76 protein-coding genes and 1 pseudogene (1 of these 77 running past the window's edge) are annotated in these 89,672 nt (G+C 68.5%); 31 read left to right on the top strand and 46 right to left on the bottom strand.

The window, feature by feature from the left end; all coding sequences use genetic code 11:
* The 3 genes and pseudogenes from C1925_RS21265 to C1925_RS00925 all read right to left on the bottom strand — a co-directional run.
* Window positions 1–131 (bottom strand): annotated as a pseudogene (locus C1925_RS21265) (IS110 family transposase); the annotation flags it as partial.
* A gap of 345 nt (window positions 132–476) precedes the next feature.
* Window positions 477–3,470 carry a TonB-dependent receptor gene (locus C1925_RS00930; protein ID WP_108767298.1) on the bottom strand — a complete coding sequence of 998 codons (2,994 nt, stop codon included), beginning with the start codon at window positions 3,468–3,470 and terminating at the stop codon, window positions 477–479.
* A 180-nt stretch (window positions 3,471–3,650) separates the two neighbouring features.
* Window positions 3,651–6,302, bottom strand: a complete 2,652-nt coding sequence (locus tag C1925_RS00925) for an excinuclease ABC subunit UvrA (RefSeq protein WP_108767297.1) — start codon at window positions 6,300–6,302, stop codon at window positions 3,651–3,653.
* Between the two features lie 124 nt (window positions 6,303–6,426).
* On the opposite strand from C1925_RS00925, the gene C1925_RS00920 reads away from it, so the two are divergent.
* Window positions 6,427–6,669, top strand: coding sequence for a hypothetical protein (locus tag C1925_RS00920; protein WP_108767296.1), 243 nt, complete (start codon window positions 6,427–6,429; stop codon window positions 6,667–6,669).
* Window positions 6,670–6,699: 30 nt separating this feature from the next.
* Here the strand turns inward: C1925_RS00920 and C1925_RS00915 are convergent, their stop codons facing one another.
* The gene (locus C1925_RS00915; protein WP_108767295.1) at window positions 6,700–7,137 is read right to left on the bottom strand and encodes a hypothetical protein; all 438 of its coding nucleotides are present in this window, start codon (window positions 7,135–7,137) and stop codon (window positions 6,700–6,702) included.
* Window positions 7,138–7,657: 520 nt separating this feature from the next.
* Here C1925_RS00915 and C1925_RS00910 point away from each other — a divergent pair.
* Window positions 7,658–8,017 (top strand): hypothetical protein, encoded by a 360-nt coding sequence (locus C1925_RS00910; protein WP_108767294.1) that lies wholly within the window; start codon window positions 7,658–7,660, stop codon window positions 8,015–8,017.
* A 54-nt stretch (window positions 8,018–8,071) separates the two neighbouring features.
* Here C1925_RS00910 and C1925_RS00905 read toward each other — a convergent pair whose 3' ends face one another.
* Together C1925_RS00905 and C1925_RS00900 are read right to left on the bottom strand one after the other, a co-directional pair.
* Entirely contained in the window at window positions 8,072–9,349 is a 1,278-nt protein-coding gene (locus tag C1925_RS00905; protein WP_108767293.1) for a retropepsin-like aspartic protease, read from the bottom strand.
* Between the two features lie 71 nt (window positions 9,350–9,420).
* Entirely contained in the window at window positions 9,421–10,092 is a 672-nt protein-coding gene (locus C1925_RS00900; RefSeq protein WP_108767292.1) for an Ivy family c-type lysozyme inhibitor, read from the bottom strand.
* A gap of 122 nt (window positions 10,093–10,214) precedes the next feature.
* Between C1925_RS00900 and C1925_RS00895 the strand changes: the two genes are divergently transcribed.
* A complete protein-coding gene (locus C1925_RS00895; RefSeq protein ID WP_174213474.1) occupies window positions 10,215–10,676 on the top strand; it encodes a nuclear transport factor 2 family protein in 462 nt (153 codons plus the stop codon).
* A 52-nt stretch (window positions 10,677–10,728) separates the two neighbouring features.
* Here the strand turns inward: C1925_RS00895 and C1925_RS00890 are convergent, their stop codons facing one another.
* From C1925_RS00890 to C1925_RS00870, 5 genes are all read right to left on the bottom strand, one after another.
* Window positions 10,729–11,754 carry an NAD(P)H-dependent glycerol-3-phosphate dehydrogenase gene (locus C1925_RS00890; protein WP_079224703.1) on the bottom strand — a complete coding sequence of 342 codons (1,026 nt, stop codon included), beginning with the start codon at window positions 11,752–11,754 and terminating at the stop codon, window positions 10,729–10,731.
* A 20-nt stretch (window positions 11,755–11,774) separates the two neighbouring features.
* Window positions 11,775–12,293: a protein-export chaperone SecB gene (secB, locus tag C1925_RS00885; RefSeq protein ID WP_108767291.1), complete on the bottom strand. Its 519-nt coding sequence runs from the start codon at window positions 12,291–12,293 to the stop codon at window positions 11,775–11,777.
* A gap of 99 nt (window positions 12,294–12,392) precedes the next feature.
* Window positions 12,393–12,830: a rhodanese-like domain-containing protein gene (locus C1925_RS00880; RefSeq protein WP_108767290.1), complete on the bottom strand. Its 438-nt coding sequence runs from the start codon at window positions 12,828–12,830 to the stop codon at window positions 12,393–12,395.
* Between the two features lie 57 nt (window positions 12,831–12,887).
* Entirely contained in the window at window positions 12,888–13,319 is a 432-nt protein-coding gene (locus C1925_RS00875; protein ID WP_108767289.1) for a hypothetical protein, read from the bottom strand.
* 32 nt (window positions 13,320–13,351) lie between these two features.
* On the bottom strand, window positions 13,352–13,819 hold the full coding sequence (locus C1925_RS00870; RefSeq protein ID WP_108767288.1) for a YiiD C-terminal domain-containing protein: 468 nt from the start codon (window positions 13,817–13,819) through the stop codon (window positions 13,352–13,354).
* A 34-nt stretch (window positions 13,820–13,853) separates the two neighbouring features.
* Between C1925_RS00870 and C1925_RS00865 the strand changes: the two genes are divergently transcribed.
* The 3 genes from C1925_RS00865 to C1925_RS00855 all read left to right on the top strand — a co-directional run bounded on the left by C1925_RS00865 (window position 13,854) and on the right by C1925_RS00855 (window position 17,026).
* A complete protein-coding gene (locus C1925_RS00865) occupies window positions 13,854–14,642 on the top strand; it encodes a uroporphyrinogen-III synthase (RefSeq protein WP_108767287.1) in 789 nt (262 codons plus the stop codon).
* Between the two features lie 104 nt (window positions 14,643–14,746).
* Window positions 14,747–15,724, top strand: a complete 978-nt coding sequence (locus C1925_RS00860) for a uroporphyrinogen-III C-methyltransferase (RefSeq protein WP_108767286.1) — start codon at window positions 14,747–14,749, stop codon at window positions 15,722–15,724.
* A 6-nt stretch (window positions 15,725–15,730) separates the two neighbouring features.
* Window positions 15,731–17,026, top strand: coding sequence for a heme biosynthesis HemY N-terminal domain-containing protein (locus C1925_RS00855; RefSeq protein WP_108767285.1), 1,296 nt, complete (start codon window positions 15,731–15,733; stop codon window positions 17,024–17,026).
* Between the two features lie 90 nt (window positions 17,027–17,116).
* Here C1925_RS00855 and C1925_RS00850 read toward each other — a convergent pair whose 3' ends face one another.
* Window positions 17,117–18,412 (bottom strand): acetyl-CoA C-acetyltransferase, encoded by a 1,296-nt coding sequence (locus C1925_RS00850; protein WP_108767284.1) that lies wholly within the window; start codon window positions 18,410–18,412, stop codon window positions 17,117–17,119.
* 93 nt (window positions 18,413–18,505) lie between these two features.
* Between C1925_RS00850 and C1925_RS00845 the strand changes: the two genes are divergently transcribed.
* Window positions 18,506–19,393: a hypothetical protein gene (locus C1925_RS00845; protein ID WP_108767283.1), complete on the top strand. Its 888-nt coding sequence runs from the start codon at window positions 18,506–18,508 to the stop codon at window positions 19,391–19,393.
* Between the two features lie 76 nt (window positions 19,394–19,469).
* Here C1925_RS00845 and C1925_RS00840 read toward each other — a convergent pair whose 3' ends face one another.
* The 4 genes from C1925_RS00840 to C1925_RS00825 all read right to left on the bottom strand — a co-directional run bounded on the left by C1925_RS00840 (window position 19,470) and on the right by C1925_RS00825 (window position 23,300).
* Window positions 19,470–20,102, bottom strand: a complete 633-nt coding sequence (locus C1925_RS00840) for a superoxide dismutase family protein (protein ID WP_108767282.1) — start codon at window positions 20,100–20,102, stop codon at window positions 19,470–19,472.
* Window positions 20,103–20,133: 31 nt separating this feature from the next.
* Window positions 20,134–20,703, bottom strand: a complete 570-nt coding sequence (locus C1925_RS00835) for a superoxide dismutase family protein (RefSeq protein WP_108767281.1) — start codon at window positions 20,701–20,703, stop codon at window positions 20,134–20,136.
* Between the two features lie 94 nt (window positions 20,704–20,797).
* A complete protein-coding gene (gene ntrC, locus C1925_RS00830; RefSeq protein ID WP_108767280.1) occupies window positions 20,798–22,246 on the bottom strand; it encodes a nitrogen regulation protein NR(I) in 1,449 nt (482 codons plus the stop codon).
* Entirely contained in the window at window positions 22,239–23,300 is a 1,062-nt protein-coding gene (locus tag C1925_RS00825) for an ATP-binding protein (RefSeq protein WP_108767279.1), read from the bottom strand. Before C1925_RS00825 ends, ntrC begins: the two co-directional genes overlap by 8 nt.
* A gap of 139 nt (window positions 23,301–23,439) precedes the next feature.
* Here C1925_RS00825 and C1925_RS00820 point away from each other — a divergent pair, with 139 nt between their 5' ends.
* Together C1925_RS00820 and C1925_RS00815 are read left to right on the top strand one after the other, a co-directional pair.
* Entirely contained in the window at window positions 23,440–23,721 is a 282-nt protein-coding gene (locus C1925_RS00820) for a type II toxin-antitoxin system RelE/ParE family toxin (protein WP_108767278.1), read from the top strand.
* Between the two features lie 13 nt (window positions 23,722–23,734).
* Window positions 23,735–24,031: a HigA family addiction module antitoxin gene (locus tag C1925_RS00815; protein ID WP_108767277.1), complete on the top strand. Its 297-nt coding sequence runs from the start codon at window positions 23,735–23,737 to the stop codon at window positions 24,029–24,031.
* A gap of 55 nt (window positions 24,032–24,086) precedes the next feature.
* Here C1925_RS00815 and C1925_RS00810 read toward each other — a convergent pair whose 3' ends face one another.
* The 7 genes from C1925_RS00810 to glnA form a co-directional block, all read right to left on the bottom strand.
* Window positions 24,087–26,132, bottom strand: a complete 2,046-nt coding sequence (locus tag C1925_RS00810; RefSeq protein ID WP_108767276.1) for a TonB-dependent receptor — start codon at window positions 26,130–26,132, stop codon at window positions 24,087–24,089.
* A 209-nt stretch (window positions 26,133–26,341) separates the two neighbouring features.
* Window positions 26,342–26,635, bottom strand: a complete 294-nt coding sequence (locus tag C1925_RS00805; protein ID WP_108767275.1) for a hypothetical protein — start codon at window positions 26,633–26,635, stop codon at window positions 26,342–26,344.
* A 109-nt stretch (window positions 26,636–26,744) separates the two neighbouring features.
* Window positions 26,745–27,896: an MltA domain-containing protein gene (locus C1925_RS00800; RefSeq protein ID WP_108767274.1), complete on the bottom strand. Its 1,152-nt coding sequence runs from the start codon at window positions 27,894–27,896 to the stop codon at window positions 26,745–26,747.
* Window positions 27,897–27,965: 69 nt separating this feature from the next.
* Entirely contained in the window at window positions 27,966–28,712 is a 747-nt protein-coding gene (locus C1925_RS00795) for an N-acetylmuramoyl-L-alanine amidase (RefSeq protein WP_108767273.1), read from the bottom strand.
* 310 nt (window positions 28,713–29,022) lie between these two features.
* Complete coding sequence (gene amt / locus C1925_RS00790) at window positions 29,023–30,450, bottom strand: ammonium transporter (RefSeq protein WP_108767272.1); 1,428 nt, start codon at window positions 30,448–30,450, stop codon at window positions 29,023–29,025.
* Window positions 30,451–30,472: 22 nt separating this feature from the next.
* Window positions 30,473–30,811 (bottom strand): P-II family nitrogen regulator, encoded by a 339-nt coding sequence (locus C1925_RS00785; RefSeq protein ID WP_004134334.1) that lies wholly within the window; start codon window positions 30,809–30,811, stop codon window positions 30,473–30,475.
* Between the two features lie 348 nt (window positions 30,812–31,159).
* Window positions 31,160–32,569: a type I glutamate--ammonia ligase gene (glnA, locus tag C1925_RS00780; protein WP_108767271.1), complete on the bottom strand. Its 1,410-nt coding sequence runs from the start codon at window positions 32,567–32,569 to the stop codon at window positions 31,160–31,162.
* Between the two features lie 224 nt (window positions 32,570–32,793).
* Between glnA and C1925_RS00775 the strand changes: the two genes are divergently transcribed.
* Window positions 32,794–33,588 carry an undecaprenyl-diphosphate phosphatase gene (locus C1925_RS00775; protein WP_108767270.1) on the top strand — a complete coding sequence of 265 codons (795 nt, stop codon included), beginning with the start codon at window positions 32,794–32,796 and terminating at the stop codon, window positions 33,586–33,588.
* A 74-nt stretch (window positions 33,589–33,662) separates the two neighbouring features.
* Complete coding sequence (locus C1925_RS00770) at window positions 33,663–34,487, top strand: META and DUF4377 domain-containing protein (RefSeq protein WP_108767269.1); 825 nt, start codon at window positions 33,663–33,665, stop codon at window positions 34,485–34,487.
* Between the two features lie 305 nt (window positions 34,488–34,792).
* On the opposite strand, the gene C1925_RS00765 is transcribed toward C1925_RS00770, so the two are convergent.
* From C1925_RS00765 to C1925_RS00710, 12 genes are all read right to left on the bottom strand, one after another.
* A complete protein-coding gene (locus tag C1925_RS00765; protein ID WP_108767268.1) occupies window positions 34,793–35,401 on the bottom strand; it encodes a YbhB/YbcL family Raf kinase inhibitor-like protein in 609 nt (202 codons plus the stop codon).
* Window positions 35,402–35,411: 10 nt separating this feature from the next.
* Entirely contained in the window at window positions 35,412–37,484 is a 2,073-nt protein-coding gene (locus C1925_RS00760) for a tetratricopeptide repeat protein (RefSeq protein ID WP_108767267.1), read from the bottom strand.
* A 56-nt stretch (window positions 37,485–37,540) separates the two neighbouring features.
* A complete protein-coding gene (locus tag C1925_RS00755; RefSeq protein ID WP_174213528.1) occupies window positions 37,541–38,530 on the bottom strand; it encodes an alpha/beta fold hydrolase in 990 nt (329 codons plus the stop codon).
* Between the two features lie 52 nt (window positions 38,531–38,582).
* Complete coding sequence (locus C1925_RS00750; protein ID WP_108767265.1) at window positions 38,583–39,374, bottom strand: lysophospholipid acyltransferase family protein; 792 nt, start codon at window positions 39,372–39,374, stop codon at window positions 38,583–38,585.
* A gap of 169 nt (window positions 39,375–39,543) precedes the next feature.
* Entirely contained in the window at window positions 39,544–40,377 is an 834-nt protein-coding gene (locus C1925_RS00745; protein WP_108767264.1) for an MBL fold metallo-hydrolase, read from the bottom strand.
* Window positions 40,364–41,386 (bottom strand): NAD(P)-dependent oxidoreductase, encoded by a 1,023-nt coding sequence (locus C1925_RS00740; protein WP_108767263.1) that lies wholly within the window; start codon window positions 41,384–41,386, stop codon window positions 40,364–40,366. The genes C1925_RS00745 and C1925_RS00740 overlap by 14 nt, the downstream gene beginning before the upstream one ends.
* Entirely contained in the window at window positions 41,386–42,405 is a 1,020-nt protein-coding gene (locus C1925_RS00735; RefSeq protein WP_108767262.1) for a 3-oxoacyl-[acyl-carrier-protein] synthase III C-terminal domain-containing protein, read from the bottom strand. Before C1925_RS00735 ends, C1925_RS00740 begins: the two co-directional genes overlap by 1 nt.
* Before the next feature lie 5 nt (window positions 42,406–42,410).
* Complete coding sequence (locus C1925_RS00730) at window positions 42,411–42,845, bottom strand: hotdog fold thioesterase (RefSeq protein WP_108767261.1); 435 nt, start codon at window positions 42,843–42,845, stop codon at window positions 42,411–42,413.
* Window positions 42,846–42,855: 10 nt separating this feature from the next.
* The gene (locus C1925_RS00725; protein WP_108767260.1) at window positions 42,856–44,937 is read right to left on the bottom strand and encodes a phospholipase D family protein; all 2,082 of its coding nucleotides are present in this window, start codon (window positions 44,935–44,937) and stop codon (window positions 42,856–42,858) included.
* Window positions 44,934–45,563, bottom strand: coding sequence for a YceI family protein (locus C1925_RS00720; RefSeq protein ID WP_108767259.1), 630 nt, complete (start codon window positions 45,561–45,563; stop codon window positions 44,934–44,936). The genes C1925_RS00725 and C1925_RS00720 overlap by 4 nt, the downstream gene beginning before the upstream one ends.
* A 4-nt stretch (window positions 45,564–45,567) precedes the next feature.
* Window positions 45,568–46,044: a histidine phosphatase family protein gene (locus C1925_RS00715; RefSeq protein ID WP_108767258.1), complete on the bottom strand. Its 477-nt coding sequence runs from the start codon at window positions 46,042–46,044 to the stop codon at window positions 45,568–45,570.
* Between the two features lie 49 nt (window positions 46,045–46,093).
* On the bottom strand, window positions 46,094–46,723 hold the full coding sequence (locus tag C1925_RS00710; protein WP_108767257.1) for a ParA family protein: 630 nt from the start codon (window positions 46,721–46,723) through the stop codon (window positions 46,094–46,096).
* 123 nt (window positions 46,724–46,846) lie between these two features.
* On the opposite strand from C1925_RS00710, the gene C1925_RS00705 reads away from it, so the two are divergent.
* Window positions 46,847–48,331, top strand: coding sequence for an AAA family ATPase (locus C1925_RS00705; protein ID WP_108767256.1), 1,485 nt, complete (start codon window positions 46,847–46,849; stop codon window positions 48,329–48,331).
* A 668-nt stretch (window positions 48,332–48,999) separates the two neighbouring features.
* Here the strand turns inward: C1925_RS00705 and C1925_RS00700 are convergent.
* Complete coding sequence (locus tag C1925_RS00700) at window positions 49,000–49,905, bottom strand: AEC family transporter (protein WP_108767255.1); 906 nt, start codon at window positions 49,903–49,905, stop codon at window positions 49,000–49,002.
* Window positions 49,906–49,990: 85 nt separating this feature from the next.
* Complete coding sequence (locus C1925_RS00695) at window positions 49,991–50,626, bottom strand: hypothetical protein (RefSeq protein WP_108767254.1); 636 nt, start codon at window positions 50,624–50,626, stop codon at window positions 49,991–49,993.
* Window positions 50,627–50,794: 168 nt separating this feature from the next.
* Between C1925_RS00695 and C1925_RS00690 the strand changes: the two genes are divergently transcribed.
* On the top strand, window positions 50,795–54,481 hold the full coding sequence (locus C1925_RS00690; protein ID WP_108767253.1) for an indolepyruvate ferredoxin oxidoreductase family protein: 3,687 nt from the start codon (window positions 50,795–50,797) through the stop codon (window positions 54,479–54,481).
* A gap of 72 nt (window positions 54,482–54,553) precedes the next feature.
* Here C1925_RS00690 and C1925_RS00685 read toward each other — a convergent pair whose 3' ends face one another.
* The gene (locus C1925_RS00685) at window positions 54,554–55,168 is read right to left on the bottom strand and encodes a DUF938 domain-containing protein (protein WP_108767252.1); all 615 of its coding nucleotides are present in this window, start codon (window positions 55,166–55,168) and stop codon (window positions 54,554–54,556) included.
* A 1,025-nt stretch (window positions 55,169–56,193) separates the two neighbouring features.
* Between C1925_RS00685 and C1925_RS00680 the strand changes: the two genes are divergently transcribed.
* Genes C1925_RS00680 through C1925_RS00640 form a run of 9 tightly spaced genes read left to right on the top strand, consistent with a single transcriptional unit; the run spans window position 56,194 to window position 68,537 of the window.
* Window positions 56,194–57,825 (top strand): TldD/PmbA family protein, encoded by a 1,632-nt coding sequence (locus tag C1925_RS00680; protein ID WP_174213473.1) that lies wholly within the window; start codon window positions 56,194–56,196, stop codon window positions 57,823–57,825.
* A gap of 31 nt (window positions 57,826–57,856) precedes the next feature.
* Window positions 57,857–59,491: a TldD/PmbA family protein gene (locus tag C1925_RS00675; RefSeq protein WP_108767251.1), complete on the top strand. Its 1,635-nt coding sequence runs from the start codon at window positions 57,857–57,859 to the stop codon at window positions 59,489–59,491.
* A gap of 21 nt (window positions 59,492–59,512) precedes the next feature.
* Window positions 59,513–60,847, top strand: coding sequence for a TldD/PmbA family protein (locus C1925_RS00670; RefSeq protein ID WP_108767250.1), 1,335 nt, complete (start codon window positions 59,513–59,515; stop codon window positions 60,845–60,847).
* Window positions 60,847–61,554, top strand: coding sequence for a DUF4159 domain-containing protein (locus C1925_RS00665; RefSeq protein ID WP_108767249.1), 708 nt, complete (start codon window positions 60,847–60,849; stop codon window positions 61,552–61,554). The genes C1925_RS00670 and C1925_RS00665 overlap by 1 nt, the downstream gene beginning before the upstream one ends.
* 13 nt (window positions 61,555–61,567) lie before the next feature.
* A complete protein-coding gene (locus C1925_RS00660; RefSeq protein ID WP_108767248.1) occupies window positions 61,568–62,551 on the top strand; it encodes a MoxR family ATPase in 984 nt (327 codons plus the stop codon).
* A gap of 7 nt (window positions 62,552–62,558) precedes the next feature.
* Entirely contained in the window at window positions 62,559–63,455 is an 897-nt protein-coding gene (locus C1925_RS00655) for a DUF58 domain-containing protein (protein WP_108767247.1), read from the top strand.
* A complete protein-coding gene (locus C1925_RS00650; RefSeq protein ID WP_108767246.1) occupies window positions 63,452–64,570 on the top strand; it encodes a BatA domain-containing protein in 1,119 nt (372 codons plus the stop codon). Before C1925_RS00655 ends, C1925_RS00650 begins: the two co-directional genes overlap by 4 nt.
* On the top strand, window positions 64,567–66,732 hold the full coding sequence (locus C1925_RS00645) for a hypothetical protein (protein ID WP_108767245.1): 2,166 nt from the start codon (window positions 64,567–64,569) through the stop codon (window positions 66,730–66,732). Before C1925_RS00650 ends, C1925_RS00645 begins: the two co-directional genes overlap by 4 nt.
* Window positions 66,729–68,537 (top strand): hypothetical protein, encoded by a 1,809-nt coding sequence (locus tag C1925_RS00640; RefSeq protein ID WP_108767244.1) that lies wholly within the window; start codon window positions 66,729–66,731, stop codon window positions 68,535–68,537. Before C1925_RS00645 ends, C1925_RS00640 begins: the two co-directional genes overlap by 4 nt.
* A gap of 184 nt (window positions 68,538–68,721) precedes the next feature.
* Here C1925_RS00640 and C1925_RS00635 read toward each other — a convergent pair whose 3' ends face one another.
* Window positions 68,722–69,390: a hypothetical protein gene (locus tag C1925_RS00635; RefSeq protein ID WP_108770570.1), complete on the bottom strand. Its 669-nt coding sequence runs from the start codon at window positions 69,388–69,390 to the stop codon at window positions 68,722–68,724.
* A gap of 148 nt (window positions 69,391–69,538) precedes the next feature.
* On the opposite strand from C1925_RS00635, the gene C1925_RS00630 reads away from it, so the two are divergent.
* The gene (locus C1925_RS00630) at window positions 69,539–71,443 is read left to right on the top strand and encodes a hypothetical protein (RefSeq protein WP_159097449.1); all 1,905 of its coding nucleotides are present in this window, start codon (window positions 69,539–69,541) and stop codon (window positions 71,441–71,443) included.
* A gap of 15 nt (window positions 71,444–71,458) precedes the next feature.
* Here C1925_RS00630 and C1925_RS00625 read toward each other — a convergent pair whose 3' ends face one another.
* On the bottom strand, window positions 71,459–71,971 hold the full coding sequence (locus C1925_RS00625; RefSeq protein WP_108767242.1) for a hypothetical protein: 513 nt from the start codon (window positions 71,969–71,971) through the stop codon (window positions 71,459–71,461).
* Between the two features lie 198 nt (window positions 71,972–72,169).
* Here C1925_RS00625 and C1925_RS00620 point away from each other — a divergent pair, with 198 nt between their 5' ends.
* From C1925_RS00620 to C1925_RS00610, 3 genes are all read left to right on the top strand, one after another.
* Window positions 72,170–74,659: a DEAD/DEAH box helicase gene (locus C1925_RS00620; protein ID WP_108767241.1), complete on the top strand. Its 2,490-nt coding sequence runs from the start codon at window positions 72,170–72,172 to the stop codon at window positions 74,657–74,659.
* A complete protein-coding gene (locus tag C1925_RS00615) occupies window positions 74,656–75,678 on the top strand; it encodes a ribonuclease H-like domain-containing protein (protein WP_108767240.1) in 1,023 nt (340 codons plus the stop codon). The genes C1925_RS00620 and C1925_RS00615 overlap by 4 nt, the downstream gene beginning before the upstream one ends.
* A gap of 84 nt (window positions 75,679–75,762) precedes the next feature.
* Window positions 75,763–76,086 (top strand): I78 family peptidase inhibitor, encoded by a 324-nt coding sequence (locus tag C1925_RS00610; RefSeq protein ID WP_108767239.1) that lies wholly within the window; start codon window positions 75,763–75,765, stop codon window positions 76,084–76,086.
* A 67-nt stretch (window positions 76,087–76,153) separates the two neighbouring features.
* Here C1925_RS00610 and C1925_RS00605 read toward each other — a convergent pair whose 3' ends face one another.
* Together C1925_RS00605 and C1925_RS00600 are read right to left on the bottom strand one after the other, a co-directional pair.
* Window positions 76,154–78,079 carry a M56 family metallopeptidase gene (locus tag C1925_RS00605; RefSeq protein WP_108767238.1) on the bottom strand — a complete coding sequence of 642 codons (1,926 nt, stop codon included), beginning with the start codon at window positions 78,077–78,079 and terminating at the stop codon, window positions 76,154–76,156.
* Between the two features lie 3 nt (window positions 78,080–78,082).
* The gene (locus tag C1925_RS00600) at window positions 78,083–78,469 is read right to left on the bottom strand and encodes a BlaI/MecI/CopY family transcriptional regulator (protein WP_108767237.1); all 387 of its coding nucleotides are present in this window, start codon (window positions 78,467–78,469) and stop codon (window positions 78,083–78,085) included.
* A gap of 163 nt (window positions 78,470–78,632) precedes the next feature.
* Between C1925_RS00600 and C1925_RS00595 the strand changes: the two genes are divergently transcribed.
* Complete coding sequence (locus C1925_RS00595; RefSeq protein ID WP_108767236.1) at window positions 78,633–79,730, top strand: serine hydrolase domain-containing protein; 1,098 nt, start codon at window positions 78,633–78,635, stop codon at window positions 79,728–79,730.
* Here the strand turns inward: C1925_RS00595 and C1925_RS00590 are convergent.
* Window positions 79,703–80,116 carry a hypothetical protein gene (locus tag C1925_RS00590; protein WP_108767235.1) on the bottom strand — a complete coding sequence of 138 codons (414 nt, stop codon included), beginning with the start codon at window positions 80,114–80,116 and terminating at the stop codon, window positions 79,703–79,705. The two genes, C1925_RS00595 and C1925_RS00590, sit on opposite strands and share 28 nt — an antisense overlap.
* Window positions 80,117–80,184: 68 nt before the next feature.
* Window positions 80,185–81,291, bottom strand: a complete 1,107-nt coding sequence (locus C1925_RS00585) for an SDR family oxidoreductase (protein WP_108767234.1) — start codon at window positions 81,289–81,291, stop codon at window positions 80,185–80,187.
* A gap of 197 nt (window positions 81,292–81,488) precedes the next feature.
* Here C1925_RS00585 and C1925_RS00580 point away from each other — a divergent pair, with 197 nt between their 5' ends.
* A complete protein-coding gene (locus C1925_RS00580; protein ID WP_108767233.1) occupies window positions 81,489–81,833 on the top strand; it encodes a hypothetical protein in 345 nt (114 codons plus the stop codon).
* A gap of 22 nt (window positions 81,834–81,855) precedes the next feature.
* On the opposite strand, the gene C1925_RS00575 is transcribed toward C1925_RS00580, so the two are convergent.
* Window positions 81,856–82,920: a DNA topoisomerase IB gene (locus C1925_RS00575; protein ID WP_108767232.1), complete on the bottom strand. Its 1,065-nt coding sequence runs from the start codon at window positions 82,918–82,920 to the stop codon at window positions 81,856–81,858.
* 117 nt (window positions 82,921–83,037) lie between these two features.
* Here C1925_RS00575 and C1925_RS00570 point away from each other — a divergent pair, with 117 nt between their 5' ends.
* The 3 genes from C1925_RS00570 to C1925_RS00560 all read left to right on the top strand — a co-directional run bounded on the left by C1925_RS00570 (window position 83,038) and on the right by C1925_RS00560 (window position 89,585).
* Window positions 83,038–83,427 (top strand): I78 family peptidase inhibitor, encoded by a 390-nt coding sequence (locus C1925_RS00570; RefSeq protein ID WP_108767231.1) that lies wholly within the window; start codon window positions 83,038–83,040, stop codon window positions 83,425–83,427.
* A gap of 173 nt (window positions 83,428–83,600) precedes the next feature.
* Window positions 83,601–88,055, top strand: a complete 4,455-nt coding sequence (gene gltB, locus C1925_RS00565) for a glutamate synthase large subunit (RefSeq protein ID WP_108767230.1) — start codon at window positions 83,601–83,603, stop codon at window positions 88,053–88,055.
* Between the two features lie 84 nt (window positions 88,056–88,139).
* A complete protein-coding gene (locus C1925_RS00560) occupies window positions 88,140–89,585 on the top strand; it encodes an FAD-dependent oxidoreductase (protein WP_108767229.1) in 1,446 nt (481 codons plus the stop codon).
* Here C1925_RS00560 and C1925_RS00555 read toward each other — a convergent pair.
* Window positions 89,571–89,672: the final stretch of an ATP-binding protein gene (locus C1925_RS00555; RefSeq protein ID WP_343125659.1), read on the bottom strand. The gene runs 1,923 nt beyond the window's last position; the window shows 102 of its 2,025 coding nt (coding positions 1,924–2,025); its start codon lies beyond the right edge, outside the window; it ends in the stop codon at window positions 89,571–89,573. The two genes, C1925_RS00560 and C1925_RS00555, sit on opposite strands and share 15 nt — an antisense overlap.

The raw sequence follows: 89,672 nt of genomic DNA, 5'->3' as shown, positions 1-89,672 counted from the left end.
CGCCACGCCAGAAATTCCGTACAACCCTTGGTCGTATTGGGAAATTTGGCTTTGGTGCGGTACTTGCCGTCGGACAGTGGCAGGGCAACATCAAAGGTCGCCTTGGCCATGTCATTGCCGATTACTTGCATGATCTTGCTCCAGCTTGAACTTACGATCGTGATCGGAAGCCGCCAGACTTGCCCTTGTGAGTGCAGGCTCTCACCCGAAGGTGGGCCTAAGATACCGTTCAAGTTCCAAGGCGGTGTCAGGCCGCCGACGCGCTGAATCTACTTTGCAAGCTCGAAGGCTTAAGAGCCGAGGCAGCGTCATCGGAGCCTCCCGGGGTCACCGGGGGAATTGTGCCTGATCAGGGCGCCATTCCAAGACACAAGAGCCGAGCCCATGCTCGGCTGCTTTGCATCCGGCTGATCGCAGCCGAGCATGGGCTCGGCTCTACACGGGGTTTCCGACCCCGGTAGCGCCGAGCCCCTCCCTCAGTAGTCGTAACTCACGCTCACCCGCAGCGAGCGCGGTGCCTGGCGCACGGTCGCTGCGCCGTACAACGGGTCAGGCTGGCCCGGGTCCAGCTCGGAGTACGGCGACTTCCACAGCGCGACCTGGCTGTTGAACACATTGAAGACATCCAGGTTGAAGCCCAGTCGACCCTCGGCCGCGGCCGGGCGGTAGGACACGCCCAGGTCCAGCTGCTTCAGCCACGGCAGGCGCCCCTGGCTGCCCGGAGGCGCCGGCTGGCCGTTGTAGAAGTGGTAGGCGATGCCATAGCCGGAAGGATCTTCGAAGTTCGGGCCATACGAACCCAGTGCGCTGAAGGGCGTGCCCGAGATCACCCGCACGTTGGCCGAGACCAGCCATTCCGGCGTCAGCTGGTAGTAGCCGTGCAGCTTGAACTGGTGGGTGTGGTCGTTGCTCTGCGGCCCGTTGGTGTGCTCCATCAGCTGGGCGTAATCCCAGGCCTGCGTGGTCGACACCGCGGTCTGGCCGATGCCCGACAGCAGCTGGCCTTCGGTGGTGCCGTAGCTGCGCGACCACGTGTAGTCCGCGCGGCCGTACCAGCGCCCGTCGAACGGATGTTCCAGCGACAGGTTCACCGCGTAGTAGTTGCGCTTGAACTTCGGGAAGCCCATCTCGGCATTGGTCAGCGGCACGCTCACGTAGTTGCCGCCGGTGTCGACCAGATTGAAGGTGTTCGCACGGCCCGGGTTGATCAGCCAGCAGCTGACCGGATTGCTGTCCTTGGTCACGTTGTAGCCGAGGCTGCTGGCCTTTCCGAGTACTGCATCGATATCGCAGTAGTCGTCCACGCCGCTGCGCAGCACGCGGTACGTCGCCTTCGCGCCGTACACCCAGTCCTGGCCCAGTGCCTTGGTGAAGCCGAGGATGAATTCATCCTGGAACGACGGCTTGATGCCGGAGGTGGCCACCGTCTTCGCGTCCGGCAGCAGACCATAGTTGTTGTTGGACGAAACCGCATCGGAGAACTGGGTGAGGTCGGTCGGGTAGCCGTTGCTGTCGATGCCGCCGTACGTGTAGTACGTCGAGGTTGCCAGCGTTGCACCGGCCGCATTGAACGCCGGGTTCAGCGGCAGCGCCAGGTAGTAGCGGCCCACGTTGCCGAACACCTTGAAGCGGCCGTCGCCGCCGACATCCCAGCTGAAGCCCAAGCGCGGCGCCCACTGCCCGCTGGTCTGCTTGATGTAGGCATCGCCATCACGGTTGTAGTTGGTGAACTGGTCCAGGCGCAGGCCCAGGTTCAGCAGCAGGCGGTCGGTCACCTGCCAGTTGTCCTCGATGTACTGCGCCCGCTGCGATGCGCGCACCGACGCCAGTGCACTGTAGATGTACTGGCGCACGTAGTAGCCGTCCTGGCCATTGCGGATGCCGCCGGTGGCCGGCACGCCCAGGCCGGTATTGATCGGCACGTTCGGGTTCGACTGGCCGTAGATCCAGTAGTAGCCATCGGCCGATGCCACCGAGCCACGGTTGAGCGCGCGGGCGTTCTGGTTGTCGATGCCCACGGTGATGCTGTGGTCTCCCAGCACATAGTTCGCATCCAGGCGCAGGTTGTTGCTGCGGTTGCCGCGCGCGGGGTCGACCAGCAGCGAGGTGGTCTGCGCATTGGTGATCGGCGTGCCACCGTTGAGCGCCGGGTTCTGCAGGTTGGCGCTGTTGATGTAGGTCAGGCTGCCGTCATAGGCGGGATTGCCGATGTAATCATCGGTCTTCATCTCGCCGTACTGCGCGCTCACGGTGAGGCGGTCGGTCAGGTAGCCGGTGTACTTGGCCGTCCACAGGTCGCCGCCGGTCTTGGTGGTGTCTTCCTTGCCGCGCTGCGCGCCACGGGTCAGCGTGTCGTAGTCGTAGGCGAAGATGTCGCCGCGGAACACGTTGCGGCTGGAGGCGCCGGTCAGCTCCAGCAGGTGGTTGTCGGTGATGTTCCAGTCCAGCTTGGCGTACCAGCGCGGACGGTTGTACTCATACTTCGAGTAGGAGTTGGTCGCCTCGACGTTCTTGACGTCGGTGCCTTCGCGGCGCTCCAGTTCGTAGGAGCCGAAGAAGAACAGCTTGTCTTCGATCAGCGGGCCGCCGGCGTAGATGCTCTGTGTGGTCACCCACTCGCGGTCCTTGCTCTCCGGTGAGTACAGCGCGCCGTCGCCCGGGTAGCGCACGTCGTCCTTGTCCGAGCGCGTGGAGGCCGGCTCCCAGGTGAACTGCCCACCGAAGTGCCAGTCATTCGTGCCGCGCTTGCCGACGGCGTTGATGACGCCGCCATCGGAACGGCCGTACTTGGCGCTGTAGCCGCCGGTGTAGATTTCCTGCTGGTCGATGCTGCCATAGGGCAGCGTCAGGCCGCCCAGGCCACGCAGCGGATCGGTGCTGTTGAAGCCGTTGATGTAGTACGCGTTCTCGGCCGCCGACGAACCGCCGAAGCTGACCAGCTGCGCGCCGGTCGGGCCGGCATAGCTGCCGTTGCCACCGTTGCCGACCACGCCCGGTGCAAGCTGGGCGATGGCCTCGGCCGAGCGGCCCAGCGGCAGGCGCTGCAGCTGCTCGGCGGTGATCACCGTGCGCGAATCCACGCTGCTGACGTCGATCGCAGCCGCCGCGCGATCAGCGCTGACCTGCACGCCATCCAGGCGCGTGACCTCACCGAACGAGACCTCGGTGCTGGTGCCCACGGTCAGCGCAACGCCCTCACGGGTCTGCAGCACCTTGCCGTCGGCATCGCGTGCTTCCACGGAATAGCGGCCCAGCGGCAGCTGGCCGATGGTGTAGCGGCCACGCGCGTCCACCGTCACCTCACGGGTGAGGCCGGTGTCGCTGCGGACGAAGATGCGCTGCGCCGAAGGAGGCGCGAGGCCGGCGATGGCGCCGGTGGTGGACTGGGCATGCAGTGCGGGGGACGCGGTGGCAAGCAACACCGCCAACGCCAGCAATCGCGGGCGCAGTGAGGAACGAGCAGTCGTCATCGTGGGGCGTACGGGTAGTGGGGGAAGCGCTGCCTGCGCGCCGCGAGGGGCGCGCCAGACATTGCACATTCATTAACCCCGCTCGCGCCCCAATGCAGAAATGCCGAGTGGTTATGTGCTGCTGGCCGATGACCATACCCGGTTGCCCAGCTGGCCATGCTCGGTCATGCAGAACTCAACTCAAGCGCTCCTCGACAACTCCTGCGCCAGGAACGGCGCCGTCCTGCTGCCTTTCGCACGCGCGACCTGATGCGGTGTTCCCTTTGCCACGATGGTGCCGCCCGCTCCACCTGCGCCCGGCCCGACGTCGATCACCCAGTCGGCCTGCGCGACCGCACGCATGTCGTGCTCGATCATCACCACCGTGTTTCCCGCCGCCACCAGGCGCTGCAGCTGCACCATCAGCCGGTCCGCATCGGATGCGTGCAGGCCCGTGGTGGGCTCATCCAGCACGTACAGGCTGCGCCCACGCTGGCTGCGCTGCAGCTCGGTGGCGAGCTTGATGCGTTGCGCCTCACCGCCTGAAAGCTCGGTGGCCGGCTGGCCCAGCCGCAGATAGCCCAGACCGATTTCCTTCAACAAGTGCAGCGGCCGCGCGATGGCATCTTCCTCGCTGAAGAACGCATGCGCTTCGTCCACCGTCATCTGCAGCACCTCTGCGATGGTGCGCTCGTTCCACAGCACCTTCAGCGTGGCCTCGTTGTAGCGCGCGCCGTGGCAAGTGGGGCACGGCGCATAGACGCTGGGCATGAACAGAAGCTCGACGCTGACGAAGCCTTCGCCTTCACAGGTTTCGCAGCGGCCCTTGGCCACATTGAACGAGAAGCGGCCTGCGTCGAACTTTCGACGGCGCGCTGCAGGCGTCGCGGCAAACAGCTTGCGCACGTGGTCGAACAGCCCGGTGTAGGTGGCCAGGTTGGAACGCGGCGTGCGGCCGATCGGCTTCTGGTCCACCTGCACGACCCGCTGGATGGCATCGACATCGCCCGCCAGCCGGCCGCGCGTTGCTTCAATCACCGTAGGGCCATCGGTCGGTGTGCTTTCAGCGGTGTCCTCCACCGGCTCATGGCCCAGGTGCAGCAGCATCAGCTCCGGCAAGGCCTGCGCCATCAGGCTGGATTTGCCGGAGCCGGAAATGCCGGTCACCGCGGTCAGCAGGCCCAGCGGTACCTGCGCGTCCACACCCTTCAGGTTGTGCCGGTGGATGTCCTGCAGCTCCAGCCAGCTGAGCGCGCTGCGCTGCCGGCTGGCGGGTGCGGGTACCTGGTCGAACAGATAGCGGGCCGTGCGCGAGTCCGCGATCTGGCGCAGGCCTTCAGGCTCGCCACTGTAGAGGACGCGTCCACCGTGCTCGCCCGCCTCGGGGCCAACATCCACCAGCCACTGCGCGCGGCGCATCAGTTCCAGATCGTGTTCGACCACGAACACCGAGTTGCCGCCGTCGCGCAGCCGGTCCAGTGCGTCGTACAGCGCCTTGCTGTCGGCAGGATGCAGGCCCGCCGAGGGCTCATCGAGCACATACAGCACGCCGAACAGCAGCGAGCTCAACTGCGTGGCCAATCGCAGGCGCTGCAGTTCGCCGGCAGACAGCGTCGGTGTTGCGCGATCCAGAGACAGATAGCCCAGGCCCAGGCTACGCAGCTGGTGCACGCGTGCCATGACTCCTGCAGCCAGTCGCTGTGCCGCAAGCTGCTTTTCTTCGGACATTGCCGACGTACGCCGCACATCCGGTGCTGCCGCGTGGCTTGCACGGCCAGCGGCAGCCCGTTGGCGGCGATCGCGGCCCGTAGCGGTGCGGCTGGTGCCTGTGCCCGGGTTGTGCGCGCTGAGATCCCCCGCCGCAATCGGATCCAGCAGCTCTGCCAGCTGATCCAGCGGCAACCGCATGAACTCGCCGATATCCACGCCCGCGAAGGTGACCGAGAGGGCTTCGGGCTTGAGCCGCTTGCCTTCGCAGGCCGGGCACAGCCTGCCTTCCATGTAGCGGGACACACGCTTGCGCATCAGCGCACTCTGCGTGTTGGCAAACGTGTGCAGCACGTAGCGGCGCGCGCCGGTATAGGTGCCCATGTAGCTGGGCTCCAGCTTGCGCTTGAGCGCGGCACGGGTTTCGGCGGGGGTGAAGCCGGCATAGACCGGTACGCTCGGCGCTTCCTCGGTGAACAGGATCCAGTCCCGGTCCTTCTTCGGCAGTTTCTTCCACGGCACATCGATGTCGTAGCCCAGCGTGACCAAGATGTCGCGCAGATTCTGGCCGTGCCAGGCCGGTGGCCAGGAAACGATGGCGCGCTCACGGATGCTGAGGGAAGGATCGGGCACCATCAGCGCCTCGGTCACCTCGTACACGTGGCCAAGGCCGTGGCAGGTGGTGCAGGCGCCCTGCGGCGTGTTGGGCGAGAAGTCCTCGGCGTACAGCATGGGCTGTTTGGCTGGATAGGTACCGGCCCGCGAATACATCATGCGCACCAGGCTGGACAGCGTGGTGACACTACCCACCGATGACCGCGCGTTGCTGGCACCACGTTGCTGCTGCAGCGCCACCGCTGGCGGCAGCCCGTCGATCGCATCCACATCGGGCACGCCGGCCTGGTCGATCAGCCGCCGCGCGTAGGGTGCGACGGACTCGAAGTAGCGTCGCTGCGCTTCGGCGTAAACGGTGCCGAAGGCCAGCGATGACTTGCCCGAACCCGAGACGCCAGAGAACACCACCAGTGCATTGCGCGGAATGGAGACGTCGACATTCTTCAGGTTGTGCTCGCGCGCACCGCGGACCTCGACGCAACCGCTGGCAGCGGCAGCGCATGACGATTCGCCAAAAGGAGTGTTGGACATCTTCGCGATCCTGCAGGCAGTGAGTGGCACGCATCAGCGCGTGCCCGGCGCCCTATTCTCGCTGCTGCCGGGGTGAACGGGGGTGACGGTTGGAGCGGTACCCACAAGGTGGTACAACACACGCATGGACGACAGGAAATACTGGTTCACACGGAAGCGATACGGCTGGGGCTGGGGCTTGCCCTGCGCCTGGCAGGGCTGGGTGGTTTATGCCGTGGCACTCGTGCTGCTGCCGGCGGGCCCGTTCCTGTTCTCCCCGATCCAACGGCCCGTGGCGTTCCAGCTGTACACGTGGGCGGTGATTCTGGTGCTTGTGCTGGTCTGCTGGCTGAAAGGCGCGCCGCCGGGGTGGCGCTGGGGGAAGTAGTGGGCGGCAGACGCGCATCGCCAACATGAATCAGCTCGCCAGATCGGCAACCGCAAATCCAAATGCCACGACACCCGCACCCAAGGGAAGATAGGTCACCCACACAGGGCTGCCCTGGCCCAGCGCGAACGCAACGAATCCCTCTTTCAGCCTGCGACCAGAGAGAAGCGAAACAACGGCAATCGCAAGCAGGGGAAGCACGGATGCCAGGCCGAAGCCCCAGAGCAACGGCCGCCAGTCCGTATTCGCGAAACCACCCAGCGGGTAGAGCGCCACGCCAGAAAAGAGGCCGACAAAGAACAGTGCATTCGCCGTCCAGATGGACACACGATGCTCACGGGCGAGGCGCTGGCGGGATTCACCTCTGTAGCCGCCAGGCAGATCGCGCGACCAGCGCGCGACCAGCGCCGTCGCGAGCATTCCGCCCATCACCCCGCTGATGGCAGGGCTGATCGAATCAAACTCCATTGCCGATCCACTCCTTGGTCGCACGGACCATTGGGCCCAAGCGTATCAGCTGCCAGCGCGTACCCCGCGCGACCGCCAGACATGTCGCCATCGACCGGCAGCGGCGCCCGTGGCCTGCGCGGCAACCTCGACGCATGTCGCATATTCCCCGCATCCTGGCGGGCCTTGCGGCGCCTGCCTCTTGCGCGACTTAACAGCATGCAAAAATGCCGAAAGCGTCTCGCATCGAACGGGTTTGCAACTTGTCTGATGGGCGCAGCGCAAGCAAGCGAGTACAGATGACGTGCCACCGACAACGGGTGGCCGGGCCTCGAAAACCCGGAGCTTTTGACAGTGAAGTGTTTGCGCTTGCCAGCCGGCGTCACCCCGTGTGGCGCCGGTTGGCAATCCGTCTGCCGGCTATGGCGGGCGGAGCGTGGAGGCCTTGTGCCTGCCGGTTCACTGTCACCGGTTTTCGAGCCACGTCTCCGCCCGCCACCTTTGTGTGGCGGCTACCGACTGTCTGCACGGAGCTCTCGCCATGACCACACCGAAGTTTCCCGCTCACACGCCTGCCAACAGCGAGGACGACGACGCCCCGTCGACCCGCCCGGGCAGCGCCTTCATCAACGCCCTGAAGGACATCGGCTGCGGCGCCGCCGCCGATGGCCAGCCCTGGCCCGAACCGGAGCTGCGCATCGGCCGCCGCATCGCCTTGGCCGATGTAGATTGCGCACGCGCCGGCCTGACCATCGCCCTGGAAATGCTGCTGGCGGGCGAACGCATCCGCCAGAACGGCCCGGATGAGGATTACCCCGGCGACCGGGTGATGGAGGGTCTGATCATGGCCTGCCTGGCCATCAATGGGCAGGCCACCGCGCGCATGCGTCCGGAGGAATGACGCGCGGTGCGGACAATGCGCCGGGCATGGCCCGGCGCTATCTGTGCGGTTGCATCACCCGCAATAGGTGGCGTTGTCCTTGGGTGGTCCCTCATCCTTGGGCTGTTTCCCGCACACAAGCCGCTGCTGCTCTGCGGTTGGTGGCCAGAAGTACAGGTTTCCGTTGTCGAAATCGATCTGGGCGTTGAAGGCCTTCTGGATCTGCCCCCCCAACATCACTTCGAAGGGCAGAGTGCGAGGCGACTTCCACAGCAGGACGGTGGGCGCGTCGATCAGATTGATACCGTTGAAGGAAGCGCTCTGCCTGGAGAACTTGTAAGGGATGCCCCTTCTTCCGCCAACATCAGGTGGGTCTTCAGACGTGACTTCGCCCGCGGTGCGCACTGCCAGCTCGCTTGTATAAGCCATCAATGCCGTCAGGCCGGTATCAAACATCGCCTTACGAACAGCACCCTGCGTATCTACATTGAAGATCACGAGACTTGCGCCCAGACCCATGTCGTGCGCGAACTTGAAGGGTGCCGACTTGCTCCCGATAGGCCTGGGCTGATCGAATGCAATCTCGCCTTCCGTGAAGCTGACGTTGCTGAACTTCGCGAGCAGGCCCATGCCGATAATTGCGCCATCTTCCTGATCGCGTGGATTGACCTGGACCAGGACATTACGGAGTTCCATGGGTCCAATGCGAACATGTTCGGCAAAACGTAGTTCTTCCTGGTGCACCGGGATGTCGGCGTCCAACAGCATTGCCGTACCCTTGATGGTTGCAACGACGCGTTTGATGCCAAGCGCGTCTGCAGTACGGCCTGACATGCTCAATGCGGCGGGGGCACCGGTATCCACCATCGCGACCGAGTGGCCCGCGTCGGTTTCGATCCTGACGAGATAGCTCTTGCCGACGCTGTCAGACCAGCGGGTTCCCGCCGCAGCGTCGGCACCCAGCGTAGGGATTACCAGGCTGCCGTCCGGCCGGGTCATTGTGTAACGGGGCAGCGCTGCAATGGCCTGGAAGTCGACGCCGGCGAAGCTTCTGGAAAGCTCAGCAGCGTCCGTGCCCGTGGCCAAGTGCGCGGTGCCGCGAAGGAACATCATGCTTCGGGCCCACTCGCGTCCATTGCCCTGATTTTTCAGGATTGCCGCATGCATGTGGGCACATATCAGAGCGTGACCTTGCTCGCGTTCCTCCCGGCATTTTTCCAAAGAAGGCAAGGCACGATCAAACCGGGCCTTTACGAGCGCTGCACTCACGGCATCCGTGTGAGGCGATGCGCTCGCCGCACGCGCACAGGAAAAGAGGGACAGCATCATCAGGGCAACTACCAGCTTCTGCATGCTTTCTCCTTGGCATCGGCAGGACCATCCATCAGTTGCCCTGCAATCGGGCGTTGATTCCAGTCCCGCTCTCACTCGCAGAGCGCGCTGTCTTCCGTCAACGCGGCATCATCCAGCGGGCGCAGCTGCGCGATCTGCTCGCGTTGTTCGGCGCTGGGTTCGCCCAGCCACCACACCCGGCAGCGCGCGGTCAGGCGGCCGACCATCTTCGACTGCTCGGGCGAGTACAGCATCGCCAGCGCGGTGCCCGGGCAATCGTGGGCCTGGCAGGCGGTATAGAACCACCACGGCTCACCCTGCAGCACCACCAGCTCGCCCGGTCCACTGGGCCCGCTCAGCAGGCGCTTGCGCAGCGAAGGAATGTCCTTGTCGCTGACTTCGGCCGCTGCGGTGTTCTGCATCAGGGCATTGAACGCGGCCAGCACCTTCGGGTCCTCGCGGCCGCAGTCGTCCACGGTGTTGCCGCCCACCAGGGTGAAGAAATGGGTGGCCAGCGGATTGTCCTTGCAAGTGAGCTCCGCGCCGGGGGTTTGTTCTTCCGGCTCGCCTTCGTTGTCCCACACCGAAGGGTCCACGTCGTCTTCGATAGTCGGTTCTGGTTCGACCACGGTGGCGGCGGCGGGCGCGTCGGTCGGCGTTGCAGCAGCCGGCGCGGAATCGGTGCCCGCCTGCGGTACCGGGGCCTGCGAACACGCGGCCAGCAACGCGATCATCCATGAGAAGCCGATATGGCGAGGCGTCATTCCCTGTCCTTGGGTGTGTGGTGTGCGACGGAGGGATTCTACGTGGTGCGGGCATTCCATCGGGCATGGGCCGGCGTTAGGCTTGCACTGGCCGCTTCCCTGACTGCCAAGGACCCAGACGCATGCGCGGTTCAAGGTTTGCCGTGATCTTATTCTGTGTAGCTTTGCTGGCTGGGCCTGCCGCTGCACAGCAGCCGGCCACGCAACTTCCCGACGATGCCCTGCCCCCGGCCCTGGACCGGGTGCTGCGCGATTACGAACAGGCCTGGCGCTCCGGCGATGCGAAGGCACTGGCGGCATTGTTCACCGAAGATGGATTCGTGCTGCAGAGCGAGCATGCTCCGGTGCGCGGGCGCGCGGCCATTGAGACAGCCTATGCCGGCCAAGGCAGCAGCCCGTTGCGGTTGCGCGCCTTGGCGCATGCCACAGAGGGCAGCACCGGCTACATCATCGGCGCGTACACCTACGGCAGCAATGTGGGCGATACCGGGAAGTTCACGCTCACGTTGCAGCGCGTCGGCGATGGCCCGTGGATGATCTTTTCGGACATGGACAACACCAGCGCGCCGCCACGGGCGAAGTGAGGCGGACGTCGCGCGCAAAAAAAACCCCGGCGCGTGGCCGGGGCTTTTCGGTTCACTTGAACAGCGTGTCCGGGTATTCCGGTTTCTGTTCCCGCGCCAGCAGGGCGCGCAGGCCTTCTGCAGGCGTCTGCTCGCCGTGCAGCACGGCACGAACGCGATCAGAGATCGGCAGGTCGATGCCATGGCGGCGTGCCTGTCGCATCACTTCGTCGGCGGTCTGCACCGATTCCACCACCTGGCCGATTTCGCGCACGGCATCCTGCAGCGTCTGCCCGCGGCCCAGGGCCAGGCCCAGGCGGCGGTTGCGCGACAGGTCGCCGGTGCAGGTCAGCACCAGGTCGCCCAGGCCAGCCAGACCCATCAGGGTTTCCGGCTTGGCACCGATGGCGGCGGCAAGCCGCAGCATCTCGTTCAGGCCACGCGTGATCAGGCCGGCACGGGCGTTCAGGCCCAGCTGCATGCCATCAGCCACGCCGGTGGCCACGGCCAGCACGTTCTTCATCGCGCCGCCCAGCTCGGCACCCACCATGTCATCGCCCGTATAGGCGCGGAACGCCGGGCCATGCATGGCTTCGGCCACGGTCTGCGCGAACTCCGGCACGTCACCGTGCACGGTGATGGCGGTGGGCAGGCCCAAGGTCACTTCCTTGGCGAACGACGGCCCGGTGACCACGGCCAGCGGCACGTCGTCACCCAGGATCTCGCGCGCCACTTCATGCAGGAAGCGGCCCGAACCGGGTTCGAAACCCTTGGTGGCCCACGCCACGCCGGCACCAGCCGGACGCAGCGGTGCCAGCGCACGCACGGTTTCGTTGAACGCGTGCGACGGGGTCACCACCAGCACCCAGGCGGCATCCTGCAGTGCGGCCGCCATGTCGGTGGTCGCACGCAGGCTGTCCGGCAGGGGGATGCCCGGCAGGTAACGCGGGTTCTCGTGGCGCTGGTCGATGGCTTCGACCACGGCGGCATCGCGCCCCCACAGCACGGTCGGGTGACCGTGCCGGGCAAGCAGGGTGGCCAGCGCGGTTCCCCAGGAACCCGCGCCCAGCACGGCGATCTTGTCAGCGGTAGTGCTCATCCGTGACGTCGCAGCGGGGATCAGGCGTTGCCGGCCGGCTCGGAGTCAGCCAGCGACGGTGCGTCGCCCTGCTCCTGGCGCTGGCGCAGGGTTTCTGCGTACAGGCCTTCGAAGTTGATCGGCTGCAGGAAGAACGGCGGGAAGCCGCCGGCCTGGATCAGGTCGCTGACCAGCTGGCGCACGTACGGGAACAGGATGTTCGGGCACTGGGTGCCGAGCAGCACGTCGATGGACTGCGGGTCCAGGCCGACCAGGCCGAACACGCCGGCCTGCTTCACTTCGGCCACGTAGGCGGTGCGCTCACCGGCCTGGCAGGTCAGGGTGACGGCCAGCACGACTTCGAAGGCGTTCTCGCCCAGGCGCTGCACCTGCTGGTTCAGGTTGAGCTGCAGTTCCGGCTGCACCTGGTCATTGAAGATGGTCGGGGCATTCGGCGATTCGAAGGAAACGTCCTTGACGTAGATCTTCTCGACGGTGAATGCGGGGCCGTTGGCGGCATCGACCGGCGCAGCGGCGCCGTTGGTGATCTCTTCGGACATTTCCAGTAACTCCAATGAATGCAATGAAAACGAGTGTCGAACTACAGGGTTGGGGGCGGCGGCAGGCCCATACAAGGCCAGTTCCGCCATCCCCTGCAATCAGTTGCGGCCCTTGACCAGCGGCAACTCGGCCTGCTGCCAGGCGGGAATGCCGCCTTCCAGCACGAAGACCTTCTCGAAACCGGCCTTCTTCAGCGCCTTGGCGGCGGTTTCCGAGGCGTTGCCGCTGCGGCACACCAGCACCACCGGGCTCTGCTTGGCGTTGGCCACCAGCTTGTGCTCGGCGTTGAAGGCGCTCGCCTGGGCACTGCGGCTGCCGGCAATGTGACCCTTTTCAAAGTCAGCGCTGGGCGACAGATCGACCACGACCGCGCCACCGGCATTCATCAGGTGGGTCAGCTCGGCCGGCTTGATGCCCTTGTAGCCCCGGAACAGGCGGCGGGTTTCGGTGACGATGAGGGCCACGGTCAGGCCGACCAGGGCAGCGGACAGCATCGGGTTTCGGCCTGCAAAGGCCAGCAACTCTTCGTAATTCACTCAGGTCACGGGTCGATTAAGCGGGCGCCGATTGTCGCACAAGCCGCAGGGGGCCCGTCACTGCCCCTTCCACAGGTCCGGCAGGCCGGCCGCCTGCCACCAGCGCTTGGCTTCCGGGTCCCAGCGCCAGCGCTCGACCACCACCACGGTGCGCTCGGCCTGGGTGTTCTGGTTGATCACCCCGATTTCCACCCGGCGCTCGACCTGGCCACCGTCCAGCGAGGCGCTGCTGCGCTCGCGGTAGGAGGACACGCGCAGCTGCGCGTAACGGTTGAGCTCGAACTCGGTGGGCGGCTTTTCCTTGCGCAGCTCCGGGTCCAGGTAGGCAATGGCATCGTCCATGCTGCCCCAGCGGATGGTCGCGCCGTAGGCGATCTGGGTCTCTTCCAGCAGCTTGCGCTGCTTGCGGGTGAGGTCGTCGGCAGCGGCACCGGCCACGGCACTGACCAGCAGCAGGGAGCACATCAGGAACTGGATCAGGCGGCGCATTGGTGGTTTCCCCAGGACGTCAGCCTGCCATCCTACCCTTTGGCGAAGGCAACGAAGCGACCGCTCAGCTCGGCGGCCGAACGGCCATCGGCCCCCGGCTGGCGGGCGACAATGCTGATGCGGGCCTTGCCGCGCTGGCGGAAGGTGGCCAGGAAGGTATCCCAGCTGCTGGCTTCGGCGGTTTCGGCGTGGGCGTGCAGGTCTTCGTAGACCGGGGCCAGGTAGCGCAGGTTGCTGTCGGCCACGTAGACCTCGGCATCGTGCCCGGCCAGGCGCAGGCGCAGGCTGACCAGCGCCCAGCCCGACAGGGTCAGCACCGAGGCCAGGCTGCCACCGAAGGCGTTGCCCTTGTCGTTGACGTTGGCGGCCAGCGGCGCGGTGATGCGCAGCACGCCATCGGCGTAGCCATCCAGGCGGATCTGCATCGCACGGACCGCCGGCATGCAGTCAAGCACGTCCTGCAGGGAGGCCAGCGAGGAGGTCAGGGCATCAGCGGACATCGAGCAGCAACCACGACAACGAAGGGCCCGCATAATGACGTCAATGGCCAACCATACGATACCCACTGGCTGGACCCTGATCTCGCTGCGGCCGCAGGGACAGCATGCCGGGCTGAGGCTGGCTGCGGCCAGGCTGGGCGGGGCCACCGTGGCGTTGTCGCCGTGGCGGCTGCAGCGGCTGCAGGGCGCGGCGGTCGAACAGTGGCTGAACCGGGCGCTGTCCTGCGCGCGCGTGGTGTTCACCAGCCCGGCGGCGGTCGCGGCCGCTGCGGCACTGCAGCACCTGCCGGCGGCCCAGCGTGGCCCGTGGCTGACCGTGGGCGAAGGCACCGCGCGCGCCCTGCACGCGCACGGCATCACCGACGTGCACGCACCGCAGCGGATGGACAGCGAAGGCCTGCTGCGCCTGCCGGTGCTGGCCGACGTGCGCGGCACGGATGTCGGCCTGGTGACCGCGCCCGGCGGCCGTGGCCTGATCGCCGCACAGCTTGAGGCGGCGGGCGCGCGGATCATTCGTGCCGACATCTACCAGCGGGTGCCGCTGGTGATACCGCGGCGAAAACTGGCGCGATTGGCCCACTCGGGGACGCCGTGGTTGCTGGCCGTCAGCAGCGGCGAGGCCCTGCAGCGCTTCTGGCAGCAGCTGTCCCCCGGTTGGCAGCAGCGCCTGTGTGAACAGGCCATCGTGCTGGCCGCCAGCGAACGCCTGGCCGAGCAGGCGCGGGCGCTGGGGTTTGCCAGCGTAGTCCGCAGCGAAGGGCCCACCGTCACCCAGGTGACGGCGGCCGCACACGCCGCGCTCACTGCCCCGGCAGCGACCTGAACAGGCACCCGGCACACGCTTGCCGGGTTCAGCGCCAACGGTAATGCTGTGTCCAACGCTGCCTGCTGGCTCCCCGCCGGCGAGGCCGCCGACAAGGAAGCCCGATGAACGACACCCCGCCACCTGCCCCCTCCCGCCGTCCTGCACGCTGGCTGCTGCCGCTTGCGGTGGTGGTAGTGCTGGGCGCCGCGGGCTACGCCGGCTGGCATTACTGGCAGCAACAGCAGCGCGACCGGGCGGCACAGGCACAGAGCACGGACGTGCAGCTGAAGGGGCTGGAGGCCACCGTCGAGGCCCTGCGCCGCGACCAGCGCGCGACCAGCCAGCGCCTGCAGGATGCTGCCGCCACCAACCGCGTGCTGCGCGATGAAATGCTGGGCCTGTCCCAGCGCAGCGCGCTGCTGGAGGAGAACCTGACCCGGCTGACTGAAAGTGCCAACCAGGGCCGCCAGGCCGTGCAGCGCGACGAGGCCGAGCTGCTGCTGACCCAGGCCGCGCAACGGCTGGCCTTTGCCGACGATGTGGAAGGCGCGCGCCGCCTGTATGCGCAGGCCGCCACCGCATTGGCCGACCTGCCGGACAACGAAGGCCTGAACCTGCGCCAGGCGCTGGTGCAGGAACGCGACGCGCTGGATGCACTGGGCACGGGCCCGCGCGTGCAGGCGCTGCACCGACTGAATGCCGTTGCCCAGGCGCTGCAGGGACTGCCCTCCGAGCTGCCGCCCTCGCCGGCCGAAGCGGCTGCCAAGCCGTGGTGGCAATCGGCGCTGGCGCCCTTCGTGGATATCACCCCGACCCGCTTGAACGGCCCGCTGACCCAGGCCGAGCGCGCCGCCGCCGATGACGCGCTGCAGCTGGAACTGACCCTGGCCCGCGCGGCCATCGAGCGTGGCGACCGCAGCGGCCGTGATGCCGCGCTGAACCGCGTGGCCCACTGGGCGCAGCGGCGCTGGCCGGATTCACCGGGCCTGCGCGCGCAACATGCTGAACTTCAGGCCTTGCGCAAGGCCCCCCTGCAGGCCGAGAGCAGCGTGCTTGGCAGCACCCTGCAACAACTGCGCTCCCAGACCGACCGGAGGTAACGCCCGATGAAACCCCTGCAATCCCTGGTCGTACTGCTGCTGGCCGTGGCCATCGGCGTGGTGGCTGCGCAATGGCTCGGCACCGATGATCTGAACCGTTACGGCGAAGTGACCCTGCGCTACGGCGGCTACGACTACCACAGCAACCTGCCCAAGGTGGCCCTGCTGTCGGTGATCGGCGTGCTGGTGCTGTGGCTGCTGTGGAGCCTGGTGGCGGCGCCGTTCCGCGCTTGGGGCCGGTACCGCCGCAAGCAGGGCCGCGTGCGCCTGATCGATGGCCTGCAGGCCTACGAACACGGCCACTGGCAGCGCGCGGAGAAGCTGCTGGATGGCGCCGCAGCCGACCCGGAAGTGAGCGCGGTGGCGCTGGCCAATGCGGTGCGCAGCGCGCAGTCGCGTGCCGATGCCGCGTCGGGCGAGGCACTGCTGCAGCGCCTGGGTGAAAGTGATGCCACGCTGCATGCGCTGCTGCGCGCCGAACAGCTGCTGGCACGCGACCTGCCGGTGGATGCGATCAATGCGCTGGACGTGGCGGCGATCCAGCCGCTGCCGCCGCGTGGCCTGTGGCTGCGTACCGAAGCGCTGGCGCAGGCCGGGCGCGCGCACGAGGCGTACGGCCAGCTGGGTGCGCTGCGGCAGAGCAAGGTGCTTCCGACCGATGCCAGCAGCGAACTGGAAGCCCGCCTCGCTGCGCAGGCCCTGCTGGAAGCAGGCGATGTGAACGCGCTGGCCGCGCAGTGGGAAGCCACGCCGAAGGCGCTGCGACCGACCCCGGACGTGGTGGCCGCCTACGCCACCCGTGCGGTGGCCCTGGACTGGGACGAGCCGGCGCTGCTGGCCCTGGAGCAGGCGCTGGACCATCGCTGGGACGATGAGCTGGTGGCGCTGTATGGCCGCCTGCCTGCCGAACGCCTGGCCACCCGCCAGGCCAACCTGGCGCGCTGGCGCAACGTGCATGAGGATTCGGCTGCGCTGCGCCTGGCGCAGGGCCGCATCGCCCTCGCCCAGCAGCAGTGGGATGCCGCCGATGCGTTCCTGCACGAGGCCATCGCGGCCGGTGCCGGTGCGCCGGCATGGGAGGCGCTGGGTGAAGCGTTTGCCCAGCGTGGCGAACACGCACTGGCCGCACAGTGCCTGGCCAATGCGCTGCGCCTGCAGCGTGGCGAGGACAGCGTGGCGCTGGTGCATGCGGCCGATGTGGCGCCGCGCAGCACGGTGGAAGAGCTGCCTGCTGCCGCGCAGCCGCCGGTGTATGACGCCAATGAGGTGCGCGACGAGTTCGGCAACCCGCGGGTGCCGTGAGCATGGCTGAGGTGTGCCGACCAACGGTCGGCACCCACCAAAAGAAACGCCGCCCGATGGGCGGCGTTTTTTGTTGTTCGATGGATGCAATCAGCGTTCGACGATCGCCACCACGCCCATGCCACCGGCGGTGCAGATCGACACCAGCGCGCGGCCGCCGCCGCGTTCGGCCAGCTGCTTGGCCGCCGTCGCGATCACGCGGGCACCGGTGGCGGCAAACGGGTGGCCGGTGGCCAGCGACGAACCCAGCAGGTTGATCTTGTCCGGGTCGATGCGGCCCATCGGTGCATCCAGGCCCAGGCGGTTGCGGCAGTAATCCTCGCTCTCCCACGCACGCAGGGTGCACAGCACCTGCGCGGCGAAGGCTTCGTGGATCTCATAGATGTCGAAATCCTGCAGGGTCAGGCCGTTGCGCTTGAGCATCTCCGGCACGGCCACGGTCGGGGCCATCAGCAGGCCTTCGCCGTGCACGAAATCCACCGCGGACACGTGGGCATCGCGCAGGTAGGCCTGCGGCTCGTGGCCGTGCGCGCGGGCCCATTCCTCGCTGGCCAGCAGCACCGCGGCGGCACCATCGGTGAGCGGGGTGGAATTGGCGGCGGTCAGCGTGCCGCGACCCGACACCTTGTCGAAGGCCGGCTTCAGCGTGGCCAGCTTTTCCAGCGAGGTATCCGCGCGCAGGATGTTGTCCCGCTCGACGCCACGGAACGGGGCGATCAGGTCGTTGAAGAAGCCGCTCTCGTAGGCAGCGGCCAGCTTCTTGTGCGAGGACACCGCCCATTCGTCCTGCGAATCACGCGAGATGTTCCATTCCTTGGCCATGTCCTCGCAGTGGTCGCCCATGCTCTTGCCGGTACGCGGCTCGGCCACGCCAGGGAACTCGGGCTTGAGTTCGGAGAGCTTGAAGCCGGCGGTCAGCGCGCGGATCTTGTCGCCGGTGCTCTTGGCCCGGTTGGCGGCCAGCAGGCGTGCACGCAGCTTCTTGCCGTACACGATCGGCACGTCGGAGGTGGTGTCCGAGCCGCCGCCGATGCCCGATTCGATCTGCCCCAGGGCGATCTTGTTGGCCACGGTGATGATGCTGTCCAGCGAGGTGCCACAGGCGCGCTGCAGGGTGATGCCCGGGGTCAACGGCGACAGGCCCGAGGACAGCGTGGCTTCACGGCCCAGGTTCCAGTCGCTGGAATGCTTGATGACCGCGCCCATCGCCACTTCGCCGAGCTGCTGGCCGTGCAGGCCGAAGCGTTCGACCAGCGCACCCAGTGTCCGCACCGACATGCCGAGGTTGCCGACATCCGAATACGCGGTGTTCTGGCGGCAGAACGGAATGCGGACGCCACCGAGGATGGCGACGGGACGAGCGTTGGGCATGGAGATACCTGGCATGGATGAGGGTGTCTGCAACATGGCCTGCACGACGGAGCAGGCATAATGGAGCCAAGTGTAGCTGCCGCCCTGTGATGGGCCAACCGTGGAACCATGAGCAAACCCGACCCCGCGATGAATGCCCTTGGCGTGCTGGCCCTGGAACTGGCCAACGGCGAAATCCCCCGCCAGGCGGTGCTCAGCGCCGACCAGGCCGGTGAACTGGCCGACCGTATCGGCCGTGACCTGGCCAAGCTGGTGCCGCAGGTGGCCGAGCTGGACCTGGTGTTCGCCGCCGCCCATTTCGACCCCGCTGAAATCCTGCGCCCGGGCTGGCCGATCCACCGCCGCCTGGAAGAACTGCAGATGCGTGCCCCCGGCCGCAGCCAGGGCCCGCGCCTGCTGGCCTTCGGTGCCGGCGCCGATGGTGAAGTGCCGCTGCCGTTCCAGGCCGATGCGACGCTGGTGGGCGGTGGCCTGCGCGTGGTGCCCTTCCTGCTGACCGGCAGCGACGTGGCCACCACTACGGCCGTGGCCGATGCGCTGGAAGAGGTGCTGCTGGCCAATGGCATGGCCCATGCCGATACGGCGCTGATGGCGCAGAACAGCTTCGGTGCCCGCATCGAGCACGCGCGCTACTTCACCGTGAACGACCTGGCCGCGATGATGTCGATGCAGTACGACAACCAGGGCCTGGCCGCGCTGTGGCCGCTGATCGAGACCGCGATCATGGCCCCGGGCCAGGACGAGTGGCTGGAAAACGCGCCCGAGCCGCTGCTGCGCTATACGCAGGGCGAGGCACGCATGGCGCTGTTCGATCCGGCCGGCTGGTGCGCGTACTACAACCACAGCAAGGGCGACTGCGACCGCCTGCAGGGCATCTACGAGCAGTTCCTGATGCGCCAGCGGCAGATGGCCGCAGTGCTGGAAGCGCACGGCGTGCCGGTGCTGTTCGTGCATTGCGAGGCCGGGCAGGACGCGCGCGAGCTGCTGGCGCGCTGATCTGCGATTGCCGGCCAGCGGCCGGCACTACCGCTGAAAAAAAACGCCGGCGTTCGCCGGCGTTCTTCGTTGTGCCTTACGGGGCCTTCTGGATGACCGCGCAGGCCAAGCGCGCGCCGGCGTTGCCGGTCGGCTGGGTCTTGTAGTCGTCCGCATCGGCGTGGACGATCAGGCCGCGGCCGATGATGTCGAAGTCATCACCCTTGCCGATGTTGACGTTGCTCGAGACCGGGCCGTCGATGGTGGCCACGCCCTTGTCGTCGGCCTTGATGTTGGGCATGTCGCCGCCGTGGTGCGGATCGGCCGAGACGTTGCCGTGGTCCTGCTTGCCCGGGTTGAAGTGGCCGCCGGCGCTCATGCCGTCCGGCGCGCTGCAGTCGCCCTTCTCGTGGATGTGGAAGCCGTGCTCGCTGCCCGGCTTCAGGCCGGTGATCTGGCCGGTCACGTGCACCTTGCCGTCGACGACCTTGAAGGTGACGCTGCCCTTGGTCTCGTTGCCCTGGGTCGGTGCCAGTTCGGCGCTGGCCGTGGCATCGGTGGCCGGAGCGGCTTCGGTGGCCGGTGCAGCGGCCGGATCAGCCGGTGCTGCCGAACCTTCGGCCGGGGTGGTCGCCGGGGCTTCGGCTTCCGGGGCTGCCGGCTGCTGGTTGCAGGCCGCCAGGCCCAGGGCGGCGATGGCCGCGAACAGCGAGGTATGGATCAGACGCATGGAACTCTCCTTGGAATGAAGCCCGTGGCGATCAGCGGGTAACCCGGATCACACCGCAGGCGATGCGGACGCCGGCATTGCCGGCGGGCTGGCTGCGATAGTCATCGGCGTTGGCATGCACGACCAGTGCACGTCCGGCAATATCGGTGGCGGCGCCTCCCCCAAGGGTAACGCCCTTCAGGTGCACATCGACATTCGCGCGGCCCTGGGCATCAGCCTGCAGGTTGTCGATGTCACCCAGATGATGCTTGCCGCTGCCCGCACGACCGTGCGCGCTGGCGGCGGGGTTGAAGTGGTTGCCGGCACTGCTGGCATCCACCGCGCTGCAGTCACCGCGTTCGTGGATATGGAAACCCGCCTGCTGCATCGGCTGCAGGCCACCGACCAGGCCGGTCAGGTGCACGCCACCGCTTTCGGTCTTCAGCACCAGGCGGCCACTGACGATGCTGGCCGAGGCCGGCGCCAGGTTGGCTTCGGCCAGCTGGGCCACGGGCGTAGTGACCACCGGCGGCGGCGTGGGCTGCGGCTTCTGCGGCGCGCTGCCACAGGCAGACAGCAGCACGGCGGCAGACAGCGGCAGGATGGCAAATGACAGGCGCATCAGGAAACTCCTTGCAGGGAACACTACGGACGGCATCGTCCATGGCGGATCAACAGTTCGGCAAGCGGGCGCGAGGACCGCGTGCAGGGGGCGTTCAATGGCCCCCGCGGCGGCGGCCGGCGCCCAGTTTGCGGGTCAGCGTGTTACGGCCCAGGCCGAGCCGTGCGGCGGCTTCGGCGCGTCGGCCATGGGTGATCTGCAGCGCGGCTTCCAGCAGGGCGTGGTCCACGCGCTCGCGCACCTGTGCATGCAGGCCTTCGGTACCTTCGGCCAGCTGCCGCCGCGCCCATTCGGACAGCAGCGTTTCCCACTGGCCCGGATCGGCACCCGCGCTGCTGCCACGACGGCTGCGGCTGCGGTTCAACGCGGTATCGACGTCGGCCACGCCGATGGTGTCGGCGGCGGCGAGTGCAGCCATGCGCCAGCAGACGTTTTCCAGTTCACGCACGTTGCCCGGCCAGTCGTGCTCGCGCAGCGCCTGCAGGGCCGCGGCGGTGAGCCGCTTCGGCGGCGTGTCCAGCTTGTGCGCGGCGGCGGCCAGGAAGGTGGTGGCCAGCTGCGCGATGTCCTCGCGGCGGTCGCGCAGCGGCGGCAGCTGCAGGCGCACCACATCGAGGCGATGCAGCAGGTCGGCACGGAATTTCCCCTGCGCGACCAGCCCTTCCAGGTCCTGGTGGGTGGCAGCGACCACGCGCACATCCACATGGATCAGCTCGCGGCCACCGACGCGGAAGAATTCGCCCTGGGCCAGCACGCGCAGCAGGCGCGTCTGCAGCGGCAGCGGCATGTCGCCGATTTCATCGAGGAACAACGTGCCGCCGTTGGCCTGCTCGAAGCGGCCGATGTGGCGGCGCTGCGCACCGGTGAACGCGCCGGCCTCGTGGCCGAACAGTTCGCTTTCCAGCAGTTCGGCGGGGATGGCGGCGGTATTGAGCGCAACGAACGGGCCCTGCGCACGCGGTGATTCGCGGTGCAGGGCGTTGGCCACCAGTTCCTTGCCGGTGCCGGTTTCGCCGGTGATGAGCACCGCCAGCGGTGCCTGCGCCAGCCGGCCGATGGCGCGGAACAGCGCGCGCATCGGTGGCGTGTCGCCCACCAGCTGTGGCGGCTGGTCGCTGGGCGTTTCGGCCACCGGGGCGGGCGCGGCCAGTGCTGGTGCCACGGCGGGCAGCACGCGCTGGGCCAGCGCGACTGCATCGTCGAGGTCAAAGGGCTTGGACAGGAACTCGTGTGCGCCACCGCGGAACGCGCCCGCCGTGCTGGCCACATCGGTGTAGGCCGACATCACCACCACCGGCAGCTGCGGCAGCGCAGCCTTCAGCTTGTCCAGCAGCACCAGGCCATCGTCGCCGGGCATGCGCACATCGGTGAACAGCAGTGCCGGTGCAGGCCCTTCGTTCAAGGCCTGCAGGGCGGGGGCGGCGCTGTCGAAATCGACGACCTGGTAGCCGGCCTCGCGCAGCGCGGTGCACAGCACGAAGCGCACGGCGCGGTCATCGTCGACCACCCAGATGCGCTGCGCGGAGATAGGGGAATCAGACATCGCGCGGGGCCTCCTCGGCCGGGGCGGCGCCGTTGCCGATCGGCAGCAGCAGGGTGAACACGGTATGTCCCGGCCGCGAGCGGTAGGTGAGCGTGCCGCGGTGTTCGCGCGCCACCTGCTGGGCCAGCGCCAGACCCAGACCGGTGCCTTCGGCGCGGCCACTGACCAGCGGCAGGAACAGGTGCTCGGCCAGTTCCTCGGGTACGCCACGGCCGTCGTCGGCGATTTCCAGGCGCAGGGCCAGGGTGTGCAGCTGTTCGGCGATGCGCACGCCATGCTCCACGCGCGTGCGCAGGGTGATGACCCCGGCGCCGGCCTGGATGGCGTTGCGCACCAGGTTCCACACCGCCTGGGTGAGGCGGTCGGCATCGCCATCGAGTTCGGGAATGCTGGGGTCGTAGTCGCGCTGCAGACGCACGGCCCAGCCGGCCTCGCTCTCGGCCAGGCGCAGCACGCGTTCCAGCGAGGCATGGATGTTCAGCGGCGCATGCGGTGCGGCCGGGGCCGGCGACAGCAGCTGGTCGAGCAGGCCGTTGAGGCGTTCGATCTCCGAACCGATCAGCTCGATCAGCTCGCGCTCGCTGGCATCGCGCTGGGCGGCACGGCGGGCCAGCAGCTGCGCCGCGCCCTTCAGGCCGGCCAGCGGATTGCGCAGCTCGTGGGCCAGGCCCTTCAGCGCGGCACTGAGCGCGCTGGGCAGGGCCTGGGTCGGGTCCAGGCCCGGGAATTCGTCGACCGGATGCGCTTCCAGCAGCCAGCCACCATCGTCGCGGCGGCTCATCCAGCCCTCGGCGAAGCGCGCGCCCTCACCCGGCAGGGCCAGCGCCAGGCGGTTAAGGCGCAGACTGTCGCGCTCGTCGCGGGCAAGGAAATGGGCCAGCGCCTCGCCCTGCACTTCCAGCGCGGCCAGCGGCTGGCCGATCAGGCGGCGGACGCTGACGCCCAGCCAGCGGGCGAAGGCGGGATTGCAGCCGATGATGCGGCCATCGGCCCCGGCCCAGGCCAGCGGCGTGCCGAGGGCATCGAGGGACGGCGGGGGTGCGGGGTCGGACATTGCACCAATGTAGTGCAAAACGGGGGGCGGGCATCAGATCACTTCGTATGCGTCACCGGACGTCGTGCCTGGGAATTACATGCCAGGCTTGCTGATCGAATACTAACGCCTTACGATACTATCGACAATCGTTACTACCATGCCTATCCAGTCGTTCGGCTGCAAACGCACGCAGGCGCTGTTCGATGGCCAACGCGTGCCGAGGTGGCGCCACATCGAAGCCGCTGCCCTGCGCAAGCTGGCGATGCTCAACGTTGCGGCCGATCTGCGGGATCTGCGCATACCTCCGGCCAATCGCTTGGAGCCGTTGCACGGAAACCGGTGCGGCCAGTACAGCATCCGCATCAATGATCAGTTCCGATTGTGCTTCGTCTGGACCCGAGAAGGCCCCGCCGAAGTCGAAATTGTCGATTACCACTGAAGGAGCCGCGCGCATGCGAACCGTCCCCTACCCCGCTCCCGGCGAGATCCTGCTGCATGAGTTTCTGGAGCCGCTGGGCATCACCCAGTACCGCTTGGCCAAAGCGATCGGCGTGTCACAGCGCCGGATCGGCGAGATTGTTACCGGCCAGCGCGCCGTGACTGCAGATACCGGACTGCGGCTGTCCCGTTACTTCGGCGTGTCCGACAAGTTCTGGATCGGACTGCAGGCGGATTTCGATGCGGCGATGACCAAGGAGAAGCTGGCCGAGGTGCTGGCGCGGATCGAGCCTTACAACGCGGTGGCATGAACCTGCCCGGGGTCAGAGCCCTTTCCTGGCGGAAAGGGATCCGACCCCATCCGGGCTACAGCTTCATGTTCAGGCCGACGAACACGCTGCGGCCCGGGGCCGGCGAGAACATCGGGCGAGCGCTGTCCCAGAAGAAGCTGTCGTACCAGGCGTAGGCGTACTCGCGGCCGGTGACGTTCTTCAGCTGCAGGTCCACGCTCCAGCGTGGATTGATCTGGTACGCGGCGCTGAGGTCGAGCACGGCGAAGCTGCCGAACTTGCCGGCCTCGTTGCGCTCTTCCAGGTAGTAATCGCCCTGCGCGCGGGCCTGCAGACCGAGGCGCAGCGCGTCGCTGGCGCGGTAGTCCACGCCCAGGTTGCTGATATGACGCGGGGTGGCGGCCACTTCCCTGCCCTGCAGCGAAATGCCGGCATCGCGGTCGTCGCGGGTGATCTTCGCTTCCTGGTAGGCGTGCGAGGCCCACACCGTCCAGTCATCGCCCAGCTGCAGGCTCAGCTGCGCGTCCACGCCGCGGCGACGGGTCTTGCCCAGGGTGACCGTGGTGCCGGTGGCCGGCATGTTGGACACCTCGTTTTCCGCATCCTGCTGCCACACCGCCAGGCGTGCCTGGCTGCCGGCGAACGGCTCGAACTTCAGGCCCAGCTCCATGCCGGTGTTGGTGGACGGCTGCATCGGCGCCTGCCCCGGGGTGAGGTAAGCCGGCGCAGTGGAGCCGGTCAGCACCTGGAAGGTGCGGCCCCAGTTGGCGTAGACGTGAGTGGTCTGGCCCAGACTGTGGATGACGCTCAGCTTGGGCTGGCCGATGGTGCCGTAGTCCTGCAGGCGGCCGCTGACGCCGGTCATCAGGTGCGTGCTGCCACTGAAACGGTCGACGCGGTAGGCCGGCACGATCTTCCACGCCTCGGCGGGCTGGTAGATGGCCTGCACGTAGGCGCCCCAGTTGTCGAAGCTGTGGCGGTCGTTGTTCTGCACGCGCGCCGGCGCCTGGCTGTAATCGGTGGGTTCGGCGTAGGCGTAGCGCTCGCGGATGTAGCCGTTGTCCTGCTGCTCGTAGTTCAGGCCGCCTTCGACGGTAAGCGCGGGACTGGCCTGCCAGGTGAGCGTGCTGAGCAGGCCGGTCTGGCGCTCATCCCACACGCGGCGCTGGCGCGGCAGGTTGCCGGTGGGCAGGTCACTGAAGGTCACGCGGCGGTCGTCTTCATAACGGTTGTAGTACAGCCGCGTGCCGAAGGTCAGCGCGTCGGACAGCTTCAGGTCCACGTGCGCGGCGATCTGGCGCATGTCGCGGTCATCGCCATCGTTGGCGTTGCGCAGGTCGCTGCCACGACGATGCGTGCGCAGTTCGTTGGCGGTCATGAAGCCGGGCTCGTCCGCTTCGTGGTGATAGGCGCGCGCGGTCAGGCCCACGCGTAGGCCGTCGTCCAGCGAGCCGTAGAACCATTTGCCGCCCAGCGAGTACTTCTTCGAGGTGTCGTGGTCGCGGTAGCCATCGCTGGCTTGGGTGCCGATGAAGTAGTTCTGCGCGAAGCCATTGCTTTCGCGGCCGATCGCCAGCTGCGCATCGCGGGTGTTGTAGCTGCCGTAGGCCAGCCGCGCATCGGTGTAGTTGCCGCCCTGGCGCGTACCGAAGTTCACGTTGCCGCCGATGTTGTGCAGGCCGTAGCGCGGATCGTTGGTCCCGCGCACCACTTCGATGTAGCTGATTTCCAGCGGGAACAGCATGTCGATGAAGCGCTGGTTGCCGCTGTTGACGTTGCTGGGGATGCCGTCGATGAGGGTCTTGATGGCGTTGAGGTAGCCCTCGCCGTTGAAGGCGCGGAAGCTGACCTTGCCCGACTCCGCACCCTGCCGCGTTTCGGTGAGCTGGATGCCGGGCATCTGCCCCAGCAGTTCCCAGCTGTGCGAGACGTTGCGGTCTTCGATCTGGTCCGCGCCGAGCACGTCCACCGAGGTCAGCACCTGGTGTGCGCTGAGCTGGCCTTCGCCGTGCTGGTGCACCTGCACCTTGCCGAGGGTGAGCGCGGCATCGGCGGACTGTGCGAACGCTTCAGGGGCGAACGGGGCAGCCGCGAGGGCGGCCACCAGCGTGGAGGTTTTCATGGGGGTGGAAGGGTGCGGATGAAATGTAATCATATAACATTTCAGGCGCAAAGCCCGTAGAGTCGAGCTTGCTCGACTGCCGTTGTCAGGAGCAGTCGAGCAAGCTCGACTCTACGAGGGCGGTGGAGCAGTCGAGCAAGCTCGACTCTACGAGGGCGGTGGAGCAGTCGAGCATGGCTCGACTCTACTAAGGCGGGGTGGAGCGGTGTTTACACCGGGTAGCCGGTGGCTTCCCTGGCCTTCTTCCAAGCGCTTTCAAATTCGCGCGCGGAGATCTCATCGTCCTCGTCGAAATCGAGGAACGACACCGGCTGGTCGGCCAGCAGGAAACGGTCGTCGCTCTGGCCGTGCTCGTCGGCCCAGACCAGCTTGGTGCCGTAGATTTCCACCTGGCGCACGATCTTCTCGCCGCGGGCTTCCATCAGCACGTTGCCCTTGCCCAGGCCCGATTCGGCCCAGTGCTTGTAGTACTTCCTGGCGGTGTTGTTCTTGATGTTCTTCATTGCAGGGGTCCTGGCCGCAGCGGCGGCCGGAGAGTTCGGAATGGCGCCATTATCAGCCATTCGGGGTCAGAGCCCTTGCCTACGGCAAGGGATCCGACCCCTTGCCGGTTCAGTTCGGCAGGGGTGCACCCTTCGGCCACAGCATCCAGAGGTTGCCCTTCTGCTTCATGTCGCCGGCCAGCTTGCCGGCGGCATCGCCGCTGCCCCAGTACAGGTCGGCGCGCACCTCGCCGGCAATGGCGCCGCCGGTGTCCTGCGCGGCCACCGGGCGCACCACCGGGCTGCCGTCCGGGCGCGTGGTGGAAAGCCACAGCAGGCTGCCCAGCGGCACCACGCTGCGGTCGACCGCCACGCTGTAGCCGGCGGTCAGCGGCACATTCAGCGACCCGCGCGGGCCTTCCGGGCTGTCGGCGCTGCGCACGAAGAACACGTAGCTGGGGTTGCTGCGCAGCAGCTCCGGCACGCGCGCCGGGTGCGCCTTCGCCCACGCGCGGATCGCGTCCATGGTGACGTCTTCCTTCTTCAGCTCGCCCTGGTCCACCAGCCAGCGGCCGATGGCGCGGTAGGGGTGGCCGTTCTGCTCGGCATAGGCCAGCCGCACCTGGGTGCCATCGGCCAGGCGCACGCGGCCCGAGCCCTGGATCTGCAGCAGCTGCAGGTCCATCGGTTCGGTCAGCCAGGCCAGCACGGGCGCCTTGGACCCCTTGCTGGCGATGGTGCCGGCGTCGTCATAGGGCTTGAGCACCTTGCCGTCGAGGCGGCCACGCAGGCGCTTGCCCTTCAGCTCGGGGTAGAGGCTGTCCAGCTGCACCACGATCAGATCGTCGGGCGTGCCATACACCGGCACCGTGGCGGTGGCCGTGCGGGTCAGGCTGCCGGGGTAGATGGGTTCGTAGTAGCCGGTGATCAGGCCATCGGCCTGGTGGCCCCCGGCGCGCAGTGCGTAAACATCGAGGTCGCGCTGCAGGAACTGCCGGATCGCCGCCGGATCCTTGTCGGATACCGTGGCTGCGGTCGCGCAGAGCTGGGCCCAGACCGCATCGTTCTTCAGGCGGGTGCAGCTGCTGCGCCAGGCAACGAAGCCGGCCTGCAGGTCGGCATCGGAGACCGCCGGCAACACCTTCCAGTCGACCTTGGCGTAGGTGGCGGCAGCGGGCTTGGCGGCCGGTGTGCCCGGACGGGTGCCGGTGGTGGCGCAGCCGGCGAGCAGGGCGACGGCCACGAAGGTGAGGAGCGCGCGCGGCGAGGTAACAGTGATCATCGTCGCAATGTAGTGGGGCCGATGGTGGCCCGGCAACCTTGTGCCGGGCGCGCCCGGCGGGTGTTCAGGCTACGGCGTCTGCAGCAGCAGCGAATGCAGGATGCGCGCGTCTTCGGCGTCCAGCATCTTCGGCAGGTCGTCACTGCCGCGGAAGCGGCGATGGAAGGCGGCGACGGCCGCTTCGCGATCCTCCATCGGGTAACCGAAACGCGCCATCGCATTCCACGCATCGAAACCGTCCGGTGCGGGGCCATCGCTGGCACGCGGCCATACACCGAAGCCGGCCTCGGCCAGCTGCTGCCAAGGGAAGAAGCGGCTGGGGTCGGCCTTGCGCGTCGGCGCGAGATCGGCGTGGCCGATCACCTGCCGCGGCGGGATGTTCAGGCGCTCGGTGAGGTCACGCAGCAGCAGGATCAGCGATGCGATCTGCGCGGGCGTGAACGGCGTGCTGCCGTTGTTGTCCAGCTCGATGCCGATGGAGGCCGAGTTGAGATCGGTGATGGTGCCCCAGCGGCCGGAGCCGGCATGCCAGGCGCGGCGCTCGTCGCTGACCAGCTGGTAGCGGTGGCCATCGGCACCGATGAGGTAGTGCGCACTGACCCGGCCGCCGCTGTTGGCGGTGCGCAGCGTGTGCAGGCTCTGCTGCACCGAATCCTGTTCGGTGTGGTGGATGACGATGACGACCGGATCGCGCGCGTTCTGGTTTGGCGAAGGCACCCAGGTAGCCAGCGGATTGCGGCTTTCCTGCGGCGCGGAAGCACAGGCGGCCAGCAGCAGGCAGGCCGAGAGCATCAGGGGGGTGCGGATCGGGTGCATGCGCTTGATTGTGCGCGATCACACGCGACGATGCATGACGCGGTACGATGCATGACGCGGTACCGACCAACGGTCGGTACCCACCAGGGCAAGGGGAGTACCGACCAACGGTCGGTACCCACCAGGGCAAGGGGAGTACCGACCAACGGTCGGTACCCACCAGGGCAAGGGGAGTGCCGGCCAACGGTCGGCACCCACCAGAACTCATGGCCCCCACCAGAACAGAGGGCCGAGGGGGAGTGCCGACCAACGGTCGGCACCCACCAGGGCTCATGGCACCCGCAAGGGCAGAAGGCTGCCCGCCGTTACCTCAGGCCTCGTAGGCCGATTCGCCGTGCGAGGTGACATCCAGGCCGGTACGTTCGGCCTCTTCGGTCACGCGCAGGCCGACCACCACCTTCACCAGCAGCAGGATGGCCGCGGTGACCACCGCCGACCAGACCACGGTGAGGCCGACGCTGACCACCTGCACCCACACCTGGTGGCCGATATCCAGATCGGCCTTGGTGCCGCCCAGCGACTGCGCGCTGAACACACCGGTGAGGATGGCACCGACGATGCCGCCGACGCCGTGCACACCGAACACGTCGGCGGTGTCGTCCACCTTCAGCAGGCGCTTCAGGCCGGTGACGCCCCACACGCAGACCACACCGGCGACCAGGCCGATGACGATGGCGCCCAGCGGGCCCACGGTGCCGCAGGCCGGGGTGATGCCGACCAGGCCGGCCACCGCACCCGACGCTGCACCCAGTGCCGACGGCTTGCCCTTGGTGATCGCTTCGGTGAGCGTCCAGCCCAGCACCGCCGCAGCAGTGGCCAGCACGGTGTTGAGGAAGGCCAGCGAAGCGACGGTGTCGGCCGCAGCGGCCGAGCCGGCGTTGAAGCCGAACCAGCCCACCCACAGCAGCATCGCGCCGATGTAGGTGAACGGCACGTTGTGCGGCTTCAGCGCGGTCTGGCCATAGCCCAGGCGCTTGCCGAGGAACCACGCGCCAACCAGGCCGGCGACGCCCGCGTTGATGTGCACCACGGTGCCACCGGCGAAATCGATCGCGCCCATTTCACCCAGGTAACCGCCACCCCAGACGATGTGCGCCATCGGGATGTAGCTGAGGGTGAACCACAGCGCCGAGAACAGCAGCACCGCGCGGAACTTGATGCGTTCGGCGAAGGCGCCGACGATCAGCGCGGTGGTGATGCCGGCGAAGGTCGACTGGAAGGCGACGAACAGATAATCCGGCAGGCCCTTGATGGGCGTGTTGCCGACCGAATCAGGGGTGAAGCCCTTCAGGAAGGCGAACTCGGTGAATGAGCCGAAGAACGGATTGCCCGCACTGAACACCGCGCTGTAGCCGTAGGACACCCACAGCAGCAGCACCAGCGAGAACACCACCAGGATCTGGCTGAGCACCGACAGCACGTTCTTCGAACGCACCAGGCCGCCGTAGAACAGAGCCAGGCCCGGCACCACCATCAGCAGCACCAGCAGGGTGGAGGTCAGCATCCAGGCGACGTCGCCGTGGTCGAAGGCCGGCGCGGCGGCTTCGGCGGCAACCGGTGCCGCGGCCACCGGAGCCTGCAGCGGCTCGACCGCGACGGTTTCGCTGGGCAGCGGCGAGACCTGGGCCTGGGCGTTGGCAGTGCCCGGCCAGGCACCGGCGGCGAGCGCGCTGAGCAGCATCAACAGGCACACGAGATGGAACCGGGCTTGCCACCCGGTGAGAAGGCGCATCTTCATTTGGGGGAGTCTCCGGAAGGGGTTACAGCGCGTCGGCACCGATTTCGCCGGTGCGGATACGGATGACCTGCTCGACGGCAGTGACGAAGATCTTGCCGTCGCCGATCTTGCCGGTGCCTGCGGACGATTGGATCGCTTCGATCACCGCGTCGGCACGCTCGTCGGTGACCACGGTTTCGATCTTGATCTTGGGCAGGAAATCGACGACGTACTCGGCGCCGCGATACAGCTCGGTGTGGCCCTTCTGGCGACCGAAACCTTTCACTTCGGTCACGGTGATGCCCGACACGCCAGCGTCGGAGAGGGCCTCGCGGACCTCGTCGAGTTTGAACGGTCGGATGATGGCGGAGATCAGTTTCATGCGCATGTCCCGATGGTGGATGGGGCCACCGCGCCAGCGCGCGATGGCATCAGGCAACCACGGGCCATCGTGATGATGGCCGTGGCTGTTGCACCGGACACGTAATGGGCCGGGACGGCCGTGCCTCTCTCCTTGCACGACCGACGCGGGAGGGAGGGCGGCCCATTCGCGTATCCGGTCTCTCTCTTGCCCCTGGGTCAGCGGGCCAATGGCCCGCGTTTCCAATGCAGCGGACCAACGGTCCGCTCTACCACGACGGGCCTGGGCCCGCCATGCGGCTCCCCAGCCGCGAAGAACGGAGGCGATGGCGGCGGGTGGGAGGGAGGTCCCACCGCCATCGCCGCCCGGTCAGTTGGCGTAGTACAGCTGGTATTCCAGCGGGTGGGTCGCCGCGCGGAACTTGGTCACTTCCTGCATCTTCAGCGCGATGTAGCCGTCGATGAAGTCATCGCTCATCACGCCGCCGGCCTTGAGGAACTCGCGGTCCTTGTCCAGCGCTTCCAGGGCCTGGTCCAGCGAGGAGCAGACCTGCGGGATCAGCTTCTCTTCTTCCGGCGGCAGGTCGTACAGATCCTTGTCGCTCGGTGCGCCCGGGTCGATCTGGTTCTTGATGCCGTCCAGGCCGGCCATCATCAGCGCGGTGAAGGTCAGGTAGCCCGACTGGATCGGATCGGGGAAGCGCATTTCAATGCGGCGCGCCTTCGGGTTGGACACCCACGGAATGCGGCACGAGGCCGAACGGTTGCGGGCCGAGTAGGCCAGCATGACCGGGGCTTCGAAGCCCGGCACCAGGCGCTTGTAGCTGTTGGTGCCCGAGTTGGCGAAGGCGTTGATGGCCTTGGCGTGCTTGAAGATGCCGCCGATGTACCACAGCGCCAGCTGGCTCAGGCCGCCGTAGCCGTCACCGGAGAACAGGTTGGTACCGCCCTTGGACAGCGACTGGTGCACGTGCATGCCGCTGCCGTTGTCACCGACGATCGGCTTGGGCATGAAGGTGACGGTCTTGCCGTTGCGGTGCGCCACGTTCTTGATGACGTACTTCATGCGCAGCAGTTCGTCGGCCTTCTGCACCAGGGTGCTGAACTTGGTGCCGATCTCGCACTGGCCGGCGGTGGCGACTTCGTGGTGCTGCACTTCCACTTCGATGCCGACCTGTTCCAGGGTCTTGCACATTTCAGCGCGCAGGTCGTGCAGGGTGTCGGTCGGCGGAACGGGGAAGTAACCCCCCTTCACGCCCGGACGGTAGCCGCTGTTGGCGCCGTCGTACTTGGCACCGCTGTTCCAGGCAGCTTCTTCCGAATCGACCTTGAAGAAGGTGTTGCCCATTTCATTGGCGAAACGGACCGAATCGAAGATGAAGAATTCCGGCTCCGGGCCGAAGAACGCGGTTTCGGCGATGCCGGAGGACTTCAGGTAGGCCTCGGCGCGCTTGGCGATGCCGCGCGGGCAACGGCCGTACGGCTGCATGGTGGCCGGGTCGAGGATGTCGCAGCTGATGACGATGGTCGGATCGGCGTAGAACGGATCGACATAGGCGCTGGCCGGGTCCGGCAGCAGGACCATGTCCGACTCGTTGATGCCCTTCCAGCCGGCGATGGAGCTGCCGTCGAACATCTTGCCTTCTTCGAACAGCGACGGTTCGATGATGCTGACCGGGAAGGTGACGTGCTGCTCGACGCCACGCATATCCACGAAACGCAGATCGACGAACTCGATCTGGTTGTCCTTGATCAGCTTCTCAACGTTTTCCACGGACATCGGTACGACCTCGGATGGGGATGAATGCCTGCTTGAGGTAGAGCAATGACCGTGCCAACTTTTTCGAGAACGCAAGTCGTTGATTTCAAACAGAGCGCCCCGGCGCGGTGCACAGCGGTGCGCACCAAAGGGGTGCATGCATCCCCTTCCGCACCCGTTTGGTGCGGCAGGGATCGTCTATCCTCTCGACCTTCTTCCTTCCGCTGCCGGCGCCCATTCCACCCATGTCCGATCTGCTCTCCGCCCTGTTGCTGGGCATCCTCGAAGGCCTCACCGAATTCCTGCCGATCTCCAGCACCGGCCACCTGCTGATTGCCCAGCACTGGCTGGGCGCGCGTTCGGACTTCTTCAACATCATCATCCAGGCCGGCGCGATCCTGGCCGTGGTGCTGGTGTTCCGCCAGCGCCTGCTGCAGCTGGCCACCGGCTTCGGCCAGCGCGAGAACCGCGAGTACGTGTTCAAGCTGGGCGCGGCCTTCCTGGTGACTGCCGTGGTCGGCCTGGTGGTGCGCAAGGCCGGCTGGTCGCTGCCGGAAACCGTGGGCCCGGTGGCCTGGGCGCTGATCATCGGCGGCGTCTGGATGCTGCTGGTGGAGGCGTATACCGCGCGCCTGCCCGACCGTGACCAGGTGACCTGGACGGTGGCGATCGGCGTGGGCCTGGCGCAGGTAGTGGCCGGCGTGTTCCCCGGCACCTCGCGTTCGGCCTCGGCGATCTTCCTGGCCATGCTGCTGGGCCTGAGCCGCCGCGCGGCCGCCGCCGAGTTCGTGTTCCTGCTGGGCATTCCCACCATGTTCGCCGCCAGCGCCTACACCTTCCTGGAACTGGCCAAGGAAGGAAACCTGGCCAGCGAGAACTGGACCGACGTCGGCGTGGCCTTCGTTGCCGCCGCCATCACCGGCTTCGTCGTAGTGAAGTGGCTGATGGGCTACATCAAGTCGCACACGTTCACCGCGTTTGCCGTTTACCGCATCGCCCTGGGCGCCGCATTGCTGCTGTGGTTGCCTGCCGGTAGCTGAACAACGCCGGGGCCGGGCAACCCCATTCCCGGTCCCGACCCGTTTTTCCAGGTTCCTCAAGGAGACTCACCACCATGAACCGCACGCTCACCCTGCTCCTCCCGCTGGCCCTGCTGGCCGCCTGCAGCCAGACCCCGGCCCCGGCCGGCACCGGTGGCGACGACGTGGCCCCGGCCGCCACCAAGGCAGCCGACCAGCAGACGCTGGCGCACCTGGATGCGCAGCGCCTGCAGAGCCAGCACTGGTTGCTGAAGCAGGCCACCGCGGCCGATGGCACGCGCATCGATGCGCTGTTCGCCCGCGATGACAAGCCGGTCACCCTGGACTTCGCCGATGGCCGCCTGTCGGTGAGCAACACCTGCAACCGCCTCGGCGGTGGCTACACGCTCGACAACGGCACGCTGAAGGTGGGCGCGATGGTGTCGACCATGATGGCCTGCACCGACAAGGCGCTGATGGCGCTGGACGAAGCGGTGTCCAGCCGCCTGCAGGGCGAGCTGAAGGCCGCGCAGGGTGCCGATGGCGCGCTGACCCTGACCACCGGCAAGGGCGACGTGCTGGTATTCGCACCGGAACCGACCGCCGAGACCCGCTACGGCGGCCCGGGCGAAACCGTGTTCCTGGAAGTGGCCGCGAAGACCCAGAAGTGCTCGCACCCGCTGATTCCGGATTACCAGTGCCTGCAGGTGCGTGAGGTGAAGTTCGACGACAAGGGCCTGAAGCAGGGCGAGCCGGGCAAGTTCGAGAACTTCTACGGCAGCATCGAGGGCTACACCCACGAAGACGGCGTGCGCAACGTGGTGCGCGTGAAGCGCTTCGCGGTGAAGAACCCGCCGGCCGATGCGCCGTCGCAGGCGTACGTGCTGGACATGGTGGTCGAGTCGGCGACCGAGCGGTAAGGCCGAACAACGCGTGGTAGAGCCGACTGCTAGTCGGCTTGCTTCTGGAGGGCGGCCACAGGGCCGCCCTTCTTCGTTTCAGCAGCGACCCCACGATGCAGCCGGCCAGCGGCCGGCTCTACCCGGAGGGTGCAAGCCCTGAATGCCGATAATTGCTTGGCTGCTTTGGTAGAGCCGACTGCTAGTCGGCTTGCCTTTGTAGAGTCGAGCCATGCTCGATTGTGTGGAAAGCAGCCGAGCATGGCTCGGCTCTACAGAAAGTAGTAAAGCAACGCCGGCCAGCGGCCGGCGTTACCGGATTGCCGTTACAGCGCGGGGTTCAGCGTGTACGTGCCGTGCAGCGTGGCTTCGGCCAGCACGTGGCCGTGCATGGCGCGGTAGGCATCGGCGGCGGTGAAGCGCTGCGGCAGGTCCAGCGTCGCCACGTCCAGCGCGAACACGCGGAAGAAGTAGCGGTGCACGCGCTCGTCGTTGAACGGCGGGTACGGGCCGTCGTAGCCGAGATAATCACCGGCCATGTCCGGGTTGCCGGCAAACCAGCCGGTGAAGTCGTTCACGCCCTGGCGGCTGCCCGCCGGGCCGGCCGGTGCCGGCTTGCCCTTGGCGACGAAGCCATCGCTGCAGCTGCCCGCGGCGATCTCGTGCACCGACGCCGGGATATCGGCCATCACCCAGTGCACGAAATCGCAACGCGGCTGGTCGCGCGGCACGGTCATGTCGCTGCGGCCGACCGTGTCGGGCACGGTCGGCACGTCCGGATCCACGCACACCAGCAGGAACGCGCGGGTGCCATCGGGCACGCCGCTCCACGCCAGGTGCGGGTTGCGGTTCGGGGCGAAACCAGCGGCATCACCGGCCGCGAATTCGCGGTCGATCGGCGCGCCGGCGGTGATGCTGTTGCTGCTCAGCTGCATGGGGGGCTCCTTACGCTTCGGGATAGCCCAGTCGCACCGCGACCGGGGTCAACAGATCGAACGCTGCACTCATCACGTCGGTGTAGCGGCGCCAGTGGCCGGCCGGGAAACGCGGCGGGCCGATGCGCTCGGCCGGCGGGATCGAGGTGTTGAACAGCTCCTGCAGCATGCCGGCGACCACGCGCGGATCATCGCCCACGTCGTCCATGCGCATCAGCATGTGCGGGTACAGATCCTGCTCGTGCAGCGTCGCCACCTGGGCCATCGAACGCGCCAGCCACTCGGCCACTTCGGCCACGTTGTTGACCGCGAACGGTGCCGGCGCGCCGTAGGCGATCCAGTCCAGCAGCATGTCACGCGGGTCGCGCAGCACCACCAGGAGGCGGCCCTGCGGCAGGTGCGGGCGCAGCGACCACAGCAGGGCGTTGTCCCACCACAGCAGCCAGTCGATGACGGTGTCGTTCTGCACGCCGCGCTGGCGCAGCGTGTCACGCCAGCCGCTCACCAGTCCCTCGGGGCTGAGGTCACCGGAAGCGAGCTTCTGCAGGGTGAAGTAGTTCTGGAACGCGTCATCCGGCGGGGTCTGCGCGAAACGGTCGCTGCGCATCACCGGGCTCGCCCCGGCGAAGGTGACCGCCACGCGTTCAACGCCCGAGCCCGGCGCGCCCCACAGGAAGATCGGTGCGGAGGCAGCGCTTTCGGCATCGACCTCGCCCAGGTCGGGCCAGCTCGGCGGTGCCTTGGCCTGCGGCGGCAGCGGCAGGCGCTCGGCGTTCTGCTCGGCATGCAGCTCCAGCCAGGTGCGCAGCGCTTCGCGCGGCTGGCCAGCCTGGTCCTGCACCTCGCCCAGCCAGGTGCGCAGCTCGCGGCGACGGGACTCGGGCACCGCGTCGACCAGGCCCTGCACGTGGGCAACGGCGGCGGCCGGGTCACGCGCCAGCAGCGCGCCGACCAGGCGGGTTTCGCCACTGATGCGGCCCGGTTCCAGCGCGACGATGCGGGCCGCCAGGGCCTCCACGGCGTCCGCTTCGCCGGCCGCTTCATGCAGGCGCAGGCGGGCTTCCAGGGCCGGGACGAATTCGGGCATGGCCTCGATCCAGCGATCAGCCACGGCAATCGCGCCCGGGCTGCCGAAGCCTTCCGGCGCCAGGCGTGCCAGCCACAGATGCGGCAGCTGCGGCTGCTCGGCCAGCACCTCGTCCAGGTCGGCGCGGGCTTCTTCCTCGCGGCCCAGGCGCTGCCAGCAGGCCAGCAGCAGCTCGACCACGCGGCGGTCGCCCGGGTTGGCCTTCAGCATCGGCCGCAGCTGCTCCAGCGCCTGCATCGGCTGGTCGGCCTGCAGGGCGATCTCGGCACCGAGGCGCTGCAGCGCCGGCGTATCCAGGCCCGGCACCTGCAGCGCCTGCTGCAGCTGCTGGTGGGCGGCCTCGACGTTGCCCTGGCGCAGCGCAAGCTGCACCACCAGGCCGTGCAGGCTGGTCATCTTCGGGTTGATGTCGAGCACGCGGCGGAAGGCCTGCTCGGCAAAGGCCAGCATGTCCTTGGCCTGGTAGGCCGAACCCAGGGCGTACAGCACGCGCGGATCGTCGGGCATCTGCCGGGCGGCTTCGGACAGCAGCTGCAGCGCGCGGTCGGCGTCATCGCGGTACAGGGCCACCATGCCCTGCAGCGCCAGCACTTCCGGATGCTCCGGCTGCAGCTTGGCGGCCAGCGTGGCCTGGCGTGCGGCGGTGTCGATGTCGTTGCGGCCAATAGCCAGATGGGCCTGCATCAGGTACGCCTCGAAGGCGTTGGGGTTGAGGTCGGTGGTGCGCAGCAGCGCTTCGTCGGCGCCCTCGAACTGGTGCAGGGCCAGCAGCAGGCCGGCCTGCTGCAGGTGCAGCTGTGCATCGTCCGGGGCCAGCAGCAGCGCCTGCTGCAGGGGTTCCTGCGCGGCCTCGGGCTGGCCCTGCTGCTGCAGCGCAAGCGCCAGCCAGCGGTGGGCCTGGGCCTGGCCGGGTTCATCGTGCACCCACGCCTGTGCCAGCTGCACGGCCTGTGCGGTGTCGTTCTGGCGCAGGGCCTGGAGAATCTGGTCTTGCATGGCAGTCCGGTTCAATGGCAAACCCGCATTGTAGCGGGCTGCGCGCCGGTGCCGGTTCAGCCCGCCAGCACCCGCTGCAGGCGCTGGGCCACCCATCGTTCGGAGAAGCCGTCGCCGCGCCAGTTTTCCAGGAACCCGCAGTGGCCGCCCCAGCAGGCGGTTTCCAGCCGCGCGTGCTGCGGCAGCTGCCAGTCGCGGAAGGTGGCGTAAGGAATGACCGGATCATCCTGGGCCATCAGGATGTCGGCCGGCACCTGCAAGGTGGACAGGCGGTCGCCGGCGATCGAGTAACCATCGAAGTAGGCCTGCAACGTGCCGAAATCGGTATGGCGCTCGACCAGCCAGGTGGTCAGCGCGCGGATGTCCAGCTTCAGCACGCGGTCGTCGCAGTCGCTCAGTTCCGGGAACAGGTCGCGCTTGCGGCGCAGCGAGCCGGCCCACTTGCGGCGGAAGTACCAGTCGTACATCGCCGGGCCGCTCTGGATGCTGTCCATGGTCAGCGCCGGATCGAGCACCGGGCACACCGAGGCCACACGCTGCAGCGGCACGCCGGCCGCAGGGGCGCGCAGGGCGAGGCGCAGCACGAAGTTGCCGCCCAGCGAATAACCGGCAGCCACCAGCGGCAGGTCCGGCCAGCGCCGCGCGATGTCACCGGCCGCCTGCACCACTTCGTCGATGCGGTTGGAGTGGAAGATGCCGGGATTGAGGTGATGGGTATTGCCGTGGTCGCGGAAGTTCAGCCGCACCACGTCGAAGCCCTGGTCGATCATGCGCGCGGCCGCCATGCGCATGTAGCTGGATTCGGCGCTGCCTTCCCAGCCATGCAGCAGCAGGGCCATGCCCTTCGGCTCGCGGCCTTCGACGTAGCTGTGCCAGCCCTGCAGGCGCACGCCGTCGCCACCATCGAGTATCAGTTCTTCGCTGACCGCACCGGTGGCGGCCAGCAGCAGCAGGCCACGCTGCAGCCGCATGCGGCTGGAGCTGAGCATGGATTGCAGGTGCGGATTGCGCAGCCAGCGCGGCGGCTGGTAGTCAGCCGCATGCAGCGTCGGCGTACCGGCATCCAGCAGGGGTGGCGGGATCAGTGCCACCGCACGCTCACTGCCCGCCCATCGCCGCCACGATACGCGCGCGCGAGGTTTCCGCGATGCGTCGACGGCCTTCCAGGTCCTGTGCACCGATCGGTGCCAGGAAGTGCACTTCCGCACGTCGCGCCGGCTCACCGAGCAGGCGCAGGAAATTGGCGAAGAAACTCTCGCCCGGCCCGAAGGCCACGATGGTCTGCGCGTCGCCATGGGCGCCGTAGACCAGGGCCACCGGCTGCACCGGCACGCCGGTTTCAACCGCGGCCTGGAAGATGCGCGCATGGAACGGGCCCACTTCGTGGCCGCCCCGGGTACGCCCTTCCGGGAACACGCCCACCGCCTTGCCATCGCGCAGGCGGTCGGCCATCACCTGCATGACCCCACCGAGCGATTCGGTGTTGCCACGCTGGTGGAAGATGGTCTGCCCGCGCGCGGCCAGCCAGCCCACCACCGGCCAGCTGGCGATCTCGCGCTTGGCGACGAAGCCCATCATGCGCTGGCTGTGCAGGATGGAGATATCCACCCAGCTGACGTGGTTGGCAACGAACAGCACCGCGCCCGGCAGCGCCGAACCGATCTGCACCAGGCGGAAGCCGAAGATCCACATCAGGCCGCCCTGCCACCAGTTGACGACCTTGGCGCCGAAGGTGGCATCGCCCACGCGCAGTTCGCCCCACGGCGGAAGCATGCCGATGAGGATCAACGGCAGGAACACGAGGATGTGGACCAACAGCAGCGGTACGCGGTACAGGTAACGGCACACACGCGCCACGCCGCCACGGGGGGCCGGAGTGGGGGAAGTCATCCGCGCACGATACCGGAGGGCCGCAGCCGCTGCCAGCCGATTCTGGCCATAAGTCCTATTGACCGCGGCCATGGGCGGGAACACGGTGTCCTGTTGGCGGGGCTGCTGGGGGCGTAGAGTCGAGCTTGCTCGACTGCCCGGGCCCGGCAGCAGTCGAGCAAGCTCGACTCTACGGGGTCGCGGCAGGCCGCCATTGCCCGCAATGGGCCGGTACCAGCTGCAGGTCGCTGACCTGGCGCTGGGTCTGCTGCAGCCGCTGCAGGGTCTGCCGGTAGGTGCCGGTGTGGCCAAGCAGTGCGGTGACCAGCCGCGGTGGTGGCACGCCATCGGTGATGGCGGCGCTGGACCAGGCGGCGTCGGCCACCAGGAACACCGGGCGGCCATCGGCCCCTTCGAACAGCAGCCCGTGCTGGCCCACCGCATGGCCGGGCAGCGGCACCGCCAGCAGGCTGCGGTCGCCCAGCACGTCGCGGCCACGGCCGAAGGCATCGAAGGGACGCGGCAGGTCCACCTCCGGCAGGCTTTCCAGCCAGCCCATGCGCGGCGCCGCATCGCGGGTCAACGCGGGCAGCAGGCCCACGCTGAGCGCACGCAGGCGCCCGCGCGCGGCTTGGTCCTGCCACGCGGCGCGCGAACACAGCAGCGGCACGTCAGGGAAATCGAGCACGCCACCGACATGGTCACCGTGCAGGTGCGAGAGCACCACCAGGCCGATGTCGGCCGCGCCGATGCCACGCTGCTGCAGCTGCGCGCGCACGCTCTGGCCCGGGCCCAGGTGCACCGGCGTGACCCAGCGGTACAGGCGCTCGGGGAGGCGCGCGGTGGCCTGCAGGAAGGCGTCCGAATAGCCGGTGTCGAACAGGATGAGGCCACGCTGCGGATGCCGCAGCAATGCCACCAGCGCCGGGAATTCGCAGCGATGCCAGCTGGCCCCCTGGCGCACGGCGCGCTGCGGGTGCACGCAGTGGCCGGCCTCGATCAGCTCCCACTCAAGCCGTGCCATCGCTGCCCCCGTGCTGCTTGCAGGCGTGCTGCTTCCAGTGCGTGGCGAAGGCCTGCAGCGCGGCCTGCACGCCGGTGCGCGGGTCGTAGCCGAGGTCGCGCCGCGCGGCGCTGATATCCAAGGTCTGCGAGTAGCCCAGCACGCCCACGCCATAGCGGGTCAGGCGCGGCTCGGGGCGGCCCGGGCGCAGGCGGGCCACGGCCTCGGCCACACCGGCCGCAGCCAACGCCAGGGTGCGCGGCACCGGCCGCAGGCGCACCTGCAGGTCCATCGCTTCGAACAGGCCGTTGACCAGCGCATGCACGTGCAGCGGGGTGCCCGCGCTGATGTTGTAGGCGCGCCCGCTGCAGCGCGCGTCCGACTGCAGCGCCAGGCTCACCGCCTGCACCGCATCGTCGATGGGGGTGACATCGATGAGCGCGCGGCCGCCATGGATCAGCGGGAAACGGCCGCTGGCCGCCACCGCCAGCAGGCGGGGCAGGATCGCGCGGTCACCGGGCCCGAACACCGCACGCGGGCGCAGCACCACGGTGTGCAGCCCCTGGCGTGCGGCTGCGGCCACGGCCAGCTCCGATTCCCATTTGCTGCGGGCGTAGTCGGTGATCCAGCGCCGTGGCGGCTGGAAGCGTTCATCCAGACCGTACTGGTCGGCGAAGCGGAAATAGATGCTGGGCGAACCCAGGTGGACCAGGCGGGCAACGCCGGCGACCTGCGCGGCCTGCAGCAGGCGCGTGGTGGCCAGCACGTTCGCCCGCTGGAATGCGGCTGCCGTTCCCCAGGGCTGCGACATCGCCGCGCAGTGCACCACCGCATCGCAGCCCTGCAGCAGCGGCGCCAGGGCGTCCTCGGCAAGATCGGCAGCAACCACTTCGATACCGTGCGCGGCCAGCGCCTGCAGCCGCAGCGCATCGCGCCCGCTGCCGCGCACCTGCCAGCCCTGTGCCGCCAGCGCCAGCGCGACATGCTGGCCGATGAAGCCGCTGGCGCCGGTGACCAGGACCCTGGCCATCAGTAGCGCAGCACCGCGCCGCCCAGCGCCAGGCCGGCGCCGGTACCGATCAGCAGGGCCTGACCGCCACGCGGCAGGCGGCCGTCGATCAGGGCCTGGTGCAGGGCCATCGGCAGCGACGCCGCCAGCTGGTTGCCGTGCTCGCGCAGGATGCGCACCAGCCGCTGCGGCGGCAGGCCCAGTACCCGTTGCAGATGATCCAGGGCCTGGCCGCTGGCCTGGTGCGGCACGATCACATCGCACGCGGCCAGCGAGGTGCCGGCACTGTCCAGCAGATCCTGCAGGAAGCCGGGCAGGCGCCGCGCGGCTTCGCGGTACAGCGCCTTGCCCTGCATCTGGAAATGATGGGCTGCGCGGTAGGCATCCACATCGTCGAACAGGCGCATGCCGGTGCCGCAGGTCGGCACCTGGCACAGTTCGGCACCGTCGCCATAGGTGCGCAGGCGGGTGGCCAGCAGCGCCGAGGCCTGGCCGTCGCGAGCGCGTTCGACCAGCATCGCCACCGCACCATCGCCGAACAACGGCGCGGTCAGCGGGTCATCCGGGTCGAGGCCGGCACTGGGAATGTCGCTGCAGACGATCAGCACGCGCCGGTAGCGGCCCAGCGCCAGCAGGCTGCCGGCCATTTCCAGCGCCACCACGAAACCCAGGCAGGTGGCGTTGACGTCGAAGGACGGCACGCCGCTGGCGCCCAGGCCGAGGGCGCGCTGCACCAGCACGGCCTGGCAGGGAATGGCCTGCTCCATCACCCCGCAGGCGGAGATGATGCAGTCGATGTCGGTGGGTACCAGGCCGGCCTGCTGCAGGGCCTGGCGTGCGGCCTGCGCGCCCATCCACGAGGCCCGCTCGTCGGGCGCTGCATGGCCGCGGCTGGCCACGCCGCTGTGCCGCTCGACCCAGCCGTCCGGCTTGTTCCAGCGCTGGTCGAAGTGCTGCGACGGCACCCGCAGGCGCGGCAGGCAGGCACCGCTGGCGATGATCCGCAGCGGCAGCGCGGCGGGAGCAGGCAGCCCGGACATCGGCCTCAGCCGTGGCCTGCAGCCACCACCGCCAGGGTCAGCCGCGAGATGCACACCAGCCGGCCCTGTTCGTCTTCGATGCGGATTTCCCACAGCTGCGTGCTGCGGCCCACGTGCACCGCACGCGCAGTGCCGGTGACGGTGCCGCTGCGCACAGCGCGCACGTGGTTGGCGTTGATCTCCAGGCCCACGCAGACCTGCTTGCCGGTATCCACGCAGAGGTTGCCGGCGCTGCTGCCCAGGGTTTCGGCCAGCACCACCGAGGCCCCGCCGTGCAGGATGCCGTACGGCTGGCGGGTGCGTTCGTCGACCGGCATGGTGGCCTGCAGCCAGTCATCACCGGCGGCGGTGAAGGCGATGCCCAGGGTATCGATGGCCGTACCACGGCTGAGCGCATTGAGCTGGTCGATGGAAACAGCTTCGCGGAACACCTGGGTCATGCAAGCACCTTCAGAGAATGGGGACGAGGCCGGCGCCGAATGCGGTCAGCATGCGCACCAGCAGCCATTTCGGGCCGACGTTCACTTCGGGGAAGTCACCGACGGGCACGTAGCAGCGATGGAAATCCGGGCTCTGCCGCGGCAGCGGCTGCGGGCAGTCCACGCCGGGCTGGAACTCGTAGTCGGTGGCGTAGCGCCACGGCCAGAAATCGAGGATGGGCAGTGCTTCGGACGCCTTGCCCACGCTGTAGTTCAGCCCCGACAGCACCGGCGGCTTGGCGCGCGGCGCCACCGTCCAGGAATTCTGCGGGTGGGTGTCGCGCAGGATGCTCTGCGCCAGCTGCTCGGCGAACACCGGGTCGTCGATGATCACCGCGCCTTCGGTGTTGTAGTTCTCGCTGCGCGGATCGAAGTTGTGGGTGCCGACCACGCCGATGCGGCGGTCGACCACCAGCGACTTCGCATGCAGGCCCATGCGCGCGCCCTTGCGGGTGACCGGCAGCGGCTTGTTGACCGCCTTGCTGCCCAGGAACGAGGGCCGCGTTTCGGTACGCAGCAGGCGCGTTTCCACTTCACTGCCGGCGGCACGACGGCGCGCCCGGCTGTTCTCGTAGGCGCTGCCCAGGCGCGGATGCTCCACGGCCGGGCGGGCGCCCTGCCCGTCGCTGTCCGCGGTGGCCGGCGTTGACGGTGCATCGTCGTTGCCACCGCCGGCATTGCTGCCGGCTGCGCTGCCGCCGATCAGCGGATTGCGCACGCCCGCGTCGCCCACGGTGCTGCCGCCACTGCCCAGCGGGTCGGGCAGCAGGTTGCGGTAGTCGACCGGCGCATCCAGCGGGAACGGCTTGTATTCGAAGATGTTGAAGCCCAGTTCGCGCATGTTGCGCCGCTTGTACTTGTAGGACAGCGCATACACGATCGGGTTGTCGGTGGCCGCCAGGCTGTTGCTGGACACCACCACGCGCGGCGGTTCGGGCCGCTTGCGCAGCTCGCGGAACAGCTTCTGCGCCGGCTTGGACAGCACCAGGTACGGCGTCTGCAGGATCACTTCCTTCTGCGCGCCGGAAATGAGGGCGTCCAGCTGCGGCTCGGTAACGTGCTGGCCAGCCAGCGGCGCACTGGCGCGCTCGCGGCGGTGCTTGCGCGGCAGGTCGGCCACGTAGCGCACCGAGTGCACCGGCAGCGCGGTATCGACGAACGAGCGGGTGATGAAGTCGGTGTCGTTGGCTTCCTCGCTGACCCGTTCCACCCGCTCGGGGCGGCGGAACTGCGCCGGCGGCATGGCCGGCACGCCGGCGTTGAGCAGGGTGCGGCCGACATCGTTCAGCCGTTCGGCGGGCACGCTGCGCGGCGCGCGCCAGAACGCATCGAAGTTGGCGGCCATCGCCCGCGCTTCCGGCCCGGCGATCAGCACGTCGCGGTCGCGGAAGTTGTACTCGCGGTCCCAGTCGTAATAGTCGTCCTGGTAGTTGCGGCCACCGACCACGCCGATCGCATCGTCGATGACCAGCAGCTTGTTGTGCATGCGCTGGTTGAAGCGGCGGAAGCAGCACAGCACGCTGCCGGCATAGTCGAAGTAGTTCAGCCGGGCCTTGCCGAAGGTCGGGTTGTAGACCCGCAGCTGGAAGTTCTGGTGGGCGCCGGACAGGGCACCGAGGATCTCCAGGTCGGAGATCGCCGAGAGCTGGTCGATCAGCACCCGCACCTTCACCCCGCGGCGCGAGGCGGCCAGCAGCTCGTCGATGACCAGCCGGGCGCTGTCGTCCTTGTCGAAGATGTAGGTCTGCAGGTCGATGCTGCGGGTGGCACTGCGCAGCAGGTTCAGGCGGGCGACCAGGGCACCCTCGCCTTCGTCGAGCAGGGTGGCGAAGTGCAGCGGCTGCGCTTCGGTCGATTCGCTGAATGCGCGACCGGCCAGGGATCGCAACGGCGAATCCAGCGCACAGCGGTCGGCACGCTGGCAGTCGACCTGGGTCGAACGGGCCTGCACGGCGATGGCCTGGGCACGGTCGCGCTCGGCGTTGGACAGCGACGCGCAGCCACTGCCTAGCAACACGGTTGCCAGCGCCAGTACACGCAGCAGGAGATTCACGGTTTCGGCGCCTCGCTCAGGCGGGCTCGCAGTACGAAGGTCACTCGGTCACTCAAGGCAAGCTGCCAGCTGTCCATGCCGTACCGGCCTCGTTGCACGGTACCGCGGCTGACGACATCGCAATCATAGCCGGGTCGGGAACATTCCGCCTTCTCCACCCGCAGGGTTTCCGGGTGGCTGACCCCGCGCAGGGTGAGCCTGCCCTGGATGTCGCCGCCGTTGCCGACGGTGTCCGGCCAGTAGGGCAGCGAATCGAACTCGACCGACGGGTAGCGCCCGGCATCGAAGAACTCCGGCCCGCGCATCCAGCCGGTGTAGCGGTCCTTGCCCGGGATCTCCACCGAGCGGGTGAACATCTTCAGGTGCACCTGGTGGCGGCCATCGGACAGCACTTCGACGCGTCCCTCGAAGTGCGGGAACAGCCCTTCGATGCGCTGGCCGAAGCGGGTGCGCACCTCGAAGCCGATCCGCGAGCGCTGCAGGTCCATGTACAGCACACGCGACGACTCGGCCGACGCCAGCGCCGCCACCGGCGGCAGCGGCGTGGGGGGTGGAGGGGCAGCCCAGGCCGGGCTGCAGACCAGCAGCACCGGCAGCAGGCAGCGGCCGGGCCGTGCCAGGATCATCGACTCACGGCCACCAGAAGGCGTTCAGGCTGGCCACGCCCGGCTCGATCGCCGCCTCGCGCGGGAACCCGAGCACGGCCACGGCCGCCGGCGGCATGCCCCGGTAGTCGCTGCTGGTGCCTTCGGTCATCAGTGCCACCAGCCTTTCCAGGCCGGGGTTGTGGCCGACGATCAGCACCCGGTCCAGGTCCCGGCGCTCATCCACCAGCGCGGCCAGGGTGCCGGGGGTGGCTTCGTAGATGCGGTCTTCCAGGCGCTTCTCGACGTAGCCGATGGCTGCCAGCACCGCTTCCAGGGTCTCGCGGGTACGCCGCGACGGCGAGCACAGCACGCAGTCCGGCAGCAGGTTGTTTTCCTTCATCCACTTGCCGGCCGCCTCGGCTTCGGCAAGACCCACCGGCGACAACGGCCGATCGAGGTCGGCCTGGCCGGGGGTGGCCGGTTCGGCATGGGCATGGCGCAGCAGGATCAGTTCACGCATCGCGAGGTTCCATGAAAGTGAGGGTGCAGCACAAAGGGTGACGTACGCGTCACAGCTTCAACCAGGCCAGCAGCGGCTCCCAGTCGGCCTGGTGCTCACGCACCTGGGCCGAGCGGTAATCGAACAGGCTGCGGCCAAGGCCGGTCATCACCACGTAGCTCTGGCTGTCGCGCAGCTGGGCGACCACCGGGTACGGCCATTCGCCCAGCATCTGCAGGGCCTGTTGCGAGGTCTGGGTCCACGGCTTGGTGCGGTTGAGGACCAGGCCCACCGGCAGCTTGCGGCTGTGCACGCGCGGGTTCTGCGCCAGGCTGTTGAGGAAGCCGACGATGGCTTCGATGTCCAGCGCCGAGGGCAGCACCGGCACCACCACGGCATCGGCGGCGTCGAGGAAATGGGGGATATCGTCGGCCAGTGCGCCGGCCGGTGCGTCGATGATGACGGTATCGGTCCCGTCGGGCAGCTTCTGCGCCCACTGCTTCCTGCGGTACACGTCGATGGGCAGGACCGCGCTGTCCAGCCCGGCCCGGCGCTGTGCCCAGCGGGTGCTGGAGCCCTGCGGGTCGGCGTCGGCGATCACCGTGGCCTTGCCCTGCAATGCCGCGTATGCGGCCAGGTGGGTGGCGACGGTGGTCTTGCCCACCCCGCCCTTGGAACCGGCCACCAGGATCGTCTTCATGCCAGCCTCGCTTCCGGGTACGTGCCCCGAGCGTACACCGGCGATGGTGACGTTAGGTAGAGACGGCCTGAATCAATCCGCATCGGCTTTGCTATCGTTGCGCTCCCGAAGGATCGAACCGGCATGAGCGAACTGCAGGACCTGAGCGCATTGATCCGCGCCAACACCCCCCTGATCGTCATCGAGACCCAGGACGAGGGTCGCATCGTCGAACTGTTCCGGCAGACGCTGATGCATGTCTGGCGTGCCCTGCACCGCTGGTCGATCACCGAGGGCCTGCGCCGCATCGACCTGGAGCGCGAGGACGATGCGATCGGCCCGCCCGACGCCAGCGCCGCCCTGCAGATGATCCGCCAGGCCGAACAGCGCGGCATCTACCTGCTGCTCGATTTCCACCCCTACCTCGGTTACGCCAGCCACCAGCGTGCGCTGCGCGACCTGATCCAGCGCCGTCACAGCCAGCCGCACGTACTGGTGCTGATCGGCGCCAAGGTCGAGCTGCCGGCCGAACTGGAAGCGCTGGCGGTGCGCTTCAACCCGCGCCTGCCCGATGCCAACGCCCTGCTGAAGATGCTGCGCGAAGAGGCCGACGCCTATGCCCGCGAGCATGGCGGCCGCCGGGTGGAAGTGGACAGCGAAGCGGTCAAGAAGATCCTGAAGAACCTGCAGGGCCTGAGCCTGGTCGATGCCCGGCGCATCGCCCGCCAGCTGATCTATGCCGACGGCGCGCTGCGCGACGACGACCTGCCGCAGCTGGCGCGGCTGAAGTTCGAGCTGCTCAACCGCAGCGGCCACCTGTTCTTCGAACATGACAGCGCGCGCTTCGGCGACGTGGCCGGTGCCAACCGGCTGAAGCGCTGGATCAACCAGCGCCGGGTCGCCTTCATCGCCGGCTCCGCCCCGGCCGGCCTGGACCCGCCGCGCGGCATGCTGCTGCTGGGCGTGCAGGGCTGCGGCAAGTCGATGCTGGCCAAGGCCACCGCCGCCGGCTTCGGCGTGCCGCTGCTGCGCCTGGACGTGGGCGCGCTGTACAACAAGTACCACGGCGAGACCGAAGCCAACCTGCGCCAGGCCCTGGCCTCGGCCGAGCAGCTGGCCCCGTGCGTGCTGTGGATGGACGAGATCGAGAAGGGCCTGGCCAGCGGTGGCGACGACGGCGGCGTATCGCGCCGCGTGCTGGGCCACCTGCTGACCTGGATGGCCGAGCGCAAGGCGCCGGTGTTCATCGTGGCCACCGCCAACCAGGTGCACGAGCTGCCGGCCGAACTGCTGCGCAAGGGCCGCTTCGACGAGATCTTCTTCGTCGACCTGCCGCCACCGGACGTGCGGGTGGAGCTGCTGCGGCTGCACCTGGGCCGGCGCCAGCTCAACGCGGATGATTTCGCGCTGCCGGCGCTGGCAGCGGCGGCGAACGGGTTCTCCGGCGCGGAGATCGAGCAGGCGATCGTGGCGGGGCTGTATTCGGCGCATGCCGAGGGGCGGCCGCTGGATACCGAGCTGCTGATGACCGAGATCCGCGCGACGCGGCCGTTGTCGGTGTTGATGGCCGAGCAGGTGGCGGCATTGCGCGAGTGGGCGTCGGGGCGGACGGTGTCTGCGGACGACTGAGGGGGTTTTCGGCCAACGGCGGAGCCCCTCGTGGCTGGCGGTTGGGTAAAGTCGACTGTTGGTCGACTGGCATTGTGAGCTGGGCCGGGCGGGTTGGGTTCGCGGTACACGCCGTAAACCCATCCCTGGGGGCTCGTAGGCGCCATCCATGGCGCCTGCGGTCCCGCGAACCCAACCCGCCCGACCCCTGACAGTTTCCGTGTGCGGTCAGCCACGGAAGAGAAAAAAGAAGATCAAGAGCCGATCGCTTCGCTCTGTGCCGACCAACGGTCGGCACCCACCAACAGCAGCTGGCACCAACAGCTGCAAGTTCTGACAGATCGCGGAAGTCTGTCGAAGGCGGGGTGGGTCCGGTTGAGGGGGTGTGAGCGGCATGGGCCCGAGGCATGCCTCGGGCGGGTTGGGCAGGACGCCCAACCCCGGTCTTGCCGTGTGCGCAGGAAAGCGCACACGAGCAAGCCGCGACCAAGCCCCCATGGGTGAGGGCGCTTTGCTTGCGAAGCACTGCTTCGCAAGCGCCCGAACGCACAGCCGCCAGCGGCTGGGCCGGTCTGGGGGTTTACGGCGTCCCCCTCAACCGGACCCACCCCGCCATCCCACGGATAGCACGCCGTTGCCGTTGCTGTTGCTTCGGCGGGTGCAGGGCTGCAAGCCCTGCAGATAAACCCTCACCCCAACACCCACATCCAGGCGGGAAGTGTCAGCAGTGACAGCACGATGCCGTAGCCGACCAGCGCGGCCGCCAACCGCGGCGCCAGCCGATGCGAGATCGCCAGCGCGGCGGCAGTGATCATCGTCGGCATCGCAGACTCAAGAACGTTGGCCTTCAGCATCAGCCCCTGCATGCCCAGCGCCCACGACAGCGGCAACGCCAGCGCCGGCAGCACCAGCAGCTTCAGCAGCAGGCCCACCGCCAGCGGACGCAGCTCCTCGCGGCGCAGGCGCAGCTGGATCGACAGCCCGACCGCCAGCATCACCAGCGGCAGCATCGCGTCGGCCAGCTGCTTCAATGCCGTGCCAATCCACGACGGCGGCTGCGCCGGCATCAGCAGCAGCGCGAACAGCAGCGCCCACAGCGGCGGGAAGCGGCCGATGCGGCCCAGCACCTGCAGCGCCGTCGGCGGGCGGTCGCCGCTGTAACGCGCCAGCACCAGCAGACCGAAGGTGGACAGCAGCAGGAAGGTGCCGAACTGGTCGTAGACCACCGCATAGGGCAAGGCGGCGTCGCCCAGCAACGCGCGCACCATCGGGTAGCCGATGAAGCTGGAGTTGGCCAGGGCCACGCAGATCAGCAGCACCGCGTGTACGTCGCGGGCGAAGCCGAACACGCGCGTGGCCAGGCTGACCAGCGCCCAGGTGGCCAGCATCAGCAGCCACGGCGTGGCCATCAGCCCCAGCAGGCTGGCATCCAGCTGCAGGCGAGGCACGTAGGTCAGCACCGCCGCGGGCAGACAGACGTACAGCACCACTTTGTTGAGCGTCTCGGCGGCGTTGTCCGGCAACGCGCGCAGGCGGGCAAACAGCATGCCCAGCCCGAGCATGGCCAGGATCAGGGCGAACGCATCGAAGGCCATGGGTGGCTCCCCCTCAGGCACACGCCTGCGACGCGTTGGATTGTGCGATGCAGTACCGCAGGCGGCAAGCGCCTGCGGTCATGCCTCACGGCCAGGCCGGCGGCGCCGAGGCCCAGGCCTGCTGCACTTCCGCCAGGCTGGCGCGCTCGTCATCGCGCCAGGCCGGCAGCAGCTCCGGGTAACGGCTGCTGTCGTTCCACTGGGTCGGCTCGGTGCGCACGGCGGCGGCGTACCACTTCACCGCCTCCTGCTGCTGGCCGGCCCGCCACAACGCCAGCGCGTAGGTGGGCGGAATCCACGCGGCATTGCTGCGCAGGTTGTTGGCCACCGACTGCCACTGTTCCAGCGCGGCAAGCGCCTGGCCCTGCCGCAGCAGGTCCCAGCCGTAGTTCCAGCGCACGCTGCGGCCCAGGATGCTCTGGATGGGCGCTTCGGTCATGGCTTCGTGGTAGAGCTGGTTTCCCACTTCCGCCCGCCCCTGCGCGATGGCCACCGACGCCAGCTGTGCGGTGGCCTCCAGGCTCTTGCGGCCCCGCTCGCGCTGCTTCAGCAGCTGCGCGATCAGGTCCTCGCCGGCGCCACCCACTACGATGATCGGTGCGGCGGCAGCATCATTGTCGAAATAGAATTCCTGCGGTGCCGGCAATGCCGGTGCCGCCCATGCGGCGGCCGCGCTCGAGACCAGCAGCACGCCGGCCAGGAACTGTCCTGCAACTGACATCAAATTTCCCCCGGGTTGAAACACCAACCTCCCCTCTCCCCCCGATCCTAACCCCAGCAAGGCCGCCGATGCGAGTGCCGGGCCTTCCGGGCCCCACTGTTACAATTCGCGCCTTTCCCGCCGCGTGCCCGCACGCGGCCGGTGCCAGCCGATCCTACCGGGCCAGCCATGACCAGTACCGCGCAACTCACTTCGCCCTCTTCCGCCGACCTGATCGACCGTGATTACACGCTCGACCACAAGTACACCCGCAACGAGGGGCGGATCTACCTGAGTGGCGTGCAGGCACTGGTCCGGCTGCCGCTGATGCAGCGCCTGCGCGATGCGCACGAAGGCATCGACAGCGCCGGCTTCGTCAGTGGCTACCGCGGCAGCCCGCTGGGTGGCTTCGACCTGGAGCTGTGGCGCGCGCGCAAGCACCTGGAAGCGGCCAAGGTGAAGTTCACCCCCGGCCTCAACGAGGACCTGGGCGCCACCATGGTGTGGGGCACGCAGCAGACCAACCTGTTCCCAGGCGCCAACGTGCAGGGCGTGTTCGGCATGTGGTACGGCAAGGGCCCGGGCGTGGACCGCTGCGGCGACGTGTTCAAGCATGCCAATGCGGCCGGCACCTCGCGCCACGGCGGCGTGCTGGCCCTGGCCGCCGATGACCATGCCTGCCGCAGCTCGACCCTGCCGCATGGCAGCGAAGACGAATTCGTCAGCGCGATGATGCCGGTGCTGAACCCGGCCGGCGTGCAGGACATCCTCGACATGGGCCTGCTGGGCTGGGCGATGAGCCGTTACACCGGGCGCTGGGTCGGCTTCAAGACCATCGCCGAGACGGTGGAATCCTCGGCCTCGGTCGAGGTCGATCCGCTGGCGCGGCGCATCGTGCTGCCGGAAGACTTCGACATGCCCAGCGGCGGCCTCAACATCCGCTGGCCGGACCCGCCGCTGGACCAGGAAATGCGCCTGCACCGCTATGCGGTGAAGGCCGCGCAGGCCTTTGCCCGCGCCAACGGCATCGACAAGGTGGTGATGGATGCGCCGCGCGCGCGGCTGGGCATCGTGACCACCGGCAAGAGCTACCTGGACGTGCTGCAGGCGCTGGAATACCTGGGCCTGGACGAAGCCGCGTGCGCCGACATCGGCATCCGCGTGTACAAGGTCGGCATGACCTGGCCGCTGGAGCCGGAAGGCATCGCGCGCTTCGCGCAGGGCCTGGAAGACATCATCGTGGTGGAGGAGAAGCGTGCCTTCATCGAGCGCCAGATGAAGGAGCAGTTCTTCAACTGGCCGGTCAGCTGGGGCCAGCGCCCGTCCATCGTCGGCAAGTACGACGAGAGCGGCGAATGGATCCTGCCGTCCACCGGCGAACTGACCCCGGCCACCATCGCCGGCGTGATCGGCCGCCGCATCCAGAAGTTCTTCAACAACGAATCGATCGAACAGCGCCTGCAGTGGATGCAGGAAAAGGAAGCCGAGCTTGCGTTGCCGCGCGCCAGCTTCCCGCGCGTGCCGCATTACTGCTCGGGCTGCCCGCACAACACCTCCACCCAGGTGCCGGAAGGCTCGCGTGCACTGGCCGGCATCGGTTGCCATTACATGGTGACCTGGATGGACCGCAGCACCGACACCTTCACCCACATGGGCGGCGAAGGCGTGACATGGGCCGGGCAGGCGCCGTTCACCGATACCCCGCACGTGTTCCAGAACCTGGGCGACGGCACCTATTTCCACAGCGGCTCGCTGGCGATCCGCCAGGCGGTCGCGGCCGGCGTCAACATCACCTACAAGATCCTCTACAACGATGCGGTGGCGATGACCGGCGGCCAGCCGGTGGACGGCCCGCTGAGCGTGCCGGACATCGCCAGGCAGATGCGCGCCGAAGGCATCCACACCATCGTGGTGCTGTCGGACAACATCGGCAAGTGGACCGGCCAGCGCGAACATTTCCCCAGCGACGTCGAGTTCCACGACCGCAGTGAACTGGACGCCGTGCAGAAGCGCCTGCGCGAAGTAAAGGGTGTTTCGATCCTGATCTACGAACAGACCTGCGCCACCGAAAAGCGTCGCCGCCGCAAGCGCGGCAAGCTGGAAGACCCGCAGAAGCGCGTGCTGATCAATTCGCTGGTCTGCGAAGGCTGCGGCGACTGCGGCAAGAAGAGCTTCTGCGTCTCGGTGCTGCCGAAGGAAACCGAGTTCGGGCGCAAGCGCGAGATCGACCAGTCCAACTGCAACAAGGACTATTCCTGCGTGAACGGTTTCTGCCCGAGCTTCGTCACCGTGCACGGTGGCCAGCCGCGCAAGGGTAGCAAGCGCGATGCTTCCACCCTGCTGGACAACCTGCCGGCGCCGACCATCCGCGGCACGCTGGAACAGCCCTGGAACATCCTGATCACCGGCGTCGGCGGCACCGGCGTGGTGACCATCGGTGCCCTGCTGGGCATGGCCGGCCATCTGGAAGGCAAGGGCGCAAGCGTGCTCGACCAGACCGGCCTGGCGCAGAAGGGTGGCGCGGTGACCACGCATATCCGCATCGCCCGTCGCCCGGACGACATCCACGCCGTGCGCATCGCCGCCGGTGAGGCCGACTTGGTGCTGGGCTGCGACATGGTGGTGGTGAACGATTACTGGGCGCTGTCGAAGGTCCGCGCCGGCCGTTCGCAGGTGGTGCTCAACACCTATGAAGCGATGCCGGGCACCTTCACCACGCGCCCGGACATGCAGTTCCCCGCCGCCGACATCGTGGCCGGCGTGCGCGTGGCACTGGGCGGCCAGGAGCCGCTGCAGCTCGACGCCACCCAGCTGGCCACCGCGCTGCTGGGCGATGCCATCGCCGCCAACCTGTTCATCCTCGGCTACGCGTGGCAGCACGGCCTGGTGCCGCTGTCGTTCGACTCGCTGATGCGTGCCATCGAACTGAACGGCGCGGCCGTGGCGATGAACCAGCAGGCCTTCGCCTGGGGCCGCCTGGCCGTGGTCGACCCGCAGGCCGTGCAGCAGGCCGCCGGCCTGGTGCGCAACCGCCATACCGATACCGAATCCACCCCGGGCCCGCTGCACCCGCTGCCGCCGGGCGAGTGGGAAGGCAACGAATGGGGCGCCACCGCCGCACCGCGCAACACCGCCGACGAGCGCGAGCTGCGCGGCCTGCCCTCGCATGGTGGCGAGGTGGCCTTCCTGCCGCTGGACGACGCGCGCCTGTCGCGTTCGCTGGACGAAATGATCGAGCGCCGCGCCGCGTTCCTGGTCGAGTACCAGGACGCCGCCTATGCCAACCGCTACCGCAGCCTGGTCGAGCGCGTGCGTGCGGCCGAAGCCGAGCGCATCGGTGGCTCCACCGCGCTGACCGAGACCGTGGCCCGCTACCTGTTCAAGCTGATGGCCTACAAGGACGAGTACGAAGTGGCCCGCCTGTACACCAGCGGCGACTTCCAGCGCCGCCTGCAGCAGCAGTTCGAGGGCGACTACCAGCTGCGCTTCCACCTGGCGCCGCCGCTGTTCGCGAAGAAGGATGAGCAGGGCCGCCTGCTGAAGAAGGAGTACGGCCCGTGGATGTTCAAGGCCTTCGGCCTGCTGGCCAAGCTGAAGTTCCTGCGCGGCGGCCGCTTGGATGTGTTCGGCCGTACCGAAGAGCGGCGCATGGAGCGCCAGCTGATCGCCGATTACGAAGCCACCGTGCAGCAGCTGCTGGAAGGTCTGGAAGACGGACGCCTGGCCCTGGCCGTGGAAATCGCCAGCGTGCCCGAGCACATCCGCGGCTTCGGCCACGTCAAGGAAGCGCACTACGAACAGGCCAAGGCGCGCGAGGCTGCGCTGCTGGCGCAGTGGCGCAACCCGAAGGCGCTGCACATCGTGCAGGTAGCTTGAAGGGAGTGCCGGCCACTGGCCGGCATCCCCCAGGCAATCGGTTGCCGGCCAGCGGCCGGCACTACCGGTGGTTCAGCCCAACCGCCACAGCAGAAGGCGGTTGTTGGCCGGCATCGCCACGTCGCGCAGGCGGGTGAAGCCGTTGTCTTCGGCCAGCGCCTGCACGGCTTCGACATCGCGGATGCCGCTGCGCGGGTCACGCGCCTTCAGCCAGGCATCGAACTGCGCGTTGCTGTCGCTGGTGTAGCGCCCGCCGTAGTTGAACGGGCCGTAGGCCGCCAGCAGCGCACCGTGGCGCAGCAGCGGCGGCAGCGCGGCGAACAGCGCCTGCACGTGCTCCCAGCCCATGATGTGCAGGGTATTGGCAGTGAACGCCGCATCGAAGGAACTGCCCTCGGGCAGGGTCAGGCCCGGTGCCGGTGGCAGTTCCACCTGCAGCGCCACGGGCGGCAGCAGATTGAGCAGCGCCGCCTCGGCGCGCCAGGTCTCGATGCCGGGCAGGTGGTCCGGGTGATCGCTGGGCTGCCAGCGCAGCCACGGCCAGCGCTCGGCGAAGAAGGACGCGTGCTGGCCGGTGCCGCTGCCGATTTCCAGCACCCGATGCCGGTCGCCCATCCATGGGTCGAGCGCGGCCGCGATCGGTTCGCGGTTGCGTTCGCAGGCTTCTGAATACGGCTTGCTCGACATCGGGGAACGTCCAGGCGGGGTCGGCCCATTGTGCACGAGGGGGGGGTTCTGGGCAGGGCTTGCAGCCCTGCACCTGCTTCAAGCCACGGCAACGGCAAAAGCTGGTTTCCTGAGGGTTGGCGGGGTGGGTCCGGTTGAGGGGGACGCCGTAAACCCATCCATGGGGGCTTGGTCGCCGCTTGCTCGTGTGCGCTGTCCTGCGCACACGGCAAGACCGGGGTTGGGCGTCCTGCCCAACCCGCCCGAGGCATGCCTCGGGCCCATGCGGCTCACACCCCCTCAACCGGACCCACACCGCCTTCGACAGTTTTCCGCGACCTGTCGGAAAGGCAAGGGGTCGGATCCCGTTGCTTCGCAACGGGCTCTGACCCCAGATGAATTTCGATATCTGACAGATGTGTCGACCAAGGTCGACACCTACCAACGGCCGCGTGTCCCGGTAGATCCACGCCATGCGTGGATGAATTCATTCGATATCCGACAGATGTGCCGACCAACGGTCGGCACCCACCAACAGCCGCGCGTCCCGGTAGATCCACGCCATGCGTGGATGAATTCATTCGATATCCGACAGATGTGCCGACCAACGGTCGGCACCTACCAACAGCCGCGCGTCCCAGTGGAGCCACGCCATGCGTGGATGAATTCATTCGATACCCGACAGATGTGCCGACCAACGGTCGGCACCCACCAACAGCACACGGAATCTGTCGTGGGTGGGGGGGTGTGGGTGGGCAGGACCGTTGGCGCCATGGATGGCGCCTACGAGCCCCTAGGGACGGGTTTACGGCGTGTCCTGCCCACCCACACCGCCCCGCCGCCCACGGAATGCCGCTGTTGCTGTTGCTTCGGCCGTTGCCGTTGCATTGAACAGGTGCAGGGCTGCAAGCCCTGCCGAAACCCTCCCCTACCATGACTGCAGTCACTTGCCCGATCGCCCCGCGCTGGCGAAAGTCGGACAGTTCAAGTGATCGGAGTGGTCCTTTGCCCTCCGCACAGGTGTGAAAGAGAGAGAGAGAGACGCTGTGCAACGACGTGAGTTCCTGGCGTATTCCGGTCTGGGCCTTGCCGGCCTGGTGCTGCCGCATTCGCGGCTGATCGCGGCCGAGCAGCTGCTCGCGCCGGTGGATACCGCCCAGCGCCGGCGCCTGGCCGAGGTCGCCCTCGCCGCCGCGCGTGCGGCCAAGGCCAGCTACTGCGACGTGCGCATCGGCCGCTACCTCAACCAGTCGGTCATCACCCGCGAACACCAGGTCGGCAACGTGACCAACCGCGAGTCGTCCGGCGTGGGCGTGCGGGTCCTGGTCAACGGTGCCTGGGGCTTCGCTGCCACCCACCAGCAGACCGAGGCCGCCGTGCGCGGCGCGGTCGAGCAGGCCACGGCCATCGCCCGTGCCAACGCCAGCATCCAGACCCGTCCGGTGCAGCTGGCACCCACACCCGCAGTGGGTGAGGTGCGCTGGCAGACCCCCGTGCGGAAGAACGCCATGGAAGTGCCGATCCAGGACAAGATCGAACTGCTGCTGGCGCTCAACGGCGCCGCGCTCGATGCTGGCGCGGACTTCATCAATTCCACGCTGTTCCTGGTCAACGAACAGAAGTACTTCGCCTCCAGCGATGGCTCCTTCATCGACCAGGACATCCACCGCATCTGGCTGCCGTTCACCGCCACCGCCATCGACAAGGCCAGCGGCAAGTTCCGCACCCGTGCCGGGCTGTCCTCGCCGATGGGCATGGGCTATGAATTCCTAGATGGCGATGCGCGCGGCAAGGTGCAGCTGCCCGGCGGCATCACCGCGTACCGCGATTCCTACGACCCGGTCGAGGACGCCATCGCCGCCGCCCGCCATGCACGCGAGAAGCTGAAGGCGCCCTCGGTGAAGCCCGGCAAGTACGACCTGGTGCTGGACCCGTCCAACCTGTTCCTGACCATCCACGAGAACGTCGGCCACCCGCTGGAACTGGACCGCGTGCTGGGCTACGAGGCCAACTACGCCGGCACCAGCTTCGCCACCCTGGACAAGCGCGATGCCGGGTTCCGCTGGGGCAGCGACCTCGTCACCTTCTTCGCCGACAAGACCCAGCCGGGCAGCCTCGGTGCGGTCGGCTATGACGATGAAGGGGTGAAGACCCAGCGCTGGGACCTGGTGCGCGATGGCGTGCTGGTCGACTACCAGGCCACCCGCGACGAAGCCCACATTCTGGGCCGCGAGGCCTCGCATGGCTGCAGCTATGCCGATTCCTGGTCCAGCGTGCAGTTCCAGCGCATGGCCAATGTCTCGCTGGCGCCGGGCAAGGCGCCGCTGAGCGTGGACGACATGATCAAGGACGTCGAGAACGGCATCTGGATCCACGGCCGCGGCTCCTATTCCATCGACCAGCAGCGCTACAACGCGCAGTTCGGCGGCCAGCTGTACTACCAGATCAAGGACGGCAGGATCGCCGGCATGGTCGAGGACGCGGCCTATCAGATCCGCACGCCGGAGTTCTGGAACGCCTGCACCGCGATCTGCGACCAGCGCGACTTCCGCCTCGGCGGTTCCTTCTTCGACGGCAAGGGCCAGCCCGCGCAGGTATCGGCGGTCTCGCACGGGTCGTCCACCACCCGCTTCAACGGCATCAACATCATCAACACCGCGCGCAGTCTCGGCGCCTGAGTCGTCCCATCCTTCGACGTGGAGAGCTGCCTTGCAGAGACGTGACTTCCTCGCCCTGACCGGGCTTACCGCGGGCGGCCTGATCGTGCCGTCGTTCTTCGGCAAGGCGATCGCCGCCGAGCAGCTGCAGTCCAGCCTCGACCTGGGGCTGAAGAAGCGCCTGGCCGATGCCGCGCTGCAGGCCGCCCGCAGCGCCGGCGCCACCTACTGCGATGTGCGCATCGGCCGCTACCTGCGGCAGTTCGTGATCACCCGCGAAGACAAGGTGCAGAACGTGGTGAACACGGAGTCGACCGGCGTCGGCATCCGCGTGATAGTCAACGGCGCCTGGGGCTTCGCCGCCACCAATGCGCTGGGCACCGCCGACGTGGCCCGTGCCGCGCAGCAGGCCGCCGCCATCGCCAAGGCCAACGCCGGCGTGCAGACCGCACCGGTGCAGCTGGCCAAGGCACCGGGCGTGGGTGAAGTGAGCTGGCGCACGCCGATCCGCAAGAACGCCATGGACGTGCCGATCAAGGAAAAGGTCGACCTGCTGCTGGACGTCAACGCGGCCGCGCTGGGCGCCGGCGCCAGCTTCGTCAATTCGATGCTGTTCCTGGTCAACGAGCAGAAGTACTTCGCGTCCACCGATGGTTCCTACATCGATCAGGACGTGCACCGCATCTGGGCACCGATGACGATCACCGCCATCGACAAGGCCAGCGGCAAGTTCCGCACCCGCGAAGGCCTGTCCGCGCCGATGGGCCTGGGCTACGAGTACCTGGATGGCGCCGCCGCCGGCAAGGTGCTCACCCCCAATGGCGTGGTGAACTACGGCTCCTCCTACGACATGAAGGAAGACGCCATCGCTGCGGCCAAGCAGGCGCAGGAGAAGCTGAAGGCACCGTCGGTGAAGCCCGGCAAGTACGACCTGATCCTCGATCCGTCGCATACCTGGCTGACCATCCACGAGTCGATCGGCCACCCGCTCGAACTCGACCGCGTGCTCGGCTACGAAGCCAACTACGCCGGCACCAGCTTCGCCACCCTGGACAAGCGCGAGCAGCATTTCCAGTACGGCAGCGAGCACGTCAACATCTTTGCCGACAAGACCCAGCCGGGCAGCCTCGGCGCCGTGGCGTACGACGATGAAGGCGTGAAGTGCAAGCGCTGGGACCTGATCAGCAACGGCAAGCTGGTCGACTACCAGACCATCCGCGACCAGGCCCACATCCTCGGCAAGACCGAGTCCGATGGCTGCTGCTACGCCGATTCCTGGTCCAGCGTGCAGTTCCAGCGCATGGCCAACGTGTCGATGGCGCCGGGCAAGACCCCGCTCAGCGTCCCGGACATGATCAAGGACGTCGAGAACGGCATCTACATCATCGGCGACGGCTCGTTCTCCATCGACCAGCAGCGCTACAACGCGCAGTTCGGTGGCCAGCTGTTCTACGAGATCAAGAACGGCAAGATCACCCGCATGCTGGAAGACGTGGCCTACCAGATCCGCACGCCGGAGTTCTGGAACGCCTGCACCGCCGTGGCCGACGAGCGCGACTACCGCCTGGGCGGTTCGTTCTTCGACGGCAAGGGCCAGCCGGGCCAGGTCTCGGCGGTCTCGCACGGTTCGTCCACCGCGCGCTTCAACGGCATCAACGTCATCAACACCGCACGCAGCCTCGGCTGACCGGTCAGGAGCCCTTACACCATGAGTATCTTCACCGAAGCCCAGGCCAAGGCCATCCTCGACAAGGTCATCGCCCTGTCCAAGGCCGATGAGTGCACCGCCGTGCTGGCTGGTTCGATCAACGGCAACATCCGTTTCGCCCTGAACAACGTGTCCACCAGCGGCATCGTGGACAACACCGAACTGGCCGTCACCGTGGCGTTCGGCAAGCGCGTGGGCACCGCCTCGATCAACGAGTTCGACGATGCCGCGCTGGAACGCGTGGTCCGCCGCGCCGAGGACTTGGCCCGCCTGGCCCCGGAGAATCCGGAGTTCATGCCGGCCATCGGCAAGCAGACCTACCGCGCCAGCCCCACCTTCAGCGAATCCACCGCTGCCATCGATCCGGCGTTCCGCGCCAAGGTCGCCGCCGATTCCATCGCGCCGTGCCGTGGCAACGGCCTGATCGCCGCAGGCTTCCTGGAAGATGGCCAGGGCTTCTATGCCACCGCCAACAGCAACGGCAACTTCGGCTACCAGCGCAGCACCAGCTTCGATTACACCTGCACCGTGCGCACCGAAGACGGCCGCGGTTCGGGCTGGGTCGGCCGCAACCTGAAGGACGCGGCGGACTTCAAGGCCGACCAGGACATCCGCATCGCCATGCGCAAGGCCACCGAATCCTCGGAAGCCAAGGCGCTGGAACCGGGCAAGTACACGGTCATCCTGGAACCGGCTGCGGCCGCCGGCCTGATCAGCTTCATGATGAATTTCTTCAGCGCGCGCTCGGCCGATGAAGGCCGCAGCTTCCTGTCGAAGAAGGGCGGCGGCAACAAGCTGGGCGAGCAGGTCTACGACCCGCGCGTGAGCATGTACGCCGATCCGTGGCATGCCGATGCACCGGTGCTGCCGTGGGATGGCGAGGGCATGCCGCGCGAGCGCATGGCCATCATCGAGAACGGCAAGGTCGCCAACCTGGACTACTCGCGCTTCTGGGCACAGAAGCAGGGCAAGACCGCCAAGGCCACGCCGGGCAACCTGCTGATGAGCGGTGGCGACAAGAGCACCGCCGATCTGGTGCGCGGCACCCAGAAGGGCATCCTGGTCACCCGCACCTGGTACATCCGCATGGTCGACCCGCAGACCGTGCTGCTGACCGGCCTGACCCGCGATGGCACCTTCTACATCGAGAACGGCCAGATCAAGCACCCGGTGAAGAACTTCCGCTTCAACGAATCGCCGGTGATCATGCTCAACAACATCGAAGAACTGGGCAAGCCGGTGCGTGTGGCTGGTGATGAATCCAGCTACGTGATGATGATCCCGCCGATGAAGCTGCGCGATTTCACCTTCACCTCGCTGTCCGACGCGGTCTGATGGATCGGCGGGCCTGCCTGCGCTGGTTGGCCGCTGCCGCTTCGGCGGCGGCGCTGCCGGCCTTCGCGCAGGCAGGCCCGCGCAATTCGCGTTACGACTTCTGGTTCACCCGGCTGCAGTACGACTCCGGCGATTGGGACGTGGACGCGCGCATGCCGTCCAACCTGATCACCTCGCTGATCGACTACACCTCGCTGCGCGTCGACCCGCAGGAACACGTGGTGGCCCTGGCCGACCCACGCATGCTGGAAGCGCCTTTCTGCTACCTGGCCGGGCACACGCTGGTGGAGTTCAACGCCGCCGAGCGGCAGAACTTCGTGCGCTACGTGCGCAACGGCGGCTTCGTCTTCGTCGACGACTGCAACCATGACATCGACGGCCTGTTCGCCACCTCGTTCGAGGCGCAGATGGGTCGGCTGTTCGGGCCCAAGGCCCTGCAGAAGCTGCCCAACAGCCATGCGCTGTACCGCAGCTTCTTCCGCTTCCCCGACGGCCCGCCCGCCACCGGCTTCGAGCTCAACGGCTGGGGCGATGACCTGGTGCACGACTACCTGAAGGGCATCGAGGTCGATGGCCGCCTGGGCCTGCTCTACAGCAACAAGGATTACGGCTGCGAGTGGGACTACGACTGGCGCAACAAGCGCTTCCTGGCCGAAGACAACACCCGCTTCGGCGTCAACATCGTGATGTACGCGTTGAACAATTGAACGGACCACCGCCATGACCTCCCTCGATCTCGATTCCCTGCTGCCGCGCCTGGATGGGCTGCGCAGCGCCCTGGCCCGCGCCGTGGTCGGCCAGCACACGGTGGTCGAGCAGCTGCTGATCGGCCTGCTGGCCGGTGGCCACTGCCTGCTGGAAGGCGCGCCCGGCCTGGGCAAGACCCTGCTGGTGCGCTCGCTGGGGCAGGCACTGGAGCTGCAGTTCCGGCGCGTGCAGTTCACCCCCGACCTGATGCCCAGCGACATCCTCGGCACCGAGCTGCTGGAAGAAGACCACGGCACCGGCCATCGTCATTTCCGCTTCCAGCAGGGCCCGATCTTCACGAATCTGCTGCTGGCCGACGAGCTCAACCGCACCCCGCCCAAGACCCAGGCGGCGCTGCTGGAAGCGATGCAGGAGCGCACGGTCAGCCATGCGGGCACCACGCGGGAGCTGCCCGCGCCGTTCTTCGTGCTGGCCACGCAGAACCCGATCGAGCAGGCCGGCACCTACCCGCTGCCGGAAGCACAGCTGGACCGCTTCCTGCTGCACGTGCTGGTGGACTACCCCAGCGAAGACGAAGAGCGCCGCATCATCGAACAGACCACCGGCGGTGCCACCGAAGCGGTGCCGAAGGTGATGGACGCCGAGGCGGTGATCGCCCTGCAGGCCGCCGTGCGCCAGGTGCATGTCAGCCCCGATGTACTGGCCTGGATCACCCGCCTGGTACGCGCCAGCCGCCCCGGCGACGGCGCACCGGCCGCGATCAACCAGTGGGTGAAATGGGGCGCCGGCCCGCGTGCCGGGCAGTCGCTGGTGCTGGCCGCCAAGGCGCGTGCACTGCTGCAGGGCCGCTTCGCCGCCACCCGCGAGGATGTGCAGGCGCTGGCCGCGCCGGTGATGCGCCATCGCCTGCTGCTGTCCTTCGCTGCCGAAGCCGAACAGAAGCGCGCCGACGACGTGGTCGCGGCGCTGCTGCAGGCCGTGCCTTTCCCGGGTTGAAGCAGGCGTGAGCACCGGTACACCGCTGACCCTGCCACCGGAACTGCGTGCGCGCCTGCGCACGTTGCGCCTGCGGCCGCGCCTGGCCAGTGGCGCCAGCGGTATCGGCCAGCACGCCAGCCGCAGCCGCGGTGCCGGCCTGGAATTCGCCCAGTACCGCGCCTACGAACCCGGCGACGAACTGCGCCAGATCGACTGGAAGCTCTACGCGCGCTCGGACCGCTTCTTCGTGCGCGAATCCGAACGCGAAAGCCCGATCACCGTATGGCTGCTGCTCGATGCCACCGCCTCGGCCAGCCAGGCCGACCGCACCGCGCCGCAGCGTACGCGCCTGGACCACATGCGCGGGCTGGCCGCCTGCCTGGTCGAGCTCGCCCTGCAGCAGGGCGATCGTTTCGGCCTGCTGGCGATCAACGGCGATGGCCTGCAGCTGGTACCGGCCGGCAACGGCGCGCGCCAGCGTGACCGTGTGCACCTGCAGCTGCATGCGCTGCAGGCGAGCGGTGGCTGGCCAGCCGCCGACCGCCTGCGCCCGCTGTGGGAGCGCGTGCGTCCGGGCGATCTGCTGCTGGCCATCGGCGATGGCTTCGATGAAGCCGGCATCGTGCTGCTGGAACGCCTGGCCAGCGCACGTCGCGAGGTGATGCTGGTGCAGGTGCTGACCGCCGACGAGCGCGACTTCCCCTTCGATGCCGGCCATCGCTTCCGCGATCCGGAAACCGGCGAGGAGCTGCTGGGCGATGGCGCCGCGATCCGCGCCGACTACCTGCAGCGCTTCGCCGCCGCACACAGCGCGCTGCAGGCACGCCTGCAGGCCAGCGGCATCGCCAGCGCCACCGGATGGCTCGACCAGCCGCTGGACCAGCCGCTGCAGGCGCTGTTCGGCCGCGGGGGCGGCGCATGAACCTGCTGTTCCCGCTGGGCCTGGCCGCACTGGCCGCGTGGCTGCTGCCCCTGCTGATCCACCTGGCGCGGCGCCATCCGTACACGCCGCTGGACTTCGCCGCATTGCGCTGGCTGCGCGCACAGATCCGCCCGCGCCAGCGCATCCGCTTCGATGATTGGCCGCTGCTGCTGGTGCGCCTGCTGTTGCTGGCCGCACTGGCGCTGCTGCTGGCACGCCCGGCGCTGACCGGCAGCGCAGCACCGCCCAGCGCGTGGACCGTGGTCGCGCCCGGGCTGGATGCCCGCGCACTGCGCGGCACCGGCGAAGAGGGCAACCGGCATTGGCTGGCGCCCGGCTTCCCGTCCGTCGAGCAGCCCGCGCCCGCGACACCTGCACCGCTACCGAGCCTGCTGCGCGAACTCGACGCGCAGCTGCCCGCCGGCACCGCGCTGACCGTGCATGTGCCCGACCCGCTGCCCGGCCTCGATGGCGCACGCCTGCAGCTGTCGCGCAGCGTGCAGTGGCAGGCGCATGTCGTGCCCCTCGCCAGCGCACAGGCCACAGTGGCCCCGCCACGCCTGCGCGTGCATGCCGAGGCACCGGCCAGCGCGCGGCACTGGATCGGCGCCCTGCAGCGTGCGTGGAGCACCCAGCCCGCCGCCGCCGAGCTGCTTTCCGACACGCTCCCCGAACGCGGCGAAATCGCGGTGTGGGGCCGTACCGATGCACTGCCGGCTGCGTGGCAGGCGTGGCTGCGCGACGGCGGCAGCGTGATGACCGCGGCCAGACCTGATGCTGCCGCCACGGTGGTGCTGCGAAGTGCGGAAGGCGCACCGCTGCTGTGGCAGCAGCGCGTCGGCCAGGGCCGCCTGCTGTCGCTGCCCGGCGAATGGGACGCCGCCCACAACGGCGCACTGCGTGATGCCCGCTTGCCGCAGGCCCTGCTGCTGGCCCTGCAGCCGCCAGCACCACCGCGCGTGGGCGATGCGCGCGATCACGCGCCGCAGCAGGCAGTACTGCCTGCAACCGCTGCCGCACCACGCGAGCTGGCCCCGTGGCTGCTGCTGGCCATCGTGCTGCTGTTCGCGCTGGAACGCGGGATGGCCAGTCGCGCAGCGCGGAGGCCGGCATGAACGTATTGCAGCGCAGCTGGCAGCGCGCACGTCGCCGCCGCGCCAGCATCACTGTGCTGCTTGGCCTGCCGTGGACGCTGGCCGCCACCGCGCTGACCCTGCGCCTGGCCGGTTTCGATGCCGCCTGCGTGGTCGGCACGCTGGCCCTGCTGGCCTGCGCCGGCGTGGCCGTCGCGCGTGCTCGCCAGATGGACCGGCGCTGGCTGCAGCGCCGGCTCGATGGCAGCGGCCGCAGCGAAGACAGCGCCGACCTGCTGTTCGCCGATGTCGCCCGCCTCAACCCGTTGCAGCAGCGCCAGCGCGCGCATGTACTGGCCACGCTGGAACGCACGATGCCGGACCTGCGCCCGCGCTGGCCGCGTGCCGCACTGGCGCTGTGCTGGACCGGCGGCCTGGCCATCGCCCTGCTCGCGCTGGGCTGGCCACGCAGCGCAGACGTCTCCGCAGGCATCGGTGCTACGGCAACGGCGCCGACGGCCGCGGCCGGTCCGCTGCAGCTGCAGTCGACCCGCCTGCAGATCGATGCACCGGCGTACACCGGCCAGGCCACGCTCACCCAGAACGCACTGGACGCCAAGGTGGCCGCGGACAGCCGGCTGTCGTGGTCGCTGCGTTTTGACCGCACACCCAGCAAGGCGTGGCTGCAGTTCCACGACGGGCGCCGCGTGCCACTGCGTGAGCACGATGGCCAATGGCAGGCACAGGACGTAGCCCGTGCGCCGGTGCTGTACCGCGTGGTCAGCGAGCCCGCCCTGGCCAGCACCCGCCTGTACCGGCTGGATGTGGTGGCCGACCGCGCCCCCAGCGTGCGTGTGCTGGAACCGGCTGCCAGCCTGGTCCTGGGCACGCCGGGACAGCGGCAGTGGGCGCTGCGCTTCGAAGCCAGCGATGACTACGGCGTAGCCGCGCAGGCAAAGCTGTCGATCACCACCACCCAGGGCAGCGGCGAGAACATCACCTTCGTCCAGCGCAGCGTCACCCTCACCGGCAGCGGCGAACCCACCGCGCGGCGCTTCGCCCACACGCTCGATCTGGCGGCACTCGGCGCGCAGCCCGGCAACGATGTGATCGCCCAGCTGGAAGTACGCGACAACCACGCACCCAGCGCGCAGACCGGGCGCAGCAGCAGCGTGATCCTGCGCCTGCCCACCACCGAAGTCGCGCTCGGTGCCGAACTGGAAGGCCGCATCAAGAAGACGCTGCCGGCCTACTTCCGCAGCCAGCGGCAGATCATCATCGATGCCGAGGCGCTGATCCGCCAACGCCGCAGCCTGGCTGCCGATGATTTCATCAAGCGCAGCGATGCCATCGGCATCGACCAGCGCATCCTGCGCCTGCGCTACGGCCAGTTCCTCGGCGAGGAAAGCGAAGGCGCGCCGAAGGCACCGCCGACCAGCGACCTGCCCACCAGTGATGCACCCACGGCGGACGCGCACGATCACGACGATGACCACGGACATGCGCAGGCCGGTGCGCATGACGACCACGATCATGACCACGGCGGTACGGCCGGCAACGCCGACACGCCAGCGGTGTTCGGCAGCGCCACCGACGTGCTGTCCGAGTACGGCCACACCCACGACCACGCCGAGGCCGCCACCCTGCTCGACCCGCAGACCCGCGCCACGCTGAAAGCTGCGCTGGACCAGATGTGGTCGTCCGAAGGTGAGCTGCGCCAGGGCCGCCCGGAGCAGGCGCTGCCGTTTGCCTACAAGGCGCTGGCCTTCATCAAGCAGGTGCAGCAGGCCGAGCGCATCTACCTGGCCCGCGTCGGCCCGGAACTTCCGCCGATCGACGAGGGCCGACGGCTGGGCGGCGACCGCGCCGGACTGGCCAGCCGCGAACTGCCGCTGGCCGCACGCACGCCGCCGGACCCGGCCATCGTCGAAGCGTGGCAGCGGCTGGGCGATGGCGATGGCACGCCTGACCTGGACGCGTTGGCCACCTGGCAGCAGCGCAACGCCGCCTTCCTGCCCGACGCCCTCGACCTTGCCGCCGCCATTGAACAGCTGCGCATCGAACCGGACTGCAGCGACTGCCGCCAGCGCCTGCGCGCACAGCTGTGGCGCGCCCTGCAGCGTCCGTTGCCGCAGGTGATGCGGCGCACCGCGACCGATGCGATGGGCCAGCGTTATCTCGATGCGCTGGAGGTGCAGCCATGAATGCCACTGCATTGAACCTGTGGCTGGCCGTGGCCCTGGCGGTCATCGTCATCCTCGCCAGCATCCTGCAGCTGCGCGCCACCACCGCCCATCGCGGCCGGCGCGCGGCACGGCTGGCGCTGCAGGCCATCGCCGCCGTGCTGCTGTACTTCTGCCTGCTGCCGCCCAGCCAGCAGCGGCCTGCAGGCGGCCTGGTCGTGCTCACTGCGGACGCGGCCACGGCCGGCGCGTTGCCGGCCAGCGATGGCCCGCTGCTGCTGTTGCCGGAGGCGGCGGATGTGCCGGGCGGCCAGCGCGTAGCTGATCTGGCCACGGCGCTGCGCCAGCACCCGGCCTCCACGTTGACCCTGGTCGGCGCCGGCCTGGCCGCGCGTGATCGCGACGCCGTGCTGCCGGCGAACCTGCGCTGGCAGGCCTCGCCTGCGCCGCGTGGCTGGATCGCACTGCAGCCGCCGGCCGATGCCGCACCCGGTGCGCGCTTCGAGGTGCACGCGCAGGCACACGGTGCCACCGCTGGCCGCGCCGAACTGCTGGACCCGGCCGACACCGTGGTTGATCGCGTGGACGTGGCCGCCGATGGCCGCGTGCAGCTCAGCGGCATCGCCCGCGCGCCCGGCCGCAGCGTCTTCCATCTGCGCCTGCTCGATGCGCAGGCCCATGTGCTGGACAGCGTGCCGGTGCCGCAGCAGACGCTGGCGGCCGCACCGCTGCGCCTGCTGGTGCGTGCCAGCGCGCCCGGCCCGGAACTGAAGTACCTGCGTCGCTGGGCCACCGATGCCGGCCTGCGCGTGCAGGTGCAGGCCGACACCGGCGCCGGGCTCAGCGTGGGCGATGGCGCGGTGGCGCTGGATGCGGCCGCACTGGCGCGCAGCGACCTGCTGCTGCTGGACGAGCGCAGCCTGGCGGCATTGAGCGCGGGGCAACTGGCGGCGGTGCGCCAGGCACTGCGCGACGGCCTCGGCGTGCTGGTCCGCAGTGCGGGCGCGCCATCGGCCAGCGCGCGGCAACGCCTGCATGATCTCGGCCTGCCGGTGCAGGGCGATGGCAGCAGCCACGCCGTCGAACTGCCTGGCGATGGCGAAAGCGCGATGCTCGCCGCACGTCGGGGCCCGCTGGATTCGGCCACCCTGCCCACCACTGATGGCGAAGCGGCGGACCGCAGTTCGCACAGCGCCTCCCTGCCCTCACTGGAGGCGCTGGCGCTGCAGGTCAACGACGGCAGCGCCCTGCTGCACGACACCGCGGGCAAGACCGTCGGTGGCTGGCGCAGCGTCAGCAAGGGCCGCATCGGCCTGCTGCCGGTCACCGACAGCTGGCGCTGGGTGCTGGCCGGCCGCGATGATCGCCACGGCGAACTCTGGAGCGGTGTGGTCGCCACGCTGGCACGTGCGCAGCCCGGCACGGACGCGCTGTGGTCACCGCAGGCGCAGGCGTGGCTGGGCGAGCGCGTCGCGCTGTGTGGCGTGCGGGCGCCGCTGCAGGCCTTCGATGCGAAGGGCGCGGGCGTGCCGCTGGTGGTCGATGCGGCTACAACGTCACTGCAATGCGCCGGCTGGTGGCCGCGTGAGGCAGGCTGGCAGCGGCTGCAGCACGGCGACACGACCGTCTGGCGCTATGTGTTCGACGCGAAGGAGGCAGCGGCGCTGCATCGCCAGGCGATGATCAATGCGACGACGCAGGCGCTGGCAATGGGAGCGCCTGCAGGTACCGCAGCAATGCAGCCGGTGCCCGGCTCACGCTGGCCGTGGTGGCTGGCGTTCGTGCTGTGCACATCGCTGCTGTGGTGGCTGGAACGGCGCCGCTGAGCCACGGGGTCGGATCCCTTTCGCACGCATCGCAGACAGCATCCACGCATGGCGTGGATCTACTGCCCCGCGCGGATCAACGGGTTCAGCGCCCATCCCTCAACGCGCCCCGGTGCGCCGGTACCCCCGTCGAACACACGGGGTCGGATCCCTTTCGCATGCGAAAGGGCTCTGACCCCATCCCTCACCGCGCCCCGGTGCGCCGGTACACCCCGTCGAAGCGCACGTTCATGCCGCCGCACTCGCTGTTGTCCGACACCACCAGCACGTCGCCCAGCAACTTCGCGTGCACCGTGCAGCTGTCCTCGACGAAATCCACTTGGCTACCGCGCGGCGTGGCCTGCGCTTCCACCTGGCCCATGTTCGGCCCATACGGCCGCTGTTCCGGGGTGGGGTTGGCCGACGGCCAGTACGCATCACCTTCGACATGAAGCTGGCTGCCACGCACCGAGATACTCAGCCCGTTGTCGCCATCCTTCCAGTCACCGGCCCAGCCCTGCAGGGTCGGCGTCACCCGTGCCACCGGCTGCAGCTTGCTGCGGTCGACCCAACCGGCACTGCCCCCCACCTTGTTGGGGAAGAACGCGCAGCGGTACGGGCCCAGGTCACGTCCGGTCACCACCGTGTCACCGCTCACCACGTAGCTGCGCTGGCGGCAGGCGGGTTCGCCCTTGGCCGGGCAGCCGTCCATGTCACCGAGCAGGTACAGGCGCTGCGTACCCACCACCTTGGCCACGGCGAAATCCGATTGCGCGGAAGGAAACGCGCCGTTGCGGCACGAGCCGTCGTCGGCCAGGCCGCTGGCCAACGCGGACACGGGCAGGAGAAGGGCAAGCAGGAGGATTTTCGACACCACAGCAGCAACCAGGAGGGAGGACGACAGGATCGTACGCTCCTGCCTGTCATCGGCACCACACTCTGCAACAAATTGCATTTCGCTGCTTGTCGTTGCCGCGCAGACTATCCAGTCGCCTTCCAGCACCCGATCACCACCTGCGAACATGAAACTTGTTGGTGTGCTTCTCGCCCTGCTCGCCGCACTTCCCGTACTGCTTGATTACCTGACCCGCTGGGAAGCACGCCGCGCGTTCAAGTCACTCGCAGAACAAGCGCCGGTGCGTCTGCTCAGCGAGGACGAAGACGCCGCGCTGGAGCCGTTCCGCAGCGTACTGGAGCTGGGCCGCGATTGCGGCGTTCGCATTCTTGAGGGGCCCTGCATCGAGCACCGCCGATGGATGCGGGGAGGCGCCAGCTCAGCCTGGCGCAGCCTCGCCGGGGTCAAGGTGCTGCTGCCCTTCAACGCGCTGGAGCACCTCGGCACCCACAACCGTGCCGAAGTTGTGCTCGGTCGCCGCTTTGTGGTCATCGTCCGCATGCAGGGGTTCGATATCGCGACGGCCGGCACGCGAACCCTGCGCACGGCCGCGACACAGATCAGCCAACGCCACGAGACCGCGGATGAGCGGACACAGCGCCGGCGGCCGGCCATTCCATGGTGGCCCACCGCGCTGGCGCTGGCGGCCGGCATCTGCGGAGCACTGCCACAGCTGGGCCTGGGCCAATGGAGCTGGATGGCCGTGGCAGTGGGGCTGGTGCTGGCATCTACTGCGTTCGGGCTGTACCGGCGCAGGCACGTGGGAACGAAGGCACTGCAGCCCGTGGTGCGCGTGCGGGGTCGGCTCAGCGCGCTGCGGTTCGCAGATCCGCACGAGAGTACCTTCAGCCACACGGTGATGCTGCTGGGCAACGACCAGCGGCTGGTCATCGACCCGGCCTGGAGGGCGTCCGGGGCCATCACCCCGGGGCGCTGGCTGGAGGCCGAGGTCCGCCCGCACGACCAGCGCCTGTTGTCGTTGGGCCCGGGCTGGTCACTGAGTGCCGACGAAAGGCGGTTTCCACCGGTGCCGGTCGCCCGGCACCTGCTGATGTTCCTGGTGGCGGTGCTGTCACTGCTGCTGATGCTCTGGTCGGGTGACGGGCCACGCATCGAGGCAACGCGCGCGGCAGAGCTGCTCGGCCCCGCCAAGCTGCGGACGGACACGCAGCCCGGAACGCTGCTGGGGCATCCTCCCGCACCCGGCGATGGGGTGCACATCACGGTCGATGCCACCTGCGAACTGGTTACCCGGCGGCATGCCGGACAGGTGCTGGCGGTGCCCGACTGCAGCCGGCTTCGCTGGGGTGGCGCTCCGCTGCAGGTGCCCCCTCTGGCGGTTGCCGACTCCATCCTGCGCCTGGGTGCCGGGAATACCCTGCGCGTGCATTGGAAACCGGCCGACGGCATCTTCCCTGCTTACCAGCGGGTGTCGGGGCTGGATGCGCTGCGCCGCGAACTGGAGGCTGCCTGCACCGATGGTCTACGCGGCTGCGACGTTCTCCGCGCACAGCTTGCGGCGCTCTCCCCGGACGACAGCGCAGTACTTCCCCGCTGGACGATCATGAACCTCAAGGACGCCCTGGAAGAAGCCGCGCATGCACCTGTTCTCGCTGCGTGGGCTGCATCCACGCCCGCGCTTCTGGCCGCACAGAACGGTGGCGTCGTACTGGTCGATGCCGAGGCGAATCGGGAATCGGACACCGCAGCGTTCGCGTTTGGCGATGCCGGCGCCGCGTGGAAGACCCTGCGCGACGCAGCCACGAACGCGACGCGGATCGCCTGGTCCGGCACCGTGCAGTCCCGCAGCACGGATGGTCGGACGCTGTGGCTGGAGGTGGACCGCACACGTCCTGCCCATGGCGCCATCGCGGGGATGGCCTACTGCATATGGCTGTTCGGCGCGTCACTGCTGGCCCTGGTCCAGGGCATCGTCCTGGTCCGCGCCGTGCCCCGGGCACTCTCGCGGTCCGTCGCCTTCGCCGAGGAACTCAAGCAGCGCCCGGCACCGCGTGCCTCCTGGCCGGCATGATGCGCGGTGCCGCGCCTACTTCCCGACCGAGGGATCGCAGCCGTCCTGCTGCTCGCAGAACTGCAGCGCACGTCGCTGCTGTTCGGGAGTCAGCTCCGGCGGCGGCCGTGCGATGGCGGCCTGGATCTGGTCGGGGCCACCGGTGAGCTTGTTCAGACCGCGACCCGCCGCCAGTACGCCCTTCACCACGCCCATCATGATGTAGCCACCACCCATGCTCACCTGCTCGGGCGACGGCGGCTCGCTCCAGTCGCGGCTGAAGCGGTTGTCGCCGAACTTCACCGGGTTCTTGAAGCGGTACAGGTCCAGCGCCTCGTCCTCGGGCTTGATCGCGCGTACTTCACCCAACGTGGTGACATCGCCCTGCGGCGGCGCGGGCAAGGCCGGTGGCGCGGCGGCGTCGGCAGCCGGCGCCTCGCTCGCCGCAGGCGGTTCGATCACGGGGTCAGCCTGCTGCGCGTGCGCAGTGGCGGCCAGCATCATGCCGGCCAGAAGTGCTCCCTGCAGTTCCCGTCGTGCCACAGCCATCGCCCTGTCTGGTGCGTCCAGTCCCCGAGGATACGCATCACGGCTTCAGATTTCGTTGGCGGCAGTACCGGCGTTCAGCCGGCGATGGCTGTGCCGCCGCACTGAATGGTTCACTGCATCCCGGCACGCGGTCTCACACCCTGAGACCCATCTGTGGTGCCATGTGACCCCTCGCAAACCGTCCCGGCTCCCTCTTCCATGGCCTACGAACTCGCCAAGCGCACGGCCGACGCCGAGCAGAAGCTCGCCACCCGCGACGGCCTGCCCGCGCGCGATGGCGCCCTGCTCAGTGCGCGCCTGCAGCGCCGCTACCACGACCGCATCACCGGCAGCTTCGCCATTCCCGGCCGCGAGGGCCGCTACGCACCCATTCCCGATTCGGTGCCACCGGCCTTGGCCGCCGCCCTGAAGGCACGCGGCATCGAGCAGCTCTACAGCCACCAGGCCGAAGCGTGGGAGGCGAGCCAGCGCGGCGAGCACGTAGCCATCGTCACCCCCACCGCCAGCGGCAAGTCGCTGTGCTACACCCTGCCGGTGGTCAGCGCGGCCATGCAGGACAAGGCCAAGGCGCTGTATCTGTTCCCGACCAAGGCGCTGGCCCAGGACCAGGTGGCCGAGCTGCTCGAACTCAACCGCGCCGGCGATCTCGGCGTGAAGGCCTTCACCTTCGATGGCGACACGCCCGGCGATGCGCGCCAGGCCATCCGCCTGCACGGCGACATCGTGGTGTCCAACCCGGACATGCTGCACCAGGCTATCCTGCCCCACCACACCAAGTGGGCGCAGTTCTTCGAGAACCTGCGCTACATCGTCATCGACGAAGTACACACCTACCGCGGCGTGTTCGGCAGCCACGTCACCAACGTGCTGCGCCGGCTCAAGCGCATCTGCGCGTTCTACGGCGTGCAACCGCAGTTCATCCTGTGCTCGGCCACCATCGGCAACCCGCAGGCGCATGCCGAAGCACTGATCGAGGCGCCGGTCACCGCCATCACCGAATCCGGCGCGCCCAGCGGCCCCAAGCAGGTGCTGCTGTGGAACCCGCCGGTGATCAACCCGGACCTGGGCCTGCGTGCCTCGGCGCGATCGCAGAGCAACCGCATCGCCCGCATCGCGATCAAATCCGGGCTGAAGACCCTGGTATTCGCGCAGACGCGCCTGATGGTGGAAGTGCTGACCAAATACCTGAAGGACATCTTCGACCACGATCCGCGCAAGCCGCCGCGCATCCGCGCCTACCGCGGTGGCTACCTGCCCACCGAGCGCCGCGAGACCGAGCGTGCGATGCGCGCGGGCAACATCGACGGCATCGTCAGCACCTCGGCGCTGGAGCTGGGCGTGGATATCGGCAGCCTCGACGTGGTGATCCTCAACGGCTACCCCGGCAGCGTGGCCGCGACCTGGCAGCGCTTCGGCCGCGCCGGTCGCCGCCAGCAGCCCGCGCTGGGCGTGATGGTGGCCAGCTCGCAGCCGCTGGACCAGTACGTGGTGCGGCATCCGGATTTCTTCGCCGAGGCCTCGCCCGAGCACGCGCGCATCGCGCCGGACCAGCCGCTGATCCTGTTCGACCACATCCGCTGCGCGGCCTTCGAGCTGCCGTTCCGGGTCGGCGATGGCTTCGGCCCGATCGATCCGGAAGTTTTCCTGGAAGCGCTGGCGGAAACCGAGGTCATCCACCGCGAAGGCGAGCGCTGGGAATGGATCGCCGACAGCTACCCGGCCAACGCGGTCAGCCTGCGTGCGGTGGCCGATGGCAACTTCGTGGTGGTCGACCGCAGCGATGGCCGCCAGCAGATCATCGCCGAGGTCGACTATTCCGCGGCCGCGCTCACGCTGTACGAAGGTGCGATCCACATGGTGCAGTCGACCCCGTACCAGGTGGAAACGCTGGACTGGGAGGGCCGCAAGGCCTACGTCACGCGCACCCACGTGGATTACTACACCGACAGCATCGACTTCACCAAGCTCAAGGTGCTGGACCGTTTCGATGGCGGCGTGGCCGGCCGTGGCGATTCGCACCATGGCGAAGTGCACGTGGTGCGCCGCGTGGCCGGCTACAAGAAGATCCGCTACTACACGCACGAGAACATCGGCTACGGCCCGGTGAACCTGCCCGACCAGGAACTGCATACCACTGCGGTGTGGTGGCAGCTGCCGCAGGCGTTGCTGCTGCGCGCGTTCGCCAGCAAGCAGGATGCGCTGGATGGCTTCCTCGGCGCCGCCTACGCGCTGCACATCGTCGCCACCGTGGCGGTGATGGCCGATGCGCGCGACCTGCAGAAGTCGGTCGGCAACGGCGATGGTTCGTGGTTCGCGATCGCCGACCAGACCGGCCGTGGCCAGCTGCGCGGCGGCGAGGGTGATCCCGGCATCGTCGAGCTGCTGCAGGAGTTCGTGCCCACCGTCTATCTGTACGACAACTTCCCCGGTGGCGTCGGCCTCAGCGAGCCGCTGTGGCAGCGCCAGGCCGAACTGGTGCAGCGCGCGCGCGAACTGGTGCAGCGCTGCGACTGCAAGGCCGGCTGCCCGGCCTGCGTGGGCCCGGTGCTGGCTGCGCAGGAAGAGGATGACACCTCGCCGCGCGCACTGGCGCTGCGCGTGCTCGACCTGTTCGATGCCGAGGCCTGCCAGCATGTGCGCGACGTGGTGGTGACCACGCGCGACCCGATGGAGCTGCTGGCACCGTGAGCCTGAGCCTGGACAAGCTGCGCCTGCTGCGGAAGCAGGCCGGCGACCCGAAGGCGAACGCGCCGGCCGCGCCCGAGCCACCGCCGGCAGCACCGGCGCCGGTGGCCGCCAACGATGCGCGGCAGCCTGCGGCCGAGCGCTCGGTGTTTGCCTGGGTCGAACAGGAGATCCGCCACAAGCCGACCGGCGCCGCAGCACCTGCCACGGCGCCGCCCGCACTGCGGCGGCCGGAGGTAGGCGGCCTGCATCGCCTGCTCGGGCTGCGCACGCGCGGCACCGCCGCCCCGGTGCGGGCCAGCGCGCAGGACCGACAGCTGCCCGGCGAAGAAATCGCACCGGGCCTGTTCCTGATCGAATCACTGCAGCCGCAGGCGATTCCCGCGCAGCCGTTGTCGCTGGATTTCGCCCGCCGCGATGGCGAGCACGTGGCCGCGCGCGACCTGCTGTTCTTCGATACCGAAACCACCGGCCTGGCCGGTGGCACCGGCACCCGCGCCTTCATGATCGGCGCCGCCGACTGGCATGCCTGCCCGCAGCGCGGCGAAGGCCTGCGCATCCGCCAGCTGCTGATGTCCACCATGGCCGCCGAGGACGCGATGCTGGCCACCTTCGCCAGCTGGCTGCAGCCGTCCACCGTGTTCTGCAGCTACAACGGCTGCAGCTACGATGCGTCGCTGCTGAAGGCCCGCTACCGGCTGGCCCGACAGCGCGACCCGATCACCGCACTGGACCATGTGGACCTGCTGTACCCCACGCGCCGGCGTTATCGCGGCAGCTGGGAGAACTGCAAGCTCTCCACCATCGAACGCCAGCTGCTGCGCGTGGTGCGTGAGGATGACCTGCCCGGTTCGGAAGCGCCTGCGGCGTGGCTGCGTTACCTGCGCGGCGGCGATGCAGTGAACCTGCGCCGCGTGGCCGACCACAACCACCAGGACGTGGTGACCCTGGCCCTGCTGCTGCAGCGGCTGATCCGCGAGGAACAGCGCGAGCGTGAAACGCTGGCGCTGGTGCAGCCCTAGCCAGGCGCGGGTTCAGGCGGCGTTGACACCACTGACACGCGCGGCGGCGACACTGCCCGTTGTCCCTTCACCGGAGCCGTGCCCATGCGCCCTACGACCTTGTTGCTGCTGGCCAGCATCCTGCCGCTCGCGGCCTGCAGCCATGCCGGCACCAGCAGCACCGCCGACACAGCCCCCCTGCCGCCCAAGGGCGCCGAGGGCACGCATGAGTGCCGCCCCGAGGCGCTGGAAGCCTTCACCGGCAAGACCGCCGACGAGGCGACGATCAAGAAGCTGGTGGCCGACAGCGGCGCGCGCAACGCACGCGTGGTGAAGCCGGGCATGGCCGTGACCATGGATTTCCGCCAGGACCGCGTGACCGTGCACGTGGACGAGCAGAACCGGATCGAACGCGCCAGCTGCGGTTGATGTTGCCGGCCAGCGGCCGGCACTACCCCGTCTCCTGGTAGTGCCGGCCGCTGGCCGGCATGCTGTATCAGAGCTGCTGGGCCTTGCCGCTGGCCATGGCGCGGGCGATCACCTGCTTCGCCTGTGCCGAGGCCTGCGCCTGCAGCTGTGCCTGGCGTTCACCCAGTTCCGCCTGCTGGCTGCCCAGCGCGGCCTGGCGCAGGCCCAGCTGCGCCTGCTGGTTGGCCAGTTCGCTGATGTCGTGGCTGTGCGCGTCCTGCACCGCCTGCACTTCACGCATCGCAAGGCGGGCCTCGGCTGCGGCCTGGCGGGCAATCGCGGCGTCATCCACCGCACCACGCGCCGCTCTCGCGGCTTCCGCTGCGCCCTGGCGGTTGATGTCGCTCTCGCGCACCGCCCGGCTTGCCGCCTGCGTCGCCACACGGCTGATTTCGCGGGCGTGCACGGCCTGCTTGCGGCCCAGTTCACCCTGCTGGCGCCCCAGGACGCCCTGCTCGCGACCGAGCTGGCCCTGCTGGCGGCCCAGTTCGGCCGACTGCGCATAGACGCGCTGCAGCGGCTGGATCAAGGCCGGATCACGCACGGCATAGCGCTTGTTGCCTTCGCGGAACCACAGCACCGGGCCGTCGCGGCCGACATCGCGGCGGGCCTGCTGGATGTCATCGATCGTCGCACTGGCATAGCTGCGGCCATGGTCGATCAGCACGTGGCCACGTTCCAGGTCGTTGCCCAGGTGCAGCTCGCCCACCGTGGTGTAGCTGTCGTCATCCTCGGCCGGCGGTGCCGGAGGCGCGGGCGGCGCAGGCGGAACCGCGGGGACAGACGGCGCGGCGGGCGGTGCCGGCGGCTTGGGCATCACCAGGTGCACCCCCTTGGCCGGCACGGCGGGCACGGCCGGCGGTGCGGGCGGTGCAGGGACCACCTTCGGCGGTGCGGGCGGCGCCGGCGGTGCCGGGGCGGCCACCAGGCGCATCGGCGCCACGCCCACCGCAACCACCAGGGCGGTCAGGCCGATGGCGAGGATGCGCGGACAGGCGCGACGCGGCTGCAGGCTCAACAGGCGGCGCTTCAGGCTGGTGGTGCTCGGCGCGGCACTGGCCACGCCCAGGTGCGGCTGCGGCGCCACGCCCAGCTGCAGCAGCAGGCGGCCGTAGGCGTGGCGGCTGGCACCGTGCTGGCCGACCACTGCTGCATCCACCGCTTCCTCGCGGGTCTGGGCGTATTCGCGCACGGCCAGGCGCAGCAGCGGATGGAAGAAGAACAGATGCTGGGCCAGCGCGGGCAGCAGGCCCCACTGCAGGTCACGCCGCTGCATGTGCTGCAGCTCGTGGGTCAGTGCCAGATCCAGTGCATCGCCCTGCAGGGCATTGGCACCGGCCGGCAGCAGCAGCACCGGGCGCAGCGGGCCGACCAGCTGCGGCGCGTCCACCTGTTCGCTCATCCACAGGCGCGGTGCGCGGCGCAGGCCGTGGGCATCGGCAGCCAGCTGCAGCGCCTGCACCAGGGCCGCGTCTTCGCAGGGGTGCGAGGCGGCCAGCAGCGCACGGCACTGGCGCCACTCACCGAAGGTGCGCCACGCCATCAGCAGCACGCCGGACAGCCACAGCGCGGCCAGCGCCATCGCCCACCAGGCCATCGGCGATACGCCGCTGCCGATCGACGCGGCGATGTCGTGGGCCTGGTCGATCGGCGCGGTGGCCAGCAGGTTCGCCGAGAGTTCCGGCGCCATGGGATGGATCGCATCGGCGGCCAGGTCGGTGGCGCTCATTGCCACCGCCTGCGGCGCCGGCAGCCAGGCCAGCTGCAGCGGCTGGCTCCAGAACAGGCCCAGCACCGCCTGCAGCGACACCAGCCACCACAGGCGGCAGCGGGTGCTGGCCGACAGCGAGGGCAAGGCGCGGCAGAGGCCGTACACCAGGGCCACCAGTAGCACGGTCTGCAGGCTGGTCCAGCCCAGGCGCTCCAACATCGGAATCAGCATCGTAGTGTCCATGGCTCAGCCCTCGTGGCGACGCGATTGGAGTTGGGCGACCAGTGCTTCCAGTTCGGCCAGCTCGTTGTCACTGACTTCCTGGCGCTGCGACAGGTAGGCCACGAACGGCGACACCGAGCCCTGCAGGGTGTTGTCGACGAACTGGGCCACGGCGCCCTGCAGCACGCTCTCCGGGCCACGGGTAGCCTGGTAGCGGTAGACGCCCTCCTGCTGCTTGCGCTGAAGATACCCCTTGGCGCGCAGCCGCTCCATCATCGTCAGCACGGTGGAACGGGCCAGCCCGCGGGCCTCGCCGTAGCCACTGGCGACCTCGCCGACACTGGCCGGCGCATGTTCATCGATGTACTGCAGCAGGGCCAGTTCCTGGTCCCCGATGGTCTTGCCACGCATGACACCACTCCCTTGACTACACGTGTCGTCACTGTCTGCGTGACGACAGCTGTAGTCAACCCCCCGGAAGTCATGGGCCGACGAACGGTAGGGCGTGGGTGAAGGGCTTAAACCATTTCCCCGCCCCACGCATCCGATCCCCGACAAGCCATCGGGAATGCCCATGTTCCGCCCAACGCTGCCCATCCTGCTCCTACTCGTTGCTGCCCTGCCTGTGGCAGCCGCTTCGCCCGGCCCTGATGCCGCCAACGAGCAGGCACGCCGCCTGATCCGCCAGACCATGCAGGACGCGCGCATCCCCGGCCTGCAGGTGGCGGTGGTCAAGGACGGCCAGGTGGTGCTGTCCGAAGCCTTCGGCCTGGCCAACGTTGAGAACGGCGTCGCCGCCACGCGCAGCACGCGCTTCCCGCTGAACTCGGCCACCAAGGCCTTTACCGGCGTGGCGGCCGCGCAGCTGGCGCAGCAGGGCAAGCTGGATCTGGAAGCGCCGCTGGCGCGCTATCTCGATGCGCTGCCGGCAGCATGGCAGAACGTTCGCGTGCGCCAGCTGCTCGCGCACACCTCGGGCCTGCCGGACATCCTCGATGAGCGCGGGTTGCTGGGCGGTGGCACCGAGGCGCAGGCTTGGCAGGCCGTGACCGCGCGGCCGATGGATGCCGCACCCGGCCAGCGCTTCGCCTACAACCAGACCAACTACCTGTTGCTGGCGCGGGTCATTGCGCGGCAGTCGGGCATGCCGTACGAACGCTTCCTCGCCAGCAGCCAGTTCGGCAAGGTCGGCATGGCCCGCACCACCTTTGGCGACAGCTACGACCTGATATCCGATGCGGCGACGATGTACAGCCTGGCGCCACGTTCGACCGAAGCGGCCGACACGCCGCCGCGACTGTCGCACTGGTTCTACGACGTGCCGAACAGCCTGTGGGCCGGCGGCGGCATCCTGACCACCGCCGATGACACTGCCCGCTGGCTGGCCGCGCTGGCCGACGGCCGCCTGCTGGGCGAACCCGCGCGCACGCGCATGTGGACGGCCGAGCCGCTCGCCGACGGCCGGGCCGGCCCTTGGGCCGCCGGCTGGCCGGTGCTGCGGGCGGGGCCGGACCGTCAGGTTGCCGGCATCGGTGGCGCGCGATCGGCTTTCATCGTTTACCCCGACCGCGGCGTGGCGGTGGTGGTGCTGACCAACCTGGTCGGTGCCAACCCGCAGCGGTTCATTCCGCGTATCGCCGATCTCTATGCACCTGCTGCTACAGCGCCCTGAACACCGGCAAGCACGCGCGCCCGGTCGGCCACCCCAGCCACATGCAGCACCAATGTGTGCGGCAGCTCCAGCATAGGGTGCTGGGCAATGGCGCAGAACGCGAATACTTCCGCCAGAGTGTCGCGCTCATGCCAGGTGGTCATCACAACGTCGGCGCCCTCGCCCTCCAGCGATGCCATGTCCACCGCATCATCCCAACCGCTGCACTCGATGCCCCAGGCCATCATGTAGCGGCAACCGCTGCGCACCAGCCAGTCGCTCACCCGTGCCTGCCACTCGGCCTCCACGGCGATTTCGACAGCAACAATGGCGCGGTAAGGGGAGCGGGTCCGTTCGGGCGGTATGGCGTCCGGCGGCAGCCACAGGTATTCAACGGTGCCGTCCATGCCCACCCCATCCTCTGTTCGCGTGCGCCGAGGATAGCTGCCGGCCAGCGGCCGGCACTACCACCCCGTCAACCGTGCGGCCCGCCCATCACCGGCAGGATGGCCCCGCTGATGTAACTGGCACAGGCCGGCGAAGCCAGGAACACGTAGGCCGGCGACAGCTCTTCCGGCTGCGCGGCGCGACCCATGTCACTGTTCTTGCCGAACTCGGCCACGTCCTCCGCCTGCTTGTCTGCCGGGTTCAGCGGCGTCCACACCGGGCCCGGCGCCACGCAGTTGACACGGATGCCACGCGGCAGCAGCTGACTGGCCAGCGCCTTGGTGAAGGCATGGATGGCGCCCTTGGTCGCCGAGTAATCGATCAGTGCCTTGCTGCCAAACAGACCGGTTTCCGAGCCGGTGTTGATGATGCTGGCGCCCTCGCCCAGATGCGGCAGCACCGCCCGCGCCATCTGGATGTAGCCGCCGATGTTGGTCTGCAGGGTCTCCTGCAGGTGCGCGTCTTCCAGGTCTTCCAGGCGCTCGCAATGCAGCTGGAACGCCGCGTTGTTGACCAGGATGTCGATGCCGCCGAAAGCCTTGGCCACCTGCTTCACTGCCCGGTCGCAGAAGCGCGGGTCGCGCACGTCACCGGCGATCACCACGCAACGGCCGCCTTCGCGTTCCACGTGCTGGCGGGTGATGTCCGCGTCCTCCGCTTCATCCAGATGCAGCACGGCGACATCGGCGCCTTCGCGGGCGAACAGCACGGCCACCGCGCGCCCGATGCCGGAATCACCGCCGGTAATGATCGCGCGCATGCCCTGCAGCTTGCCGCTGCCGACGTAGTCCGGGGCGAGGAAGCGCGGCGCAAGTTCAAGTGCATGTTCGTGGCCGGGCTTGGCCAGGTGCTGCGCCGGCATCGTTTCGGGCTGCCGGCGTGCGCCGGCCTGGGTGGCGGCCTTTTTCGTTGCCTTTTTGGTTGCGCGTGCGTCCTTGGCCCTCTCCTGGTCCTGCAGGCGCCGCTGGCGCGATGCCACGCGTGCCGCGCGCGGGTCGCTCGCGGCAGCCTTGCGGGTGGCGGTCTTCACCACGCGCGGGCGGTCGGTTTCGACGGGGGTCTTCGTCGCGGTGCTGCCTTTGCGCACCTTGGGCGATGCCTTGCGGCGGGCGGGGGTCTTCTTGGTGGTGGCCATGCAGGTCTCCTCGGGAGGGGAATGGGGTTGCCGGCCTGCGGCCGGCACTACCGGGGGGCGGCGTGCGCCGCTCGTGCAGTCTCTCCATCTCGCCTGTCAGCGGCAGTGAGCGCGCCGTGTCCATCACGTGCACGGCATTCATTCCGCCACCACGCGTGTCGTCGCACTCTTCAAGCCACGACACGAGGAATGCCCAGATGAAACATGCGATTGCCACCGCCGCCGTCTGCTTCGCCCTTGCTGCCTGCAGCAGCAGTCCGGTTGCCCAGATCCAGCCGATCGATGGCGTGATTTCCGGCCAGTGCCACACCAACATGGTGCGCGGCGCGGTTGGCTTGGCTGCCTCGGCAGTCACCATCGAACGCGCCCGCGTGGACAGCGACAGCCTGCATGTGCAGGTTCTGCGCGGCAACCGCGAGCGCAGCGGTAACACCGCCAGCGGCAATGCCGATCCGGCGGCGGGTGCGGCGCAGGAAGGCGGTGACCGCCTGACGATTGAAACCGGCCGCACCAACAATATCACCGCGATCTACTGCGGGTAACAGCCGTCGAGCACGCTCGACGCTACGCGGCCGTTGCCCCGCTGCGCTTGGCCAGCCGCCGCGCCCGGCGCAGCACTTTCAACGTCGCCTGCTCCCACTGCCGCGGTCCGCGCAGGCCTGCCAGCGCGGTAAGTTCGCCACGCTCCCAGCCGGCAAACACGCACGGGTCGATATAGGCCTTGCGGCAGACCGCCGGGGTATTGCCCAGCCGTGCGGCCACCTGGCACACCACCTCGCGCTGCGCCTTGGCCAGCGCTCGCTGGCTGGACGGCTCCGGCAACTCGGTGGCGGCGAAGGTCTGCACCGCCGCCAGGGTGCCGCCCCAGGTGCGGAAATCCTTGGCGGTGAAGTCCTCGCCCATCACCTCGCGCAGGTAATCGTTGACCGCACCGGAATCGACCGGCTGCACGACACCGTCGTCGTCGCGGTACTGGAACAGCGCCTGCCCCGGTAGCTGCTGCACGCCGCGCACCAGGGTGCCAAGCCGGCGGTCGCCCACGGTTACCTCATGCAGCTGCCCGGATTTGCCACGGAAGCGCATGCGCACGCGGCCCCCGCGCAGCAGGTCGAGGTGACGGTTGCGCAGCGTGGTCAGGCCATAGGACTTGTTTTCCTTGGCATAGGTCTCATTGCCCACCCGCACCAGGGTGTCGGCCAGCAGCGCGACCACCACCGCCAGCACCTTCTCGCGCGGGTAACCACGCTGCTTGAGGTCGCGGCTGAGCCTGCGGCGCAGGGCAGGCAGCGCTTCTCCGAAGGCGATGGTGCGGTCGAATTTGCCCGAATCACGCATTGCCGCCCACTCGGCGTGATAGCGGTACTGCTTGCGCCCTCGCGCATCGCGGCCGGTGGCCTGCAGGTGGCCGTTGGCGTGCGCGCAGATCCATACGGCGTTGTAGGCCGGCGGGATGGCCAGCGCGCGGATGCGCTGGAGGGTGGAGGCATCGCGCACCGCATGGCCATCAGCATCGCGGTAGGCAAAACCCTTGCCTGCGCGGCGTCGGCTGATGCCGGGCTGGGTGTCATCGACATAACGCAGGCCCGCCGCGCGTGCGGCCTGTTGTTCGGGGGTGGGGGTCGTGGGCATGGCTGGCAGCATGGACAGCGCCGTGCAGCCGACGCGTCAATAACGCAAGACAAACACGTGAGGATGGGTTCGCGGCTATGCTCGGGTCTTCACGGTCCCTTCTCTTCCGGAGTCATGATGTCGTTCCAGATCCGCGCCCGTTCGCTCTCCGCCCTGCTGCTGCCGGCCGTGCTGGCGTTGTCCGCCTGCCAGGCCCCAGCGCTGGACGAGCAGGATTCGGCCACCGCCCACGCCCAGCAGGCCGCCGAAGCCGCCAAGGCGCCGGCCGATGAAGCCGGCAAGGCCACCGAAGCACCGCCGGCCGGCACCTGCGATGCCAGCCAAGTGCAGAGTCTGGTCGGCCAGGCCTACACCGATGCGCTGGGCAAGCAGGCCCAGGAAGATGCCGCCGCCAGCCAGGTGCGCGTGCTCAAGCCCAATGATGTGGCCACGATGGAGTTCCTGGGCGATCGCCTGAACATCGAGGTGGACGCAAAGGGCCTGGTCAGCGGCGCCCGCTGCGGCTGAGTGAAAGCCAACGCCGGCAAGGGTTTGCCGGCGTTTTGGTTGCACGCGCAACCGTGTATTGCGGCGTTGCAGCAACTATGATTTAGTCGAGGCATCCGGTGGCCTCACGATGCGCTCCAGGGAATGAGCGGGCACGAGTGTCCCCGCTCATTTCATTTCGCATCGAGGTAGAGATGGCCCCCCGCAACCGCCAAGGGCTTTACGACCCGCGCTCCGAGCGCGATGCCTGTGGATTCGGCATGGTCGCGCAGCTCGACGACCAGCCCTCACGTCTACTGGTCGACACCGCCATCGCCGCGCTTTCGCGCATGACCCACCGTGGTGGCGTCGCCGCCGACGGGCTGACCGGCGATGGCTGCGGCCTGCTGCTGCGCCGCCCCGATGCCTTCCTGAAACTGCTGGCCAGCGAAGCAGGCATCACCGTGGGTGCGCGCTTCGCCGCCGGCTTGGTGTTCCTGCCGCACGATGCCGAGGCGGCGCAGGCCTGCCGCGCGCAGCTGCAGGCGCAGGTGGAAGCGGTCGGCTGCAAGGTTGCCGGCTGGCGCGAAGTGCCCACCGATGACAGCGTCTGCGGCCAGCTGGCCCGCGATACGCTGCCGCGCATCGAACAGGTGTTCGTCGACGCCGGTGTCGGCCAGGACGACGGCGGCTTCGCGCTGGCCCTGTTCCTGGCCCGCCGCCGCAGCGAACAGCAGCTGCGCGAGCATGCCGATTACTACGTCACCACCCTCAGCCCCAACGCGATCAGCTACAAGGGCATGGTGCTGCCGGACAAGCTGAGCCGCTTCTTCCCGGACCTGCAGCGCCGCGAACTGGCTTCCAGCGCCATCGTGTTCCACCAGCGCTTCTCCACCAACACGCTGCCGCGCTGGCCGCTGGCGCACCCGTTCCGCATGCTCGCCCACAACGGCGAGATCAACACCATCGAGGGCAACCGCCGCTGGGCGCAGGCGCGCAGCAAGGTGTGGAAGACCCCGCGCTTCGACATCGCCGAGTTCGATCCGGTCATCTCCATGCACGGCTCGGATTCGCAGAGCCTGGACAACATGCTGGAGCTGATGGTGTCCGGTGGCATGGAACTGATCCAGGCGCTGCGCATCCTGGTGCCGCCGGCGACCCAGTCGCTGGAGTTCAAGGATCCCGACCTGGCCGCGTTCTACGAGTTCCATGGCCTGAACAGCGAGCCGTGGGACGGCCCGGCCGGCATCGTCGCCTGCGACAGCCGCTATGCGGTGTGTACGCTGGACCGCAACGGCCTGCGCCCGGCGCGCTGGATGCTGACCGCCGACCGCCACTTCCTGGTCGCCTCCGAAGCCGGCGTGTGGGAAGTGCCGACCGAGCGCGTGGTGCGCAAAGGCAAGCTCGGCCCGGGCGAGATGATCGCCATCGACCTCAAGCGCGGCGACCTGCTCGATTCGGAAGCCATCGACCGCATCAACCGTGGCCGCGCGCCGTACAAGCAGTGGCTGCAGCAGGGCGTCACCTACCTGCAGACCGAGCTGATCGATCCGTCGCTGGTGGAAGAGCCCTTCGACGAAGGCACCCTGCGCAGCTACCACAAGCTGTACCAGCTCAGCAGCGAGGAAGTGGAGCAGGTGCTGCGGCCGCTGGCCGAGACCGAGCAGGAAGCCACCGGCTCGATGGGTGATGACACGCCGATGGCCGTGCTCAGCCAGCGCAGCCGCCCGCTGTACGACTATTTCCGCCAGGCCTTCGCGCAGGTCACCAACCCGCCGATCGATCCGCTGCGCGAAGACTGCGCGATGTCCCTGTCCACCCAGCTCGGCAAGGAGACCAACATCTTCCATGCCGGCCCGGAGACGGTGAACCACGTCATCCTCAACTCGCCGGTGCTGAGCCAGCGCAAGCTGCGCCAGCTGCTGAAGATGGACCAGTACGTGCAGGCCAACCGCCTGCTCGACCTGTCCTACAGCGAGGACGAAGGCCTGCGCGCCGGCATCGAGCGCATCTGCGCCGAGGCCGAACAAGCTGCCCGCGAGGGCATGGTGATGCTGCTGCTGTCCGACCGCTATCCGGTGGCCGGGCGGCCGATGGTGCATGCCCTGCTGGCCACCAGTGCCATCCACCACCACCTCTCGCACCTGGGCCTGCGCTGCGACGTCAACCTGATCGTCGAGACCGGCACCGCGCGCGACCCGCACCACATGGCCTGCCTGCTCGGCTTCGGCGCCACTGCGGTGTACCCGTACCTGGCCTACCAGACCCTGTTCGACCTGGGCCGCCGCGGCATCCTCAAGCTCAGCAAGGGCGGCGAGCAGTCGCAGATCGGCCGCCGCTACCGCAAGGGCGTGTACAAGGGCCTGTCGAAGATCATCTCGAAGATGGGCATCTGTACCGTGGCCAGCTACCGCGGTGCGCAGCTGTTCGAGATCATCGGCCTGGAACCGGAAGTGGTCGACCTGTGCTTCCCCGATACCGCCTCGCGCATCGGTGGTGCCGGCTTCGCCCGCCTGGATGCCGATGCACGCGAACTCTGCGCGCAGGCCTGGGATGCCCAGCAGGGTGTGGATGTCGGCGGCCTGCTGAAGTACGTGCACGGCGGCGAGTACCACATGTACAACCCGGACGTGGTGACCACCCTGCAGCGCGCGGCGCGCAGCGGTGACCCGCGTGCGTGGCAGCAGTACTGCGATGCCGTGCATGCACGGCCGCCGTCGGCGCTGCGCGACCTGCTGGAACTGGTGCCGGCGGCCACGCCGGTACCGCTGGACGAGGTCGCCCCCGCCAGCGAACTGTTCCCGCGCTTCGACACCGCGGCCATCAGCCTCGGCGCGCTGTCGCCGGAAGCGCATGAAGCGCTGGCCATTGCCATGAACCGCCTCGGCGGCCGCAGCAACTCCGGCGAAGGTGGCGAAGACCCGGCGCGCTACGGCACCGCGCGGCGCAGCAAGATCAAGCAGGTGGCCTCGGGCCGCTTCGGTGTCACCGCCGAATACCTGGTCAATGCCGAAGTGCTGCAGATCAAGGTCGCGCAGGGCGCCAAGCCCGGCGAAGGCGGCCAGCTGCCCGGCCACAAGGTCAACGAACTGATCGCCCGCCTGCGCTATGCCAAGCCGGGCATCGGCCTGATCTCGCCGCCGCCGCACCACGACATCTATTCCATCGAAGACCTGGCCCAGCTGATCTACGACCTCAAGCAGGTCAACCCGACCGCGCTGGTGTCGGTGAAGCTGGTCAGCCATGCCGGCGTGGGCACGATTGCCGCCGGCGTGGTCAAGGCCGGCGCGGACCTGATCACCATTTCCGGCCATGACGGCGGCACCGGCGCTTCGCCGGTCAGCTCCATCCGCTATGCCGGCGTGCCGTGGGAACTGGGCGTGGCCGAAGCGCACCAGGCGCTGCTGGCCAACGACCTGCGCGGGCGCACTCTGCTGCAGACCGACGGCGGCCTGAAGACCGGCCTGGACGTGGTCAAGGCCGCGTTGCTGGGTGCCGACAGCTTCGGCTTCGGCACCGCGCCGATGATCGTGCTGGGCTGCAAGTACCTGCGCATCTGCCACCTCAACAACTGCGCCACCGGCGTGGCCACCCAGGATGACCGCCTGCGCGAGAACCACTTCACCGGCCAGCCCGAGCGCGTGGAGAACTTCTTCCGCCTGCTGGCCGAGGAAGTGCGTGGCTGGCTGTCCTACCTGGGCGCGCGTTCGCTGGAAGAGATCGTCGGCCGCACCGACCTGCTGCGGCAGATCGAGGCCGCGCCGCGCGACGGCGTGCGCGTGGACCTGTCGCGCCTGCTGGCCGATGCCCGTTACGAAGGCAGCCACTGCGCCGCACAGCGCCTGTACGAATCGCCGGACAGCCTGGCCACGCAGATGGACGGCCTGCTGGCGCCGGCCATCGAGCACAAGCAGGGTGGCGAGCACCGCTTCCTGATCCACAACACCGACCGCAGCATCGGCACCCGCCTGGCCGGTGCCGTGGCCCGCGCGCACGGCAACCAGGGCATGGCCGAAGCACCGCTGGAACTGCGCTTCCGCGGCAGTGCCGGGCAGAGCTTCGGCGCGTTCAATGTCGGCGGCCTGCACCTGGAAGTGGAAGGCGAAGCCAACGACTACGTCGGCAAGGGCATGGCCGGCGGCCGCCTGGTGGTGCGTCCGCCGCGCGGCGCGCGCTTCGAGGCCCGCAGCACCGCCATCATCGGCAATACCTGCCTGTACGGCGCCACCGGTGGCGAGCTGTTTGCCGCCGGTCGCGCGGGCGAACGCTTCGCGGTGCGCAATTCCGGCGCACTGGCGGTGGTGGAAGGTGCCGGTGACCACTGCTGCGAGTACATGACCGACGGCGTGGTGCTGGTGCTGGGCAAGGTCGGCCTGAACTTCGGCGCCGGCTTCACCGGTGGCCTGGCCTACGTGCTGGACGTCGATCGCGATTTCGTCGACCGCTACAACCATGAGCTGATCGACATCCACCGCGTATCGGCCGAGGGCTTCGAGAACTACCGTCAGCACCTGCACCGCCTGATCGGCCGCCACCGCGAGCTGACCGGCAGTATCTGGGCGCAGCAGATCATGGATGAGTTCCGCGATTACATCGGCAAGTTCTGGCTGGTCAAACCGAAGGCCGCCAGCATCGAGTCGCTGACTGAAACCCTGCGACGCGCCGCGTAACGGTCGTGCCGGCCGCTGGCCGGCAACCCAGGATCACGTAGTGCCGGCCACTGGCCGGCTACCGCAAAAACCACAGAGCCAGCCATGAGCCGCAAGCAAGCATTCCAGTTCCTCGATCTGCCCCGGACCATGCCGCAGCGCATCCCGGTCGAACTGCGCACCTCCGGCGACTGGGGTGAGCTGTACGGCAAGTTCGGCAAGGAAGACGCCCAGTACCAGGCCGGCCGCTGCCTGGACTGCGGCAACCCGTACTGCAGCTGGAAGTGCCCGGTGCACAACGCCATTCCGCAGTGGCTGCAGCTGGTGCAGGAAAACCGCATCCACGAAGCCGCCACCCTGTGCCACAGCACCAACCCGCTGCCGGAAGTGTGCGGCCGCGTCTGCCCGCAGGATCGCCTGTGCGAAGGCAGCTGCACGCTGGAGGAATTCGGCGCGGTGACCATCGGTGCGGTGGAGAAGTACATCGTCGATACCGCGCTGGCCAGCGGCTGGCGCCCCGATCTGGACGCGGTGCAGCCCACCGGCCAGAGCGTGGCGGTGATCGGTGCCGGTCCGGCCGGCCTGGCCTGTGCCGACCGCCTGGCGCGCGCCGGCATCACCGCCGTGGTCTACGACCGCTACGAACAGATCGGCGGCCTGCTGCAGTTCGGCATCCCCAGCTTCAAGCTGGACAAGGACGTGATCCACCGCCGCCGCGAGGTGCTGGAGGGCATGGGCGTGCAGTTCCGCCTGGGCGTGGAGATCGGTCGCGATGTCAGCGTGCAGCAGCTGCTGGACAGCCACGATGCGGTGTTCGTCGGCACTGGCGCCTACCGCTACACCGATGGTGGCCTGGACGGCCAGGACCTGAAGGGCGTGCTGCCGGCGCTGCCGTTCCTGGTGCAGAACAGCCGCATCGTCAGCGGCGATGATCCGAAGGGCCGGCCGATTGCCGGCTGGGAAGACACCATCGCCCTGCCCGACCTCAACGGCAAGCGCGTGGTCGTGCTCGGCGGCGGCGACACCGGCATGGACTGCGTGCGCAGCGCGGTGCGCCTGGGCGCAGCCAAGGTGACCTGCGCCTACCGCCGCGACGAGGCGAACATGCCCGGCAGCGCGCGCGAAGTGGCCAATGCGCGCGAGGAGGGCGTGCGTTTCCTGTTCAACCGCCAGCCGCTGTCGATCGAGGCCGGTGCCGATGACGAAGTGATCGGCGTGACCGTGGTCGAGACCCGCCTCGGCGAGCCCGATGCCAATGGCCGCCAGAACGCGGTGCCGATCGAGGGCAGTGAATCGCTGCTGGAAGCGGACGTGGTGATCATCGCGTTCGGTTTCTCGCCGACGCTGCCGGCGTGGCTGTCCGAGCACGGCGTGGAAGGCCAGTCCAATGGCCGCATCGTCGCCGGTGGCAAGGACCGCCTGCCGTACCAGACCTCGCACCCGCGCCTGTTCGCCGGTGGCGATGCGGTGCGCGGCGCGGACCTGGTGGTGACCGCCGTGGCCGAAGGCCGCGACGCCGCCGCCAGCATCGTGCGCCTACTGGCGCACTGAGCCGGCCGCCGTCGGGGCCTGTACGGCCTGTGGCGCCGACGCTGGAGGGGCGTCGCACGCAGGCAGGTACAGGTCCAGGCTGACGGT

This window comes from Stenotrophomonas sp. SAU14A_NAIMI4_5 (genome assembly GCF_003086795.1).
Classification (GTDB): Bacteria; Pseudomonadota; Gammaproteobacteria; order Xanthomonadales; family Xanthomonadaceae; genus Stenotrophomonas.
Note: the sequence above shows the minus strand (reverse complement) of the source record. Positions and strands in the feature narration are given on the sequence as shown.

Excerpts from the sequence above, each read along its gene's own strand:
- C1925_RS00930 (WP_108767298.1), bottom strand. The coding sequence starts at position 3,470 with ATGACGACTGCTCGTTCCTCACTGCGCCCGCGATTGCTGGCGTTGGCG.
- C1925_RS00925 (WP_108767297.1), bottom strand. The coding sequence starts at position 6,302 with ATGTCCAACACTCCTTTTGGCGAATCGTCATGCGCTGCCGCTGCCAGC.
- C1925_RS00920 (WP_108767296.1), top strand. The coding sequence starts at position 6,427 with ATGGACGACAGGAAATACTGGTTCACACGGAAGCGATACGGCTGGGGC.
- C1925_RS00915 (WP_108767295.1), bottom strand. The coding sequence starts at position 7,137 with ATGGAGTTTGATTCGATCAGCCCTGCCATCAGCGGGGTGATGGGCGGA.
- C1925_RS00910 (WP_108767294.1), top strand. The coding sequence starts at position 7,658 with ATGACCACACCGAAGTTTCCCGCTCACACGCCTGCCAACAGCGAGGAC.
- C1925_RS00905 (WP_108767293.1), bottom strand. The coding sequence starts at position 9,349 with ATGCAGAAGCTGGTAGTTGCCCTGATGATGCTGTCCCTCTTTTCCTGT.
- C1925_RS00900 (WP_108767292.1), bottom strand. The coding sequence starts at position 10,092 with ATGACGCCTCGCCATATCGGCTTCTCATGGATGATCGCGTTGCTGGCC.
- C1925_RS00895 (WP_174213474.1), top strand. The coding sequence starts at position 10,215 with ATGCGCGGTTCAAGGTTTGCCGTGATCTTATTCTGTGTAGCTTTGCTG.
- C1925_RS00890 (WP_079224703.1), bottom strand. The coding sequence starts at position 11,754 with ATGAGCACTACCGCTGACAAGATCGCCGTGCTGGGCGCGGGTTCCTGG.
- secB (WP_108767291.1), bottom strand. The coding sequence starts at position 12,293 with ATGTCCGAAGAGATCACCAACGGCGCCGCTGCGCCGGTCGATGCCGCC.
- C1925_RS00875 (WP_108767289.1), bottom strand. The coding sequence starts at position 13,319 with ATGCGCCGCCTGATCCAGTTCCTGATGTGCTCCCTGCTGCTGGTCAGT.
- C1925_RS00870 (WP_108767288.1), bottom strand. The coding sequence starts at position 13,819 with ATGTCCGCTGATGCCCTGACCTCCTCGCTGGCCTCCCTGCAGGACGTG.
- C1925_RS00865 (WP_108767287.1), top strand. The coding sequence starts at position 13,854 with ATGACGTCAATGGCCAACCATACGATACCCACTGGCTGGACCCTGATC.
- C1925_RS00860 (WP_108767286.1), top strand. The coding sequence starts at position 14,747 with ATGAACGACACCCCGCCACCTGCCCCCTCCCGCCGTCCTGCACGCTGG.
- C1925_RS00855 (WP_108767285.1), top strand. The coding sequence starts at position 15,731 with ATGAAACCCCTGCAATCCCTGGTCGTACTGCTGCTGGCCGTGGCCATC.
- C1925_RS00850 (WP_108767284.1), bottom strand. The coding sequence starts at position 18,412 with ATGCCAGGTATCTCCATGCCCAACGCTCGTCCCGTCGCCATCCTCGGT.
- C1925_RS00845 (WP_108767283.1), top strand. The coding sequence starts at position 18,506 with ATGAGCAAACCCGACCCCGCGATGAATGCCCTTGGCGTGCTGGCCCTG.
- C1925_RS00840 (WP_108767282.1), bottom strand. The coding sequence starts at position 20,102 with ATGCGTCTGATCCATACCTCGCTGTTCGCGGCCATCGCCGCCCTGGGC.
- C1925_RS00835 (WP_108767281.1), bottom strand. The coding sequence starts at position 20,703 with ATGCGCCTGTCATTTGCCATCCTGCCGCTGTCTGCCGCCGTGCTGCTG.
- ntrC (WP_108767280.1), bottom strand. The coding sequence starts at position 22,246 with ATGTCTGATTCCCCTATCTCCGCGCAGCGCATCTGGGTGGTCGACGAT.
- C1925_RS00825 (WP_108767279.1), bottom strand. The coding sequence starts at position 23,300 with ATGTCCGACCCCGCACCCCCGCCGTCCCTCGATGCCCTCGGCACGCCG.
- C1925_RS00820 (WP_108767278.1), top strand. The coding sequence starts at position 23,440 with ATGCCTATCCAGTCGTTCGGCTGCAAACGCACGCAGGCGCTGTTCGAT.
- C1925_RS00815 (WP_108767277.1), top strand. The coding sequence starts at position 23,735 with ATGCGAACCGTCCCCTACCCCGCTCCCGGCGAGATCCTGCTGCATGAG.
- C1925_RS00810 (WP_108767276.1), bottom strand. The coding sequence starts at position 26,132 with ATGAAAACCTCCACGCTGGTGGCCGCCCTCGCGGCTGCCCCGTTCGCC.
- C1925_RS00805 (WP_108767275.1), bottom strand. The coding sequence starts at position 26,635 with ATGAAGAACATCAAGAACAACACCGCCAGGAAGTACTACAAGCACTGG.
- C1925_RS00800 (WP_108767274.1), bottom strand. The coding sequence starts at position 27,896 with ATGATCACTGTTACCTCGCCGCGCGCGCTCCTCACCTTCGTGGCCGTC.
- C1925_RS00795 (WP_108767273.1), bottom strand. The coding sequence starts at position 28,712 with ATGCACCCGATCCGCACCCCCCTGATGCTCTCGGCCTGCCTGCTGCTG.
- amt (WP_108767272.1), bottom strand. The coding sequence starts at position 30,450 with ATGAAGATGCGCCTTCTCACCGGGTGGCAAGCCCGGTTCCATCTCGTG.
- C1925_RS00785 (WP_004134334.1), bottom strand. The coding sequence starts at position 30,811 with ATGAAACTGATCTCCGCCATCATCCGACCGTTCAAACTCGACGAGGTC.
- glnA (WP_108767271.1), bottom strand. The coding sequence starts at position 32,569 with ATGTCCGTGGAAAACGTTGAGAAGCTGATCAAGGACAACCAGATCGAG.
- C1925_RS00775 (WP_108767270.1), top strand. The coding sequence starts at position 32,794 with ATGTCCGATCTGCTCTCCGCCCTGTTGCTGGGCATCCTCGAAGGCCTC.
- C1925_RS00770 (WP_108767269.1), top strand. The coding sequence starts at position 33,663 with ATGAACCGCACGCTCACCCTGCTCCTCCCGCTGGCCCTGCTGGCCGCC.
- C1925_RS00765 (WP_108767268.1), bottom strand. The coding sequence starts at position 35,401 with ATGCAGCTGAGCAGCAACAGCATCACCGCCGGCGCGCCGATCGACCGC.
- C1925_RS00760 (WP_108767267.1), bottom strand. The coding sequence starts at position 37,484 with ATGCAAGACCAGATTCTCCAGGCCCTGCGCCAGAACGACACCGCACAG.
- C1925_RS00750 (WP_108767265.1), bottom strand. The coding sequence starts at position 39,374 with ATGACTTCCCCCACTCCGGCCCCCCGTGGCGGCGTGGCGCGTGTGTGC.
- C1925_RS00745 (WP_108767264.1), bottom strand. The coding sequence starts at position 40,377 with ATGGCACGGCTTGAGTGGGAGCTGATCGAGGCCGGCCACTGCGTGCAC.
- C1925_RS00740 (WP_108767263.1), bottom strand. The coding sequence starts at position 41,386 with ATGGCCAGGGTCCTGGTCACCGGCGCCAGCGGCTTCATCGGCCAGCAT.
- C1925_RS00735 (WP_108767262.1), bottom strand. The coding sequence starts at position 42,405 with ATGTCCGGGCTGCCTGCTCCCGCCGCGCTGCCGCTGCGGATCATCGCC.
- C1925_RS00730 (WP_108767261.1), bottom strand. The coding sequence starts at position 42,845 with ATGACCCAGGTGTTCCGCGAAGCTGTTTCCATCGACCAGCTCAATGCG.
- C1925_RS00720 (WP_108767259.1), bottom strand. The coding sequence starts at position 45,563 with ATGATCCTGGCACGGCCCGGCCGCTGCCTGCTGCCGGTGCTGCTGGTC.
- C1925_RS00715 (WP_108767258.1), bottom strand. The coding sequence starts at position 46,044 with ATGCGTGAACTGATCCTGCTGCGCCATGCCCATGCCGAACCGGCCACC.
- C1925_RS00710 (WP_108767257.1), bottom strand. The coding sequence starts at position 46,723 with ATGAAGACGATCCTGGTGGCCGGTTCCAAGGGCGGGGTGGGCAAGACC.
- C1925_RS00705 (WP_108767256.1), top strand. The coding sequence starts at position 46,847 with ATGAGCGAACTGCAGGACCTGAGCGCATTGATCCGCGCCAACACCCCC.
- C1925_RS00700 (WP_108767255.1), bottom strand. The coding sequence starts at position 49,905 with ATGGCCTTCGATGCGTTCGCCCTGATCCTGGCCATGCTCGGGCTGGGC.
- C1925_RS00695 (WP_108767254.1), bottom strand. The coding sequence starts at position 50,626 with ATGTCAGTTGCAGGACAGTTCCTGGCCGGCGTGCTGCTGGTCTCGAGC.
- C1925_RS00690 (WP_108767253.1), top strand. The coding sequence starts at position 50,795 with ATGACCAGTACCGCGCAACTCACTTCGCCCTCTTCCGCCGACCTGATC.
- C1925_RS00685 (WP_108767252.1), bottom strand. The coding sequence starts at position 55,168 with ATGTCGAGCAAGCCGTATTCAGAAGCCTGCGAACGCAACCGCGAACCG.
- C1925_RS00670 (WP_108767250.1), top strand. The coding sequence starts at position 59,513 with ATGAGTATCTTCACCGAAGCCCAGGCCAAGGCCATCCTCGACAAGGTC.
- C1925_RS00665 (WP_108767249.1), top strand. The coding sequence starts at position 60,847 with ATGGATCGGCGGGCCTGCCTGCGCTGGTTGGCCGCTGCCGCTTCGGCG.
- C1925_RS00660 (WP_108767248.1), top strand. The coding sequence starts at position 61,568 with ATGACCTCCCTCGATCTCGATTCCCTGCTGCCGCGCCTGGATGGGCTG.
- C1925_RS00650 (WP_108767246.1), top strand. The coding sequence starts at position 63,452 with ATGAACCTGCTGTTCCCGCTGGGCCTGGCCGCACTGGCCGCGTGGCTG.
- C1925_RS00645 (WP_108767245.1), top strand. The coding sequence starts at position 64,567 with ATGAACGTATTGCAGCGCAGCTGGCAGCGCGCACGTCGCCGCCGCGCC.
- C1925_RS00640 (WP_108767244.1), top strand. The coding sequence starts at position 66,729 with ATGAATGCCACTGCATTGAACCTGTGGCTGGCCGTGGCCCTGGCGGTC.
- C1925_RS00630 (WP_159097449.1), top strand. The coding sequence starts at position 69,539 with ATGAAACTTGTTGGTGTGCTTCTCGCCCTGCTCGCCGCACTTCCCGTA.
- C1925_RS00625 (WP_108767242.1), bottom strand. The coding sequence starts at position 71,971 with ATGGCTGTGGCACGACGGGAACTGCAGGGAGCACTTCTGGCCGGCATG.
- C1925_RS00620 (WP_108767241.1), top strand. The coding sequence starts at position 72,170 with ATGGCCTACGAACTCGCCAAGCGCACGGCCGACGCCGAGCAGAAGCTC.
- C1925_RS00610 (WP_108767239.1), top strand. The coding sequence starts at position 75,763 with ATGCGCCCTACGACCTTGTTGCTGCTGGCCAGCATCCTGCCGCTCGCG.
- C1925_RS00605 (WP_108767238.1), bottom strand. The coding sequence starts at position 78,079 with ATGGACACTACGATGCTGATTCCGATGTTGGAGCGCCTGGGCTGGACC.
- C1925_RS00600 (WP_108767237.1), bottom strand. The coding sequence starts at position 78,469 with ATGCGTGGCAAGACCATCGGGGACCAGGAACTGGCCCTGCTGCAGTAC.
- C1925_RS00595 (WP_108767236.1), top strand. The coding sequence starts at position 78,633 with ATGTTCCGCCCAACGCTGCCCATCCTGCTCCTACTCGTTGCTGCCCTG.
- C1925_RS00590 (WP_108767235.1), bottom strand. The coding sequence starts at position 80,116 with ATGGACGGCACCGTTGAATACCTGTGGCTGCCGCCGGACGCCATACCG.
- C1925_RS00585 (WP_108767234.1), bottom strand. The coding sequence starts at position 81,291 with ATGGCCACCACCAAGAAGACCCCCGCCCGCCGCAAGGCATCGCCCAAG.
- C1925_RS00580 (WP_108767233.1), top strand. The coding sequence starts at position 81,489 with ATGAAACATGCGATTGCCACCGCCGCCGTCTGCTTCGCCCTTGCTGCC.
- C1925_RS00575 (WP_108767232.1), bottom strand. The coding sequence starts at position 82,920 with ATGCCCACGACCCCCACCCCCGAACAACAGGCCGCACGCGCGGCGGGC.
- C1925_RS00570 (WP_108767231.1), top strand. The coding sequence starts at position 83,038 with ATGTCGTTCCAGATCCGCGCCCGTTCGCTCTCCGCCCTGCTGCTGCCG.
- gltB (WP_108767230.1), top strand. The coding sequence starts at position 83,601 with ATGGCCCCCCGCAACCGCCAAGGGCTTTACGACCCGCGCTCCGAGCGC.
- C1925_RS00560 (WP_108767229.1), top strand. The coding sequence starts at position 88,140 with ATGAGCCGCAAGCAAGCATTCCAGTTCCTCGATCTGCCCCGGACCATG.